At 64.6% G+C, this 110,302-nt stretch carries 111 protein-coding genes and 2 pseudogenes (2 of these 113 only partly in view); 53 read left to right on the forward strand and 60 right to left on the reverse strand.

Annotation, left to right across the window (positions count from 1 at the left end; genetic code table 11):
* On the forward strand, positions 1-611 hold the 3' portion of the coding sequence (locus AC5FRW_RS01790; RefSeq protein ID WP_493566705.1) for an ArsR/SmtB family transcription factor. The gene continues 46 nt to the left of window position 1, outside the view; the window shows 611 of its 657 coding nt (coding positions 47-657); its start codon lies off the left edge, out of view; it ends in the stop codon at positions 609-611.
* Between the two features lies 1 nt (position 612).
* Here AC5FRW_RS01790 and AC5FRW_RS01795 read toward each other — a convergent pair whose 3' ends face one another.
* Entirely contained in the window at positions 613-1,167 is a 555-nt protein-coding gene (locus tag AC5FRW_RS01795) for a DUF8526 domain-containing protein (protein ID WP_493566706.1), read from the reverse strand.
* Positions 1,168-1,270: 103 nt separating this feature from the next.
* On the opposite strand from AC5FRW_RS01795, the gene gatD reads away from it, so the two are divergent.
* Together gatD and AC5FRW_RS01805 are read left to right on the forward strand one after the other, a co-directional pair.
* Positions 1,271-2,530, forward strand: a complete 1,260-nt coding sequence (gatD, locus tag AC5FRW_RS01800; RefSeq protein WP_493566707.1) for a Glu-tRNA(Gln) amidotransferase subunit GatD — start codon at positions 1,271-1,273, stop codon at positions 2,528-2,530.
* Between the two features lie 50 nt (positions 2,531-2,580).
* Positions 2,581-3,465, forward strand: coding sequence for a GNAT family N-acetyltransferase (locus AC5FRW_RS01805; RefSeq protein ID WP_493566708.1), 885 nt, complete (start codon positions 2,581-2,583; stop codon positions 3,463-3,465).
* 45 nt (positions 3,466-3,510) lie between these two features.
* On the opposite strand, the gene AC5FRW_RS01810 is transcribed toward AC5FRW_RS01805, so the two are convergent.
* From AC5FRW_RS01810 to AC5FRW_RS01820, 3 genes are all read right to left on the reverse strand, one after another.
* The gene (locus AC5FRW_RS01810; RefSeq protein ID WP_493566709.1) at positions 3,511-3,783 is read right to left on the reverse strand and encodes a ubiquitin-like small modifier protein 1; all 273 of its coding nucleotides are present in this window, start codon (positions 3,781-3,783) and stop codon (positions 3,511-3,513) included.
* Positions 3,784-3,918: 135 nt separating this feature from the next.
* Positions 3,919-6,225 carry a DUF8167 domain-containing protein gene (locus tag AC5FRW_RS01815; protein ID WP_493566710.1) on the reverse strand — a complete coding sequence of 769 codons (2,307 nt, stop codon included), beginning with the start codon at positions 6,223-6,225 and terminating at the stop codon, positions 3,919-3,921.
* Positions 6,222-7,439, reverse strand: a complete 1,218-nt coding sequence (locus AC5FRW_RS01820) for a potassium channel family protein (RefSeq protein ID WP_493566711.1) — start codon at positions 7,437-7,439, stop codon at positions 6,222-6,224. Before AC5FRW_RS01820 ends, AC5FRW_RS01815 begins: the two co-directional genes overlap by 4 nt.
* 114 nt (positions 7,440-7,553) lie before the next feature.
* Here AC5FRW_RS01820 and AC5FRW_RS01825 point away from each other — a divergent pair, with 114 nt between their 5' ends.
* Positions 7,554-8,738, forward strand: coding sequence for an NAD-binding protein (locus tag AC5FRW_RS01825; protein ID WP_493566712.1), 1,185 nt, complete (start codon positions 7,554-7,556; stop codon positions 8,736-8,738).
* Between the two features lie 64 nt (positions 8,739-8,802).
* Here the strand turns inward: AC5FRW_RS01825 and AC5FRW_RS01830 are convergent, their stop codons facing one another.
* A complete protein-coding gene (locus AC5FRW_RS01830; protein ID WP_493566713.1) occupies positions 8,803-10,269 on the reverse strand; it encodes an HPP family protein in 1,467 nt (488 codons plus the stop codon).
* A gap of 67 nt (positions 10,270-10,336) precedes the next feature.
* A complete protein-coding gene (locus AC5FRW_RS01835) occupies positions 10,337-11,062 on the reverse strand; it encodes a guanosine phosphorylase (RefSeq protein ID WP_493566714.1) in 726 nt (241 codons plus the stop codon).
* 148 nt (positions 11,063-11,210) lie between these two features.
* Between AC5FRW_RS01835 and AC5FRW_RS01840 the strand changes: the two genes are divergently transcribed.
* The 3 genes from AC5FRW_RS01840 to AC5FRW_RS01850 all read left to right on the forward strand — a co-directional run bounded on the left by AC5FRW_RS01840 (position 11,211) and on the right by AC5FRW_RS01850 (position 12,888).
* Complete coding sequence (locus tag AC5FRW_RS01840; protein WP_493566715.1) at positions 11,211-12,140, forward strand: prohibitin family protein; 930 nt, start codon at positions 11,211-11,213, stop codon at positions 12,138-12,140.
* 24 nt (positions 12,141-12,164) lie between these two features.
* On the forward strand, positions 12,165-12,593 hold the full coding sequence (locus AC5FRW_RS01845) for a DUF8108 domain-containing protein (protein WP_493566716.1): 429 nt from the start codon (positions 12,165-12,167) through the stop codon (positions 12,591-12,593).
* Positions 12,594-12,711: 118 nt separating this feature from the next.
* Positions 12,712-12,888, forward strand: coding sequence for a hypothetical protein (locus AC5FRW_RS01850; RefSeq protein ID WP_493566717.1), 177 nt, complete (start codon positions 12,712-12,714; stop codon positions 12,886-12,888).
* 9 nt (positions 12,889-12,897) lie between these two features.
* Here the strand turns inward: AC5FRW_RS01850 and AC5FRW_RS01855 are convergent, their stop codons facing one another.
* Positions 12,898-13,731: a DUF63 family protein gene (locus tag AC5FRW_RS01855; RefSeq protein ID WP_493566718.1), complete on the reverse strand. Its 834-nt coding sequence runs from the start codon at positions 13,729-13,731 to the stop codon at positions 12,898-12,900.
* Positions 13,732-13,819: 88 nt separating this feature from the next.
* On the opposite strand from AC5FRW_RS01855, the gene deoC reads away from it, so the two are divergent.
* The 3 genes from deoC to AC5FRW_RS01870 all read left to right on the forward strand — a co-directional run bounded on the left by deoC (position 13,820) and on the right by AC5FRW_RS01870 (position 15,604).
* The gene (deoC, locus tag AC5FRW_RS01860) at positions 13,820-14,491 is read left to right on the forward strand and encodes a deoxyribose-phosphate aldolase (protein ID WP_493566719.1); all 672 of its coding nucleotides are present in this window, start codon (positions 13,820-13,822) and stop codon (positions 14,489-14,491) included.
* Complete coding sequence (locus tag AC5FRW_RS01865; protein ID WP_493566720.1) at positions 14,488-15,300, forward strand: SDR family NAD(P)-dependent oxidoreductase; 813 nt, start codon at positions 14,488-14,490, stop codon at positions 15,298-15,300. The genes deoC and AC5FRW_RS01865 overlap by 4 nt, the downstream gene beginning before the upstream one ends.
* Before the next feature lie 127 nt (positions 15,301-15,427).
* Positions 15,428-15,604, forward strand: a complete 177-nt coding sequence (locus AC5FRW_RS01870; RefSeq protein WP_493566721.1) for a hypothetical protein — start codon at positions 15,428-15,430, stop codon at positions 15,602-15,604.
* On the opposite strand, the gene AC5FRW_RS01875 is transcribed toward AC5FRW_RS01870, so the two are convergent.
* Complete coding sequence (locus AC5FRW_RS01875) at positions 15,601-16,551, reverse strand: M48 family metallopeptidase (RefSeq protein ID WP_493566722.1); 951 nt, start codon at positions 16,549-16,551, stop codon at positions 15,601-15,603. The genes AC5FRW_RS01870 and AC5FRW_RS01875 overlap by 4 nt on opposite strands.
* Positions 16,552-16,966: 415 nt before the next feature.
* Here AC5FRW_RS01875 and AC5FRW_RS01880 point away from each other — a divergent pair, with 415 nt between their 5' ends.
* From AC5FRW_RS01880 to AC5FRW_RS01895, 4 genes and pseudogenes are all read left to right on the forward strand, one after another.
* Positions 16,967-18,268 carry an RNA-guided endonuclease InsQ/TnpB family protein gene (locus AC5FRW_RS01880; RefSeq protein WP_493566723.1) on the forward strand — a complete coding sequence of 434 codons (1,302 nt, stop codon included), beginning with the start codon at positions 16,967-16,969 and terminating at the stop codon, positions 18,266-18,268.
* Positions 18,269-18,297: 29 nt separating this feature from the next.
* Positions 18,298-18,606 (forward strand): annotated as a pseudogene (locus AC5FRW_RS01885) (DUF8054 domain-containing protein); the annotation flags it as partial.
* Positions 18,607-18,615: 9 nt separating this feature from the next.
* Positions 18,616-18,756, forward strand: coding sequence for a DUF8054 domain-containing protein (locus tag AC5FRW_RS01890; protein WP_493566947.1), 141 nt, complete (start codon positions 18,616-18,618; stop codon positions 18,754-18,756).
* A 156-nt stretch (positions 18,757-18,912) separates the two neighbouring features.
* Entirely contained in the window at positions 18,913-20,175 is a 1,263-nt protein-coding gene (locus tag AC5FRW_RS01895; RefSeq protein WP_493566724.1) for a tRNA (N(6)-L-threonylcarbamoyladenosine(37)-C(2))-methylthiotransferase, read from the forward strand.
* A gap of 10 nt (positions 20,176-20,185) precedes the next feature.
* Here AC5FRW_RS01895 and AC5FRW_RS01900 read toward each other — a convergent pair whose 3' ends face one another.
* The 5 genes from AC5FRW_RS01900 to AC5FRW_RS01920 all read right to left on the reverse strand — a co-directional run bounded on the left by AC5FRW_RS01900 (position 20,186) and on the right by AC5FRW_RS01920 (position 25,368).
* Positions 20,186-20,857 carry a YIP1 family protein gene (locus AC5FRW_RS01900; protein ID WP_493566725.1) on the reverse strand — a complete coding sequence of 224 codons (672 nt, stop codon included), beginning with the start codon at positions 20,855-20,857 and terminating at the stop codon, positions 20,186-20,188.
* 94 nt (positions 20,858-20,951) lie between these two features.
* The gene (locus tag AC5FRW_RS01905) at positions 20,952-21,620 is read right to left on the reverse strand and encodes a YIP1 family protein (RefSeq protein ID WP_493566726.1); all 669 of its coding nucleotides are present in this window, start codon (positions 21,618-21,620) and stop codon (positions 20,952-20,954) included.
* 142 nt (positions 21,621-21,762) lie between these two features.
* Complete coding sequence (locus AC5FRW_RS01910) at positions 21,763-22,902, reverse strand: ABC transporter permease (RefSeq protein ID WP_493566727.1); 1,140 nt, start codon at positions 22,900-22,902, stop codon at positions 21,763-21,765.
* On the reverse strand, positions 22,892-23,563 hold the full coding sequence (locus AC5FRW_RS01915; protein ID WP_493566728.1) for an ABC transporter ATP-binding protein: 672 nt from the start codon (positions 23,561-23,563) through the stop codon (positions 22,892-22,894). The genes AC5FRW_RS01910 and AC5FRW_RS01915 overlap by 11 nt, the downstream gene beginning before the upstream one ends.
* Positions 23,560-25,368: a COG1361 family protein gene (locus tag AC5FRW_RS01920; RefSeq protein WP_493566729.1), complete on the reverse strand. Its 1,809-nt coding sequence runs from the start codon at positions 25,366-25,368 to the stop codon at positions 23,560-23,562. Before AC5FRW_RS01920 ends, AC5FRW_RS01915 begins: the two co-directional genes overlap by 4 nt.
* 239 nt (positions 25,369-25,607) lie before the next feature.
* On the opposite strand from AC5FRW_RS01920, the gene AC5FRW_RS01925 reads away from it, so the two are divergent.
* Genes AC5FRW_RS01925 through AC5FRW_RS01935 form a run of 3 tightly spaced genes read left to right on the forward strand, consistent with a single transcriptional unit; the run spans position 25,608 to position 26,627 of the window.
* On the forward strand, positions 25,608-25,955 hold the full coding sequence (locus AC5FRW_RS01925) for an ArsR/SmtB family transcription factor (protein ID WP_493566730.1): 348 nt from the start codon (positions 25,608-25,610) through the stop codon (positions 25,953-25,955).
* Positions 25,952-26,293, forward strand: coding sequence for a hypothetical protein (locus AC5FRW_RS01930; RefSeq protein ID WP_493566731.1), 342 nt, complete (start codon positions 25,952-25,954; stop codon positions 26,291-26,293). Before AC5FRW_RS01925 ends, AC5FRW_RS01930 begins: the two co-directional genes overlap by 4 nt.
* 43 nt (positions 26,294-26,336) lie before the next feature.
* Positions 26,337-26,627, forward strand: coding sequence for a DUF7521 family protein (locus tag AC5FRW_RS01935; protein WP_493566732.1), 291 nt, complete (start codon positions 26,337-26,339; stop codon positions 26,625-26,627).
* Positions 26,628-26,649: 22 nt separating this feature from the next.
* Here the strand turns inward: AC5FRW_RS01935 and AC5FRW_RS01940 are convergent, their stop codons facing one another.
* The 3 genes from AC5FRW_RS01940 to AC5FRW_RS01950 all read right to left on the reverse strand — a co-directional run bounded on the left by AC5FRW_RS01940 (position 26,650) and on the right by AC5FRW_RS01950 (position 30,047).
* Complete coding sequence (locus AC5FRW_RS01940; protein WP_493566733.1) at positions 26,650-27,558, reverse strand: cation diffusion facilitator family transporter; 909 nt, start codon at positions 27,556-27,558, stop codon at positions 26,650-26,652.
* A 45-nt stretch (positions 27,559-27,603) separates the two neighbouring features.
* On the reverse strand, positions 27,604-29,349 hold the full coding sequence (locus AC5FRW_RS01945; protein WP_493566734.1) for a sensor histidine kinase: 1,746 nt from the start codon (positions 29,347-29,349) through the stop codon (positions 27,604-27,606).
* 158 nt (positions 29,350-29,507) lie between these two features.
* A complete protein-coding gene (locus tag AC5FRW_RS01950; RefSeq protein WP_493566735.1) occupies positions 29,508-30,047 on the reverse strand; it encodes an HIT family protein in 540 nt (179 codons plus the stop codon).
* A 244-nt stretch (positions 30,048-30,291) separates the two neighbouring features.
* Between AC5FRW_RS01950 and AC5FRW_RS01955 the strand changes: the two genes are divergently transcribed.
* Positions 30,292-30,489, forward strand: coding sequence for a DUF7835 family putative zinc beta-ribbon protein (locus AC5FRW_RS01955; RefSeq protein WP_493566736.1), 198 nt, complete (start codon positions 30,292-30,294; stop codon positions 30,487-30,489).
* Between the two features lie 182 nt (positions 30,490-30,671).
* On the opposite strand, the gene map is transcribed toward AC5FRW_RS01955, so the two are convergent.
* The gene (map, locus tag AC5FRW_RS01960; RefSeq protein WP_493566737.1) at positions 30,672-31,565 is read right to left on the reverse strand and encodes a type II methionyl aminopeptidase; all 894 of its coding nucleotides are present in this window, start codon (positions 31,563-31,565) and stop codon (positions 30,672-30,674) included.
* A gap of 147 nt (positions 31,566-31,712) precedes the next feature.
* Between map and AC5FRW_RS01965 the strand changes: the two genes are divergently transcribed.
* The gene (locus tag AC5FRW_RS01965; protein ID WP_493566738.1) at positions 31,713-31,940 is read left to right on the forward strand and encodes a hypothetical protein; all 228 of its coding nucleotides are present in this window, start codon (positions 31,713-31,715) and stop codon (positions 31,938-31,940) included.
* Positions 31,941-32,185: 245 nt separating this feature from the next.
* Here the strand turns inward: AC5FRW_RS01965 and AC5FRW_RS01970 are convergent, their stop codons facing one another.
* Positions 32,186-33,034, reverse strand: a complete 849-nt coding sequence (locus AC5FRW_RS01970; protein WP_493566739.1) for an isoaspartyl peptidase/L-asparaginase — start codon at positions 33,032-33,034, stop codon at positions 32,186-32,188.
* Positions 33,035-33,115: 81 nt separating this feature from the next.
* Between AC5FRW_RS01970 and AC5FRW_RS01975 the strand changes: the two genes are divergently transcribed.
* The 3 genes from AC5FRW_RS01975 (at position 33,116) to AC5FRW_RS01985 (ending at position 38,065) form a co-directional block, all read left to right on the forward strand.
* Positions 33,116-33,805 carry a hypothetical protein gene (locus AC5FRW_RS01975; protein ID WP_493566740.1) on the forward strand — a complete coding sequence of 230 codons (690 nt, stop codon included), beginning with the start codon at positions 33,116-33,118 and terminating at the stop codon, positions 33,803-33,805.
* A 105-nt stretch (positions 33,806-33,910) separates the two neighbouring features.
* Positions 33,911-35,188, forward strand: coding sequence for an NADP-dependent isocitrate dehydrogenase (icd, locus tag AC5FRW_RS01980; protein ID WP_493566741.1), 1,278 nt, complete (start codon positions 33,911-33,913; stop codon positions 35,186-35,188).
* Between the two features lie 420 nt (positions 35,189-35,608).
* Complete coding sequence (locus AC5FRW_RS01985) at positions 35,609-38,065, forward strand: family 20 glycosylhydrolase (RefSeq protein ID WP_493566742.1); 2,457 nt, start codon at positions 35,609-35,611, stop codon at positions 38,063-38,065.
* 120 nt (positions 38,066-38,185) lie between these two features.
* On the opposite strand, the gene AC5FRW_RS01990 is transcribed toward AC5FRW_RS01985, so the two are convergent.
* The gene (locus AC5FRW_RS01990; protein ID WP_493566743.1) at positions 38,186-38,521 is read right to left on the reverse strand and encodes a cupin domain-containing protein; all 336 of its coding nucleotides are present in this window, start codon (positions 38,519-38,521) and stop codon (positions 38,186-38,188) included.
* A 134-nt stretch (positions 38,522-38,655) separates the two neighbouring features.
* Here AC5FRW_RS01990 and AC5FRW_RS01995 point away from each other — a divergent pair, with 134 nt between their 5' ends.
* Genes AC5FRW_RS01995 through AC5FRW_RS02005 form a run of 3 tightly spaced genes read left to right on the forward strand, consistent with a single transcriptional unit; the run spans position 38,656 to position 40,403 of the window.
* On the forward strand, positions 38,656-39,480 hold the full coding sequence (locus tag AC5FRW_RS01995) for a CPBP family intramembrane glutamic endopeptidase (protein WP_493566744.1): 825 nt from the start codon (positions 38,656-38,658) through the stop codon (positions 39,478-39,480).
* 39 nt (positions 39,481-39,519) lie between these two features.
* A complete protein-coding gene (locus AC5FRW_RS02000) occupies positions 39,520-40,044 on the forward strand; it encodes a DUF5817 domain-containing protein (RefSeq protein ID WP_493566745.1) in 525 nt (174 codons plus the stop codon).
* Complete coding sequence (locus AC5FRW_RS02005) at positions 40,041-40,403, forward strand: hypothetical protein (RefSeq protein WP_493566746.1); 363 nt, start codon at positions 40,041-40,043, stop codon at positions 40,401-40,403. Before AC5FRW_RS02000 ends, AC5FRW_RS02005 begins: the two co-directional genes overlap by 4 nt.
* Here AC5FRW_RS02005 and AC5FRW_RS02010 read toward each other — a convergent pair.
* The 4 genes from AC5FRW_RS02010 to AC5FRW_RS02025 form a co-directional block, all read right to left on the reverse strand.
* Positions 40,375-40,776, reverse strand: a complete 402-nt coding sequence (locus AC5FRW_RS02010) for a hypothetical protein (protein WP_493566747.1) — start codon at positions 40,774-40,776, stop codon at positions 40,375-40,377. The two genes, AC5FRW_RS02005 and AC5FRW_RS02010, sit on opposite strands and share 29 nt — an antisense overlap.
* Positions 40,777-40,817: 41 nt before the next feature.
* Entirely contained in the window at positions 40,818-42,029 is a 1,212-nt protein-coding gene (gene hmgA / locus AC5FRW_RS02015; protein ID WP_493566748.1) for a hydroxymethylglutaryl-CoA reductase (NADPH), read from the reverse strand.
* A 150-nt stretch (positions 42,030-42,179) separates the two neighbouring features.
* Positions 42,180-42,752 (reverse strand): response regulator, encoded by a 573-nt coding sequence (locus AC5FRW_RS02020; RefSeq protein ID WP_493566749.1) that lies wholly within the window; start codon positions 42,750-42,752, stop codon positions 42,180-42,182.
* Positions 42,753-42,829: 77 nt separating this feature from the next.
* A complete protein-coding gene (locus tag AC5FRW_RS02025; RefSeq protein WP_493566750.1) occupies positions 42,830-44,224 on the reverse strand; it encodes a hypothetical protein in 1,395 nt (464 codons plus the stop codon).
* Between the two features lie 251 nt (positions 44,225-44,475).
* On the opposite strand from AC5FRW_RS02025, the gene nadA reads away from it, so the two are divergent.
* Genes nadA through nadC form a run of 3 tightly spaced genes read left to right on the forward strand, consistent with a single transcriptional unit; the run spans position 44,476 to position 48,011 of the window.
* Positions 44,476-45,606 (forward strand): quinolinate synthase NadA, encoded by a 1,131-nt coding sequence (gene nadA / locus AC5FRW_RS02030; RefSeq protein WP_493566751.1) that lies wholly within the window; start codon positions 44,476-44,478, stop codon positions 45,604-45,606.
* Between the two features lie 3 nt (positions 45,607-45,609).
* A complete protein-coding gene (locus AC5FRW_RS02035) occupies positions 45,610-47,196 on the forward strand; it encodes an L-aspartate oxidase (RefSeq protein ID WP_493566752.1) in 1,587 nt (528 codons plus the stop codon).
* Positions 47,196-48,011: a carboxylating nicotinate-nucleotide diphosphorylase gene (gene nadC / locus AC5FRW_RS02040; RefSeq protein WP_493566753.1), complete on the forward strand. Its 816-nt coding sequence runs from the start codon at positions 47,196-47,198 to the stop codon at positions 48,009-48,011. Before AC5FRW_RS02035 ends, nadC begins: the two co-directional genes overlap by 1 nt.
* Positions 48,012-48,047: 36 nt before the next feature.
* Here the strand turns inward: nadC and AC5FRW_RS02045 are convergent, their stop codons facing one another.
* Together AC5FRW_RS02045 and AC5FRW_RS02050 are read right to left on the reverse strand one after the other, a co-directional pair.
* Complete coding sequence (locus AC5FRW_RS02045) at positions 48,048-49,244, reverse strand: hypothetical protein (protein ID WP_493566754.1); 1,197 nt, start codon at positions 49,242-49,244, stop codon at positions 48,048-48,050.
* Complete coding sequence (locus AC5FRW_RS02050; RefSeq protein ID WP_493566755.1) at positions 49,241-49,411, reverse strand: hypothetical protein; 171 nt, start codon at positions 49,409-49,411, stop codon at positions 49,241-49,243. The genes AC5FRW_RS02045 and AC5FRW_RS02050 overlap by 4 nt, the downstream gene beginning before the upstream one ends.
* Before the next feature lie 320 nt (positions 49,412-49,731).
* Here AC5FRW_RS02050 and AC5FRW_RS02055 point away from each other — a divergent pair.
* Positions 49,732-49,821, forward strand: a pseudogene (locus tag AC5FRW_RS02055) (carboxylating nicotinate-nucleotide diphosphorylase); the annotation flags it as partial.
* 12 nt (positions 49,822-49,833) lie between these two features.
* Here AC5FRW_RS02055 and AC5FRW_RS02060 read toward each other — a convergent pair.
* Positions 49,834-50,622 (reverse strand): DUF8127 domain-containing protein, encoded by a 789-nt coding sequence (locus tag AC5FRW_RS02060; protein WP_493566756.1) that lies wholly within the window; start codon positions 50,620-50,622, stop codon positions 49,834-49,836.
* A 137-nt stretch (positions 50,623-50,759) separates the two neighbouring features.
* Between AC5FRW_RS02060 and AC5FRW_RS02065 the strand changes: the two genes are divergently transcribed.
* Together AC5FRW_RS02065 and AC5FRW_RS02070 are read left to right on the forward strand one after the other, a co-directional pair.
* Positions 50,760-51,398, forward strand: coding sequence for an RNA 2'-phosphotransferase (locus AC5FRW_RS02065; RefSeq protein ID WP_493566757.1), 639 nt, complete (start codon positions 50,760-50,762; stop codon positions 51,396-51,398).
* 139 nt (positions 51,399-51,537) lie between these two features.
* Positions 51,538-52,398, forward strand: a complete 861-nt coding sequence (locus AC5FRW_RS02070; RefSeq protein ID WP_493566758.1) for a hypothetical protein — start codon at positions 51,538-51,540, stop codon at positions 52,396-52,398.
* A 58-nt stretch (positions 52,399-52,456) separates the two neighbouring features.
* Here the strand turns inward: AC5FRW_RS02070 and AC5FRW_RS02075 are convergent, their stop codons facing one another.
* Positions 52,457-53,920, reverse strand: a complete 1,464-nt coding sequence (locus AC5FRW_RS02075; protein WP_493566759.1) for a carbohydrate-binding protein — start codon at positions 53,918-53,920, stop codon at positions 52,457-52,459.
* A 254-nt stretch (positions 53,921-54,174) separates the two neighbouring features.
* Positions 54,175-55,695, reverse strand: coding sequence for a 2,3-bisphosphoglycerate-independent phosphoglycerate mutase (gene gpmI, locus AC5FRW_RS02080; protein WP_493566760.1), 1,521 nt, complete (start codon positions 55,693-55,695; stop codon positions 54,175-54,177).
* A 403-nt stretch (positions 55,696-56,098) separates the two neighbouring features.
* Here gpmI and AC5FRW_RS02085 point away from each other — a divergent pair, with 403 nt between their 5' ends.
* Complete coding sequence (locus AC5FRW_RS02085) at positions 56,099-56,491, forward strand: DUF7522 family protein (RefSeq protein WP_493566761.1); 393 nt, start codon at positions 56,099-56,101, stop codon at positions 56,489-56,491.
* A gap of 70 nt (positions 56,492-56,561) precedes the next feature.
* Positions 56,562-57,812, forward strand: a complete 1,251-nt coding sequence (locus tag AC5FRW_RS02090) for a DNA double-strand break repair nuclease NurA (protein WP_493566762.1) — start codon at positions 56,562-56,564, stop codon at positions 57,810-57,812.
* A gap of 7 nt (positions 57,813-57,819) precedes the next feature.
* Here AC5FRW_RS02090 and AC5FRW_RS02095 read toward each other — a convergent pair whose 3' ends face one another.
* Complete coding sequence (locus tag AC5FRW_RS02095; protein WP_493566763.1) at positions 57,820-59,910, reverse strand: S9 family peptidase; 2,091 nt, start codon at positions 59,908-59,910, stop codon at positions 57,820-57,822.
* Between the two features lie 234 nt (positions 59,911-60,144).
* On the reverse strand, positions 60,145-60,492 hold the full coding sequence (locus AC5FRW_RS02100; protein ID WP_493566764.1) for a DUF7113 family protein: 348 nt from the start codon (positions 60,490-60,492) through the stop codon (positions 60,145-60,147).
* Between the two features lie 128 nt (positions 60,493-60,620).
* Between AC5FRW_RS02100 and AC5FRW_RS02105 the strand changes: the two genes are divergently transcribed.
* Together AC5FRW_RS02105 and AC5FRW_RS02110 are read left to right on the forward strand one after the other, a co-directional pair.
* A complete protein-coding gene (locus AC5FRW_RS02105) occupies positions 60,621-62,444 on the forward strand; it encodes an ATP-binding protein (protein ID WP_493566765.1) in 1,824 nt (607 codons plus the stop codon).
* Between the two features lie 60 nt (positions 62,445-62,504).
* The gene (locus AC5FRW_RS02110; RefSeq protein ID WP_493566766.1) at positions 62,505-62,933 is read left to right on the forward strand and encodes a universal stress protein; all 429 of its coding nucleotides are present in this window, start codon (positions 62,505-62,507) and stop codon (positions 62,931-62,933) included.
* 90 nt (positions 62,934-63,023) lie between these two features.
* On the opposite strand, the gene AC5FRW_RS02115 is transcribed toward AC5FRW_RS02110, so the two are convergent.
* Both AC5FRW_RS02115 and AC5FRW_RS02120 read right to left on the reverse strand, forming a co-directional pair.
* Positions 63,024-63,473 carry a universal stress protein gene (locus AC5FRW_RS02115; protein ID WP_493566767.1) on the reverse strand — a complete coding sequence of 150 codons (450 nt, stop codon included), beginning with the start codon at positions 63,471-63,473 and terminating at the stop codon, positions 63,024-63,026.
* 447 nt (positions 63,474-63,920) lie between these two features.
* A complete protein-coding gene (locus AC5FRW_RS02120) occupies positions 63,921-65,144 on the reverse strand; it encodes a KaiC domain-containing protein (protein ID WP_493566768.1) in 1,224 nt (407 codons plus the stop codon).
* Between the two features lie 137 nt (positions 65,145-65,281).
* Between AC5FRW_RS02120 and AC5FRW_RS02125 the strand changes: the two genes are divergently transcribed.
* The gene (locus tag AC5FRW_RS02125) at positions 65,282-66,145 is read left to right on the forward strand and encodes an NAD(+)/NADH kinase (protein ID WP_493566769.1); all 864 of its coding nucleotides are present in this window, start codon (positions 65,282-65,284) and stop codon (positions 66,143-66,145) included.
* Here AC5FRW_RS02125 and AC5FRW_RS02130 read toward each other — a convergent pair.
* Positions 66,142-66,426, reverse strand: coding sequence for a DUF8006 family protein (locus tag AC5FRW_RS02130; protein WP_493566770.1), 285 nt, complete (start codon positions 66,424-66,426; stop codon positions 66,142-66,144). The genes AC5FRW_RS02125 and AC5FRW_RS02130 overlap by 4 nt on opposite strands.
* Before the next feature lie 179 nt (positions 66,427-66,605).
* Here AC5FRW_RS02130 and AC5FRW_RS02135 point away from each other — a divergent pair, with 179 nt between their 5' ends.
* On the forward strand, positions 66,606-67,187 hold the full coding sequence (locus AC5FRW_RS02135) for a response regulator (RefSeq protein WP_493566771.1): 582 nt from the start codon (positions 66,606-66,608) through the stop codon (positions 67,185-67,187).
* A 21-nt stretch (positions 67,188-67,208) separates the two neighbouring features.
* On the opposite strand, the gene AC5FRW_RS02140 is transcribed toward AC5FRW_RS02135, so the two are convergent.
* A complete protein-coding gene (locus AC5FRW_RS02140; RefSeq protein WP_493566772.1) occupies positions 67,209-67,904 on the reverse strand; it encodes a PAS domain-containing protein in 696 nt (231 codons plus the stop codon).
* Positions 67,905-67,954: 50 nt separating this feature from the next.
* Positions 67,955-68,584, reverse strand: a complete 630-nt coding sequence (locus tag AC5FRW_RS02145) for a TetR/AcrR family transcriptional regulator (RefSeq protein ID WP_493566773.1) — start codon at positions 68,582-68,584, stop codon at positions 67,955-67,957.
* A 245-nt stretch (positions 68,585-68,829) separates the two neighbouring features.
* On the opposite strand from AC5FRW_RS02145, the gene AC5FRW_RS02150 reads away from it, so the two are divergent.
* Genes AC5FRW_RS02150 through AC5FRW_RS02160 form a run of 3 tightly spaced genes read left to right on the forward strand, consistent with a single transcriptional unit; the run spans position 68,830 to position 75,133 of the window.
* Positions 68,830-71,097, forward strand: a complete 2,268-nt coding sequence (locus tag AC5FRW_RS02150) for a COG1361 S-layer family protein (protein WP_493566774.1) — start codon at positions 68,830-68,832, stop codon at positions 71,095-71,097.
* Position 71,098: 1 nt separating this feature from the next.
* On the forward strand, positions 71,099-73,651 hold the full coding sequence (locus AC5FRW_RS02155) for an efflux RND transporter permease subunit (RefSeq protein WP_493566775.1): 2,553 nt from the start codon (positions 71,099-71,101) through the stop codon (positions 73,649-73,651).
* Between the two features lie 54 nt (positions 73,652-73,705).
* Positions 73,706-75,133 carry a dihydrolipoyl dehydrogenase family protein gene (locus AC5FRW_RS02160; RefSeq protein WP_493566776.1) on the forward strand — a complete coding sequence of 476 codons (1,428 nt, stop codon included), beginning with the start codon at positions 73,706-73,708 and terminating at the stop codon, positions 75,131-75,133.
* 86 nt (positions 75,134-75,219) lie between these two features.
* On the opposite strand, the gene AC5FRW_RS02165 is transcribed toward AC5FRW_RS02160, so the two are convergent.
* A complete protein-coding gene (locus AC5FRW_RS02165) occupies positions 75,220-76,332 on the reverse strand; it encodes an NAD(P)/FAD-dependent oxidoreductase (protein ID WP_493566777.1) in 1,113 nt (370 codons plus the stop codon).
* Positions 76,333-76,394: 62 nt separating this feature from the next.
* On the reverse strand, positions 76,395-78,296 hold the full coding sequence (locus AC5FRW_RS02170; protein WP_493566778.1) for a receiver/sensor box histidine kinase: 1,902 nt from the start codon (positions 78,294-78,296) through the stop codon (positions 76,395-76,397).
* 159 nt (positions 78,297-78,455) lie between these two features.
* Between AC5FRW_RS02170 and AC5FRW_RS02175 the strand changes: the two genes are divergently transcribed.
* The 4 genes from AC5FRW_RS02175 (at position 78,456) to AC5FRW_RS02190 (ending at position 81,301) form a co-directional block, all read left to right on the forward strand.
* Entirely contained in the window at positions 78,456-78,869 is a 414-nt protein-coding gene (locus AC5FRW_RS02175) for a universal stress protein (RefSeq protein ID WP_493566779.1), read from the forward strand.
* Between the two features lie 238 nt (positions 78,870-79,107).
* Complete coding sequence (locus AC5FRW_RS02180) at positions 79,108-79,455, forward strand: hypothetical protein (RefSeq protein WP_493566780.1); 348 nt, start codon at positions 79,108-79,110, stop codon at positions 79,453-79,455.
* 748 nt (positions 79,456-80,203) lie between these two features.
* On the forward strand, positions 80,204-80,842 hold the full coding sequence (locus AC5FRW_RS02185) for a hypothetical protein (RefSeq protein WP_493566781.1): 639 nt from the start codon (positions 80,204-80,206) through the stop codon (positions 80,840-80,842).
* Positions 80,843-80,845: 3 nt separating this feature from the next.
* Positions 80,846-81,301 (forward strand): hypothetical protein, encoded by a 456-nt coding sequence (locus AC5FRW_RS02190; protein WP_493566782.1) that lies wholly within the window; start codon positions 80,846-80,848, stop codon positions 81,299-81,301.
* A 79-nt stretch (positions 81,302-81,380) separates the two neighbouring features.
* Here AC5FRW_RS02190 and AC5FRW_RS02195 read toward each other — a convergent pair whose 3' ends face one another.
* Together AC5FRW_RS02195 and AC5FRW_RS02200 are read right to left on the reverse strand one after the other, a co-directional pair.
* Positions 81,381-81,977, reverse strand: coding sequence for an IS6 family transposase (locus AC5FRW_RS02195; protein ID WP_493566948.1), 597 nt, complete (start codon positions 81,975-81,977; stop codon positions 81,381-81,383).
* Positions 81,978-82,161: 184 nt separating this feature from the next.
* Positions 82,162-82,866 carry a 5-formyltetrahydrofolate cyclo-ligase gene (locus tag AC5FRW_RS02200; RefSeq protein ID WP_493566783.1) on the reverse strand — a complete coding sequence of 235 codons (705 nt, stop codon included), beginning with the start codon at positions 82,864-82,866 and terminating at the stop codon, positions 82,162-82,164.
* An 84-nt stretch (positions 82,867-82,950) separates the two neighbouring features.
* Here AC5FRW_RS02200 and AC5FRW_RS02205 point away from each other — a divergent pair, with 84 nt between their 5' ends.
* From AC5FRW_RS02205 to AC5FRW_RS02215, 3 genes are all read left to right on the forward strand, one after another.
* Positions 82,951-85,344, forward strand: coding sequence for a DEAD/DEAH box helicase (locus tag AC5FRW_RS02205; protein ID WP_493566784.1), 2,394 nt, complete (start codon positions 82,951-82,953; stop codon positions 85,342-85,344).
* A 124-nt stretch (positions 85,345-85,468) separates the two neighbouring features.
* Positions 85,469-85,885, forward strand: coding sequence for an SRPBCC family protein (locus AC5FRW_RS02210; protein ID WP_493566785.1), 417 nt, complete (start codon positions 85,469-85,471; stop codon positions 85,883-85,885).
* Positions 85,886-85,974: 89 nt separating this feature from the next.
* Complete coding sequence (locus AC5FRW_RS02215; RefSeq protein ID WP_493566786.1) at positions 85,975-86,601, forward strand: helix-turn-helix domain-containing protein; 627 nt, start codon at positions 85,975-85,977, stop codon at positions 86,599-86,601.
* Between the two features lie 19 nt (positions 86,602-86,620).
* Here the strand turns inward: AC5FRW_RS02215 and AC5FRW_RS02220 are convergent, their stop codons facing one another.
* The 4 genes from AC5FRW_RS02220 to AC5FRW_RS02235 form a co-directional block, all read right to left on the reverse strand.
* Entirely contained in the window at positions 86,621-87,061 is a 441-nt protein-coding gene (locus AC5FRW_RS02220; RefSeq protein WP_493566787.1) for an SHOCT domain-containing protein, read from the reverse strand.
* A gap of 67 nt (positions 87,062-87,128) precedes the next feature.
* A complete protein-coding gene (locus AC5FRW_RS02225) occupies positions 87,129-87,626 on the reverse strand; it encodes an acyltransferase (RefSeq protein WP_493566788.1) in 498 nt (165 codons plus the stop codon).
* A 42-nt stretch (positions 87,627-87,668) separates the two neighbouring features.
* Positions 87,669-88,292 carry a class I SAM-dependent methyltransferase gene (locus tag AC5FRW_RS02230; RefSeq protein WP_493566789.1) on the reverse strand — a complete coding sequence of 208 codons (624 nt, stop codon included), beginning with the start codon at positions 88,290-88,292 and terminating at the stop codon, positions 87,669-87,671.
* 59 nt (positions 88,293-88,351) lie between these two features.
* Positions 88,352-89,389 (reverse strand): PHP domain-containing protein, encoded by a 1,038-nt coding sequence (locus tag AC5FRW_RS02235; protein ID WP_493566790.1) that lies wholly within the window; start codon positions 89,387-89,389, stop codon positions 88,352-88,354.
* A 200-nt stretch (positions 89,390-89,589) separates the two neighbouring features.
* Here AC5FRW_RS02235 and AC5FRW_RS02240 point away from each other — a divergent pair, with 200 nt between their 5' ends.
* The gene (locus tag AC5FRW_RS02240) at positions 89,590-89,787 is read left to right on the forward strand and encodes a hypothetical protein (RefSeq protein ID WP_493566791.1); all 198 of its coding nucleotides are present in this window, start codon (positions 89,590-89,592) and stop codon (positions 89,785-89,787) included.
* A gap of 4 nt (positions 89,788-89,791) precedes the next feature.
* Here the strand turns inward: AC5FRW_RS02240 and AC5FRW_RS02245 are convergent, their stop codons facing one another.
* From AC5FRW_RS02245 to AC5FRW_RS02275, 7 genes are all read right to left on the reverse strand, one after another.
* A complete protein-coding gene (locus tag AC5FRW_RS02245) occupies positions 89,792-90,631 on the reverse strand; it encodes an ion transporter (RefSeq protein WP_493566792.1) in 840 nt (279 codons plus the stop codon).
* Positions 90,632-90,768: 137 nt separating this feature from the next.
* The gene (locus tag AC5FRW_RS02250) at positions 90,769-92,415 is read right to left on the reverse strand and encodes a hypothetical protein (RefSeq protein ID WP_493566793.1); all 1,647 of its coding nucleotides are present in this window, start codon (positions 92,413-92,415) and stop codon (positions 90,769-90,771) included.
* Positions 92,416-92,792: 377 nt separating this feature from the next.
* Positions 92,793-93,689: a hypothetical protein gene (locus AC5FRW_RS02255; protein ID WP_493566794.1), complete on the reverse strand. Its 897-nt coding sequence runs from the start codon at positions 93,687-93,689 to the stop codon at positions 92,793-92,795.
* 80 nt (positions 93,690-93,769) lie between these two features.
* Entirely contained in the window at positions 93,770-94,066 is a 297-nt protein-coding gene (locus AC5FRW_RS02260) for a 30S ribosomal protein S24e (RefSeq protein ID WP_493566795.1), read from the reverse strand.
* 502 nt (positions 94,067-94,568) lie between these two features.
* Positions 94,569-95,243, reverse strand: coding sequence for a DUF7504 family protein (locus AC5FRW_RS02265; protein ID WP_493566796.1), 675 nt, complete (start codon positions 95,241-95,243; stop codon positions 94,569-94,571).
* Positions 95,240-96,148, reverse strand: coding sequence for a GAF domain-containing protein (locus tag AC5FRW_RS02270; protein WP_493566797.1), 909 nt, complete (start codon positions 96,146-96,148; stop codon positions 95,240-95,242). Before AC5FRW_RS02270 ends, AC5FRW_RS02265 begins: the two co-directional genes overlap by 4 nt.
* Positions 96,149-96,337: 189 nt before the next feature.
* A complete protein-coding gene (locus AC5FRW_RS02275) occupies positions 96,338-96,811 on the reverse strand; it encodes a dihydrofolate reductase (protein ID WP_493566798.1) in 474 nt (157 codons plus the stop codon).
* Between the two features lie 156 nt (positions 96,812-96,967).
* Between AC5FRW_RS02275 and AC5FRW_RS02280 the strand changes: the two genes are divergently transcribed.
* The gene (locus tag AC5FRW_RS02280; RefSeq protein ID WP_493566799.1) at positions 96,968-97,975 is read left to right on the forward strand and encodes an NAD-dependent epimerase/dehydratase family protein; all 1,008 of its coding nucleotides are present in this window, start codon (positions 96,968-96,970) and stop codon (positions 97,973-97,975) included.
* 6 nt (positions 97,976-97,981) lie between these two features.
* Here the strand turns inward: AC5FRW_RS02280 and AC5FRW_RS02285 are convergent, their stop codons facing one another.
* From AC5FRW_RS02285 to AC5FRW_RS02305, 5 genes are all read right to left on the reverse strand, one after another.
* Entirely contained in the window at positions 97,982-98,989 is a 1,008-nt protein-coding gene (locus AC5FRW_RS02285; protein WP_493566800.1) for an aldo/keto reductase, read from the reverse strand.
* A gap of 143 nt (positions 98,990-99,132) precedes the next feature.
* On the reverse strand, positions 99,133-99,567 hold the full coding sequence (locus AC5FRW_RS02290) for a DUF488 domain-containing protein (protein WP_493566801.1): 435 nt from the start codon (positions 99,565-99,567) through the stop codon (positions 99,133-99,135).
* Positions 99,568-99,596: 29 nt separating this feature from the next.
* Positions 99,597-100,022: a hypothetical protein gene (locus tag AC5FRW_RS02295; protein ID WP_493566802.1), complete on the reverse strand. Its 426-nt coding sequence runs from the start codon at positions 100,020-100,022 to the stop codon at positions 99,597-99,599.
* Positions 100,023-100,061: 39 nt separating this feature from the next.
* Positions 100,062-100,439, reverse strand: coding sequence for a DUF7522 family protein (locus tag AC5FRW_RS02300; RefSeq protein ID WP_493566803.1), 378 nt, complete (start codon positions 100,437-100,439; stop codon positions 100,062-100,064).
* A 46-nt stretch (positions 100,440-100,485) separates the two neighbouring features.
* Positions 100,486-100,641, reverse strand: coding sequence for a hypothetical protein (locus AC5FRW_RS02305; protein WP_493566804.1), 156 nt, complete (start codon positions 100,639-100,641; stop codon positions 100,486-100,488).
* Positions 100,642-100,836: 195 nt separating this feature from the next.
* On the opposite strand from AC5FRW_RS02305, the gene AC5FRW_RS02310 reads away from it, so the two are divergent.
* A complete protein-coding gene (locus tag AC5FRW_RS02310) occupies positions 100,837-102,129 on the forward strand; it encodes an MFS transporter (RefSeq protein WP_493566805.1) in 1,293 nt (430 codons plus the stop codon).
* Positions 102,130-102,245: 116 nt separating this feature from the next.
* Here AC5FRW_RS02310 and AC5FRW_RS02315 read toward each other — a convergent pair whose 3' ends face one another.
* Both AC5FRW_RS02315 and AC5FRW_RS02320 read right to left on the reverse strand, forming a co-directional pair.
* A complete protein-coding gene (locus AC5FRW_RS02315; protein ID WP_493566806.1) occupies positions 102,246-103,235 on the reverse strand; it encodes a ring-cleaving dioxygenase in 990 nt (329 codons plus the stop codon).
* A 104-nt stretch (positions 103,236-103,339) separates the two neighbouring features.
* The gene (locus AC5FRW_RS02320) at positions 103,340-104,242 is read right to left on the reverse strand and encodes an aldo/keto reductase (RefSeq protein ID WP_493566807.1); all 903 of its coding nucleotides are present in this window, start codon (positions 104,240-104,242) and stop codon (positions 103,340-103,342) included.
* A gap of 156 nt (positions 104,243-104,398) precedes the next feature.
* Here AC5FRW_RS02320 and AC5FRW_RS02325 point away from each other — a divergent pair, with 156 nt between their 5' ends.
* Positions 104,399-105,325, forward strand: a complete 927-nt coding sequence (locus tag AC5FRW_RS02325) for a DMT family transporter (RefSeq protein ID WP_493566808.1) — start codon at positions 104,399-104,401, stop codon at positions 105,323-105,325.
* Between the two features lie 94 nt (positions 105,326-105,419).
* On the opposite strand, the gene AC5FRW_RS02330 is transcribed toward AC5FRW_RS02325, so the two are convergent.
* A complete protein-coding gene (locus AC5FRW_RS02330) occupies positions 105,420-106,745 on the reverse strand; it encodes a tRNA pseudouridine(54/55) synthase Pus10 (protein WP_493566809.1) in 1,326 nt (441 codons plus the stop codon).
* 51 nt (positions 106,746-106,796) lie between these two features.
* A complete protein-coding gene (locus tag AC5FRW_RS02335) occupies positions 106,797-107,915 on the reverse strand; it encodes a mechanosensitive ion channel family protein (protein ID WP_493566810.1) in 1,119 nt (372 codons plus the stop codon).
* 79 nt (positions 107,916-107,994) lie between these two features.
* Here AC5FRW_RS02335 and AC5FRW_RS02340 point away from each other — a divergent pair, with 79 nt between their 5' ends.
* Complete coding sequence (locus tag AC5FRW_RS02340; protein WP_493566811.1) at positions 107,995-108,915, forward strand: molybdopterin-binding protein; 921 nt, start codon at positions 107,995-107,997, stop codon at positions 108,913-108,915.
* A gap of 18 nt (positions 108,916-108,933) precedes the next feature.
* On the opposite strand, the gene AC5FRW_RS02345 is transcribed toward AC5FRW_RS02340, so the two are convergent.
* Positions 108,934-109,566 carry an HAD family hydrolase gene (locus AC5FRW_RS02345; RefSeq protein ID WP_493566812.1) on the reverse strand — a complete coding sequence of 211 codons (633 nt, stop codon included), beginning with the start codon at positions 109,564-109,566 and terminating at the stop codon, positions 108,934-108,936.
* A gap of 634 nt (positions 109,567-110,200) precedes the next feature.
* Here AC5FRW_RS02345 and AC5FRW_RS02350 point away from each other — a divergent pair.
* A protein-coding gene (locus tag AC5FRW_RS02350) for a hypothetical protein (RefSeq protein WP_493566813.1) crosses the window boundary here: on the forward strand, positions 110,201-110,302 show its 5' portion. It continues 462 nt past the right edge of the window; 102 of the gene's 564 nt are visible here — the first part of the coding sequence; the start codon lies at positions 110,201-110,203; the stop codon falls past the right edge of the window.

Consider the following 110,302-nt stretch of genomic DNA (forward strand, 5'->3'; position numbering starts at 1 on the left):
GGCGTATTCTGCGATTGCTAGCCCACAAGCCCTGTTATGTCACCGAGATCAGCGAGTACATCGGCGTCAGTCCGAAGGCCGTCATCGATCATCTCGAAAAACTCGAACAGGCGGGTCTCATCGAGAGCCGAACCGACGACCAGCGGCGCAAGTACTTCTCGATCGCTCGCAATCTCCGGCTCGAAGTCCGGGTCTCGCCCTACGAGTTCGGTACCAAGAGCGCCTATCCGGCCCGCCGCGGGTTCGACATGAGTTCCTGTCGCCATCTCACTATCGACGTGGGCAGTGACGATAGCGACGAGCTACAGGATCTCGTCGGGAGTCTGGAACGGCTCGAACAGCTCGAAAACGAACTGTCGCTCGCCCAGCGGTGGGTGCAGGGACAGGTGACGGACGTTCGCGAGCGGATCAGCGAGGCCGTCGACGACGGCCGCGAGGACGGGCGGCTGTACGCCGAGATCGTCAGTGCCCTCGCCAACGGGCGACAGTCCGTGCGCCGGATCAGCGCCGAGGTCGAGGCACCGCCACGACTCGTCGAAGACTCGCTCGAATGGCTCGCAGAGGAAGGGATCGTCGAGCGCCACGCGGACGGGTGGCGACTGTCGGACTAAGTCACAGATCGCGTGTCAGGCCATCGCGCAGATCACGACCGAGATAGTGCCCCAGCAGTGCGGCTGCCCCGCCCACCAGCCCGCCGGCGACGGGGAGGAGTCCGCCGGAGACGACCGAGAGTGTGATCGTGGTGACCACGGTCGTCAACACGCCGACGAGCGCGCCCGCGACGGTGGCTTCGACGTAACGCGATCCCGTCGCGACGACGCCCAGACCGAAGAGGGCAACGAGAATACCGACGACGCCGCTGAGTGGTCCAAGCGGGATCGCACCGCCGATGACGAACACACCGACGAGCGCGCCGATCACTTGGAGGGCAAAGGAGGGCAGCGAGACGGCATCGTCGACGCGCCCGCGTAGCCCGCCGCTCGTCTCGGCCGTGGCGTCGGCCGTCCGCTCGGTGTCGGTTCCGAAGTCAGTGAAATCCGTCCCGAAGTCGTCGTCCAGCCCCCCATCGTCGATTCCGCCGTCCACGTCGAAACCGTCGTCGACACCGACCTCGCCGACGCTGTCCTCTTCGACCTCCCTCGTCAGGTCGTCGGTACGTTCGCTCATACCGACATGTGGGTCGGCCAACGGTATGGGCCTTTCTCTGTTCGCGGTCCGGTCGAACCCGGAAACGGGAGGGTTTACGTCCGGGCGTGTGGAACGACCGGGCATGAACGCAGGCGACCGCATCCACGTCGAGCGCGGAGACCAGGCCTACGAGGGCGTGTTGCTCCCGTCGAGTACGCCCGAACACCTCGTCGTCAAACTCGACGGCGGCTACAACGTCGGGATCGACCGCGACGACGCATCGGTCGACGTGCTGGAATCGGACGTGTACGACATCGAGAGCGCACAGGACGAGGAGGGGAGTTCGACCGTCGAGTTCGACGACGACCTGCCGACGGTGTCGCTCATCTCGACCGGCGGCACCATCGCCTCGACGGTCGACTACCGCACCGGCGCGGTGACCGCGCAGTTCGACGCCGAGGACGTGCTCCGGGCGGTTCCCGATCTGGCCGGGATGGCGAACTATCGCGGCCGCGTCGTCGCGAACATCCTCTCGGAGAACATGACGCCCGCAGTGTGGCAGGACCTCGCACAGGCAGTCCACGAGGAGATCGAAGCCGGCGCGGACGGCGTCGTCGTCATGCACGGCACGGACACGATGCAGTTCACCGCCAGTGCGATGGCTTTCATGCTCGATACGCCGGTCCCCATCGTCTTCACCGGCAGCCAGCGCTCCGCTGACCGTCCGTCCTCGGACAACGTGATGAACGCCGTCTGCGCCGTCGAGGCTGCCAAGAGCGACGCCGCGGAAGTCCTCGTCTGTATGCACGGAAGCGAGTCCGACGACCGCTGTGCACTCCACCGGGGCACGCGAGTGCGCAAGAATCACACCTCGCGCCGAGACGCCTTCGAGACAGTCGGCGCGGAGCCACTGGGTGTCGTCGACTACGACATCTTGACCGAGGGCGAGACGGGTGTCTCGTTCCGCCGTGAGTACGCGGAACGCGGGGTGACGGACCTCGACATCGCCGCGGAACTGGCGACCGACGTGGAACTGGTGAAGTTCACGCCCGGCACCGACCCCCGACGCCTCGAAGCCTGCGCCGACGCCGACGGCATCGTCGTGGAAGGGACCGGACTGGGCCACGTCAACACCGACTGGATCGACGTGGTCGACGACCTGACCGACGACGGTACCAGCGTGGTCATGACCAGCCAGTGTCTCGAAGGGCGCGTCTGTGACCGCGTGTACGACACTGGCCGTGACCTGCTCGATGCCGGTGTGATCGAGGGCGAGGATATGATGCCGGGGACGGCGAAGGTGAAACTGATGTGGGCACTCGCGAACACGGAGAACGTCGCCGACACGATGCAGACGCCTCTCGCAGGCGAGATTCAGGACCAGTCCCGCCCCTGGACCTGACCGTTCGACCGGAACGTAGGTTCAAGTCGCGCGCACCACTTTTCCGACACATGAACGCGACGATCAGACAGGCACGTCCAGAGGACCACGACGCCGTCGCCGCCTTCACCGCCGACACGTGGGACGACCGGGAAGAGCGCGACTACATCCCCGACGTGTTCCGCGACTGGGTCGACGGCGACGGGCCGGACCAGCGGACGGTCGTCGCCGAGGTCGAGGGAACGGCCGTGGGGCTGTGTCAGGCGATCATGCTCACCGACCACGAGGCGTGGCTACAGGGGATGCGCGTCGATCCAGCGTTCCGGCAGGGTGGCCTCGGTCTTCGGATGGTCGAGCACCTCTTCGAGTGGGCCAGCGAGCGCGGTGCGACCGTCGCCCGGAACATGGTGTTCTCGTGGAACGACGCCGGGCTTGGGCAGTCGATGGCGGCAGGGTTCGACCCCGCCACCAGTTTCCGCTGGGCCGAGCCAGCGCCCCGCGAGGGGACACCGGACTTGCCCGTCGAGGACGACCCGGCGGCGGCGTGGAGCTACTGGACCGCGAGCGACGCCCGCACGGCACTCGGTGGCCTGACGCTCGACGCCGGACGCTCGTGGGCGCTGTCGGAACTGACGCGCGAGGAACTCCACCGGCTGGCAGACGACCAGCGCGTGTTCGCGGTCAAACGTGACGGCACCCGTGGAATGGCCTGCCGGGTACGGACGGCGGCCGGGCCGGACGACCAGTCCATCGCCGAGTACGGCGTCGCCGCCTGGGACGACACCGACGCCGCCGACGCACTCGTTACCGCGATCCGAGACGACGCAGCCACCCTCGATGCCGACGCCGTCAGAGTCCTGTTTCCCGAAACCGCCCGTCACGTCGGCGAAGCCGCCTTCGTCCGCGCTGCGACGAGCGACTGGCCGACCTTCGTCACGAGCGCGGATCTGACCTGAGTCGGCGGGGCACGGTCCTGAGCAGTCCTGTACTGCACCGTCTTCTCAGCCGCCGCTGACCGGTGGAAACAGCGCCAGTTCGTCGTCGGCGTCGACTGGTGTCGCCAGCCCCTTCCCGCCAGCGAACGGGTCGTCGCCGTCGTGGAGCAAGCGCACGTGATCGACCAGTTCACCGTCCTCGTCGAGCACCGCCGCTTCGAGTGCGGGATGGGCCGTGAGCAACGCATCGAGTGCCTCCCCGATCGTCTCGGCGTCCTCGACCGTCACCCGGTCCTCGCCGGCCGCCTCGGCCAGCGTCGCGAAGAGCCGCCAGTGCATAGCTCGATAGCCGTTCTCGGGCACGAAAGGCTTTGTGTCCCTGCACGCGGTCGTGTTCGGATAAGCAGTCGTTTTCGAGCGGTGCTTCAGAGTCGCGATTGGTGCTCCCCTGTCTGACACGATCCCGCTTGCCACTCAGTCGGCGTCCGTGGTCTCGTCGTCTTTGCTCTCGTCTTCGGGGTCCTCGGCCAGTAGCTCGTCGAGTCCGTCGTCGTCCATCGCCGCACCCTCTTCGAGTAGATCGGCGAAGCTCCCGCCCGTACTCTCTTCGTCGTCCGACTCGGTGCCCTCGTCCGCACCGGCGGACGCAGCGGTGTCGTCCCCGTCGCCCCGCTCCGTGCTGTCGTCCCCGTCGTCCTGCTCCGTGCTGTCGTCCCCGTCGCCCTGCTCCGTGCTGTCGTCCCCGTCGCCCTGCTCCGTGCTGTCGTCCCCGTCGCTCTGCTCCGTGCTGTCGTCCCCGTCGCTCTGCTCCGTGCTGTCGTCCCCGTCGCTCTGCTCCGTGCTGTCGTCCCCGTCGCTCTGCTCCGTGCTGTCGTCCCCGTCGCTCTGCTCCGTGCTGTCGTCCCCGTCGCTCTGCTCCGTGCTGTCGTCCCCGTCGCTCTGCTCCGTGCTGTCGTCCCCGTCGCTCTGCTCCGTGCTGTCGTCCCCGTCGCCCCGCTCCGTGCTGTCGTCCCCGTCGCCCCGCTCCGTGCTGTCGTCCCCGTCGCCCCGCTCCGTGCTGTCGGTGCGTTCCTCGTCGCGACCGACTGTCGCTGACGGGTCGGTGTCGTCGTCCTCGCTGTCGTCGGGGGCCGTCGTCCCCGGAAGGTCGTCGGTGTCTGGGAACGCGGCGGTGTCCGGGATCGCGTCGTCGTCGGTGAGATCGGCCGCCTCGTCGCCCGCTGCCGTCACCCCTTCACCGATGCCGGGGAGGTCATCGGTGTCGGGGAAGGCCGCTCCGCTCGGTATCGTCGGCTCCTCACCGCCGTCGCCGTCCGTCTCGTTGTCACCGTCGTCTGCCGTGCCGCCAGCGTCGTCGTCGCTGTCCTTGATCCGTGCGGTCGCGCCGTCGTCTGCTGTCGGCGTCGAATCGGCGTCGACCTGCTCGGGGCCGTCGTCGGGTCGTTCGTCGTCCTCCTCCTCGTCGGTCGGTGACTCGTCTATCGGTGACTCGTCGGTCGTCGATTCGATGGCCGTTCGAGCACTCGACCGATCCGCGTTCGTGTCGGTGTCGTCTCCCGCTCCGGCCGATGGGATGGCGTCGGCAGGCGATTCGGCCGGCGATGTCGTCCGGTCTCCGATGTCGTCGACAACGCCATTCTCGGGCGCTTCGGTGGCTGCCGTCAGCTTTCGGAGTGCGTCGGGCGTCGCGATGGCGTAGAGGACATCGTCGCCCCGGAGCGTCCGATCCCGGTCAGGCAGCGCCGTCGGCTGCTCGTCCTCGCGGGTGATCGCCGCCACGGTCACCCCGAGCGAGTCGACCGCCATGCCGTCGGCACGACTGCCCGGCTGGACGGTGATCGTCGCCAGCGTCTCGTCGGCGGCTCGCAACAGGGAGGCGAACTCCCGGTCGGGCCGGTCCTCGACCGGGAGCGTGACGAGCTTGTACTCGGTCGTCGGGTCGAGTTTCGGCGTGTCGGCGGCATCGATGGCGACGGTGACGATCTCGCCGGCGACGCCACGGAGTTCCCCAGTGAGGACCCGGCGCATCGGGTCAGTCTCCCAGACCTGTACGAGGTCGCCCGCACTGGCGGCGTGGGCGGGGTCGGCGCGGATCGCCACCGCGTTGGTCGCGGGCGGCAGCGTCGGCCCGATCCCGGCGGCTCGTGAACCGAGCGCGAGATAATCGATCGCGCCGGTGTCGTCGAACTCCACGTCGACGTGACCGACGCCGTAGTCGGTCTTGAGCCGCGAGACGAACCGCTCGCGCAGTTGGGCCTGTGTCAGACGGCGCGGGAAGAAGAAGGTGTGGCCCGCCAGCTTCTCTTTCGTGGTCTCGGGGACGGGATCGTAGCCGACGATGTCGTCGATGTCGTCGGGAACGTCGACCGAGATGACCCGGCCGACCGTCTTGACCAGTTCGCTCACTTCACCGTCGATCTGATTGCCGCCGGTCGCGGCGAACAGGTCGACGCCGAGCGCGTCCCCGACCTGCATGCCGGTGTAGGCTCCGACGCCGCCAACGAGGAACGTAACGACGTTCGCGAGCGCAGCCAGCGCGTCCGGGTCCGGTCCGTCGGGCGCGAGTTCCTGGGCTAGCAGCGACGTGGTGCCGGCCACGAGTGCGACGCCGGCCAGCCCCACCAGCAGTGCCAGTCCGACAGGGACGCGCTCGCGGACGTACCAGCGGTACAGGAGCGAGACGGCGGCGGACAGAAAGCCGGCGAGGACGGCCGTGCCGACGATCCGGGCGGCGGTGTCGATGATCGCCCCGCTGGTCCCGGCGGTCAACTGGAGGATCACGCGACCGCCTCCTCGAAGCCGTCGAGGTCCCCGCGCGTGCCGACGACGAACAACTGTTCGCCGGCGACCAGTTCCGTCGCGTCGTCGGGTGCGATCTGCCAGCCACCCGACTTTCGGACCGCGAAGACCGCCACGCCGTAGGTGTCTCGGAGGGCTGCGTTCCCGAGTGCGATGCCGTCCAGCGGGCCGCCGCTATGGGGTGTCACGCGCCGGAACCGCATCCCCGCACGCCGGAGCAGGGAGACCAGTTCGTACTCGCGACGGGTCCCGCGGGGTTCGACGACGACCTTCGCACGCGAGGCCCGCAGCAGTGGCTGCGCGTCGGTCCGATGGACGGCGGCGGTGAGTCGTCCCTCGCCGCCGTCGGTCGTCGGAGCCAGCACTGGCTTGGGCGGTTTCTCCTCGCCATCGATATCTGGTTCGTCGGGTTCGACTGGCGTCGCCGCGGTGTCCGACCGGGCGCTGACGAGCGTCCCTCGGACCTGTGCGTCGGGGGCCAGCAAGGTCACCTCGTCACCCCGAGCCAGCCCCGTCGGGAGCAGGGCGTCGACGGAGACGGCGTGGCGGCCGTCGTCGATGCGTTTCGAGAGTCCCGAGAACGGCGGTGCGGCGACGACGCTCGCCCGACCCCGTTCGTCGATGGTGACGGCCACGTCGCCCAGATCGAACTCCGTCTTGAGTCGTTCTTCCATCCGCCCTTCGAGTTCGTCGAGCCGTAGATCCGCCGGGAAGGTCCACTCGCCGCCGCGAATCTCGGCCCGGAGCGGTTCGGGCAGCGGTGGGTACCCCTCCATGTCGGCCACTTCGCCGACGACGCGGATACGGACCTCCCGATTGCCCCCGACGAATTCGACGACATCCTTCGAGAGGGTCTTGCTCCGTAGCGATTTGAGTGTGAGTCGCTTCGGGAAGTTCGCGCCCATCGCGTCGCCCTTGCTGTGGGCGTACATCGACGCCATGCTGACCACGACGATGGCGACGATGATCCGCTCGGCGTCGGGGCTGGACGTGATCGACTTGTCGGCAAGCGCCAGCAGGCCGCCGTTGACGCCCGCGAGTGCAATAGCGAGGACGGCGACACCGAACGAGGGGACGGTGACGCCTGCAAAGTAGCGAAAAGTAAAGGCGAGTCCCCAGGAGACGAGTGCCGGGATGATCCCGACGAGCAGTCCCAGATAGATCCCGAGGAGCACTTCGACCGGAGCTGAAGCCATGTCACACTCCTGTCGCTCCTGTTCAATAGGCGTATCGGCGCGTCTGACGCTGATCGGACCAGCTCCACCTCGTCAGAAGACAAGCTTTACTCCCGTTCGGGCGAGCAAGCCGATATGGACAGGATTCGCGACTGGGTCGGCGTCCGTGCTGTCATCCTGTTACCGACGCTCGTCGCCGTTCTCTCCTTTCTCAGTGGCGTCACGAACATCAGTGCGGCGACGGTGTCGGGACCGCTCGCGCCGTATCTCCCGGCCGCCATCGAACGCACGGTCGGCTTTACCGGCGCGCTGACCGGCTTCTTGTTGCTCTTTGCCGTCTCGGGGCTTCGCCGTCGGTACCGCGCGGGCTGGTGGGCGACGGTGCTGTTGCTCCCGCTGACGGCGGTTCAGGGCTTGCTCCAGGGCGTCGTCTCGGTTCCCTATCTCGGCGAACTTCCTGTCTCGTTCCCACTGATCGTCCTCTCGGTCCTGTCGCTGCCGGCGGTGCTGGTCAATCGTCACGTGTTCGACCGTCCGCTGGACATTTCGACGACCCAGCAGGCCGCCATCGCCGCGCTCGTCGGCGGCCAGATCTACATCACCGCCGGGACCTACGCGCTGCGCGACCAGTTCGGCGGCGTCACGACGCTGACCGACGCGCTGTACTTCGCCATCGTCACCTCCAGTACGGTCGGATACGGTGACGTGTCGCCGGACCCCCAGTCACAGGCAGCCCGCCTCTTTGCGATCTCGGTGGTCGTGATCGGTACGTCTAGCTTCGCGCTGGCACTCGGGTCGGTGCTCGGCCCGGCGATCCAGAGTCGCATCACCAAAGCACTCGGTACCATGACGGAATCACAACTCGACCTGCTCGAGGATCACATTCTGGTCCTCGGCTACGGCGACCTGAGCGAACCGATCCTCGAAGAACTCGAAGCCGCTGTCGACTTCGTCGTCGTCACGGAGGACCCGGAGGACGCGGCCGATCTCCAGCAACGAGACATCCCCGTGTTGACGGCCGATCCCAGTGACGAAGAACCGTTGCACCGCGCCGGCATCGAGCGAGCGCGGGCGGTGATGGCCGCGACCAACGACGACGCACAGGACGCGCTGGCGATCCTGACGGCCAGACAATTGAATCCCGACATCCGCATCGTCGCTGCTGCCACCGACCGCGAGAACGTCACGAAACTCCGTCGGGCCGGCGCAGACGCAGTCATCAGCCCCGCCGCCATCGGTGGTCACCTGCTCGTCGAATCGGCACTCGGCGACGAGGATTCCGAGACGCTCGCCGATAGAATCCTCTCCGACGAACTCTAAGACGCACGATCTTTCGAGTTCGTCGTCGATACCGGCGTGACGGTTGGACGATCACCGTCGTCTGCTAGCCCCGGTCGACGATCGCAACGTCGGCGTTCAGCGCCCTGATCCCCTCGAACGTCGGTGGGGCGACGAGTCGTGAGGCAGCACTGCGATCCCGACTCGCGCCGATCAGCACCAGATCGTAGTAGGGGGCACTCTGGTGGAGGAAGGGGACGATCTGCTCACGCGAGACGCGAGTCTCGATCGGCGCGTCGAAGGGGTTCGCGAGGTTCGAGAGCATCGACTCGGCGCGTCGGCGGTCGCCGGTGTCACCGATACAGGTACAGACGCCAACGTGCCCGCTCGCGCCGGCCAGTCGGATCGCGAAGTCGATCATGCTGTGGGCCACGTCACTGGCCCGGCGCACCGGGACCAGCACGCGCTTCCACTCGGTTCGGTCGCTGTTCGAGCGATGGACCAGCACGTCCACGTCGCTGCGAAACAGGTCGCGGACGAACGGTGCCAGCCGGCCGTGACGCTGGGCGTAGGGGGTCGCGATCAGATCACAGTTGGTCTCGGCGGCCGTCGCGAGAATCGTGTCGCCGAGCGAGCCACCGTCGACGGCGACGACGACCTCGCAGGGGACCCCGACTTTCGTCTCGATCCGGCGGGCGCGCGTCTCCAGACTGTCGACGGTGTCGGTGACGGCCGAGCGGTCGACTGCGTCCCACACGTCTGTCTCGCTATCGGGCACCGAGGTCGCGATGTCGACGCGTTCGTGCCTGTCGAGCAGGTCCCGCTCGGCGCGTGCGATCTCCTCGTCGTCGACCACGTCGAGCAGGACGACCTTGCCGGCGTCGTGGGCACCGGCGATGCGTGCGCCGAGCATCACCGTCGAACCGGGGTGGTCGCCGTACATCGGGACGAGGACGTGGTCGTCACCCTTGACCGACTGGTAGAGGACGGTCGCACGCCGCTCGTAGAACTCCCGTCGCCAGACGAGGAAGACGGCGGCGACGATGGCCGTCGAAGCCAGGACGCTCACGAGGAAGGCAGGCTGCTGGGCCGGCGGGACGAGCAGGCCGAGCAACGCCGTCGAGTACGCCGACGGCTCTTCGAGGGTCAGCAGCCACGTGACCGTGCCGACCAGCAGGACCGAGAGCGCGGCGGAGACGGCCGTCACGCCCAGTGCCGTCGTCGGGCCGGCGACGAACTGATTCGAGACGACCAGTCCGGCCCAGCCACAGGCGGCCCCAGCGGTCAGGCCACCGACGAACTGCGTGGGATCGGCGTACTCGCTGTCGGGGTTGGCAAAGAGGGTGTACGCACCCGACGCAAGCGGCGGAAAGAGCAGGAAGGAGAGGGCATCGAGCGTGTTCGAGAGGTAGGTGACGAAGGCGATCAACAGCGGGACAAAGAGGAGCACCGAGAGGTGGACGATCGTGGAGGTGCGTTCGAGCCAGTCGCGAAGCTCTCGAAGTTCGCGCCGTTCGATCCGGCGCAGTCGCGAGACTGTCGTCGCGACCACCCGGCGCACCCGGTCGCGCATACCATCCCTGCAGTCGTCCGCCGACAAGAGGTTTCGGGACCGTGGGTGGCTACGGAACCGTGGGCGGCTACAGCGACGCGGCGGTCTCCAGTGCGAGCGTGATGGCGCGCTCGACGTTGTTCCTTGCCTTCTCGGGCAGTTCCTCGTCCTCGGTCTCGCCCTTCTGGGTGCCCTCGACGAGGTTGCCGTCGACCGTACAGATCGCGCCCGCGGCCATCCCCTTGCGACGAGCCAGCGAGAACAGCGCGGCCGCTTCCATCTCGACGGCGAGCAGGCCCGCGGCCTCCCACGCGTCGACGTACTCCTCGGTCTCGGCGTAGAACGCGTCGTCGGTCGCGATGGGACCGACGTGGACCGCTTCGTCGTTCGCTTCGGCGGCGTCGACGAGTGCCGACAGCACGTCGTAATCGGGCACTGCGGGGACGCTCTCGTCTTCGTAGCGTTTCGTCGTCCCCTCGTCCTTTGCGGCCCCGGTCGCGACGACCATGTCACCGATCTCGATGTCTGCCTGGAGCGCGCCGGTCGTCCCGACGCGGATGATCGTCTCGACGCCGACGGCGTGGAGTTCCTCGACGGCGATGGCCGCCGACGGGGAGCCGATGCCGGTCGAACAGATCGTCAGCGCGCGGCCCTCGTAGGTGGCGTTGACGAGTTTGTATTCGCGGTTCTGTGCGACGGTCTCGACGTTCTCACACTGGGCGGCGATCCGGTCGACGCGGCCGGGGTCACCCGGCACGAGCGCGATGTCGTTCAGGTCACCGTCTTCGACCAGCAGGTGGGGCTGTTTCGCCATACGAGTGGCGAGGACCGAGAGCGATAAAATGGTCTCCCTTCGAAGCCGCTCCGTTCGACTGTGACGGCTCGTCGTGTCGATCCATCCTGAAATGTAACTCGCAAGTAGTCAGGATTATGTGTAGATAATCCTAATCAGGAGCTGAAATATGAGCGATAGCCCTCCACTGGACACTGGCGGACTGCTCAGATCCGCGACAACGATCGGTCTCGCACTGATGCTCCTCGTCGGCCTGATCGGTGGCGTGATGGCCTTCCAAGGCGTCAACGAGGGGAACGTGAAGGTCGTCAAGAATCAGGGTGCGGTCACGGGCACCGTGCTCGAACCCGGCTGGCACTTCATCACTCCCATCGTTCAGGGGACGGTCAGCATTCCGACACGACCACAGACGTACACGATGAGTCATCAGTCCGGCGAGGGTGCCAACGCGAATCAGGACGACTCGGTACGCGTCCTCACGCAGGACGGTCTACACGTCGACGTCGACGTGACCGTCCGCTACCGCGTCACGCCCCGCGACGCACCGCAGTTCCACGAACAGTACCGAAACCTCCCGACCGCGGAGACACGCCTCATCCGTCCGACCGTCCGCTCGGTGCTGCGGACCGAGGGTGGAAACATCGACGTCACCGACATCTACACCGGTGAGGGCCAGACGCGCCTGAAATTGGCCGTCGAAGAGGTGCTCAAGGCAGAGACCAACGGGAGCGGGATCGTCATCGAGAGCGTGCAGATCCGAAACGTTCGCCTCCCCGACGAGTACGCGAAATCTATCGAGCAGAAGAAGGTCAAACAACAGAAGATCGAAGAGGCCGAGTACGAGATCGAGGTCGCCCAGAAGAACAAGGAGCGTCAGGTCATCGAAGCGGAGGCCGAGGCCGAACAGATCCGCATCAAGGGCAACGCACTCCGCCAGAACCCCGAGGTACTCGACCTGCGCTACATCGAGGCGCTGCGCGAGAACGAGAACACGATCTACGTCCCGGCGGAGGGCGGAGTCACCCTCACGCGTGACGTGACCGACGACGCCACGCCCACGAGCCAGCGCAACACGACAGACAACGAGAGTACGCGCTAACACCACCGACACGACGTGTTCCAGATGCGACGATACGCCACTGCCGCTACCGTCATCGCCCTCCTCTTCGTGCTACTGGTAGCGATGGCTCGGGCGTCGGGGTTCCTCCTCCTCCCGCTTTTGTGTGCAGTGGTCCTCGGGCTTGGATACGTGGCCGTCCAGATCGTGACCGGGTCGCCGTCACCCTATCCACGGATCGCGTCGGGCACGTTCGAACGGACCGAGTCCACCACGATTCAGCTCTCCGAGACGACACCCTGTGACTCCTGTACTGATCGGGAGGGGGCGGGCGAGTCCCGTACCACGCATCGGGAGTTCGTGTTCCTCGGTGTCCCACTCGTTCGCCTGTCGACGACAGAGACGACCCTCTGTGCGGTGTGTGCCGACCCGCTCGCGGCCACTGACGAGGCAGAACTGGACGCTATCGACCGTGAACTCGAACGCGGTCGGTGACGGTTCCTATCCTCTCATCGGGTCCATCGGGCCACACGGACCGACAGCGTGGGCTTCGCTGCACCTGACCGCTGGCGTGACCCGAACACATATTGTTTTCTGTGCTGAAAGTCAGGATATGCCACAGCTAGAAGTCAGGCTCAGCGTCGACGACGAGAGCGACCCGATCACCTACCTCGTCGATGGCGACCTCAAGCGACCCGGAGGTGCCATCCAGCGGGCCAAAGACCGCGCGGCCGCCGACGGGCACGAGGGCGTCGAACTCGACGGTGTCAGGCTGGCAGAGCCTGCCTGAAAATCTGTTTCAGACGCCAGCGCCGAGAAAGAGGAAGATGTTGTTGGTCGCCGGACCGAGACCGACGGCGGCGATCAGCGCGAAGACGAGCGATCCTTCGACCGGCTCTTCTTGCACGTAGCGGTTGAACGAGACGACGATGGCCGCGGCGACGACGAGTTTGACGAGCACGAACAGCCAGCCGACGCCGAGTAGCTCTGCGGTCGGTAGCCGTCCGGCGAGACCCATGATCTCCCGTGGCAGGGGCGAGCGCTCGGCCACGCCGAGCACGTCGGTGCCGATAGCGGTCGAGACACCATCGAGTGCGTGGGCGAAGATGACGACCGGGCCAGCGTAGCGCGTTCGGACGAACACCGGCGTCCGCCAGAGGCTGATCGCGAGGACGACGACGGCGGCGACCACGAGCGCGCCGATGACCGACAGGGCCGACCACACTGGCGAGAACGTCGGCTGGCTGAACACCTGCCAGACTCGCATGACCAGCAGGACGACGAGGATCGCCGTGCCGACTAGTCCGAGGTTTCTGCCGACGCTACCTTCGTTCCCGCGGACGATCCCGACACCCTGTAACACCAGCCAGACGCCGGCAGTCAGGATGTACGTCGTGAAGTACACGGCGGGTGTCCCGAACAGTGGTTTGTATAGCGACGGGTACAGCCCGACTTGCTCGAAGGCGTGGAGTGCGCCCCCGATCGCCATCCACGGCACGAGTGCGACGACTAGCTTCTGTTCGACCTCGGGCTGTGCCGCCGACAGGAGGACCGTCACCAGTCCCGTCCCACCCAGCAAGACGACGAGATACGGCAGGGCCGGCAGCGCGAACCCTGTCGGTAAGATCTGCATATCCCGGCCACCGTCGCGGAGCGTCGAAAGTGTTCCGACCTCGAACGGTCGCCGGGAGTCTTACGTGCCAGCGAGTCGATGCCCGGATATGGACTCCGTCCCCGAACGGATCGAACACACGGTGCTGGGACCGACGACGCGGTGGGCCGACGTGCAGGCGGTGCTGGACGCGGCGCTCGAACACGGGATGCGCGCCTGCATCCCGCCGTGCTACGTTGCCCGTGCCGACGACTACGCGAACGTCCCGCTCGTGACGGTGATCGACTTTCCCCACGGGCAGGGAGCGACGGACGCGGTCGCCGCCGCCAGTCGGGCGTGGGAGGATGGTGCCGACGAACTCGATCTGGTGTGTAACGTCGGCCAACTGAAAGCCGGCGAGGACGACGCCGTCAGGCGCACCGTCGCCGAGGTCGTCGCGACCGTCCCGGTCCCGGTGAAGGTGATCGTCGAAGCACCGCTCCTGACCGACGAAGAGAAGCACCGGATCGGCGAGATCGTCGCCGACGCCGGTGCGGACTTTCTGAAGACTGCCACCGGCTTCTCGGAGGGTGGCGCGACCGTCGCCGACGTGGAACTGCTCAGTCAGTACCGCCCGGTGAAGGCCAGCGGCGGTATCGGCTCGTGGGCTGAGGCCGAGGCGATGTTCGACGCCGGTGCCGAGCGGATCGGTGCATCGAGTGGCGTCCGGATCGTCGAGGAGTGGGCCGCTGCACAGTCGGAGGCTGTCGACCACGACGGCGAGGAGGCGGGGGACCGATGAGCGTCCTCGACCGCTTCGCGCTCGACGGCCAGACGGCCATCGTCACCGGCGGCAACCGCGGCATCGGCCGGGCCATCGCGCAAGCGCTGGCCGAGGCGGGCGCGGACGTGGCGATCGGCAATCGCGACGCCGACAGCGGCCAGCAGGCCGCCGAGGAAATCGAGGCGGCGACCGACGCGACGGTGCGAGCCTACGAAGCTGACGTGACCGACGAAGCGCAGGTCGAAGCACTCGTGGAGGCGACCGTCGACGAATTCGGCGGGCTGGACGTGCTGGTCAACAACGCCGGAATCACCGTCCACGCACCCGCCGAAGAGATGACCGTCGAGCAGTTCCAGCGGGTCGTCGACGTGAACCTCACGGGTACCTTCCGCTGTGCGAAACACGCCGGTCGTGCGATGCTCGACACCGCCGACGACCGAGACGGAGCGGTCGCCCGCGGCGGCGTCGGCTCGATCGTCAATCTCTCCTCGATGTCGGCCCGCGTCGCCAACTACCCCCAGCATCAGGTCGCCTACAACGCCACGAAGGGTGCGGTCGACTCCTTTACGAAGCAACTGGCCTCGGAGTGGGCTGCCGACGGGATCAGAGTCAACGCCATCGCGCCGGGGTACGTCCGCACCGACCCCGTCGACGAGGCTCTGCGCAAGGACCCCGAACTGGAGTCGCTGTGGAAATCGGAGATGTTGCTCGACGAGATGGCCCGGCCCGAAGACATCGCGCCACTCGTCGTCTACCTCGCCAGCGACGCGTCGTGGTACATGACCGGTTCGTCGGTCCTGATCGACGGCGGTTACACCGTCCGGTAGCTGTGATTCACCCCAATTTCGGGTGGAAACTGACCGACGACACTCGGTTCTAACAGTGTGTTTGAGTGGCTCTAGCGCCCGTTTTACCGACCGTGAGGGTTTTCCCTGCCAGCCGACTAGCCCGAACGTGACCACTGGCACTTCGACCCCCGAACACGACCCCCAGCACCTGACGAGCCAGGGCTATCACATCACCCTCGACGACGGCCGTGACTCCTTTTTCGCCCTCTCGATCGAAGCCGAGGACAGCGACGACGCCTGGCTCATGTCCGACACCGTCTGCGCGCTCGACGAGATGCGCTAGGAACGGCCGTCGATAGACTGGAGGCGGACACGTCGACGCTCGAGCGATGGATGGACAGCAGTGACGTGGCTGAAACGTCCGTCGCCTTCGACCGGAGACACGGCGAGTGAGCTCGTCGAGCGGGCGTGACGGCGGAGATCTTCCACAGGTGGTGTTTTCGTTTCTTCGAGAAGTCGCGCGAGCGCGGACGCCAGTGCCGCCGGGTTCCCCGTCAACTCTGCCGCGGCGCGATCCGCTGCAAGTTCACGTCCGCGAGAAAACAGCCCGACACCGGCCGCTGCCACAGATCCGACGATCGTCGCGCCAGCCTCGATGAGATTCGACGGACGACCCAGCTGTGGGCCCAAGAGTTCCGCGTACAGGAGCGGGACACGAATCCACGTCATCACGAGGTGGTCGCCGTTGGCGACGTGTGAGCACTCGTGAGCGAGTACTGCCGTGGCCTCCGCCTCAGATAGGCGGTCGAGGAGACCAGTGGAGAGGACGATCACCGGGCTCACACCGGACGTGCGGACGATCGAATCGTCCGGCCGGCAGGTGGTGTAGGCGATCGGAAACGCCGTCTCCCGAATCCGGATATCGGGCGTCGAAACCGCCAGTTGCATCGCGAACTGCTCGACAGTCCCCTCGATCGAGAATCCGCCTTCGGACTCGCCGAGTGGCCGCGTGTCTGCGAGGAGCCGCTCACGGTCCTGCCGGATCGTCCGTCGGATCAGATTTGTGGTGACACCGATAGCGACGAGTCCCGAGACTCCCCAGAACAACCGCCAGCCCGCATTTGGGACCGTGAGCGAACCCAGCGCGAGTGCGTCTGCAGCGAACGCAGAAACGACCATGGCCAACACGACGCCCAGTGAAGCCGCGATCCCGAGAGTCACGAGGAGCGCGAGGGCGGTGATGAGCAACGAGACACCGGCCCGGAGGGAGAGTGCCGAGAGCGTTGGCATCCCGATATACTTTCTCTTTTGGCCCCCTCAGATAAAGTTCGTTCGCTGTCGAAATAGTCGGTTGCGGATCGACGTCACAACCGCAGAATCGCCAATTTATAACAATAAAAATTAGCTAAATACAGGCGCTAAGCCCCCGTGCTTAAGGAGCAACGCAGGCCGGAGGCCGAGTAGCGCAGTAGGGCGGGGATACAGCGCCGTCATCATCTGCCCGTACCCTGAACTGTTGCAGGCTCACAGGCCCACGTCTACCGAAGCCACTATACGTGTAGCGTGCATACCGTGCATTACGGTGAAACGGAAGACAATCACCATTCGGGAGGACCAAGACGAGTGGATTGAGGACCAACACCTCAATCTATCGTCATTCGTCCGGGAGCAACTGGACGAACTTATCGAGGAACGCGAGTAGCCAATGTACTACGCCTACAAGTACCGTCTCAAGCCGTCCGACGCCCACCGCGAGGAGTTGGACCGCCACCGAGACATTTGTAGGCAACTGTACAACCACACGCTCTACCGCCTCAACGAGTACCAAGACGAACACGGTGAACTGCCGTCCATGACCACCCTGCGGTCGGAGCTACCCGCCCTCAAAAAGTGGTGGGACGACCTCTCCGACGTGTACTCGAAGGTCCTCCAAACTGTCGTCGAGCGGCTGTTCGACAACCTCAAAGGCCTCTCCACACTCAAGGAGAACGGCTACGGCGTCGGCCAACTCAAGTGGAAGCCGCCACGGGAGTTCCGCAGTTTCACGTACAGTCAGTCTGGCTTCAAGCTCGACAAGAAGGGCGGTCAGACTGTCCTATCACTCTCGAAACTCGCGGACATACCGATACGACTCCACCGGGCTATCCCCGACGTTCACAAGAGCGACAGCTCTTGTGCAGCCCATCAGAAATCTCCGATTTTTGAGGACGACGCCACCGTTAAGCAGGTCACGGTCAAGAAGGAACCGACGGGCGAGTGGTTCGCCACCTTCGGCGTCCAAATAGACCGTGAACCACCCGAACCGCCTGAGAAACCCGAGAAGTGCGTCGGAGTCGACGTGGGCATCCTGAAGTACGCCCACGACACCGACGGCACGGCGGTCGGGTCGCTCGACCTCTCAGACGAGCGCGACCGCTTGGAGCGCGAGCAACGGAAGCTCTCACGGAAAGCACACGGGTCGAACAACTGGGAGAAGCAACGGCAGCGCGTTGCGGAGTGTCACGCCGACCTCCGACGGAAGCGCTGCGACTTCCTCCACAAGCTCTCGAACTACTACGCTCGGGAGTACGACCTCGTAGCAGTCGAAGACCTGAACGTTAAGGGGATGATGGAGGTACCGTCGAACAGCCGCAATACCGCGTCTGCTGCGTGGCGAACGTTCCTCTCGTTGCTCGAATACAAGTGCGAGCGTGAAGGAACGCACTTCGTCGCGGTCAACCCGAGAGGGACAACCAAAGAGTGTGCCTCTTGTGGTGTGGAGACGGACAAACCGCTGTGGGTCCGTGAACACTCTTGCCCGTCTTGTGGATTTGAAGCGGACAGGGACGCGAACGCGGCGTGGAATATCCTCACTCGCGGTCTTGCAGAAGTAGGAGTGGGACACTCCGAATCAACGCCTGTGGAGACTGCGCTCCCTGTGGACACTGTGGTTGTGTCTGCAAAGCGCGTCGTGGAAGCAGGAAGCCCTACCCTCAAGGAGCGAACGGCGTCAGCCGTGAGCGAGTAGGGTAGGGTAGTTCACTAGCGACTGATGTACTTGAGCCGTGTTCTGATGAGGACGACCTATGCCTCAACGACGTATTCGCAGAACGGTGGGAAGCCGAGGTAGCGGAGACCGATAGCGTGGACGTCGAAGAAATCGTGTCTATCCTGGGCACAGAGGCAAACGGCGAATTGACGAGCCACGATGGTGATGGAGTCAGCCTGGTTCTGGAGGGGGGTCTCATGGTTCAGTGGCCGTCGGAGACGGCTCTCCGCGTGGACCTGGCGGCTGCTAAAGCACTCAAACAACAGCACCGCCAGTGGACAGATCTCGACGGGAACACGAGAGCGCACATCTTAGCTGGGCTTCGAATCTTCCTCAGAGAGTGTCCGGATGGCAGCGCAACCACCGTCCAGCAAGAAACTGTCGAGTCCTGTTGTTCAACCAGAGACGTCACTGCGGTCGTTTGCACCGGGAGTGATGCTCGAATTGTCGAGAAACCAATTTCGTAGTTCTATTGTTGCTTCCCATTCGATGCTCCGTCCGCCGTCGCAGGCCCGCTACCGACCCTCCGTGAGCAGGGTTACGAGGAGCAGCGTGTGCGCTACACTCGATCGGAATCCGTCGCGCTTTTGCCCGCGAGCGACAAGAGAGTAGTAACGCAGCGCATGGCCCAGTATCACATCGAGACGTACGGGTGTACGTCAAATCGCGGCGAGACCCAGGAGATCGAGCAGGCGCTCCGCGAGGGCGGGCACCACCCGGCAGCAGGACCCGAGGAGGCCGACGTGGCGATCCTCAACACCTGTACCGTCGTCGAGAAGACCGAGCGCAACATGCTCCGGCGGGCCGAGGAACTGGACGCCGAGACGCCCGCCGATCTGGTCATCACGGGCTGTATGGCACTCGCACAGGGCGAGGAGTTTCGGGACGCGGGCGTCGACGCCGAAATCCTCCACTGGGACGACGTACCCCAGCACGTCCTCAACGGCGAGTGTCCGACCGTCACGCCCGACACCGAGACCGTGCTGGACGGCGTGGTCGGCATCCTCCCGATCGCTCGGGGCTGTATGTCCGACTGTTCGTACTGCATCACCAAGCACGCGACCGGCCGGATCGAGTCGCCCTCCGTCGAGGAAAACGTCGAGAAGGCCCGCGCGCTGGTCCACGCCGGAGCCAAGGAGATCCGCATTACGGGTCAGGACACGGGGGTCTACGGCTGGGACCGCAATCAGGGCGAGAGTCTGCTGCCCGAACTGCTCGACCGGATCTGCACCGAGATCGACGGCGACTTTCGGGTCCGGGTCGGGATGGCCAATCCCAAGGGCGTCCACGGCGTCCGCGAGGAACTCGCCGCCGTCTTCGCCCAGCACGACGAACTGTACAACTTCCTGCACGCGCCCGTCCAGTCGGGCAGCGACGACGTGCTCGCGGACATGCGCCGCCAGCACGCCGTTTCCGAGTACGTCGAGGTCGTCGACACCTTCGACGACCATCTCGACTACTGGACGCTGTCGACTGACTTCATCGTTGGCTTCCCCAGCGAAACTGACGCCGATTTCGAGCAGTCGATGGCCCTCTTGCGGGAGACTCGCCCGGAGAAGATCAACGTCACGCGCTTCTCGAAGCGTCCGGGCACCGATGCCGCCGAGATGAAGGGACTGGGCGGTCAGACCAAGAAGGACCGATCGAAGGCCATGTCCGAACTGAAGATAGACGTGACCGGCGCGGCCTACGAGGCCATGATCGGCGACGAGAAACGGGTGCTGCTGACCGAGGACGGCACCGACGAGTCACTCGTGGGGTACGACGAGGCCTACCGGCAGGTCGTCGTGGCCGACGCGCAGGACCGCGGACTGGAAGTCGGCGAGTTCGTCGACTGCGAGATCACCAGCCACAACACGGTGTACGCGTTCGGCGAGCCGGTCTAGCGACACCCTCCTAAACAGGTGCGTGAGCGACGAGGAGCAGCATCGCCGCCACAGCCCCGGCGACCGCGACCGCGGCCCGGGCCGACAGGTCGTGGGCAACCCTCAGTGCGCCCGTCCACAGGTACCCCATCCACAGGATCGCGCCCGTCAACAACGGTGATCGCGTGTCCATGAGTCCGGCCCCGTTCCAGTTTACCGGTCCCTGACTCGCCGTCCCAGCACCGTACAGGACTCCCCGAAGCGTCGCGTCCGGCGTCGTCGCCAGTATGAACCCCGCGACGACCGCCACGAGCGGGTAGACCACGAGATACGGCGCGAACGACCAGCCGACGTACGGCGCGACCGCTCGGAACCGACCCGTGCCGCCGACGGCCCGTGCGAGCACGTGGAGTATCGCTGCCGCCACCAGCCACAGTAGCACGCTCTGGACCAGCGAGCGCACGATACTGGTCGGAAACACGGCCGGGAGCGCCACCCGTTGTCCGCCGACTGCGACGGTGATCGCCGCGCCGACGGCCGACGCCTGTTCCCAGTGGACCACGTACAGCGGGAACATCGTGGCGACACTGGCGGCACCGAGGACGACCACGAGCGCGAGTGCCTGCGCGAACGACGGGGGGTTCACCCCGTCGTCGAACGCCCGCTTCGGGCGGACGAGGAGTGTCGCGAGTGAAACGTCCATCCGGGAGGAACTGACGGTTACACAGGAATATAGCTGTCGAGGCGAGCGACGACAGCGACGCCGACGGACTCATACGGACGGTTGTCGTTCCGTGTCAAACGGCCTGTGTCACGACGAGTGTGAGGACGACGAGACTCCCAGAAATTGCGGCCGCTCGACGCCGCGAGAGATCGTAGACCACGTCGAGCGCGCCCAACCAGATGTACGCCATCCACAGCGTCACCGCGACCGAGGGGAGCGAACTCACGTCGATCAGCCCCTCGCCGTTGAACGTCACCAGCGTCCCTTCGACGCCGCTGGTGCCGTGGAGGACGCCGTTCAGTGTCGCACCGGGCACCGTCGTCAACTGCCAGAGCGCGACGACCGCGACGAGTGGGTAGACGACGACGTAGGGCGCGTGTGACCAGCCGACGAAGGCGAACAGCTGCCTGAATCGTCCGCTACCGCCGGCGAGGCGCGCGGCCCCGTAGAGCAACGCCGTCATCACGACCCACCCGACGAAGACGATCACAATACCGACCAGAATGCCGATCGCGAACCACAGCGGGAGCCGTGCGGTCTGGGTCCCGATGATAAGCTCGACGGTCGCGATGTCGGCCGGAAGCTCCCGCTGCAGGGCGACGTAGATCGGAAACGCGGTCGCCATACTCGCTGCACCGACGAGAAACACGAGGACGAGCGGCTGGACCAGCGACGCCGGCTCATCGGCCGCCTCGAACGCCTCTCGCGGGCGCACGAGCAGCGTCGTGAGGGGAACGTCCATCGACAGTATCTCTCGGTTCGTGTTGGAAATATGTACCGAGAACAGGCCAATGATTGCCAACGACCCACATCCTTTCCATCGCGACGCGTGGGGTCGCCGCTTCGTGGTGTTGGATCGACCAGCGGGCCGCGGGAAGTCGATCTCAGTCCCGCAGTGCCTCCACTGGTCGCGCGTTGGCGGCCTTCCACGCCGGGTAGAGACCGCTGAGGAAGCTCGCCCCGGTGCCAAAGACGAATCCGAGGATAGTGAACTGCAACGCCTGCGTGGTGAACGCGAGGGGGTCAGAGAGCAGTTGGGCGTTCATGACCATCCCCAGTCCGACGCTGAGGATGACACCGAACACCGACCCGACGACGCCCAGCAGCGCCGCCTCGTACAGCATCAGCCGGAGGATGTCGAGCCGGTGGTAGCCCACGGCCCGAAGGACGCCGATTTCGGCCTTGCGCTCGATGGTGCTCATCAACATCACGTTGAGGATGCTGACCGAGGCCACGAGCAGTGAGACGCCCCCGACCGCGAGCAGGAAGGTTCGGATGAGGCTCATCTGTTCGTTGAACCGTTCGAGGTTCGCCTCGGCGTCGAAGACGCTGTACCGCGAGCGCCGTTCGCTGTTGAGATTCTCGTCGAGGCGGTCGCTGATGGCGAACGCCCGCTGGGGCGTGTCCGCGCGGACGAGGACCTGCGACGCGCCATCGCCGAGTTCGCCCGGCGGGAGGACGATTGCGTCGCTCGTCCGGACGAACGAGGCGCGACTCGACTCGGCGAGTACGGCGACGACGCGGCGGTTCTCGTCGCCGACCTGCACGCTGTCACCGGGTTCGACCCCGAGCGTGTCGGCCAGTTCGCTCCCGACCGCGACACCCGAGCGCCAGTTCCGCGGGATCTGGCCCGACGCAGCGGTGACAAACACCGCTGGATCGGAGACCGACACCAGTGAGGCGCTCGTCGTCTGCTGTAATCCGGTCACTTGTGCCCGGCTACGGCTGAGCGTGTAGACGTCACCGCCCCCGGCGTAGCGTTCGATCTCGGCGACCTGTTCGCGACCGAGCGTGTCAAACTCCGAGTCTTCACCGGGACCGACGCCGACGGTTCGAATCGCGTCGTCGGCCGTGCTCAGGAACGATTGTTCGAGCGTCGCGCCGAACATCCCCAGCGAGGCGATGGCGACGACACCGATCGTGATGCCGGCCATCGCGAGGATGGTTCGAGCGCGCGCCCGTGAGAGGTTGTTTCGGGCGAACGCCAGAAACGGCGAGAGACGGGAGAGCGGGCTATCGATCACGAGTCACCTCCCCGTCGACCAGTCTGATCGTCCGGTCGGCGAAGTCGGTGACCTGCTCGTCGTGGGTGACCGTGAGGATCGCCACGCCCTCTCTCGTGATCTCGTCGAACACGTCGAGCACCTGCGCGCCGGTGTCCTGATCGAGGTTGCCCGTCGGCTCGTCGGCCAGCAGGATATCGGGGTCGTTGATCAGCGAGCGTGCGACTGCGACGCGCTGTTTCTGCCCGCCCGACAGTTCGTTGGGGTAGTGATCGAGGCGGTCGCCCAGTCCGACCCGCGTCAGCAGTTCGTCGGCCCGATCGATCAGCGTCGACCGGTCGTCGCCGACGAGTCCGGGGACGGCGACGTTCTCGCGGGCGGTCAGCGTGGGGACCAGATAGAAGCTCTGGAAGATGAACCCGACCGTCTCTCGCCGAAGGTCGGTCCGCTCTCGCTTCGACAGCGTCGACAGTGCAGTGCCGTCGACGGTGACACTGCCCTCGGATGGCTCGTCGAGCAGGCCAAGCAGATTCAACAGCGTGGACTTCCCGCTCCCGCTGGGGCCGACGACGGCGGCGAACTCGCCGGGATCGACGCTGACCGAGACCCCGTCGAGTGCCCGCAGCGTCTTGTCGCCTGACTCGTAGATCTTCACCGCGTCGGTGGCGCTGATGACGCTCATCGGTATCGACGGTATCCCAGCCCACCGAGGACCAGTACGACCACCACGCCGCCGATCAGTACGATCGGCATGCCGGCGGACCGCTGGGACTGGCCGGTGGCGACCTGTTGGCGGGGCGTGTAGGGGACCATGACCGTCTGAGTGACGCGCTGGCCGTCGACCCGGTAACGCACCTCGACGGGAATGTCGATCGTCTCGTTCGTGTCGGCCGTGAGCCGAGCGTCGACCTGGAAGGACTTGAAGTCGCTGCGCTGGACCGAGCCGACGAAGTAACTGGACTCGGACTGGGCCGGCGCGACGGCCTCACCGTCACCGACCGACACCACGACCGCCGAGGTGTTTGCCGTCCCGAGATTGCTCGTCGATCCTCTGACGGTCAGGCGGTCGCCGGCCTGCTCGATTCGCAGTCCGGTCAGGTCGATCTCGCCGCTCGCCTGCGGGCGGTGTTCGACCGAGACCGAGCGCGTGATCTGCTGGCCGTCGACGCGATACGTGACCGACAGCGGGATCGTCGCGGCCTCGCCGTCCTCGGGCAGTGCCGCCGCCAGTTCGAACGCTCCAGAGCTACCCGGTTCGAGGTTGCCGACGAACGTCCGAGACTGGGCGTCACCGAGGCTGTAGTCGTCGTCCGTGACCGAGAGACGGAACGAGGAGACGTTCGTGTCACCGACGTTGTTGGCTTCCCCGACGATGTACGACCCGCCTTTGCGGGTGACGATGTCGACGTCCGACAGCGACACGTCGCCGTTCGAGCCGGGTTCGTAGCTGATCGAGAGCGTTCGTTCGACTGGCTCGCCGTCGATGAGATAGCGAATCGTAACCGGGACCGTCGTCGCCCCGCCGTCCTCGGGGGTCGCGGTGACCAGACTGAACTCGCGAGACTCGCTGGCACCGATCGATCCGATGAACGTTCGGGACTGCACGTCACCGAGGCTGTAGTCGCCGGCCGCGGCGATGCGTGCCGACGACACTGCCGTCCCGCCGACGTTGTCGGCTTGTCCGGTGACCCGTAGCTTGCTGCCGACCTTGCGGATGTCGACGCCCGAGAGCGAGACGTTTCCGGGGTTCTTGACCCGCTTGATCGTCGCCGAAAGCGTCTGCTCCGTCGAGACGTACTGCCCGTCTGCGGTGGTGTACTCGATGTCGGCGGTCACGGCGTGCTCGCCGATGGAGGCGTTCGAGACCGGGTATCGGAGCGTGACGGTCGACCCGGAGTCCAGTTGTGAGACGATCCGGCGGTTCTCGTCGAAGGTGAGACGCTTGGACCCGAGATCGATCGCGAGACTTCTGACCGGGTCCGTCCGGGGGTTCGAGACGTTCAGCGTCAGCGTCGTATCACCGGAGAGACCGACCGGATCGGCCGACAGTGACAGGGTGGGGTCTGGCTGCCCGACGTTCACCGTCACCGTCCGTTCGAGGTTGCGAACCTGTCCGTTCGAGAGCAACTGGATGTGGGCGACGAACGTCTGGGTCCCGCTCTCCTCGACTTCGAACGAGAGGTCACGGGCCACTGTTTCGCCGGTGCCGACCGATTCGGCACGAGTGCTCTCGTTGTACAGTTTACTGTCGTCCGCCTCGGTGGCCCGAATCTCGACGGCACGCAGCGTATACGAGTCGTCGCTGCCGTTGGGGTTCGTGACGGTGGTGGTGATCGTCAGATCGTCACCCGGTGCGGGCCGGTCCGGCGACGTTTCGGTGCCGACGACGACGACACCGGGAGAGGCCGCGCTCACGGGGCCGACGGCCAGCGCTGCGGTACTACACAGGAGGAGTGCGACGAGCGCGATCGATCGGCCGCGACTCATTGCCGCCTCACCTGCCGACTGTCGGTGATCGGTCGCGCCGACCGGGGACGCTCGTCTACGGAACCGTTCGTCTGCGTTCGTGGTGGGACCATTACAATTCGATCCGATGGTCGCAGGATTAAAAACCCCCTTCCCACGATTTCAGGGTGAGAAACCGTGTGCTCCGCTTTTTTATACTCCGGCGTCGATCAGGAGTATGAACCGTGTCTGGCGACGACCAGTCACCAACGAGCTAACACATGAGCGAGGAGCCACCGCTGGAGACCGTCGTCGAACTCCTCGACGACGAGTACGCCCGCGAGATCCTCGCAGCGACGAGTGTGGAGTCACAGTCCGCAGAGGAACTGGCCGAATGGTGTGACGCCTCCCCGCCGACCGTGTACCGCCGCCTCGACCGACTGCGCGAGCACGACCTCGTCACTGCCCAGCAGCAACTGGACCCCGACGGCCACCACTACGACGTGTTTACCGCGCAGTTGGCTCGCGTCACCGTCGATCTCGAAGACGGCGAGTACCACATCGACATCGAGCGCCGCGAACCGGACGCGGCCGACCGCTTTACCGAACTGTTCGAGGGACTCAAATGAACGGGGCACTGCCACTGCTGGCCGGGACGGCGCTGCAGACGAACGGGACGCCGGCACAGATGGTCGTCCTCCTCTTTTTCCTCGGGTTCGTCGTCTCCCTCGTCCTCTCGGTGACGATCCTCGTCAAGGGCATCCAGAGCTACCGCACGACCCGTGATCCGGCGCTGCTCGGGATGGCGGCCGGTATCCTCCTGTTGAGTGGCGTCCCGCTGCTGGTCAATCTGATCCTCGGAAACACGACCAGTGTCGGGACCGAGACGATCCGCCTCGTCGCGGACCTGACCAGGCTCAGCGGCCTTGCCCTGATCCTGTTTATGATCTACAGCACACAGCGATGACAAGCACAGCAACACGCCGACCGACTCGCAGGGGGGACCAGCCGTGAGTCCGCTCCTCCAGATCCTGCCGACGGTGACGGCGGTGACGGCACTCGTGACGGCCGTCGTCGGCGGATTCGTCGCCTATCAGGCCTACCGTGGCTACCAGCGCAACGCCAGTCGAGCGATGCTGTATCTCGCCGTCGGCATCCTGCTGTTGACGACAGTGCCGTTCCTCGTGAAGCAGCCACTCGTCTACTTCTCGCTGGCGACGGCCGCCGAGGCGGAACTGACGGCCGTCGCTTGCCGGGTCACTGGACTGCTGGCGGTGCTGTACGCCTTCACCGGCGCGTAGGACGCCAGTCCTCGTCCAGTCACTACTCGACCAGTCGGTCGACGTTCTCGTCGGCCTTCCACTCGCCCAGTTCCTTGGGGTCGACGTGGACGAACACGTCGTCGACCTCCGGCAGGTCTTGGATCGATTGAATGACGGCCGTCTCGATGTCGTGGGCCTCGAAGAGGGTCTTGTCGCCCTCGACTTCGACGTGGAGACTCACGTCGATTTCCGGGCCCACATAGTGGGCGATCACGTCGTGGGCACCCTCCACGTCCGGGTGTTCGAGCGCCCGCGCGATGATCTCGGCGCGCAGTTCCTCCGGCGGAGCGGCACCGACCAGATAGTCGAGGTTGTCTCGGACCACCTCGATCCCGGTGTAGATGATGCCTACCGAGACGAGCATCGCGGCGAGCGGATCGAGGACCGGGAAACCGGCCGTCGCACCGATGACGCCGACGAGTGCAGCCGCTGCGGTGAGGATGTCGTTGCGATTGTCCAGTGCCGTCGCGACGAGCGCCGGTGAGTGCTCCTCGCGACCGGCCTGCAGGCAGTAACGATACAGGCCGTACTTGACGACCCCGGAGAGAGCCAGCACGGCGATTGCGGCGGGGCCACGCGTCACGCCCACGTCACCGCTCAGCAGCGACTGGCCGGCCTGCCAGAGGATCACCCCACCGGCGGCGAAGATACCGACGGCGACGAACAGCGAGACGAACGGTTCGATGCGTTCGTGGCCGTGTGGGTGCTCGAAGTCCGGCGGCTGGGTCGTCAGGTAGAGACCGCCGACGATGACGAGGCTGTAGGCGGTGTCGGCGAGGCTGTTGACCGCTTCGGAACCGACTGCGAGACTCCCGGTCTCGGTCCAGACGACGCCCTTCAGGACGGCAAGCAGAAGGTTCGCTCCGAGAATCACCAGCCCGACCCGGCGCAACACGTCCCGACGCGACATTACGTCGTCGTAGTAGCGGGGGTGACTAAGCCCCTTTGATAGCACTCACGCGCTGGTGATGTCGGCGATCTCGAACCGCGCGCCGCCCTCGGCACTTTCCGTGACCGTGATCGTCCAGCCGTGAGCGTCGACGATCTCGCTGACGATCGCCAGCCCGAAGCCCGTGCCGTCCTCGGTCGTCGAGTAGCCCGACTCGAACACCTCGGACCGCTCCGACTCGGGGATTCCACGGCCGTCGTCTTCGACGTAGAACCCGGTCCCGTCCGGCAGCGAACCGATCCTGACGGTCACGTTCTCTCTGCCGTATTCGAGGGTGTTTTCGGAACCGCTCGTGACAGCGGACTCGTCGACAGCCCCACGTTCGGCGTTCCGACGGGCCTGCGAGTCGGGACTCGAAGGACCGTGTTCCACCGCGTTCCGCACGAGGTTTTCGAGTAGCTGTCGGAGTCGGGCGGGATCGGCGACGAAGTCGACGTCACCGTCGACGACCAGTTCGGCGCCGTCGGTGTCGATCATCGTCCAGCACTCTTCGACGACTGGAGCGAGCGACACCGGTTCCGTCTCGTCGATCGGCTGTCCCTGGCGTGCGAGCGAGAGCACGTCGTCGATCAGTGCTTCCATCCGGTCGAGGGCCTGCTCGCCTCGTTCGAAGTGTTTCGGGTCGCCGGTCTCGCGGGCACCATCCAGTGTGCCCCGAAGCACTTGCAGCGGATTGCGGAGGTCGTGACTGACCACGCTGGCGAACGTGTCCAGCCGTTCGTTTTGTCGTTCGAGTTCGCGACGGTCACGTTCCCGATCCGTGATGTCGGTCATGAGGATCAGGCGTCCGACCGGGGTTTGCCCCGCAGCGAACGGACTCTCGGCCACTTGGTAGTAGTGCTGCTGGCCGGAGTCGGTCAGCGTCAGCGTCGATGGCTCTGTTTCGAGTGCCTCGGCGACCGGTGGGACGATACTCCAGAGTGGCTGTCCGATCGTCCCCGGTTCGGCCAGCGCCGGAAACAGATCGGCGGCCGCCGCGTTGTACTCCCGGAGGAGATCGCGCTTGTCGACGATGAGAACGGGTTTGTCCGTAGCGCCGGCGAGCCGAATCGCCTGAAATCGGTCGAGAAAGACGAAGCAAACGCCGATAGCGAAGACGGCGACGCCGATCGGTTCGTAGGTGGTGTCGACGAGCCACGGCGTCGCGTAGCCGACGAGGTCGAGCACCAGCGGCAGTCCCGTGATCGCCACCAGCAGTGCCAGCGGTCGGGTGTCGTAACTGACCTGCAACAGTCGTTCGAGGATCATGAAGTAGCCCACCGCCGCGAGCGCGTAGGACAGTCCCATCACGATCCAGTGAAACGGCTGGTGGACGATCGAGAGATGGGGAAACGGTGTGGTCGCCGGCTCGGTGGCGAAGTACAGACCGTGCCAGGGGTTCGTGATCTTGATCGCGACAATCACGAGAAAGACGGCGACGGCCAGCCCTCGCAGCGTGGTGTTGCGGTGTAGCGTCCGACCGGTGTAGGCCGAACTGAAGTAGAGCCACGGCCCGACCGTGCTGAAGCCGATGACGAGTCCGACGGTGTAGATCGCGGTCTTGAGCGTCTCACCCGGTGTGACGAAGAAGGCGACGTGCGTGAGTGCCCAGCCACCGCTGGTCAGTAACAGTGCGACGAGACCGAGGCGCGTGTCCCTATCGTCGATATCACGCGCACGGCCGACGCTGGCGAAGCAGGCCAGTGCCGCCACTCCGAACACGAGGAGATAGCCCGCGAAGACCGGGTCGAACGTACCTGTCGACTGTCCCATCACTTAAATCGTCGTTCCGAATGGGTTTCTCTGCCGAACGCTCATCAGCGTATCGCTGTCCGTACTCGTTCTGGTCACTCAGACGGATGGTTGTCGCGATGCACCGGTGAGCGCCTCCCCCGTCGACGCTCACAGGTACGCAACGACAACCGTCCGTCTCACTCGAACACGACTGCGCTGTCGTCGTCCGGGACGGTCGCACCGTCCAGCGTCCCAAAGGCGTCGTGAAGCCGGTCGTAGGTGTCTTCGAGCGCCTCGACGATGACCTGTGTGTCGCTGACGACTGGCATGAAGTTCGTATCGCCTTCCCACCGCGGAACGACGTGGGTATGGAGGTGATCCGCGATGGACCCGCCCGCTGGTCCGCCGCCCAGATTCAGTCCGGCGTTGAACGCGTCGGGGTTCAGTGCACGCTCCAATGCGTCGAACGTTCGCTGCTTGAGCCGTGCGTGGGCGAACAACACCTGCGGTGGGAGGTCCCGGTAGTCCCCGGTGTGATCGTAGGGGATGACCATCGCGTGCCCGGGACTGTACGGGGCGTTGTTCAGGAGGACGTAGGCGTGTTCGTTCCGTGCCACGACTCTGTGCTCGCGGTCGGCGTCGCGGGCCGGAAGGTCACAGAAGATACAGTCGACATCCGGATTCTTCTCGTCGCGCTCGACCCACTCGATCCGCCACGGTGCGAACACCTGTTCCATGGCACATCCTGTACCGGCCGACAGTAAATCGCTTTGCCACGCCCCGAGCGGAAATAGTATTTAAATCTTGTTGCCGTTCACGGAGTGGGACGACAATTAAAGGGCTGAGAGGTGTGTATAAACAGTCTCAGCACTTCTCAGATACTGCTGGGCGAAAAAGCGGTTCCGTCTGTCGATAAACGGTCTAAACGACCCCGAACCGTAGGGTGTTTTTATACTCGTTACGGCCGATTGCTTATCCGGGATGGCAGTCAAAGACGGCGACTCCACTATGTCAGAGGCATGCTCGACGTGCGGACGGACCACCCCGCACGACGTTTCCGTCCAGATCCTGACCGAAAGTACGAAGCAAGAGAACGCAGCCTTCTCTCGCGAACCGTACCGTGTCAGCGAGTGTCACATCTGTGGCACCACGACGGAAATTCGCATGAACAACGCCTGATGCGAACTGCTGTCGCCGTGTGCCGGACCACTCCGGCACGAGACGACACCGGTGCGTATGCGCCATCTCAGACACCCAACACACCCAACACCCTTTTGCGAGCGCCTCCCACCCGGCGCTGTCAGTAACCGGTTTCTCCGACAGTTTCGATGAAGTAGTCGTGCTTCGACAGCCCCGCTGCTCTACAACCGCGTCGTCACTTCACACCCGTCGTCTGTCACGATGACGGTGTGCTCTTTCTGGCTGACGAGTTCTCCCTCGGCCTCCTGCAACACGGGGTAGCCGTGGACGATGTCCTGCTGTTTGAGCCGTCGCAGCGCCATGTGGGGCCGCGAGACATCCAGCCAGCGAGCGGCAAACGGGAGGGTCTTGAACTCCTCGGCGATCTGGTTTAGCGCCTGTCGCGCCTGCCGATTTCGCACCGACCCCTCTCGTTCGAGCGAGAAGATCTCCTCGGTCGTGCCCTCGTTGACCTTGCCGCTCCCGGTCGTGGCGAACGGTTCGATGGCGACGACCTGTCCAGCCTCCAGGGTCGTTCCCTGCGAGATCGACCGGTTCGGGATGTTCGGTTCCGTGTGCTGTTCCCAGTGACCCAGTCCGTGGCCGGTGAGGTTGACGACGGGGTTGTAGCCGTAGCCGTCGATGACCTCCCCGATAGCGGCCCCGATCTCACCGGTATCGACGCCGGCGGCGACGGTATCGAGTGCGGCATCGAGTGCCTCGTCGGCGGCCGCTTTCAGGTCGTCGTTGCCCGAGAGATCGACCGTGACGGCGGTGTCGGCCAGCCAGCCGTCGACGTGGACGCCGATGTCGAGTTTCACCATCTGCTCGCCGACGGTCCGGTCGTCGTCCGGCCCGGCCGCGCCGTGGGCGGCCTCGTGGTCGACGCTGACGTTGACCGGGAACGCCGGCTTGCCCCCCAGTTCTCGGATGCGGTCCTCCGCCCACTCGGAAATCTCCAGATAGCCCGTCCCCACTTCCAGTCGGTCGGCAGCCTCGTTGCGCACCTGTGCCAGAATCTCCCCGGCTTCGCGGTGCTTCTCGTACTGCTCGGCGTCCAGATCAACCTCGGTCATGGGCTTGGGTTGGTCTGTCGATGGCAAATGGATTTCCATCGCCGCTCCGTGTCCGCCCGGCTTGCCCTGTCACTCGAACCCACGCGACACGAAATCGTACCGATACGTTGAGTAAAGGGTTTCACACTGTGGCTGAAAGTGGGAGTAATGGCTGCCAACCGTGACCAGCCACCGATCTATGCCAGCACGCTCCTCTGGGGTCTTATCCTTCTGGCGACGGCCGCAGTCATCGTGACGCGGGGACTCGTGGCTGGTGGCGTCGTGTTTGCGAGCGCGGTCGTCTGTGTGCTCGTCCTGACACTCGTCCTGACGCTGCGCGACCGGTTCGGCCGGGAGCCACAGTACGACAACAAACTCGATCCCTGGGACGACTAGCTGCTTCCACGACGGTCTCTTGGGCGCACGGGGTCGCTACGAGCGGTCGCCGTCTTCAGCGTCCCGGTCGCTATGACGGGGTTACAGTCTGCAGCGCCCCGGTCGCTATGACGGGGTTACAGTCTGCAGCGCCCCGGTCGCTATGACCGGGTCGCCGTTTGCATCGCCCCGGCCGCTATGACGGGGTTACAGTCTGCAGCGCCCCGGTCGCTATGACCGGGTCGCAGTTTGCATCGCCCCGGCCGCTATGACCGGGTCGCCGTCTGCATCGCCTCGGTGTTCGCCACCGACCCGGTGTGGCCGGCGTGGTCCATGACGATGAGGCCAGCCTGCCCGCCGGTCTCCGCTTCGAACGCCGCGAGTGCCTCTTCTGCCGCCTGTCGCGGGCCGAACCGGTCGAGTGCGCGAACCGCTTCCTTCGCCAGCCCGTAGCGTGCGATGGCTTCGCCCTCTCCCGTCGCGCTCGCACCGCCACGCTCGTCGGCGTAGACGCCGGCCCCGAGCTGTGGTACGTCGCCGACCCGTCCGGCCAGAGCGAACCACCGGCCGCCGGTCGACGTCGCCGCCGCGAGCCGGTCGCCGTCGGTCGCGACCGCGCCGACGGTGTCGTGCCCGCCGAAGTGCTCGCGGACCCACGCCAGCCGCTCGCTCGGATCGGCTGCCGCTGGCGGGTCGGCATCGTTCCAGCGGTCTCGTGAGCGGTCGGTCCAGAGATCACAGTCGGTCTCTACCCCGGCCGCGCTCGCGAAGTCGACGGCCGGGTCGCCGGCCAGCAGCACGTGTGGGGTCTCGGTGGCGACCGCGCGGGCGACCGAGACGGCGTGTTCGACGCCGGCCATCGCACACGCCGCGCCGGCCGTTCCATCGTCAGTCATGACGCTCGCGTCCGTTCGAACGACCCCGTCGCTCTGGACCGCACCGCCGACGCCGGCGTTGAATCGTGGATCGGCTTCGAGAGCGCGGACGGCCGCCTCGACCGCCGCCATCGGCGTCTTGGCGTCGACACCGTCGGCCGCCGCGTCGGCGAGGACCTGCTGTCGTCTGGCCGGTTCGTCGGGCGCGGAACCGGCACCACCGTGGACGATGAGATGCATATCCGTGCCGATGGCGGCCACCGGCAAAAGCGGCTGGGGCAATCGAAAGAACGAACTGTGTGAACTGACAGGTCAGCACCGATGTACGTTCGCGAGAACGCCGCCGACTACGCCCTGATCGACCGCTGGGACGATGGCATCGGCTGGTTCGCCCATCCCGAGGAGGGCGGCCAGCGAGCGAGTCACGCGATCCGATCGTCCGCCGACGGCGATGTCTGGCTCTTCGACCCGCTCGACGCCCCGGGGATCGACGAGCGTATCGCCGACCTCGGTGACGTGGCGGGGGTCGCGGTCCTGTCGGACTACCACGCCCGCGACGCCGCGGTGTTCGCCCGCCGGCACGACGTGCCCGTCACCGTCCCGACGTGGCTCGACCGGAGCGCCGACCGGATCGACGCGCCGGTCGAACGGGTCGATGGCTCGGTCGCGGGGTTCGAACTGCACGAACTTCGACCGCTACGCGCGTGGCGCGAGACAATCGCGTACCGTGCGTCTGACGGGACGCTGTACGTCCCCGACTTTCTGGCGGGCGAAAAGTTCGCCGTCGGCGACGAGCGGATCGGGATGCCGTTCCTCAGTCGGCTCGCGCCCCCGCGATCGAAGTTCGCGGCGTTCGATCCCGACCGCGTCCTGTTCGGTCACGGCGTGGGCATCTTCGACGACGCCGCCACCGCAGTGTCTGACACGATGACCAACGCACGCGCTCGCTTCTTCCGTGGACTGGTGAACGCACCGACGGAGATCCGTGCCATGCTCGGCGCGTTTCGCTGATGGAAACGACACGGCCGAAAACGACGGGATCATTTCCGTGTCTCCTGTTACCATGCCCTCGTCCAAAGCGGCAGTCCTTTAGGCCCGAATTTCGTGGGGTCGAATATGAGCTACGACTACGATAAAGTCGAGGTGCCCACAGAGGGCGAGAAGATCGAGGTTATCGACGAGGACAACGACGAACTCGATATCCCCGAGAACCCGATCATCCCCATCATCCACGGGGACGGCATCGGCAAGGACGTGGGCCCGGCCGCCCAGCGCGTGCTGGAAGCCGCCGCCAACGCGACTGGACGAGACATCTCGTGGATGCGCGTCTTCGCTGGCGAGTCCGCCCGCGAGAAGTACGACGAGAACCTCCCCGACGACACCGTCAACGCCATCGACGAGCACCGCGTCGCGATCAAGGGCCCGCTGACGACGCCCGTCGGCGCTGGCTTCCGCTCGCTCAACGTCGCGCTGCGCCAGACGCTGGACTTCTACTCGAACGTCCGACCGACCTACTACCTCGACGGCGTCCCGTCGCCGATGAAGGCGCCCGAGGAGATGGACATGGTCACGTTCCGTGAGAACACCGAGGACGTGTACGCCGGCATCGAGTGGGAAGCCGGGACCGAGGAAGTCGAGCAGGTCCGTGAGTTCGTCGAAGAGGACATGGGCTTCGACGAAACGATGCACGACGGTCCGATCGGCATCGGCATCAAGCCGATCACCGAGTTCGGTTCCAAGCGTCTGGTTCGCAAGGCCATCGACTACGCCCTCGAACACGACCGCGACAAGGTCACGCTGGTCGCCAAGGGCAACATCATGAAGTTCACCGAAGGGCAGTTCACCGAGTGGGGTATGGAAGTCGCCGACGAGGAGTACCCCGACGAGGAAGTCTTCGCCGCGCCCGACTCCCTGTGGGAGACCCAGGACGAGATCGACATCCCCGAGGACGCCGTCATGGTCGAGTCCCGCCTCGCCGACGCGATGCTCCAGTGGATGCAGCTCCGAACCGACGAGTTCAGCGTCCTCGCCATGCCGAACCTCAACGGCGACTACCTCAGCGACGCCGCCGGCGCACAGATCGGTGGCCTCGGGATCGCGCCGGGTGCGAACTTCGGTGACGCTCGCGTACTCGCCGAACCGGTCCACGGATCGGCTCCGAAGCGCGCCGGCCAGAACATGGCGAACCCGACCGCACTCATCCTCTCCGGTCGCCTGATGTTCGATTACATGGGCTGGAAAGACGCCGCCGACCTCGTTCGCGACGCCGTCGAGGAGACCATCTCCTCGGGCAAGGTCACCTACGACCTCGAACGCCAGCTCGACGACGCCGAGAAGCTGGGCACCGAGGAGTACGCCGACGCTATCGTCGAGAATATCGAGCGACTGGCGTAACGCCAGTCGCTCGTCCTCTGACGGCGTAGCCGTCAGAACATCGAAAAGCTGTCGTAGACCGTTTTTCTGCCGTTCGCAGTGTCGCCACGAAAACAGCGACGCGATCGTCGACAGAACAAACTCACTCTCTTCTGTTCGCCTTCTCACTCGACTGGCACGATTTCGCCAGACGCCGCCGGCACTCCATACACACCTTCAGTACTTTATGTTAGACAATAATGCAAATACACTAATACAGTAGGGTTCGTGCCCAGAAGTGACTGGCGTGCGATCCGTCAGTTCGAGTATCGCAAGACGATCAATTACGGACGCTTCGGATCGCAACCGGCCCGGTTGGGGGATGTGGGAACCCAGACCGCGCGGATCTGCGGTCGGCCCGACCCGGCCAGCGAGCGACTGCCGAAGGCAGCATTCGAACATATGAGAGAGACACGACGCAACATACTACGGAAGGCATCGGCACTATCTGCGCTGGCGATCGGCGTCAGCGGGACCGCATCAGCGGCAGACTGCAGCGACATCCAGCAGTGGCAATCCGACACTGCCTACAGTGGCGGCGATCGGGTCGTTCACAACGACGTTCTCTGGGAAGCCGAGTGGTGGACGCAGGCCAACGAACCAGAAGCGAGCGACTCGGTCTGGACGAAGATCGGCGACTGTGGTGACGGTACCGAGAACGAAGCTCCGACCGCGTCGTTCACAGTGAGCATCAGTACACCCGCGCCGGGCGAGTCCGTCACGTTCGACGCGTCTGACTCGTCCGATCCGGACGGGTCCATCAGCTCGTACGCCTGGGAGCTGGGCGACGGTGACACAGCCGACGGACAGACCGTGAGCCACACGTATGGCTCCGCAGGCGATTACACGGTCACGCTCACCGTCACCGACGACGACGGCGCGACTGGAACGGCATCGACGACGGTGTCCGTCTCGGAAAGCGACAACGAGGCACCAAACGCGTCGTTCACCGTCTCGCCGTCCTCGCCGACGACGGGCGAGTCGGTGACCTTCGACGCCGCCGATTCCTCGGACGCCGATGGCTCTATCAGCTCGTACGCCTGGGACTTCGGCGATGACGTGACTGCCAGCGGCCAGACCGCAAGCCACACGTACAGCTCATCGGGCGAGTACACGGTCTCGCTCACTGTCACCGACGACGACGGTGCAACCGACACCAACGCGACGACCGTCAGTGTCGGCGGTGACGGCGGCGAGTGTAGCGGCGTCTCGAAGTGGGACGCCGAAACGACGTACACTGGCGGCGACCAGGCCGTCTACGACGGTATGCTCTGGGAAGCCAAGTGGTGGAGCCGGGGCGACGAGCCAAGCACCAGTGATGGGGGTCCCTGGAAGCAGATCACCTCCTGTGGGCCGCCCGAGCCAGTCACGAAGACGCTCGCCGATCTCGTGCCAAAGCCCGACAGCGTCACGACCGCCGACGACGGCTTCGAGATCACGTCCTCGACGACGATCGTCGCCGAGGGCAGCGACGGGACCGAGGTCGGACAGTACCTCGCCGACCTGCTGGGGCCGGCGACCGGCTTCGATCTGTCCGTCGAGAGTGGCTCGTCCGCGTCCGCCGACAGCATCGCGCTGTTGCTCAACGGCGCTCCCTCGTCGGTCGGTGACGAAGGCTACGAGATGAGCGTCGACGCTGACGGCGTCACGATCCGTGCCAACGCGTCCGCGGGACTGTTCTACGGTGTCCAGTCGATCCGGCAGGTACTGCCGGCGGCGGTCGAGGCCGACACCGAACAGTCCGTCGACTGGATCGTCCCCGGCGGTTCGGTCACCGACGCACCGCGCTTCGAGTACCGTGGCGCGATGCTGGACGTGGCACGACACTTCTTCGACAAATCGGTCGTGAAGGCGTTCATCGACCAGTTGGCGGTCTACAAGATCAACCGCCTGCACCTGCATCTGACCGACGACCAGGGCTGGCGTATCGAGATCGACGGCTGGCCGAACCTCACCGACGAAGGGGCAGACTCGGAGGTCGACGGCGGGCCTGGTGGCTACTTCACGAAGGCGGACTACCAGGAGATCATCCAGTACGCCCAGGATCGCCACATGATGGTCATCCCGGAGATCGACATGCCCGGCCACACTGGGGCGGCCCTGGAGTCGTACGCGGAACTCAACTGTGACGACACGAAGCGCGAGGAAGACACTGGCATCAACGTCGGCGACACAACGCTGTGCATGGACGACGAGCACAAGGAGACGAGTCTCCAGTTCGCGTCCGATGTCATCAGTGCGGTCGCCGAGATGACCGACTCCCCGTACTTCCACATCGGTGGCGACGAAGCCGATGTCCTGTCGGATGCCAAGTACGAGGAGTTCATGAACGCGGTCCTCCCGATGGTCGAGGACGCCGGCAAGACTCCCATCGGATGGCACCAGATCGCCGACACGGAGCCTGTCTCTTCCGCGCTCCTCCAGTACTGGGGGACCAACGCGCAGGCCCCGGAGGTCGCGGCCCGGGCCAGCGAGGGCCACGGCGTCATCGCCTCGCCTGCCCACCTCGCGTACCTCGATCAAGACTACAACCAACAGGACGGTCTGGGTCAGGACTGGGCGGGACCGACCTCGGTCGAGGAGGCCTACTCCTGGAATCCGGGCAGTTACATCGACGACGTCGACGAGTCCTCCATCACCGGTGTCGAGGCACCGCTGTGGACGGAGTACGTCGAGACACAGGACGACATCGAGTACATGGTGTTCCCGCGACTGGCGGCCATCGCGGAACTCGGTTGGTCGTCGTCGTCCGACATCGGCGACTTCGACGAATTCAGCCAGCGACTGGCCCTGCAAGGCCCGCGCTGGGAGCAGTCGGACGTGAACTACTACCAGTCTGATCTGGTCGACTGGCAGTAAGACGGCCGACGGGCGTGGGCACTCCGTCTACCGCTGTGCTTGGACGGAGCATTGTCGATCCGTACCGGGTCGATCACACGACGGTGTGTGACCGACCGTGAACGGCCCCAATACGCCGTCTCACTCCCAGTTTGGCTCCTCGCGTGGCGGACTGAACACGTCGATCCCACTCACCGGTTCGTCGGTTCGGTTGGCCGCTTCGTGTGGCTCGTCGGCCGGAATGACGTAGCTCTCGCCCGAGCCGATGACGAACTCCTCGTCGCCGACGTGGAAGGTGAAGGCTCCGCGAGCGACGAACCCGACCTGCTCGTGAGGGTGGCTGTGTTCGGGTACTACGGCCCCGGGTTCGATGTGAAAGTGCTGGACGTTCATGCGCTCGCCGCTGACCAGCGGCGCGATGTGGACTCCCTCGACGACTTCGGTGAACTCGCTGTCGGCCGTGCCACAGACGTGCATGGTCGATGTGACTGGACCTCGGGTGGTAAACGTACCGGGGCGCTCGGAGTTCGGTAGCCCGTGGGGCCGTCACGATTCACATCACGAAGGAACTGTTTTCATCCCGTCGACTCCAAGAGGACGGTATCACGACGATGAACGAGCGATCACTGCTCCGAACTGCCGTCGCACTGGTCTCCGCGCTCGGGTTGGGTGCGGGTGGGCTGTTATTCGGTGTCCTCCTGCTGTCGATCACTGGCGCGGTCCTGATCCTCGGCCTTGGCGTCCAGCTCGGGGCCGTCGAGTCGCTGATACTGTCGCTGTTTTTCATCCAGGGTGTCGGCTGTATCGGCGTCTCCCTGACCTACATCAAGCTCCGGCCGGTGATCGGACCGAGCGTGCGTGAGTTGCTGGGCTTCGAGCCGGGATCGACGCCGTTCGACGTTGGCTACGATTTCCCGGACCTGCGTGACATCGGGGTCGTGATCGCAGGCTATCTGCTCGCGTTCGGTGGCGTCCTCGTCGGCGGACTCATCATCTCGCAGTTTCAGGTCGAGACCGGCCGGAATCAGGTCGCAGAGACGGCGATCCAGAATCCGGGGATCATCCTCTATCTGGTCCCGGTGATGCTGTTCGTCGTCGGTCCCAGCGAGGAGTTGCTCTTTCGGGGCGTCGTCCAGGGGCGACTCCGGGAGGTCTTCGGACCGGTTCCGGCGATCCTCATCGCCAGCGCCGCCTTCGCCGGGATGCACGGCATCGCCCTCGTCGGCGGCTCGACGGTCGGGAACCTCCTCGTGTTGACGCTGTTGCTCTCGCCGGCGCTCGTGCTGGGTGCGAGCTACGAGTACACGAACAACATCGTCGTGCCGACGGTCATCCACGGGATCTACAACTCGACGCTCGTCCTCCTCCTGTACGTCAGCGTCGTCTACAGCGATCAGCTCTCGGAGGCCGCGGCCAACTCGACCGCCGTCCTGTAGCACCGCCAGATTCAATCACGGACCGTCCTAACGAGGAGTATGTACGCCGTCGTGGGGTGTAGCGACTGTTCGGCGCTGTGGCTCATCGAGGGCCGTTCCGAGACCACACAGTGCCCGCGGTGTGGGACGACGCGCCAGTACGAGAAGCGTCGCAAGTTCGTCGAGACCGACGACGAGGACCACGCCCGAGAGGTCCGGGCGTCGATGCTGGCGAACCGGCAGGACCACGGCGAGGCGTTCGCCGAACTCGATTCGTTTGCCGAGATGGAGTCACAGATCGACGACGCCGGCCCGAGCGAGGACGCCATGCTGGAGGCGGCGGGCGTCGACACCGACGAGGTCACGGCGGCCAGTGAACGGGCCACCAGTGGCAGCGGCGGCGGCCAGAGCCGCAAGGACACCGTGCTGGCGGCGCTACGTGACTGTGAGGACCCGACCGAAGCGGACGTGGTCGCCTACGCCACCGAACGGGGCGTTCCCGCCGACTACGCCGAAAAAGCGCTCGAAAAGCTCCGGCGGGCTGGCACCGTCTCCGAGAGCGGCGGCACCTATCGCCTGCTATGAACGTCTTTGGCTACCCCGTCGAACCGGGCCGGACCGTCGTCGGGTCGCTGGTCGCGCTCGCAGGACTACTCTTTCTCCTCCAGCCAGTGACCGGTCCGGTCGACGTTGGCGGCGTTCCAGTTCAGCCGGCGGCCGCCTCGCCGGTCGTGCTGGCCGCCGGGTTCGCCCTCGGCGCGGTGATCTTCCTTCGGCAAGGAAGACACCTCTTTGCCGCGGCCCACGCCGTGTTTGCCGTTGCACTGGCCGGCTTCGTCGGCGGCGTGGCGACGGGGAGCGACTGGCTGCTCGTCGTCGGCGTCGGTGCGCTCGTCGGCGGTTCGGGCTGGCTCGTCACGCGAGCACGAGCAGCCAGACGATGAGCGCGTACACGGGGACCGAGACGAGATAGACGAGTGCAGCCGTGACAAAGGCGTGTGGCCCGGTGCTCTCGGCCGTGGGTTCTTCGAGGGTCTCGTAGGCGAACGCGTCGTGGTGGCGCTCGGGTATCTGGTCGCGAAACGTCTCTGGACCGCTTCGGTAGGGCAGTCGGTCCTGGAAGGGGACGACCAGATCGCCGTTCAGTGCCGACGCGTATATCATTCCGATGGCCAACAGCGGTCCGGCGACCAGCAACACGAGCGTCAACGCCGCCGGGAAGTCGACCTGAAACGAGCCAGCGATGGCGGCCAGTACGGTCGCGATTGGCAACACGATCCCCGAGACGACGATCGTCGCGTACCAGCGCAGGTCCATGCGTCACGTGAGCGCTCCACGGACGAAAACGATTCGCCGGCCTAGCGACCCAGATCCGCGTGCGCACTCGAAAGGTGCCGGGAGGCCAGTGCCGCCAGCAAGGAGAGTTCACCGGCGAGTGCGCCGGCCGCGATGGCTTCCGCGAGCGCGTCGGCGTTGCTGCCGGCGGGATCGCCACCGCCTGCGTAGCCAAGCACGTCCAGCCCCTCGGCCTGCGTGGGCAGTTTGGTCCCGCCGCCGACGGTCCCGACTTCGAGCGACGCCAGTGTGACGGAGGCGTAGAGTCCCTCCTCGCGGGCGTCGACGGTCGTGATCGTGTTGGCACCTTCGACGACCTGTGCGGCGTCCTGCCCGGTCGCGAGAAAGGCCGCGGCGATGACGTTGGCGGCGTGAGCGTTGAAGCCCAGCGCGCCCGCTTTCGCCGAGCCGACGAGGTTCTTGCGGGTGTTGGCCTCGGCGATGGCCTCGGTGGTCGTGCCCAGCCGCTCTTCGACCTGTTCGTGGGGGACGAGCACGTCCGCCGCGACGGTGCGCCCGCGGCCCTCGATGGCGTTGATCGCGGCGGGCTTCTTGTCCGAACAGAGATTGCCAGAGAGCGCGACCAGTTCCGCGGGCGTCTCGGCCTCGACGACCTCGCAGGCCGCTTCGGTGGCGATGGTCGCCATGTTCATCCCCATCGCGTCTTTCGTGTCGTAGGAAAACCGGAGGAAGACGTTGTCACCGACGACGTAGGGCGTCACGTCCTGCAGTTCGCCGTGGCTGGTCGTCGTCTCGGCGGTCTCGGCGAGGTCGTCGACGTGCTCGCGAACCCACGCCGACACCTCGCCGGCCGCGGCCACGTCTTCGACTTTGAACACCGGCGCGCGCGTCATCCCGGATTTGAGGACGCGGACCGTCGCACCGCCGGCCTCGCGGATCGTGCTGACGCCCCGATTCACACTCGCCAGCAGCGCGCCCTCCGTCGTCGCCAGCGGGAGGTAGTGCTCGCCCGCGGCAGCGCTGCCGTCGATGGGCAAGGGGCCGACGACGCCCATCGGCACCTGTGCGGCCCCGATCATGTTCTCGATGTTGGCCTCGGCGTCGGCGGCGTCGAAGGTGTAGTCCCCGACGGCGGACAGGTCGACGCCGGTCTCCTCGGCCAGCAGGTGCCGGCGGGCCGCTGCGGCGGTCTCGGCGTCGGCGTGGTCTTCGAGTTCGTAGAGTCGCAACTCCTCGTCGCGAACGCGCGCTGCGAGTTCCTCGGCGTCGGTCATGTCCGAAGGCTTGCGGTCGAGGGGCCTAACAGTTCCCCTCTGTCACGACCAGTGGGACTCGACGGAGTTCGCTGGGAGAACGACCACGCACGTCGCTGGCTGCGGGTAGATCTATCGGTACCGCTCCCTTGCAGTCGCCTTCGACCACTCCTAGCCCGAACTGTGGGCTTCACGCAGCACGTCGGCGACGGCGTCGTCGGTGAATTGCTCGATCACGTCGTCGATCTCACGCCGCAGTTCGTCGCGGCGCTGTTCGAGCGCGCGCAGGTGATCGTCTCCAGCGACGCTGTCCGCGTTCGCCTGCAGGAGGGCGTTCTTGCGGACGACAGAGTGGTACTCAGAGAGCAGGTCCTCGTAGCGGTCGAACAACAGCAGTTGCTCGACGGTGTCGAGCAGTTCGTCCTTCGAGACCGGTTTGTTGAGGTAGTCGTCAAATCCCATGTCGATGATGCCATCACCCGGATCGACGGCCGTCACCATCGCGACCCGGCAGTGTGATTCCCACTCTTCGATGTGCTCCAGAACCTCGTCACCGGACATGCCGGGCATCCGGCGGTCGAGCAGGACCACGTCGATCTCCGGTCCCAGTTCGATCAACGCTTCGCCCCCCGTCGCGGCCGTGACGACCTCGAACGATGCCGATTCGAGATACATCGTGTAGGCCTCTCGGATCGGTTCCTCGTCGTCGACGACGAGGACCGTCGGGTTGGTACGCTCTCCCATATGCCGTGATAACGTAGTTCAGATATAATCTTTGCCTGCAATTCTCACAAAATATAATCAGGGGTCGCCGCGTGACACTACAGTCTCTCTGTGATCCGGTCGACGGCGACGGTCGTCCCGTCGACTTCGAGTCGATAGCTCGCCGTGCCGCCGGTTCGCTCGAACGAGGTCAGATCGCCGTCGACGACGTAGGTATCGCCGTAGCCGGCGTTGCCGGTGAAGCCAGCGACGGTAACGGTCCCGTCGCCGCTGTCTCGAATCTCGTCGTTGCCCTCCGCTCGCAGTCGTTCTTCGACGCCGCTCGCCCGTTCGACGGCCCCCTCGACGGTGAATTCGTAGGACACCTCACCTTCCTCGGTCGCGATCACGGCCAGTTCGTGGCTGGTGTCGCTGTTCCCGTCGTCGGTCCCGTCACCGACCGAACGACTCACGTCGAGCACTCGCCGTTCCAGTTCGCGCAGGACGTAATCGCCGTCGCCACCAGTTTTCGTGAAGTCGGTGACCGCGCCAGTGACGACGTAGGCGTCACCATAGCCGGTGTTGCCGGTGAAGCCAGTGACGGTCCAGGTGCCGTCGTCGTTCTGGGTGATCGAATCGTTGGTGCCCGCGCCGATCCGGTCGGTGACCTGTAGCGGGCGGATCGGTCCGGTCGCGGTCAGTTCGTACTCGACGGCACCGTCACTCGCGCCGACGATTTCGATTGGGCGTTCCTGTGGACTGTCGGTCCCGAGCAGTGCAGCGTCGGCCACGTCGCTCACGAGGTGGAAGCGCCGATAGTCCACGTCGGTATCGACGCTGATTGCTTCGATCACCTTGCCCGCGTTCGCGCCCGTGCCCCGGTAGTGGTTCGACACTGCCGTCGCACCCTCGACGGCGAACACGTCGAACTCCGGGAACGACTCCATCGGTCCGTCGCCGTCGGTGCTGTAGCCCTGTGCGATCTCCGTCGTCCCGTCGGCGAAGTGGAGGGTGACGGCCGAGGTCAGCGAGTCGGGGACCCAGCCGTTGATGACGAACTCGCCGGCGGGCAGGTGGACCGAACTGGCCGTGAACGTCGTCTGGCGTCGGCGCTGGGGCTGGCAGGTGTCGAACCCGTCGAACGTCTCGTCGCCGTTGACAGTCACCCCGGTGACGGTCCGACCGGGCGATCCCAGTCGCATCGGCCCGTCGTCGAGTGTGACGCCGTTCACTGACGAGACGAAACTCCCATCGCGGAAGTCGACACGGACGCTGTCGATGCCACTCGCGTCCGTCACCGCGACGTAGTCACACGCGACCGAGAACTGGTCGCTCGTGACCTGTCCAACGGCCGTTCCGGCGGCCCCGATAGCGACCGCGCCCGCGAGTGCTCCCCCGAGTGCACCCCCGAGAAACGTTCGTCGAGTGTTCTCGGTCCGATCGTCGTTCGACCCTCGCCTGTTCGCGTGTCGGTCCTCGGTCGGTCCCAGTGGACTGTCCGGTTCGTCACCCATACCGGCCACCTCTCTCCGCCCTTCGTTTTGTTATGCGGAGCCAACCGGTCTCTCGTCGGTGATAAGCCGATCGTACTGGGGCAATCTACGCCTGTGTCGCGGCGTTCAGGCGAGACAGTTGTGTGTCAACATTTACCAAACTATGTTCAATCGAGCCTATCGACCGTCGATTAGCCACCGGTATCGACTATTGAAGGCAAAATCTTTTCAATACGGCGTTCCGTAGGTCGATACAACAGAGGTAGCCAGTCATGCCAGCAATGGAAACCGCGGAGTTCGAGACTGACCTCAGTCTCTTCAAATACGACAACCTCGAACAGCTTCCGGCCGAGTACCGGGACCTAGAGGAGGACGAACGCACCGAGCGGATCGAGGCGGCGCTCGAAACACTCGGCGACGATGTGGTGATCCTCGGGCACAACTACCAGCGTCGCGAGATCGTCGAGCACGCCGACTTCATCGGCGACTCCTACCAACTCAGCAAGGAGGCCGCCGAGTCCGACGCCGAGTACGTCATCTTCGGCGGCGTCACCTTCATGGCCGAGTCCGCCGACATCATCACGGACGACGACCAGAGCGTGATCCTCCCGAGCATGGAGGCGTCCTGCCCGATGGCCGGGATGGCCGAAGCGCTGCAGGTCGACGCCGCGTGGGCCGAACTCACCGCAGAGACCGACGAGAACGTCATCCCGATCACCTACATGAACAGCTACGCCGACCTGAAGGCCTTCTGTGCCGAGCAAGGTGGGCTGGTCTGTACGTCCTCGAACGCCCACAGGGCCTTCGAGTACGCCTTCGAGAAGGGTGATAAGGTCCTGTTCTTGCCGGACAAGCACCTCGGTGAGAACACCGCCCACCGTCTCGGCATGGCCGAGGAGATCGTCGAGTGGGACCCGTGGGACCCCGAGTCCAAGGACGCCAGCAAGGCCGTCGACAACGACATCATCCTCTGGGACGGCTACTGTCAGGTCCACGAGCGCTTCCGCGAGAGCCACATCGAGCAGATCCGCGCCGAACACGACGACGCCAACGTCATCGTCCACCCCGAGTGTCGCCGCGAGGTCGTCGAAGCCGCTGACGAGGCCGGTTCGACCGCCCGCATCTGCGAAGTCGTCGAAGAAGCCGACGCCGGCGATACGTGGGCCATCGGTACCGAGATCCACCTCACGCATCACCTCCAGCGCTGGCACCCCGAGGTCAACGTCGTCCCGCTGTGTGGCGACGCCTGCATGGACTGCAACGCGATGCGCCAGATCGACCCGAACTACCTGACGTGGGTGCTCGAAGAACTGGTCGAGGGCCGCGAGCGAAACGTCATCGAGGTCGCACCCGAAGAGAAAGAACTCGCACAGGTCGCACTCGACCGGATGCTGGAGATCTGAGCTATGGCTACCGACAACACTCCGGAAACCGCGGACGTACTCGTGATCGGCTCCGGTATCGCCGGTCTCGCGGCGGCACTCGCCGCGGCACGCGAGGGGCAGGAGGTCGTCGTCGCGACGAAGGCCACCCGCCCAGAGGGGGCGTCCTCGTGGTGGGCACAGGGCGGCATCGCCGTCGCCCGCGACCACCCCGAACAGTTCAAACAGGACATCCTCGCGGCCTCCGACGACACGGCCGACCCCGACGCCGTCGACGTGCTCGTCGAGAACGCCAACGACGCGGTACGGGACGTGCTCGTCGAGACGCTGGATGTGAAATTTGACGCTCCCAGTGATGGCGACGAGGACTTCGACTTCACCCGCGAGGCCGCCCACAGTGAGGACCGTATCCTCCACGTCGACGCCTCGACGGGCAAGCACATCCACGTTCCCTTCCTGAACTACCTCGACGACCACGACGCCGTCGAGATCAGGGACGACACCGCCGCGCTGGACCTGATCCGCCACGAGGGCCGAGTCCACGGCGCGATGCTCGAATCCGACGGCGAATACGCGCCGGTCTACGCCGGTGCGACCGTGCTGGCGACCGGCGGTATCGGCGACCTGTTCCCCCACTCGACGAACCCGGAAGGATCGACCGGCGACGGCATTGGGATGGCCGCGCTGGCCGGTGCGGATATCGAGGACATGGAGTTCGTGCAGTTCCACCCGACGGCGTTCGACAGCGAGGACGACGACTCCTTCCTCGTCAGCGAAGCGGTGCGAGGCGAGGGCGCACACCTCCTGAACGCAGACGGTGAGCGCTTCATGCCCGACTACCACGCCGACGCCGAACTCGCGCCCCGCGACGTGGTCGCGCGTGCCGTCGCAACGGAACGCCGGGAGACTGGCGAGGTCGTGCTGGACGTGAGTCCGCTCGACTTCGCCGGTGAGTTCCCGGGTCTCGTCGCAAAGTGCGAGGATCGGGGTCATCAGACCACGTCTGATGGGCAGTCAGAACGCGCGCGTTCTGACGACGGCGTCGACTGGGAGCAGGGCATCCCCGTCGCGCCCGCCGAACACTTCCTCTGTGGCGGGGTCGACGTGGACGACCGCGGCCGGACGAGCCTCGACCGCCTCTATGCCGTCGGCGAGTGCGCACGAACGGGCGTCCACGGTGCGAACCGCCTCGCATCGACGAGTCTGCTCGAAGGGCTGGTCTGGGGGCTACGCGCCGGCGAGGACGCCGCCGGCAACGACCCCGAGGTCATCGAAGCGCCGGACCTGCTGGAACGGGACCCCGACCTCCCGGACGACTTCGCTCGCCAGAAGTTCCTGCGCCTGCGTCGCGTGATGGACGAGTACGTCGGTCTCGAACGCGACCCGGCCGATCTCAACCGCGCGCTCGCGGTGCTCCGGCGGCTCAAGGGCGAGGTCGACGCCTACGTCCGCACCCGTACGGCGCGGTCGCTGTACGAACTGCGCAACGCCACCGTGACGGCGCTGCTGGTGACGCGTCACGCACTGGAGAACGGCGAGAGCGTCGGGACCCACTACGTCGAGTCGAGCGGCGACGCGACCGACGCACAGACCCAGCAGGCCGACGACTGATGCTACTCGACAGCGACATCGAACGCTGGCTCCGCGAGGACGTGGGCCACCACGACGTGACCAACGACGTGCCCGGCGAGACGACCGGTCGACTCGTCTCTAAGGAGACCGGCGTCGTGGCCGGTCTCGACGCTGCCGCGGCCGTCTTCGACTATCTCGACGTGGCCGTCACCGAGCGCGTCGCCGACGGAACGGCAGTCGACTCCGGCGACGTGGTGCTTCGGGTCGAGGGACCGGCGCAGGCGGTCCTCCGGGGCGAGCGCGTGGCGGTCAACATTACCGGCCACGCATCCGGCATCGCCACGAAGACCCGCGCCGCCGTCGACGCCGCTCGCACGGTCAACGACGACGTGCGGATCGCCGCGACCCGCAAGACCACGCCCGGCCTGCGTGGGATCGAGAAGCGCGCCGTCGCGGCCGCCGGCGGTGATACCCACCGGCTGGATCTCTCCCAGATGGTGATGGTCAAGGACAATCACGTCGCCGAGATGGGACTCGAAGGGGCGATCACCCATTTCCGCGAACGGGCCTCCTTTGCCACCAAACTCGACGTGGAGGTCGAGGACCCCAGCGATGCCCCGCGGGCCGCGGAAGCAGGGGCCGATATCGTCCTGCTCGACAACATGACGCCCGCCGAGACGCGCGAGGCGGTCGATCTGGTGGCCGCAAGCGACGCCGACGCCCTGACGGAGGCCTCCGGCGGGATCACCGTCGAGACCGTGCCCGACTACGCCGCGACGGGCGTCGACATCATCTCGATGGGCAGTCTGACCCACTCCGCGCCGACGCTGGACCTGTCCTTTCGGACGGGGTAGGCCAGTGCGGTTGTGGGCCGATCGTAGGCGAGACTGCTATTGGTCAGGGACAACTTCGTCGACGAGAGTTCGGTACTCGTCGATCTGTCGTCGTCGTTCCCCGGAGACGGCGGCACGACATGCTTCGAGGGGCTCCGTTGCAGGCCCGAGGACCTGCGCATAGTTCGATTCGTCGGCGATTACCATGGAAACGTGCGTCTCCTTGACGACTGTTCCAAGTCCGTGGAGCCTGTCGATGGCATCGGAGACCACCGACTGATCGTCAGTGTGCAGATCATCGACGGCATCCTCGACGTACATTCGCATCCGGTCGGGCTCGTGCAGGATCCAGTAGTGGGTCGTCTCGGCGAGTACCGGACTGAAATCGCTCGCTTCGATCAGGAAGTCGACGAACGCGACGGTCTCGTCTTCTGGGATCCAGTCGAAGACATCCTCTTTCGAATGAGCGAGGTGAATACTGGCGATCTCCTCGATGGCGTCGGTTCGAGCGCCGTCACAGAGTGTGGCGATCGCTCGCTGGACCATCTCTCTCGGCGGATCCTCACGACGGTGGACAGTCTGTAGCGAGAGCACAGCCAGTGACGCCTCCGCCCGAACGACGGGATCGTCGTCGGAGAGTGCAGCGGCGATACGATCGGCTTCTTCGAAGAGGACGTAGGGAACGTGTGGGTCGTCCTCCGTCAGTCGCTTCCGTAGGGTACGGAGGACCGCGCGCCGGACAGTGGTCTCTGGCGAATCGATCAGGTTGATCAGTGCTCGACAGACACGCTCGTCGGCTGCGGACTGCGCCTCGACGAATTCCCGTCCGCCACCCTGCTGGCTACAAAAGGCGTAGTAGCCTGCAGCACCGCGCTTTTGGCTCACCGATCCGTGCTCGAACGCCTCAGCCAGTCGCGAGTGATCAGTTTCCGTCGCGTTCACGATCGCGCCGATGAGCATCCGTGACTGCCGATCCCGGTCGACCGTCTGATCGAAGAGCCGGAGCGGAACGTTGCCGACACAGAGGTCGATGGTCGATACCACTGCCAGTATTTGTTCGAGGGCCGAATTGGTAGCCGCTTGCTCCGTTTCGGTTCGTTCGGCTTCGGAGACGAGCTGTCTTACCGCCTCGTTGACGACGACCTGCTCGACATCTTCGCGAAGGGTTTCGACCGCCTCGTCGCGACTATTGGGGACGTGCCTCGTGTGGCCTCGGACGAAAGTAACCAATGAGTCGGTACTCGCTGTCGTCATGTGTCACTCACTGATTGGCAATCGATGTCCCATTCCGTTCGAATGTAGGCGACGACCTCGTCGACCCCGACACTGCCGAACCGCTCTTCGACGAGACACCAGCGCTCGTCAGCCCAGACGAAGACACAGCCTTTCCCCATGAAATCTCCTTCCTGTTCGTGGATCATAGCGGCCGCTCGGCCTTGTACAGTGATATCGGGTACCCGCTCAAATAGCGGGGCGTACACATGACCCGGCCAGTTTGTCGTCCACTGGACGTACCCATTTGAAACGCTGGCTTCGGGATTACCGCTTTTATACGCCTCAGGCATGAGTGTCGGCAGTTGGTCACACAACTCCGATTTGATTGCTTCCGAATCGCGGTCGGCGGTGTCAATCGTGAGTGTAAAGCCGCTTTCCATGTTTTCCGATCTGACAACAGTAGGAAAGATTTTGCGATAGGATTTAGTTAACCACTGAGTGAATATACACGTCGTTTTTGTCGTGTGACTACGCGGAGACCGGCGTCGACATCATCTCGATGGGTACGCTCACCCACTCCGCGCCGACGCTGGACCTGTCTTTTCGGACGGGGTAGCCGATACGGTGCTCATCTCCCGTCGGTGATCGTCGCCGGGCGATTGGCGAGATAGCGGTGGCCGCCGACCGCGACCAGTGCCAGTCCGACGGTCCACTGGAGACCACCGGCGAGGAAGCGGTAGGGCGGAGGGGCGCCACCGCCGTAGGTGAGCCTCGTCACGGCGTAGCCGTCGCCCGTCTCGACGACGGTGCCGGCCTCGTCCCACTCCGTGGCCGTCACGTCGGCGATTCTGGTGTCCATGCCCGCCCCCGTCACGTAGTGATCGGTCGTGCGGCCGTCACGGCGGACGGTTCGCCTGAGGCCCGGCGAAGCGTCTTCGATGGGGACCGCGATGGCGTCGAGCAGTGTCGCCGGCTCGACCGGCGTGAGCGTGAGCAGCCGCTCGTCCTCGCTCACCGACGCCGTGGACCGGTGGGTGAGTTCCGTGCGCTCGTAGAACCCCTGTGGCAGGTGTACGAAGCGCTGGGCGTCGGTCCACGACGGATCCGTCCGCTCGACCGTCGCGGTCCTGATCGGACCGGAGTCGTTCAGCAACCACTTGTCGAGTCGGCAGAGCCGGTCGGGACTCCTGTCTGTCAGGCCGTCACAGCCGACGCCGGCCAGTGTCTCTGGTGGGGCGGCAGACTCGCCATCCACGGTAAAGCGCAACTCGCCGGCCTCGACGGAGACGTTCACGCGCTGGTAGTCGTAGCTCGGGCTGCCGGGTGAGACGACGTGGAGGTGACCGACGTTGGCGAGCAGGCACGTCCCCACGACGAGCAGGAGGAGACCGGTACGGGCGTCGGAATTCAGGGACACGGCTGGGGCTTTCGAGCCTGGCGCTTACCGATTGGGTCCAGACACTATGGACTCCGGGTCGACATCTCGTCGGCGAGCGGTCGCAGCGCGCCGCCGAACCCCGACACGGAAGTCACTCGGCTGCGAACGGTCCGGCGATGCCTGCGGCGATCTATCATTGCGAGGCCCACGGCTACCACGAGGGCGCGTGTCCGGTCTGCGACGACGAGGGTACCCACGTCCTAAACGGCGCGCGCCGGAAGCGACTCTCGAAGTTCTGTAGCGGCGCGCTCAGACACTTTCCCGACGATGCGGGGATCGCACTCGACGAGGCCGGCTGGACCGACTGGGACGCGCTGGTCGCCGCGGTCGAGCGGAAGTACGACTGGGCGACGGCCGAACACGTCGCTGCGGTCGTCGCCACCGATCCCAAGGGACGCTTCGAGCGCGACGAGACCGGTGGCCGCGTCAGAGCTGCCTACGGCCACTCAGTCGACGTGGTCCTCGATGCCGCCGAGACGCCGGTACCGGACACGCTGTACCACGGCACCGCACCGCGGAACGTCGACGCGATCCGCGAGGAGGGACTCCGACCGATGGATCGCCAGCAGGTCCATCTCTCGGACAGCGTCGACGCGGCCCGTGCGGTCGGTGCACGCCATGCCAGCGACCCGGTCGTGTTTGCCGTCGATGCCGCCAGTATGCTTGCCGACGACCACCGGATCGTCCGGCGGGGCACCGAGACGTACACGACCGACCGGATCGACCCGGGCTATCTTCGTCTGTTCGATCGGTAGTGTGACCATCGGTATCGACCGATACGTCCGGGGATCAGCGGACCTGACCGCTGCACAGACTGCAGTAACCGGTACGCTTATCAGAATTCTGGCGCTTGTCTCACACGTACTGCTGAACGTCACCGACTGACAGGGACACATGGTGTCGGGCAACAACGGAACAACGCCGGTCGCAGAGACACTGTTACAGCGGCCGCTCCGTTCGGTTCTGTCGAGCGACGAAGCCGTCACACAGGTCCTGACGAACACCCGCGTCGGCGTCACTCGGGTCGATGACGAAGGCGAGACGACGGTCGAACCCGGCTCGGACACCGGTGCCGTCGCGGTGATCACCGACTGCCGACTCGTCTTTGTCGTCGCCGATCCGGTGACTCGGGACGATGACTTCGTGGCCGCCGTCCCGTTCGACGACCTCGACGGGATCGAAAAGCGCTCGGAGCTGTTGACGCAGGCGCTCGTCGTCGAGACGACTGCGGGCGTCCGCTGGGACTTTACCGCCCGCACCGCCGCGGCGGTCGACGAGGCCGTCGAGACGCTACAGGACCAACTGGCCGAGCACCTCCTCGGCGTGGCCGCGGACCACCACGACGTCGCCGACGCGACCGACGACCCGGCGGCGCGTGCCGACGAACTTGAGGCGGCACTCGACGCCTACCGCCGGGCCGCCGAGTTGCTCGGTGACGACCGGAGTCGCGTCAGTGAGGCCGAGCGTGCGGCCCGCGACGATGCTGAGGCCGTCATCACGAGCCTCGTCGCCGCTCATCGCGACCACGGCGAGCAGGCGACGGCTGCCGCCGAGTGGGAACTGGCGGCCGACAACGACGAATCAGCCTACGAACTCCTCGTGAAAGCACGCGAGGCCTACGACCGCGCGCTCGAACTCGCACGCGCGTATCCACCGGGCGACCCGGGTACGGTCGAACGCGAGCGTGCGCACGTCGACGACGTGCTCGAACCGCTGAAAGTCGAGTTCGCCGTCGCCGAAGCCGGCGACGGCTGAGACGGATCGACCGTGAACACGGCGACAGCCCGTGTGTGCTGTCGGTCGATTAGCCGTCTCAGGCGGTAAAGTCGTCGAAGATCCCGGAGAACTCGTATGGCTCCTGATCGATCTGACTGCTCTCGTAGAGGGCGCTACCCGCGCCGTTGTCGCGGACGAGTTCCCAGAAGGACAGCCAGCGGAGGTTCTTTTGGCTGGCGAAATCGAGCACCGTCTGTGCGTCCTCGGGGTAGAAGACGTTCGAGTCGATGTCGTTCTGGCCGATCATCGGCGTCAGTCCGATCATGTTCCAGCGCTGGGCCGCCGAGCGGTTCGGGTACACCTCGCCCAGTTGGGTGTGGACGTTCTCGGCCGCCTCGACGACGGTCTCGCCGCTCATCTCGAACGACGAGCCGTAGTTCATCGTCATGAGGTTCACGGCACTGAGGTCGACACCGCGGTCGGCGGCGTCTTCGAGGACGAACAACACGTCGTTGCTCGACTGCTCTGGTAGCCCGTAGGGCATCACCGGCAACGTATAGGAGATTTCGAGATCGGGATACTCCTCCTGCAGCATCGCCAGTGCCTCGTTACGCCGTTCGATGACCGACGGGTTCGAGCGGATGTGCTGTTCTTCGTCGAAGTCGATGAACTGGGCGTCGTACTCCTCGACGACGCTGGCGTACTTCTGTTTGAGCGTGTTCGCGTCCGTGATCGCTTCCGCGAGGTAGGTGCCACTGAGGCCACCGAAGGAGATGATGACTTCGCCGCCGTGGTCGGCCCGGAGGTCGGCGATCTGGCTGCCCATGTCGAGTCGCGGGCTGTCCTCGCCGACGATCAGGTTCGAGTCGCCAGCCCACGCCGGCTTGCCATCGGCGGCATTGACGAACGCGAGCGTGAAGTACTTCGTTCCGGCATCGGCGACGGAGTCGGTCAGCGACTGCTGATCGTCCAACGTCACGTCGACGAACGGTGCGAAGACGTTCTCTGGGATCGTTCCCACGTTCGGGTCGTCCGACGATCCGTCGTCGCTCCCGTCGTCCGACCCGCCGTCGGCCGGCCCGATCTCTTTCCAGGGACCCCACTCCTGCGAGCCCGGTTCGTCGCCCTGTGTCCACCAGTTCGCTTCGTAGATGGTCCCCTCGTGGACGACTCGGTCGCCGCTCGCGTACGCGGTTTCGGCGTCCCAGACGGGATAGTCGCCACTTGGTGTATCGGTCGGCGTGTCCGTCGGCGTCTCTGTTGGGGTGTCGGTCGGTGTGTCGGTCGGCGTGTCCGTCGGCGTCGCGGTCGGCGTGTCGGTGTCGCTCCCGCCGCCTGCCGGGCCGATCTTTTCCCAAGGACCCCACTGGTTCGCGCCGGGTTCGTCGCCCTGCGTCCACCATCCGGCCTCCCAGATCGCCCCGTCGTACACGACCCGGTCACCCGACGTGTACGTCGCCTCCGCGTCCCAGGTCGGGTACTGTTGCTGTGGCGCTACCGTGCCCACACCCGCCAGACCGACGAGCGTCGACAGTGACTTGATGTACGTGCGTCGTCGCATGTTCTGAATCTCCCGTGTTGTCGGTCAGGATCGACGCGCTGGTGGCCTTCTACTGTCGTCCCACATCCACCGCTCGACTGTTGCGGTCCCGACCACGGACCAATACTAACATCCAAACGTCTAAAATATAACCATCTATCGTGTGTAACGATGGCGAACGCGTCGTGCTGTCGCTCGTCGCACAGTCGAGCGTGCGCCGTGTGTGAACGACCGACGCCGACGACTGCGTCGCTGTCACTGCGTGGGGCGACGGCTCACTCCAGCAGCGACCCGCCCGTCATGGCCGCTGGCTGTTCGATCCCCATCAGGGAGAGCATCGTCGGTGCGATGTCGGCCAGCGTGCCGCCGTCGCGGGCCGTCCGACCGCCGTCCGTCCCGTCGGTAGCGAGGTAAACGAACGGCACCGGGTTCAGCGTGTGTGCGGTGTGGGGGTCCTCGACGGTGCCCATGTCGTCGGCGTTGCCGTGGTCGGCACAGATGCAGACCGCACCGCCAGCGCCGGTGATCCCGTCGACGAGGCGACCGAGTTGCTCGTCGACGGCCTCGACGGCTTCGATGGCGGCCTCGAAGTCGCCAGTGTGACCCACCATGTCCGGGTTCGCGTAGTTACAGACCAGCGCGTCGGGGTTCGATTCCTCGATCACCTCGATTGCCGTGTCGGTCACCTCGGGGGCGCTCATCTCGGGCTGGCGGTCGTAAGTCGGTACGTCGGGACTCTCGACGATCCGGCGGATCTCGCCGTCGAACTCGACTTCTCGCCCGCCGTTGAGGAAGTAGGTGACGTGGGCGTACTTCTCTGTCTCGGCCAGCCTGAGCTGTGTGTGGCCCGTTTCGGCGAGTATCTCGCCCAGCACGTCCTCGGGCTGATTGGGCGAGAACGCCACGGGCAGATCGAAGGTGGCGTCGTACTGCGTCATGGTCACCAGTTCGATCTCGGGTGGCTCGGTGTCGGCCCCCCAGTCCTCGGGCCGGATGTCGCCGAGCATCCGCGTCAACTGTCTGGCGCGGTCCGAACGGAAATTGAAGAAGACGACGGCGTCGCCGTCGTCGAGTGCAGGCTGGTCAGCGATCAGCGTCGGCTCGACGAACTCGTCGGTGTCGTCCCGGTCGTAGGAGTCGGTGACGGCCTCGACGGCGGTGTCGGCGGTGTACTCGGCGTCGCGATTCACGATGGCGTCGTACGCCCGACGCGTGCGCTCCCAGTTCTGGTCGCGGTCCATCGCGTAGTACCGACCCGAGACGGTCGCGACGTGACCCGTGCCCCGTTCGTCGGCGTGGGCCTGCAGTTCGGCGAGATAGTCCTCACCCCCGGTCGGCGAGGTGTCCCGGCCGTCGGTGAAGGCGTGGGTGACCGCCGCGACGCCCTCGTCGGCGGCGAAGTCGATCAGCGCGTGGAGGTGCTTCTGGTAGGAGTGGACCCCGCCGTCCGAGACCAGCCCCATGAAGTGAACGCGTCCGTCGTGGTCCGCGGCGTAGTCGAACGCGGACTGGAGCCGTTCGTTCTCGAAGAAGGTGCCGTCCTCGATACTGTCGGTGACTCGCGCGGAGTCCTGCGTGACGACCCGCCCGGCACCGATGTTGAGGTGGCCGACCTCGGAGTTCCCCATCTGGCCCTCGGGCAGGCCCACCCGACGGCCGTGGGTTTCGAGCGTACTGAACGCACCTGCCTCGCGATACCGGTCGAAATTGGGCGTGTCGGCGGCGGCGACCGCGTCCCGCACGTCCGTCTCGGGATTCAGGCCCCAGCCGTCCAGAATGACGAGTCCGACTTGCATACTCGACCGGTGGCGGGGGTGACTCAATAGCGTGTCGGCTACTAGTCGTCGTTGCGATTTGCTTCCTCGCACCGATCACTGTGACGACCGTCGTGAATAACTATGGAAAGCCCTCGCCCCGCTTGCTCGCAAACGCAGAGTGACCCTGTAACGCTCTGAAAGCCCTCGCTACCGCGGTCTGCGCGGGCGCTATCCGACTGGAAGGAGGATATCCCGCACAGACCGCGGTAGCGAGCCGAGGGCTTTCGAGATCTTGGTTGCAGCGGTCGGTTCAGTGGCTGCTGGGAGGGCTTTCGAGGACCTGTCTGCTGTCCTCGCGGATCTGACGGCCACTCGTCGCAGGAAGGGACCGGGGGTCGCCGCGAACCCGGGAGTTATACGTCTCGCTGGCGACTGGTGGGGTATGAGTCAGACGATCATCGACGAGGAGTTCGCCGACAACATCGTGACGACCGCGCGCACGGCCACTGGCGACAGCCTGCGATCGGTGACGTACTTCACGCGAGCGAACTTCGAGCAACTGTACCTTCGTGGCGACCTCGAACAGGACGCGGACCTGAACGACTTCGTCGGCCACGAGTGGCAGGGGTACAAGCAGACAGAGAACGCCTATCAGGAGTCCGAACTGGGCGAGTACCAGTTCACAGTTCGGGCGTTCGAGAACGGCTACCTGCTGCGAGTCACCGCCGACCGTGCCGGTGTGTTGATCACCACCGACGGGCTGTCGATGACCTCCTACGAGGAGATCGCGGAGGCCATCGGCCGGATGCTCGACGAGCAGGCCGGCGAGGAGTAAGCGGGCCGCTCCGGGGGCTGGAACCGGACGCCGTGACAATTCTTATACGCCACCGGCGAAAGCCACGCATATGACACTCGACCCGGTGCACGTCGACGGCATCGCGCGGCTGGCGGGCCAGATCGAGCAGGGGGTCGACGAGCAGGACCACCGGGAGTTCGCCGAGACCGTCTGGCAGGAGTTCCTCGATCCGCTGTTGGTCGATGGAACGCCGGTCCTCGAACCGGTCGGCGAGCAACGCCGCCGGAAGGTCTCCATCGAGGACGCCGCCCTGCAGGCGACGGCCTTCGACACCCAGCACGGACTCGATTCGGGGACGATCAATCCGACGACGTTCAAGAACGGCCTCGTCCTCGATGTCGCACAGGCGGCGATGAGCGCTGTCCCGTCGGATCTGGACCTCCACCGGGGGCGGACGATCGTCATGACCGCCCACACCAACGACCAGACGGTCGGACTGGACGAGGAATGGCGAATGGACGACGAGGGGTACGCACGCCGGCGCGTGCTCCAGACGCCGCGGGTCGACCGCTACGAGCAGGACGTGGTCCACGCGCTCGCACTCTACCTCGCCGAGAGCGAGCACGCCCTCGATCAGGCCGATGTCGTCCAGGATCTGCTCGTCCTCGATGGGCCGATCTATCCGACCGGCCTGCTCCAGTGGGCCGACCACGACCCCGAACTCGCCGAACTGCTCGTCAAAGAGGACGTGCTTGCCGTCGTCGAGAACTACGTCCGACTGGTCGAGCGCTTTCTCGACCGGGACGTGCCGCTGATCGGCTTCGTCAAATCGACCGGCTCGAAAGCGATCACGCGGGCGGTCCGACGGCAGCGTGGGCAGGCACCGTGGGCCAACGACGCCGCTTTCTTCACCAAACTGCTGGAACGGCGCGACGACGACGGCGAGCGCCTGACCGACGCGCTGACGTGTACGAACTGGTTCTGCTCGCGCGTGGGCACCGACCACCCCCTCTCCTCGCAGGGCGACGCGCTGGGCATCGAACGCAAACTCGATCCGGCAGCCTACGAAGTGACCTTCTTCGTCGTCTACGACCCCCGCGAGGACCTGCTGTACCGGATCGAAGCACCCCACGGCGTCACCCGGGACGAGCAGCGCCGCCGCCAGATCACCCGACAAGTACTGGCCGACATCGCTGCAGAGCGTGGCCCGCCCCTGTCGGTCGCCAAAGCCGACGAACTCGCCCGGATCGGCCAGGACGAGAAGGCGGCGCTGCGCGAGAAGATCGAAGCGCAGTTCGACAGCGACCGCCAGCGCGAGTACAACGACGTGCGCTGGGGCGCGGAGTTCGAGGAGTTCTAAGCGAGCGTCACTCCTCGTCTGCAGTCTCCTCCGGGGCCTCGGACGTGGACAGACCGGCGTCTGGCGCTCGTTCGAGTGCGGGCGGGACTTCCCGGTCGGCCGCGTACCCGTCGAACCAGCGGACGATCCGTTCGATTCGGTCGACGACGTGGCCGGGCTGACCGCTCCGGGAGAGTTCGTGGCCCTCGTCAGGATAGCGGACGAGGCGGGTGTCGACGCCGTGCTTGCGGAGGATGCGATGGAAGAGTTCGGCGGTACAGATCGGCGTCCGGTAGTCGTCCTCGCCGTGGAGCACGAGCGTCGGGGTCTCGACCTCGTGGGCGTGTCCCGTGGGGGACTTGTCTTGCAGGACTCCCGGATCCGCCCACGGCGTCGTGCCGAAATCGTCTTCGACCAGTTTGTACGCCCAGTCCGTCGACCCGTAGAAGCCGATCAGGTCGTAGACGCCCCGCTGGGAGACGGCGGCGGTAAAGCGGTCCGTGTGGCTCACCAGCCACGCCGTCATGTACCCGCCGAAGCTCCCGCCGGTGAGGAACTGCTGGTCCGCGTCGACGTACGACCGCTCTGTCACCGCCTCGACCCCGGCGAGCACGTCGCTGGCGGTGATCGGTCCCCAGTCGCCCTCGATGGCCTGCATGTAGGTCTCACCGTAGCCCGTCGACCCGCGCGGGTTCGACCAGAAGACGACGTAGCCACTGGCCGCCAGCGTCTGGAACTCGTGCCACATCGTCCCGCTCGTCGTCCACATCGCGTGTGGGCCGCCGTGGACCTCGACGACGAGCGGGTACGTCTCCTCGGGATCGAAATCGGGTGGTGTCAGCACCCAGCCCTGACAGGTCTCGCCGCCCGCCTCGTCGCCCAGATCGCCGACTGGATAGCTGATCTCCTCAGGCTTCTGGACGGCGTGGTTCGCGAGGTAGTCGGCGTTGCACGCCGTGAGCCGCGCCGCTTCGCCGGTGTCGAGATCGGCACTGAACAGGTCCCCGGGGTGGTCCCACGAACTCTGGACGTACACGATCCGGTCGCCCAGCACGTCGAACCCGGCGACCGACGACCACTCGTCGCGACGCACGCGCTCGGGAACGCGGTCGGTCGCCCGTGGCTCCGAGTCGTCAGCGTCCGACGCGTCAGGCGCGTCGATCTGCCAGAGAGCCGTCGCACCCTCGTCGGGTGTTCCGAAGTACAGGGTCTCCCCGTCCCACGTCGGGCGCAGGTCGACGGCGAGCGACCGGTCGAGTCGTGCAGTGAGGTCGTGGACGCCACCCTCCTCGTCCAGCAGGTGTAGCTCCGTCTGTGCCAGCGTCCCGTCCTCGGGATCGGTGTAGGGGATGGCGACGCGCTCGCCGCTGGCCGCAAGCCGGGGCTGGAAGGTCGTCGTCTCGTGGACCACGTCGACGCTGTCGGTCGCGAGGTCGTAGCGTCTGATCTCCGTCTCCAGCGAGTCGTCCGGGTCGGGCACGTCGGCGTCGCAGGCAAGATAGAGCGTCTCGGGACCGCCCCAGACCGGGCTGACGTGTTCGCGGTCGGCAGTCGTCAGGCGCTCGACGTCGTCGCCGTCGAGGGTGACGAGATACACCTGCTGTCGCTTGCCGTCGGTGTACTCCTCTGCGGTCCGGTACACCGTCCGGTCGACGACTCGTGGGTCCGGTGATTCTGGTTCGTACTCTTCGGAGACTTCGAGGTCACGGTCGGCCTCGCGGTCGTCCGGGCTTACCCGCTGGACGAACGCGATACGGTCGCCGTCGGGCGACCACGCGAGTTGTTCGACGCCGCCGACCACCTCGGTCACCTGCCGGGCCTCGCCACCGTCGGTCGGGAGGACCCAGAGTTGCTGGCGGTCGTCCGCCGCGCCGCGGGTCGAGGCGAACGCGAGCCGGTCGCCGCTCGGACTCCAGCGCGGTTCCGAGTCGACCCCCTCCGCGAGCGTGAACCGTCGAGACTCGCCGCCCTCGCTGTCGACGACGTGGATGGTTGCCTCGTACGCCTCGTCGTCTTTCGCCGTCCGGTGGACGTACGCTACCTGATCCCCGTCAGGCGAGAGCCGCGGTGTCGCGATCTGATCGAGGTCGTAGAAGTCCGCCGCCACTATCGGATCCATACCTCCGTGTGTGACTGGCAGTCAAAGACTGTAGTGGATCGCCATCGACCCCAGATCGAGTACAGCGACGTGCTATGGGGCGCGGCGTTCGAGGAGCTCTAATCGCTTCTCTCCTGGTTCTGACTGGCGTGCAGACACCGAACGCAATGAGTATGATCTCGAAAGTCGAGCGAAGCGAGTCTTTCAGTGCTTTCCAGACCGTTTCAGAACAGTAGTGGCGTCAGAGCCAGTGTTTCACGCCTCGGGACCGGCTTCCTGGACCTGCACGACTTCGATCTCCACGACTTCCTCCGGGACGCCGACGCGGGCGAACTGGGTCCGGAGGTGTTCTTTCGCGGCCGCGATGGCTCCCTCCCGGTCGGTAAAACCCCGCGGCATCGGCGACTCGAAGGCCACCCTGACCTCCTCGCCGTCGATCTGCTGTGTCTGGCCCCCGCTCTCGACTTCGTAGAAGGCATCACACACCCAGACGTAGGGCGCGTCCTCGTCGGGCGCACCCTTGAACGAGGGGGCGTGTTCGCCCTGTTCGTACAGGGTCCCCGTCAGCTCCGTCCCACCAGCCTGACCACGGATCAGTAACATACTGTGACATACGGTACCAATGGGTAAAAACCTCGCCCCGCCAGCGGTCTCGTCGGTGGGTAGCTTCACCTTACCCCACACGTCCTCGGGGGGAAAGCGGTTAGTCACGGGAGCACAAGTGGTCGCGTATGTCTGATCTCGGGGATTTCACGGACTTCGACGGCGGCGATAGCGCCGAGGACGCGAGCGAGGACGAGTCAGTCGCCGACAGCAACGCGACAGCGACCGACGACGAGACCGACGCGGACCCGTTCGAGGACATGGACATCGAGCCGACTGGCAGCGACCGCGGCATCGGCGTCCTCTCGGCCTCGGAGGGGCTGACCATCTGCGAGGACGAGCGCGAGACCTGTCTGCGGGCGTACGTCACCGTCGGCAACCGCTCTGACGTACGCATCGGGAAGTACCTGCTCGTCCCCTATCCCGACGGCGAGCGCCTGTTCTGTCGTATCTCGGGACTGGAGTACGCACAGGAGTTCCGGGCCGACGACGCCACCGAGATCCACGCCCGGCGGGCGATGCGTTCCGGTGGGATCGACGAACAGGACTTCAAGTTCATGGCGACGCTGGAGCCGGTCGCCGTCCTCTATGGCGAGGGCGACGAGATGAAGCGGCGGATGACGGACCGCGTCCCCAAACCCGAGACCGTGGTCCGGCAGGCCACCGACAAGCGTGAGATCAAGACCGGACTGAAAATCCCCGAGGATGGCGTCTTTCTGGGCCATCTGGCCGTCGGTGGCGAGAAGGTCAGGACTGCGGCCGAACCGCCGACCATCGACTACCGGCTGAAAGACGACTACGATTCGGGCGACCCGCTCGTCTTCCGGCACACGCTCGTGGCCGGCGGGACGGGGTCGGGCAAGACCCACGGCTCGAAGAACATCCTCCGGCAGTATCTGGCTGCCGACCGGGACTATCCCATCGAGGGCGACGGTCGCGACGTATCGCCGTGTCTCGTCATGTTCGACCCACAAGACGAGTACGCCCAGATGCACGACGACGGTGAGTTGCCCGACGATTTCAAGCGCCGGTGTGAGCGCGAAGGCATCGCCTATGGCGGCCACGACAACACCACCGCCTTCGTCCCGAAAGTGTCTGGATCGAGCTACGCCGCGAGCCACCACCGCGCCGAGCAAGTCGAGTTCACGATTCCCTTCTCGATGGTGTACGACAATCCGTGGCTGATCGCGGGCAGTCAGTTAAACGACAATCAGTACTCGGCGCTGCACTACCTGCTGGATCGCTTCCAGAAGGAGTACGGTGCGTCGGGCACGTACGACCAGTTCACCACCTTCCTCGACGACCCCGCACTCAAGGAGGAACTGGACGAATCGGGGCGGGTCCACGAGGCCACCTTCGACGCGGTCAAACGCCGCGCCTACGGCTTCGGCGGCGTCTTCGATCAGGACGCCCGCCCGATCACCGAGATGGTCAAACAGTTCGTCCGCTCCGGGGGCATCAGCGTCGTCCCGACCTACCACATCAACGACTCCCGGTCGAAGACCACCATCGTGCTCGCGCTGGCGTCGATGCTCGTCGACGAGAAACTGTCGAACAGCCCGACCTACGAACGGATCAAGGAGACGCCCCTCGTGCTGGGGATGGACGAGGCTCACAATTTCCTGACCGACGCCGACAGCGTGCAGGCCCGGAAAGTGATCGGGAAGTTCACCGAGGCCGCCAAGCAGGGCCGGAAAGAACGGCTCGGCCTGTTCCTGATCACGCAGGATCCACAGGACATCGCCGACTCCGTGTTCAAGCAGATCAACACCACCGTCGTCCTGAATCTGGGCGACGAGGACGCCATCTCGGCCGTCAATATCCCGGCGAACCTCGAATCGAAAGTGCCCTACATGGAGAAAGGCCAGATGGTCGTCTACTCGCCGGACAACTCCGAACCCGTCGAGATTCAGGGACTCGCGACCTGCGTCACGAAGCACGGCCGGGACTGACTGTCCGGTCCGCGAGCGGGTGGCCGAAGGCTATAACTCGACCCCCTGTCATTTCTTGACATGGGCAAGCGCATCCTCGTGCCGGTGGACAGCTCAGCACAGGCCCACGAGGCCTGTGCGTTCGTCGTCCGGGAGTTCCCAGAGTCGACGATGGTCCTCCTGCACGTGATCGATCCGGCAGAGGCGGGGTACAGCGCACAGGCCTCGATTCCGTCCTTCTCTGAGGAGTGGTACGAGCGAGAGAAAGCCACTGCGGACGAACTGTTCGACGAACTCGTCACCGAAGCCGAGGCCCGCGACATCGACGTGGAGCGAGTCGTCGAGGTCGGCCGACCGACGAACGTGATCGTCGACTACGCCGCGGACAACGACATCGACCAGATCGTCATGGGCAGTCACGGCCGCTCGGGTGTCTCGCGGATTCTGCTGGGCAGCGTCGCAGAAACTGTCGTCCGGCAGGCGTCGGTGCCGGTGACGGTCGCGCGGTAGCAGCGCGCTCATACGGATTGTTGTAGCGATGTACCGATGATCGTCTCCCCCGTGGCGACGATCACCGGTACGCAACGGCAATAAACCGTCTCAGGCCGTCGCGTGCCGGACGATGTGGACGTCGTACTCGGGATCTTCCGACAGCGGTGCGCCAACGCTACAGACCGGCGTCGACACGCGCCCGGCGTTCTCGCTGCCGATGAACACGATCGAGGCCGCGACTTCGTGGGACACCTGCCGGATCGTCCGTACCACGTCGGTGGTCACGTCGGCCATCGAACTTACCTCCTCGGGCGTCTCGACGCGAAAGTCGGCGTCGGGTGCGACCTCGGCGACGCGCTGCGCGAAGCGCTCGGCGACCGCCTCGGGATCGTACGCCTCACTCTCGCCGATCCAGCCCCGTTCGACGGCGTACTCGCTGTCGTCGGGGATCACCGAGAGGACGAGCACGTCCTCGTCGGTGTACTCAGAAAAATCGACGGCACGTTCCAGGGCAGTCGCTGCCAGATCCGATCCGTCGAAGGGGACGAGCAAGACCATACCGGCCCGTCGTCCGGGGGTCGCTTAATTCTTGGCTCGGGAGTTCTGGTGATTTTTCTCGGGACAGTTTCGGTGCCGACGCCACCAACTGAAGGGTCACGACGCTCGCTAGCAAATACAGTGACGGCCGTTCTACCGCGAACTGAAAGCCCTCGCCCTTTCGATCCACCAAGGACCGTACAGCACCGAGCCACTGCCTCCCCAACCGACTCGCTCGCTTCGCTCGCTCATCCCTCGCGTGATTTCGTCGCGGCACAGCGGCCGCGACAGCGCGCGCCAACAACGTTACCACAAGCATCCGGGCGACCGAGCGGTCCGTCAGGACCCGGCAGGTCGCCCGGTTCACTGAACCGAGCAAAGCGAGGTTCAGCCTTTTTCGCCCACGTTTTTGCGCAAGCGGTTCGAGCGCGCGAAGCGCGACTCGAACCCGCAGCGCAAAAAGGTGGTCTAGAAAATATTGGCCTGTTCGTAGACGCTGATGCCGTCCATCATGATCTCGTAGGGTTTGGTCTCCCGTGAGTGGTTGGCGTTGCGGATCTTCTGGATCTCGACGGCCAGTCGGGTCTCTCTGGTCTCGGTGCGGACGTACTGGAGGACGAACACGGCGTCGGTCAGGTATTCGATGATGCCGTGGCGCGAAGCGTAAGGGTTGGTCTCGCTGGCTTCGGAGGTGAGCATCGTCGTAACACCGGCCCGCTTCAGCGAGCGGGTGAAATCGAACACTTCGGTGCGGCGCTTTGCCTGTTGGTCGTACATCATCTCCAACAGCGACACCGAGTCCAGCACGAGGCGGTCGGCGTCGAAGTCCTCGATCAGCTGTGGGAGTTCGTCGCGGATGTTATCGAGGCTGTTCGCCATCTCCACCGGGTCCAGATCGACGACCGCGAGCTGGTCGTCGGCCTCGTAGGCCTCGAACTCCCAGCCGCGTTCTTCGGCGGTGGCGACGATCGATTCGTGGCTCTGTTCCAGCGTGATGAAAATCGCCTTATCGCCCTGTTGGAGTCCGTGGTGGAGGAACTGCAGCCCGAAGGTGGTCTTCCCGGTCCCGGCCGAGCCGATGGTGACCATCAGGTGACGTTCCGGGATTCCGCCCTGAATCATGCTGTCGAGACCGGTGATACCCAGATCGATCCGTGGGAGCTGTGACTCGAAATCCTCGTCTTCGAAGCCGTCGGCGTCGCCGCCGGAACTGCCCGCGGCGGCGAACGCCGATTCGAAGTCCTCGTCGAACAGCGAGTCGTTTTCGTCGTCGAACGGGCTAGCACTGGCGTCGCCGTCGAAGGGACTGTCGGCACTGGCGTCGCTGCTGTCGTCGAACGGACTGCTGGCACCGCTGTCGTTCCCGAAGGGACTGTCGGTCTCGTCGCCGGTGTCGGCACTGGCGTCGCTCTCGAAGGGACTGTCGCCCTCGTCGCTGCTGTCGTCGAAGGGACTGTCGGCACTGGCGTCGCTCTCGAAGGGACTGTTGCCCTCGTCGCCGGTGTCGTCGAAGGGATTTTCCGCGGTGGCGTCGTCCTCGAAGGGACTATCCGCTGCTTCTGGGGACTGTTCGTTCGGTTCGTCGTCGCTGCGCTCCGGGGTAGCGTCCGCTTCCTCTCCGCCATCGGAGTCCGAACCGTCCTCGCCGACGGCGCGCTCGAACCAGTCGTCGTCCGACGTGTCCTCGGTCATAGCGTGATCGGGTCCCCGCTAACTGCCATGCGCCCGGGTTTCGGTGCGAGGGGAGTAAATGTATCGCCGACGTTATCACTCGCGAACATCGGCGGCTGTGGACGGGTTTATGTACGCGCCGCCGAAAACCCGGGACGATGAAGGTCGGGATCGTCGCACAGCGATCGAACCACCGAGCGATCTCGCTGGCGACACGACTGTTCGAGCGCTTGCAGGCCGTCCCCGCGTCGGTCGTCTTCGACGAGACGACGGCGGCCACGCTGGCTGCCGACGAGGACCGCTGGCCGGACGGTGAGCGCCCGGCACCTCCGGGCGTGCCAGTCGACGAGATGTGCACCTGTGAACTGGTGGTGAGCATCGGCGGCGACGGCACCTTCCTCTTTGCCGCCCGGGGTGCCGGGTCGACGCCGATCCTCGGAGTCAATCTCGGTGAAGTCGGATTTCTGAACGCTGTGGCACCTGACGACGCCGTCGAGACCGTCGTCACGGAGGTCGAACGGATTCGCGAGCACGGGACAGCACAGACGCGGACGGTCCCGCGTCTGCAGGCCAGTGGCGACGACTGGACGCTCCCCCCGGCGCTCAACGAGGTCGTCGTTCAGGGCACCCATCGCGGACACGGCGGCGGTGCCGGCTTCGAGGTCCGCGTCGATGGCTCGCTGTACACCAGCGGTCACGCCGACGGTGTGCTGGTGGCGACACCGACGGGGTCGACGGCGTACAATCTCAGCGAGGACGGCCCGCTGGTCCACCCGCGGGTCGATGGCGTCGTCGTCACCGAGATGGCAGGCGAGGAAGCGATGCCGCCGCTGGTCGTCGACGACGACAGCGAGGTCACGATCAGGATCGAAGGCGGCGAGACGGGAGTCGTCGTCGGGGACGGTCGGATCAGAGAACGGGTGACACCACCGACACAGATCAGGGTGACGCGTGCTGGTGAGCCGGTGAAAATCGCCGGTCCACAGCGGGACTTCTTCGCGGCGCTCGGGAAACTGATCTAGCGCCGACTGACAGTGAAGATGACGGGAGCGACCACGAGGATCGCCAGGCCGACGAACTTGTACATCTCGATACTGCTCAGCAGGCTACTGGCTGCCGGCTCGAACATCTTTCCGGGCAGGACGAGAAACGCAAGCCCGAGCGAAAGCAGGTGCAGGCTCAGCAGTTTGTTCGACCGTTGCAGAAAGATACCCACGGCACCCAGTACTGTCACCAGCAGCAACGCGTCCCCAACGTTGTAGTTCAGCAAGACGCTGTCGATGACTTGCAGTGGCGGAAACATCCTTGTTCGGAGTTTCGCCCTGAGGCAATCTTTAAACTTCCGTTCCGCGGAGAGTATCCCCGCAGTCGTGAGTCCCGAGATCCTCGTCGGAACACCGCTCATCGTCAGTTCCGGAATCGAACACGTGCGAACCACCGGCAACAAACAAATATAAGCGCGGGGATAACAACGTTCCAACAGTGCCAGGGACAACCGACGATGCCACCGTCCTCGTCGTCGACGACGAGGAAGAAGTCGCCGACGTCTACGCGCTTCGGTTGCGAAACGAGTTTCAGACCGAAACCGCGTACGGTGGCGAGGCAGCGCTCGAAACCATTGGGGATGGTGACGAGATCGATGTGGTGTTACTCGACCGGCGGATGCCAGGCGTCTCTGGTGACGAAGTCCTCGAAGCGATTCGCAAGCGTAACGCCGACTGCCGAGTCATCATGATCACGGCCGTCGACCCGGACTTCGACATCATCGACATGGATTTCGACGACTACCTCTGTAAGCCCGTCGAGAAAGACGATCTGGTCGCAGCGATCCGCCAGCAGTTGACCGCACGGCGGTACGACGACCAGTTGACGCGCTATCTCGAAGCCACGTCGAAACTCGCACTCCTCGAAGCCGAGAAAGCGACCCAGACGCTCGACGCCAACGAGGACGTGGCGGCGCTCAAAGATCGCATCGAGCAACTGAAAGCCGAGATGGACGACACGCTCGACGAGTTCGACGACATCGAACGAGCGTTCAAAGAGATCAGTCGCCATCCGGGCTGACCCCGGTCACGGTCAGTTCGGCTATCGGTCGACCGGCGTATACAGTAGATAGCCGTCGGCACCGGCACCCACCGTTCGCAGGCGGAGTGGTCGCTCGCCGTCGCTGGTCTCACAGGCGACGACTGTATCGAGTGGCTCGCCCGTCTCGACTGCCGTGACGACGGTGTCGGTCTCGCTTCCGGCCAGCACCGCTTCTTCCAGTGGCGCACCGATGACAGCGTCGACCGGCACGTCGAACAGCGCCCCGTAGGCTTCGTTTGCGGCACGGACGACCGGTCCGTGGCCGTCGTCGGCGACGTAGAGCACCGGGTCGGGGTGGTCGTCGAACAGATCGGCGGGCGTCGGCTCGAACTGCTGGGACTCGCGTTCGACCGTCATCGTCTCGTCGATCTCGTCTTCGTCGCCCGTCGCGAGGTAGTTCGTCACGACGCCGATGCCACCCCCGAGAGCGACGCCCAGTCCGACCGTCCCAAGCACCGAGAGTGGCATGGTCACCGTGGAGACGGCGGCGTACCCGATCGCGCCGCCGAGTGCGGCCCCCACCACGAGTCCGGCCAGTAAGCCACCGACACCACGGAGCCGCTGCGTTCCAGCGGTCGCAAGCAGCGTCGCCGCGAGTGGGCCGTGCGTCGGTTCGGCGGCCGCTAGCGTGGCGAGACAGCCCAGCCAGAGAACCCATCGACACCCGGAACCGAAACGGACAGCAGCCCCCTTCATCGTGTGACCACTGGATGGCGGATGGTAAAACAGTGTCTCATCGCCGTGCTCTACGCGTCGTCGCTGAGGAGGGTGTCCTGAACGTAGGCGTCGAACTCGGCCCGGACTGCCTCGGTCGGATCGTCCTCTCGCGTCGCCCGGCGGAACGTGTGGCCGGCGATCAGTGTCAGGACGAATGTCGCCGTTCCTTCGGGGTCTACGTCTCGGAAATCGCCGCGTTCGATCCCATCGCGGATGATCGCCGCGAGTTGCTCCTCGAAGCCCCGATCGACTTCGGTGAACTTCTGGCGGAAGGTCTCGTCCTGTACGGCCTGTGCCCGCAGTTCGACGTAGGTCCCAAGCACGGTCGCCGTCGGGGACATCTCCGCGACGTCGCCAACCGATTCGGGATCGAGGATCAGGTCGACGTACGTTCGTAGATTCTCGACCGGATCGTCCCCGGCCGAAAGCGAGAAGATGCGCGTAAACTCCGCGAGGATGAAGTCGACGAACGCGGTCAACAGATCGTGTTTGTTGTCGTAGTGGTGATAGAACGTCGACTTGCTCAGGTCGGCTTCGTCCGCGATCCGCTGGATCGAGAGACCAGCGTAGCCGTACTGCTTGAGTGCGCAGTACGTCGCACGCATGATCGCCTCACGGGAGTCTGATGGTTCGCCGGAAAAGGGCGACTCTGCGTCCATACCGAACGAATATTCGGTCGGCATCCTAAACGTTTCGATGCGGGCGGCCCCACGAGCGAGTAGGCGGGAAGCGAACAACGGTAGATTGATATGCTACCGAACGTTCGTTCGAGGTAGATGCCCGAACGTTCGTTCGAGACGCAAGCGACCGAGATCCGGCCAGGAGTCCATCTTTCCTCTCTGGATTCGTGCGCTGTCTCACCATCGACCGGTCGTCGCCGAACGACGTTGCGGGCCGACTACACATGAGATCGCGTACTATCCTCACGTTGACAGTCGTCGTATTGCTCGTCGCGCCGGGACTCGCCACCGCGGCAGTCAGTGGTAGCCCGGACCTCAGCGCTTCGGTGACCGACAACACACTGACGCCCGGAGCCGAGGCACAGCTCGGTGTCGTGCTGCTAAACAGCGGCGATCTCGAAACCGGGTCGACACGTAATCCGGCACTGAACAGTGAAGTGACGACCGCACGCGGGACGACTATCTCACTCAGTAGTGGCGGTGCGCCCCTCTCGGTGACGACCGGCGAACAAGCGCTCGGGACTGTCCCCACCGGGGCGACACAGCCGATTTCGTTCGGCGTCTCGGTGCCGGACGACGCCGAGCCGGGGACCTACCAGCTTCCGGTCACCGTCGAGTACGAGTACTACAGCTACGTCTCGGAGACTGAAGGTACGCGCGACCGCGAGTCCACGACCGAGACGATCGACGTAGCGGTGAAGATTCAAGAATCCGCGCGCCTCGAAGTCGTCGATGTCGACACGAAGACGCGGGTCGGCGGCACGGGCACGGTCGCACTGACCGTCGAGAACAACGGTTCTGCGACGGCGACCGACACGACGATGTCGTTCGCGTCGTCGAGCAGCGATCTCACCTTCGGACAGTCCGGGTCGGCGAGCCGGTACGTCGAGCGCTGGGAGTCCGGCACGCAGAAGACCTTCGAGTACCGCCTCACGGCGAGTCAGGCGGCCGACACCGAGTCGTATCCGTTCACGCTGACGGCGGACTACGAACTGCCAAACGGTGAGTCGCGCTCGACGCCTGCCGTGTCGGTGCCCGTCCAGCCGCGACCGGAGCAGGACTTCACGGTCGTCTCGACCGAACACAACGTTCCCATCGCGGGCAGCGGGACGTACGACGTGACGCTGCGCAACGACGGCCCCGACGTGGCAAACGACGCCAGCGTCACCCTCACCTCACAGAACGCCGACATCACGTTCGGCCAGACCAGCACCGCGAGCAGATCGGTCGGTGACTGGGCCACCGGTGAGACGCGAACGGTCACGTTCGATACGAGCGCCAGTCCGAGCGCACAGCGCCAGAACTACTCCCTGTCGGCTGCCATCTCGTTCGAAGACAGCGACGGGAACGCGGGGCAGGTGCAGGGACTGACGACGACGCTCGTCCCGAACGCACAGCGCTTTACCGTCGTCTCGACGGACAGCGCCGTTCCGGTCGGCGACACCGGTGAGTACACCGTGACGCTGCGCAACGACGGAACGACCACACTCAACGACACCTCGGTCACGCTCACCTCACAGAACGCAGATATCACCTTCGGCCAGTCAAACAGTGCGACCCAGTTCGTCGGACCGTGGGCGGCAGGTGAGGAACGGACCGTCACCTTCGACGCGAGAGCCGGCGACAGCGCCGAACAGCGCGACTACGCGCTCGATGCGACCGTAAGCTACGAGCGTGCGAGTGGCACCGCCGGACGACAGGGCAGCATCTCACTCGGTCTCCAGCCGACGGCCGAACAGTCCTTCGCCGTCGAGAACGTCGAGACCTCGCTACAGGTCGGCGACGACGGCCAGTTAGAGGGCGAACTCACCAACACCGGTCCCCGGCCAGTCGACGACGTGGTGCTCGTCTGGGCCAGCGAACAGCGCAACGTCAGCCCGATCGAGACCGAGTACTCCGTCGGGGGACTCGACGCCGGTGCGTCCGCCGAGTTCAGTTTCGACGTGGACGTCAGTGACAGTGCCCGCAGCGGGCCGCGCCAGTTCTCGCTGCAGGCACAGTACGACAACGACGACGATCAGCGCCGTACCAGCGACTCACTGAACGTCCGTGCCGATGTTGCCGGCGAAAGCGACGAGTTCGACGTGGGCATCCAGAGTGCCAACGTCACCGCCGGCAGCGACACGAACATCGAAATCGAGATCACGAACACGAAAGACGAACCGCTCCGGGACATCAACGCAAAGATCTTCGCCGACTCGCCGATCTCCGCCAACGACGACGAGGCGTTCGTCAGCGAACTCGGGCCGGGAGAGTCGACGACACTGACCTTCTCGATCAGTGCCGGCGGGAGTGCGCTGGACAAGACCTATCCCGTCTCGATGGACTTCCAGTACGACGAAACCGACGGTGACACCGTCACCTCGGACACCTACAACATCCCGGTCGACGTGAATCAGCAAAGCGGCGGTGGCGGCCTGCCCCTCTCGGTCATCGGGGGCGGTCTCGTCGTCGTCCTGATCGGCGTCGGTGCGTTCCTGCGCTTCCGCTAGTATGGACTATCAACGCTACATCGACTGGATCGACGACCGGATCATCCACGACTCCAGACGCGTCATTCTGACGTTTCTGGTCGTGACACTCGTGTTCGGCGCCGGTCTCGGCAACATCTCGACTTCGGCGGGGACCTCCCAGTTCGCGACCGGCCTCCCAGAGGAGGAGGCCCTCGAGGACATCAACAGAGAGTTCTCGCCGACGTTTACGACCGACACGGGCAGCACGCAACTGATCCAGAAAGAGAACAACGTTCTCTCGAAGCCGGCGATGTTGCGGATGCTGCGAGCACAGGACCGCGTGCAGGACCACCCCGAGATGCGGGTCACCGCTACCAGCAGTGCGGCGGGCATCGTCGCCCGGACGCTCGACCCGTCCGCACAGACGGTCGAGGACCAGATCGACGCCATCGAGCGCGCGCCCGAGAGCGAGATCGACCGCGCGATTCGACAGGCCGCGGAGACGAGTCCGCAGTTCCGGTCGACGGTCAGTCAGGACTTCAACCGCAAGTCGGCGACTGCGTCCGCGGCGATCGGCGTCATCTCTCACGAGGTGCCCGCCGGTCTCTCGTCGGGGTCGGGGCAGGGTGGCTCCAGCCCGCTGACGGCGATCCAGCAGCAGGCGGAGTTTCAGGTCGACTCCGCTGCTGGCGGGGCCCTCACGGTCTTTGGGAGCGGGATCGTCGCTGCGGAGTTCAGCAACGTGATCTTCGACTCCCTGCTGATCGTCACGCCCGCGGCGATCCTCTTTATCTTCCTCTTTCTCGCGATCGCCTACCGCGATCCGATCGACCTCGGACTGGGGCTGTTCGCGCTCCTGTTGGCGATCGTCTGGACGTTCGGCTTTACCGGATTGGCGGGGATTCCCTTCAGCCAGATGTTGATCGCCGTCCCGCCGCTCTTGCTCGCGGTCGGGATCGACTTCGGGATTCACGCGGTCAACCGCTATCGTGAGGAACTCGTGAACGACAAGGGGATCGACGAATCGATGCGGATCACGACCGATCAGCTGATCGTGGCGTTCTTCATCGTCACCGGCACGACCGTCATCGGCTTCCTGTCGAACTTCACGAGTTCGCTCGCGCCGATTCGAGAGTTCGGTCTCGTCGCCGGTGTCGGGATCGTCTTCACGTTCCTGATCTTCGGCATCTTCCTGCCGGCGGCGAAAGTCGAGATCGATCGCTTGCGCGAGCGATACCCGATTCCGACGATCAGTGAGACACCGCTCGGCTCCGAGGAGTCGGCGCTGGGATCGGTCCTGCGTGTCGGCGTGACGCTCGGTGACGCCGCGCCGGCGATCGTCCTCACCGTCTTGCTCGTCGGCAGTGCCGGGGCTGGCGTCTACGCGCAGGAAATCGACACGACGTTCTCTCAGGAAGACTTCCTCCCCCCAGAGGAGACGCCAGCGTTCTTAGACGAGTTGCCCGAACCGTTCGCACCGAACGAGTACACCGTCGCCGCACAGCTGAATTTCCTCGAAGAGAAGTTTGCGACGACTCAGTCCAGTCAGACGACGGTGTACGTCGAAGGACAGCTACAACGGGGGTCGGCTCTCGAAGAGATCTATCGCGCCGGCGACGACCCGCCCAGTTCCTTCGTCGAGAGCGGGGGGCGGGCCGAGTCGACCTCCATCGTCACGGTGATCCAGAGCTACGCCCAGCAAGACCCCGAGTTCCGGCGACTCGTCGAGCGCAACGACCAGAACGACAACGGCGTCCCGGATCAGAATCTCCGGCAGATCTACGACGAGCTGTTCGACTCGCCCGTGGGTGACCGGGCGGCGAACTACATGACGGAGGACCGGCGCAGTGCGCGTATCACGTACACGGTCGAGGCCGACGCCTCACAGGCCGCGATCACCGACGATACGCGACAGGTCGCCGACCGGTTCCGGATGGATGCGACTGCGACCGGCAACACCGTCGTGTTCAAAGCCGTCTCCGATCTCATCCTCGAATCCGCGATCACGAGTCTCGCGGTCGCCCTGATCGGTGCGACGGTCTTCCTGATGTTCATCTACCGGATCTTCGAGGGGTACGCGACGCTGGGGATCGCTAACATCATCCCCGTCGCGGTGACGGTGACGCTCGTGGCCGCCTCGATGCGCTATCTGTCGATCCCGTTCAACGCGATCACGGCGACGATCCTCGCGATCACGATCGGGCTGGGCGTCGACTACTCCGTCCACGTCACCCATCGTTTTGCCGACGAACGCGCCGAGAACGGCCTGCAGACCGCGCTCGACCGCACGGTCAGGGGTACCGGCGGGGCACTGCTTGGCAGCATGCTCACGACGGTCTCGGGTATCGGCGTGCTCGCGCTGGCACTGTTCCCCGCGCTGGGACAGTTCGGCGTCCTGACCGGTCTGTCGATCACCTTCGCCTTCCTCGCGTCGCTGATCGTGCTCCCGCCGACGCTGGTGATCTGGGACGCCCTGATCCTCGGGGAGCGGCGCTTGCTCTCGCTGTTCGGGATCGGGCCGCGCCACAGCCATTCGACGACGACTGCGGCCGTCGACGGCGGTGACGACGACACTGGGTTCGAGCGTCAGTGAGCGAGCGGGGCACGCCCGGTGAACCTTTTTCCCGTCCGCCACGAGAGTCCACGTATGACCCACGTCGTCATCGTCGGGGCCTACGGGAGTGCTGGGGCCGCCGTCGCGTACGAACTCGCCGACGAACCGGGGATCGAACTGACACTGATCGACGACGGCGAACCGGGCGGCGGTCTGTGCATCCTGCGGGGCTGCATGCCGTCCAAAGAGGTCCTCTCGGCGGGCGCCCACCGGTTTCAGGCACGTCACGACGACCGCCTCGTCGGGGACGTGCCCGATGTCGATCTGGACCGCGTCGTCGACCAGAAGGACGACCACACGCTGAACTGGGCGGGCCACCGCCGCGCCGGCATCGAGGAACTGGCCGAGCGCGACGACGTGACCTTCGTCCACGACACCGCCCGCTTCGTCGACCCCCACACCGTCGAAGCCGGCGGCACGCAGTACGATGCCGACTACGTCGTGATCGCGACGGGGTCGAGCGTCAACGTCCCCGACCTCCCCGGAATCGACGAGGTCGACTTCATGACCAGTGCGGACGTACTCGACGCCCGCGAATTCCCCGATTCGGGCATCGTCATGGGCTTTGGCTACATCGGCATGGAACTGGTGCCGTATCTCGCCGAGGCCGGCGGGATGGACCTCACCGTCATCGAACACGACGATCGCCCCATCGACGAGGCCGACCCCGAGTTCGGCGACGCAGCACTGGACATCTACCGCGAGAACTGGGATCTGACGATCCCGACGAACTGCTACGAGTGCAACGTCGAACCGACCGACGACGGTGGGGTTCGGCTCGTCGCCGAGTTCGACGACGGCCACGAGGAAACGTACGAGGCAGACCAGCTGTTTTGCTTTACCGGCCGCCGACCCACCGTCGACGGACTTGGACTGGAACGTACGGACATCACCGTCGAAGGTGATTGGGTGCGAGAGACGATGCAGACCGAGGCACACGATCACGTCTACGCCGTCGGCGATGTCAACGGCAAGGAGCCGATCCTCCACGTCGCCAAGGAGCAGGGGTTCACGGCTGCGGAAAACATCGTCCGACAGGAGGCAGACACCGCCACCCAGCCCTACCAGAACGTCCACCACCACGTCATCTTCTCCGGGCTTGGCGTCTATCCCTTCGGCCGCGTCGGCCACAGTGAACGGACCGCTCGCGAGGCCGGTCTCGATGTCGCGGTCGCGACCCGGCAGGCCAGCGACGACGGCGTGTTCAAGTCCAAAGACGTCCCCGAAGGACTGGCGAAACTGGTCGTCGACCGCACCGACGGAACGGTGCTTGGCTGGCAGGGACTGCACTACCACGCCGATAGCTTCGCCAAGACCATGCAGATCGTCGTCGAGATGGGCTTAGACGTGCGCGAGATTCCAGATCGGGCCTACCACCCGACGCTCCCCGAGAACCTCGACGGTCTCTTCCGGGACGCCGCTGCACTCGTCGCGGAATCCGCTGACGCCGCTCCCGAGTGAGTGTAATCGCACACTGACGGGACGGAGAGTGCCGGACGGGCGAAACGGCCCAGTTATCGCTCACTTTCGAATCCGCCACGTCGCTTCTAGTCGTCGCTTGCCGCCGATTGCTCGGTGTCGGCCGCGATGTCGGCGTCCTCGCGTGGGCCAGCGGCGTGGCCCTCGTGGGTCACGGCCGTCGCCATCAGATCGGCGGAGATCGCCGGCACCTCCTCGGAACCGACCGGACCGGACGCGTCGATCTCCTCGCGCGAACGCGGGAACTCACGGAGGTCGTAGTGGAGTCCGATGCCGGCTTTCGCGCCCTCGCCCAGCGCGACCGGAATCTGGTTGTGACCGGGGGTGATGTCGCCGACAGCGGAGACGCCGTCGACGCTGGTGCGCCCGTGATCGTCGACGGCGATGGTGCCGTCGTCGTTGCGCTCGACGCCCAGCTGGTCGGCCAGATCGGCGTTGTAGTTCGAGCCGTACATCGGGAAGCCGCCGCGATACTCGCGGCGCTTTCCACCGGACTCCGTCCGGTTCCCTGTGGAACGCGGTTCCACGCTGTCGGCGAACTCGAACGCCTTCAGCCAGCCGTTCTCGTCTTTCTCCATCGATTCGATGTCTGCCTCGATCACGTCGACCGGATGGGCGCGCAGTTGTTCGTCGGTCTCGTCGCTCCACTCGATTGCCTCGCCGCGGGTGAGCACGTCCACCTCGTCGGTGAAGTTCAGCATGATCATCGCGACGTGGGCCGCGGCCTCACCGGTGCCCATCACGTAGACCGGTTCGTCGACGAACATGTAGGCGTCACAGTGCAGGCAGTAGTGCAGGCCCTGTCCGGTGCGGGGCAGTGGCGGGTCCGGGCGCTCGTCGCTGAACCCCGTCGCCAGCACGACTTTGCGGGCGGTGACGGTGTCCTCGCCTGCGGTCAGTTCGAAGCCCGTATCGGTCTGCTCGATCTGGGACACGAAGTCCCGGACGAAGTCGGCCCCGTAGGACTGGACCTGCTCGCGGCCAGTCTGCAGGAACTCGTTGCCCGAGACGTGTTCGGTCACGCCGATGACGTTGTGGGTGTCTCGCATCATCGCCGCGCGGCCACCGCCACGGTCGACGACGACCGTATCGTGGCCCAGCCGCGTCGTGTACAGCGCACTGGTCAGGCCGGCGGGACCGCCGCCGACGACCGCGACGTCGTACTCGGGAGTGTCGGTCATCGAGCTTTGGTTAGGAGTGTGGCCGTTTAAACCCATAGACCGCCACCCGGCCACACGACCCCTCACTCGCGGTCGAGACCACGAACGTCGAACCGTGCGCCCCCCGCGACACTCTCACTCACGGTGACGTTCGCACCGTGGGCCTGTGCGAGTTCGGTGACGATCTTCAGGCCGAAGCCGGTGCCGTCGTCACTCGTGGTGAAGCCGGTTTCGAACACCTGCTCGCGCTCTTCGGGTGGGATGCCCGGCCCGTCGTCGGCGACGTAGAAGCCACGACCGTCGTCGCAATCGTCGACCGTGACCGTCACGTCAGCACCGGCGTGCTCGACGGCGTTGCGAAACAGATTTTCGAGCAGGCGCTGCAGTCGCTCGGCATCCGCGAGGTAGCGTCCGGTCACGTCGTTGCGGACGGTCGCGTCGTCGGCGTCGAGGACGGCCCAAGCGTCGTCGACGATGGCGGCGAGATCGATCGGCTGTGGGTCCTCCACGGCCTCGCCGTCGCGTGCCAGCGTCAGCACGTCCTCGATCAGGGCGTCCATCCGCTCTAGCGACCGTTCGATGGCGTCGAAGTGCTCTGGGTCGCCCGTCTCACGGGCCGCGTCGATCCGTCCGAGCGCGACGCCGAGGGGATTGCGCAGGTCGTGGCTGACGACGCTGGCGAACTCGGACATCCGGTTCCGTTCACGCTCGATCTCGCTGCGGTGGTGGCGGCGTTCGCGCTCGTAACTGATCCAGTTGCCAAGCAACTCCACGAGGCTGATCTCCCAGTCCGAGAACGGTTCGGCGCGTGGCTGGCGGTCGTAGAAACAGAACGTCCCGTACACGTCACCGTCGACGACGATGGGCGTCCCGAGGTAACAGGCGACCCCGCTCTCGGCGACCGGCACGCACTCCGGGTACTCGGGTGCTGTTCTGGCGATGTCTTCGAGTACGAGCGTCTCTTCGGTGACGATTGCGCGTTCGCAGTTGGTCTGTTCGAGCGGGACCCGGTCGCCCGGCTCCCGTTCGGTGTCGGGACCCTGGACCACTTCGAAGACGTATTCCTCGCCCTCCAGCCGTGAGAGGACCCCGGCGCCCGCCTGCAGCACTTCGCGACCGATCGACAGCAGCCGATTGACTTGCTCCTCGAAGGTCATGTCCTTGGCCGAGACGACCCGGTACATCTCTTCGAGGACCCGCTCGCGTTCGTGCAACTCCTGCATCCGCTCCTTGCGGTCGCTGATGTCCTGGAAGTACACCGAGAGACCGCCGGCGGCGGGGTAGGCTCGCACCTCGAACCACGTGCCGAGCGGGCCGTACTGCGCCTCGAAGGTGACCGGTTCCTGATTCGTCATGGCCTCGTGATACCGGTCGTAGAACGTCGAATCGACCGCCTCGGGCAGCAGCTCCCAGATGTTAGCTCCGACCAGTGTCTCCACCGAGCGGTCGACGGCCGCTGCCTCACAGACGACCTCTCGACCCCGTTCGTTGAGGTAGGTAAACTCCCACGAATCGTCCAGTGCCATGAACGCGTCGGTCATCCGGTCGAGGATCGACAGCCGGTCGCGGGACCGCCTCGTGGCCGTGGTGATCGTCTCGGCCAGCGCGGGTAGCTGTTCGCTGATGGGCGTCCGTTCGACGTACCCCGACACGTTGGCCCGGATCGCGCGACGAGCGATGTCATCCCCGTCTACATCCGTCGCCAGTACGAACGGCAGTGCGGGCCACTCCTCGCGGACCGACTGGAGGAGCGACAGCCCGCTCTCGCCGGGGAGATCGTATTCGCTGACGACACAGTCCGGTGGGGCTACCGACAGCCGCTCTCGCGCTCCCTCGGCGTCCGTGACGTGGACGACGGCAAACGGACCTTGCTCGGCCAGTCGCGACCGGACCGTCGACGCGTCGTCGGCAGCGTCGACGTACAGCACGTCGATCTCTTCTCTGCCATCGCGGTGGTCGGACGCTGGTGCGCGCTGGCCGTCCATGGGGGTAATTCGGCGGCCGGACTCATATGCGTGGTGTCCAATCGAATCCAATTGGTGTGTCGACATTTCCACACCGTCGATAGCGTGTGTCCTGTCTCTCACCACCCCGCGAGCAGGTCGCAACAAGCAGTTTGATCCCCGCCAGCGTATCGCTCGGCCATGTACGACCGCATCCTCGTGCCAACGGACGGCAGCGACCACGCCGACCTCGCATTCGACAGCGCGCTCGACATGGCCCGGCAGTTCGACGGTGACCTCTCGCTCCTCCACGTCGTCGATACGGCCCGCATCGGCGAGCCAGCACTCTCGTCGGCCGAACTCGTCGTCGACCAGCGCGAAGACGACGGGACCGCGCTGCTACAGCGGCTGAGCCAGCGCGCCCACGACCACGGCGTCGGCACCGAGGTCCACAACTGCCACGGCACTCCGAGCCGCGAGATTCGCCGCTACGCCGATGCCGTCGACGCCGACCTGATCGTGATGGGCTATCAGGGTCACGACCACGACCGAACGCTCGGGACCGTCACCGCGCAGGTCGTCAAGGCCTGTGATCGGCCCGTGATGCTGGTCTAGGTCGTTATATCCTCGCGTGGCGACGATACTGTAGTGAATGCTGAGGGAATCAGCCACTTTTGTACTTCCACAGGAAGCCAATCTAAAATCTAATCTACACTATCCCTAATGACGCAACAGACAGATTGCGGATACTCACCGGTGTTCCATCGCGTAGTCCAATCTTTCGACTCATAATCCGTCCAGTAATGCCAACGCTATCGTGTATTATATTGACTTTCAGTGACAGGGACGCCACATGGGCGAGGAAATCGTCAGGGTCGAGCAAACGACAACGGTCGAAGAGACAGTTCTCGTCTGTGATGGGTGTGGTGAAGAGTTCGATGGGGACCGCGTTTTCCTCCCGATAATAAAGAGACACTACGACGAACGATCCAGTGATCAGCCAGAACGAATTACGCTTGATCCACCCTACGTTGGTGAACCTGCTTATCTCTGCACGAAGTGTCGTCGTGATGGCAGTGGCCCAGCACTTCGTGATGCCCGCCCTGGCGCCCTGCGTATTCACAAGACAACAGACACAGCAACGATGGTCTTGATGATCATCGCGTTCATATCGGGCGCCATCGTTCACGCACTGATCTAATTTTCGACCCACCTGAACCCGGTTTATTATAGCCTATCGGACTGCCATGTTGCGCTTCAACCACATAATGGATCAATGTAAAATCCTTGAGCGGCAGCATGTGGCCGTGGATTCCGACGCCCTTTGAAAATCAACAATGTGCTTCACAATAGCGATGATAAAATAACATCCGACATCTTATTTTATAAGAGAGTCATGGTATCTCTAACCATATTACTCAGGATGAGTTGTTTTATGAATGTTTAGAAGCGCTGACTAGTGTTACCGTTGAGTGCTCAGCTAGGCGCATGTTGTTAGTAATATAAATTAATAATCCAAAGTTCTGCCTAACTTGGCGGCTCCCAGTCCACTTATACCACAACGAATTTATGTGTTGGTTGAGTGTCTTTTGTATGGGTGAGAATAGCCCTGCCGAAGAAGACATAGATCCTAATGGAGAGACAATGACTAGAATGAACAAACACAATCTCAGATTTTCATCTCTAAAATTCTTATCCCATCTCTTAGGTGTTTTGGTAGGATTTTCTTTTATTATTTTCGGTATCAATAATATCTCTATTTTTTATTCAATAATTGCCGTCTTAATCGGCATCGCCTTTTTAATACCTACCGTTAGAGCCGTGTATCTGAAAATCCAAAACAGAGTGTTTCATTAGGCAAAATTATGGTGTGGAATCATTATATTATGTATTTTGGATTTCCAAAGATATTTATGGGTTTCAATCATCAGGAAGGCCTGTGGTGAAAAATGACAGAGAAGTCCAGGCGTAAGATACTGAAATCAACAGGCCTTGTTGCTTCCTCGGTCAGCGGCTTGATTGGCGTAGGTTCGGTAAGTGCCCAGCGGAGAAGGAGATCAAGCAAATACGACTTTGATCCAGACGAGAAGGAGGAAGTAGAGAAGTTTATCATTAATCATAGACCATTAGAAAATCCAGAAATCGCTGAGGAATTAACCAAGGAACAACAGGAAGCAGTCCTTGACCGGTTGACAAAAGTAGACTGGGAAGCTAGAGAGGCAAACCAAGGAATCTCTATTCAGTCCAATGGTGGCTACGCACATATTGAAGTTAAGGGGTCCACTGGTCTGACTACAGAGTATACGTTCAACACCAACTTCTCGTGGGAACCACACGGAAATGGCAAGGGCTATTCAGACGTTAGCAGCAATAGTAACGGCCACTCAAACGCCGCAGCGGGAAGATACCTAAAAGGATCCGGAACAAGCGGTAAAACGACAAAATGGGATACTCACTTCCATGCCTGGGAAGCGGGACAATTCCAACTCCACTTTGGGGTCGCATATAGAACAGTTACTGCGAAAGTTAAGATTCGAGGTAACGAAGAGGGCAAATACAATATTCTAGAAGAACGGAATCCAATATAAATTATGGGAAATAAATCACACATATCAAGACGAAAGTTAATCAAAGGAATTGGAAGCTCCGCAATTGCTACCAGTGCGATCTACTCAGCAAGTGCTGGAGTAACCGCAGATGGGGACCACAGTGTGACCTGTAAATCCGTGCGCAAAGGTCTTTTTAATGGTACATATTATAAACTACAGGTATCTGTGGATTGGTCATCTAATGGACATGATATCACTAACTTGGACCAAAGCTATATGGGTCGTGCTGGCGCACCGGACTGGCACTTCGATGAAATAACAACCGTTGAAACTTCGGGTGGAGAAGGTGAATCGACTTGGAATCTATATGTTGAGGGCGACTATTCTAGATCTCCTGGTACTCAAGAAGAGTCAACTTGGGTAGATCTTACCATTTTTGCGGATGGCGATTATCAGGTGAACTGTGGAAACAAAAAAGTGATAGTGAATGATGGATAATAACAATCCACAATCCGATAAAAAAAACTCCCCCTTCGGCCCTGACTGATATATTTACGCTCTTTCGAAGGGGTAGTGTTTATTTTGGAGCATTGTGCCAGCAGGCGAAGGCTTGAAGCCATGATTCGGCTGTTTCGGGTTCGGCGTCGATGAAGCAGTTCGAGAACGACGAAGTTCGGCGTTTCACTTCTCGAAAGATATGTTCGACGGCATTCCGATTTCCAGCGCGACACATCTGAAATCGGAGACCAGCTCGTTGAAGCGCAGTTTGGAGGGGGTGAGCGCCATCGACGAGAAATTCGGCAGTTTCAACATCGTGTTTCTGCCGAAGTTCGCGCAAGAATATTTCGGTGAGAGCGGTCGTCGTTGTCGAAAAGAGGCGGACGTGCAGCAGGTCGTTGGTCTCGGGATCTGCGGCGGCGTACAGCCAGAACTGCTGATCGTTGATCCGAATCACTATTTCGTCGAGCGCGATCTGATTCGGTGATCGACCCGATTCTGTCTGTAGATCGGCTTTCTGTACCCAATCGTGGACCGCTTTCCGACTACGCTTGACACCCAGGTCTTCGAGTAAATCGACGGTATGCGACAGCGAGAGGCCCGCAATGTGCGAATGAATACCCCGTGCCATTATCCACTCGGGTGTCCGCTTGCGCTCCACAAAATCCAAATCAATCTACTCTCTAACTCCAATGAGGCGGGTGATTTCTGGCATAGGCACCAAGAAATCCGTCCACCTCACATTTCACTCTTAACTAAACATGATCGCCTACACAGGGATCGAATTCATCATCTCCGTGGATCTCCGATAGGCCCAAACCCAAGGAGGGTCGATGTAAGTCCGGGCTGTACCCCGCTCTTCACTGACGCAATCGCGACAGCACCGGCATCTCCGCGATGCGCTCGTCGCTCAGCGCGTCCCAGTCGATCCCGTCCGGGCGATCGTAGGGCGTCTCGGTGGTGATGGTCCGCTCGGGCGTGACGACGAGGTCCATCGGTACGTCGTGGGCGTCGACGTGTTCGTGGTCGCGGACCTGTCGTTCGTGGACGGTCGTCACGACCGGCGTTTCGTCGTCGACCAGCCCCAGTTCTCGCAGGACGGCGTATTCGAGGTCGCTGTACCCCTCGCCCTTGCCGATGCGTGCGCCGCGTTCGCTGACGGCGACGCTGCCCGAGACGATCAGATCGATGGCGGGCATCTCGTCAGGGCCGACCGCCACGCCGTGCTTTGCCGACCCACCGACGGTCGTGGCGTCGTCGATGTCCGGGACTTCGTCGGGGTCGAGTCGCAGAAAACACTGCTCGTCGGTCAGGCGGGGGACGGCCATGTAGACGGTTTTGCCGGCACGCATCGCCGCCCGGCGGACGGGGAGCTGTGGCGCGTCCGGGTTGGCCTTGACGGCGTCGGCGGCCCGCCACGCGTCGGTCTCGGCGAGTCGCTCGGCGGCGTCGTCGGCCCCGGCGAAGTTGGGAATGCGGCCGTGGGGCGGGAAAGGAAAGCGAGCCGCGCCGCTTTCTTCGAGGTCGTCCCAGACTGCTTCTCGGCGGGACTGCTTGTCGGGCATGCGTAGAGCGTGGGCCAGGAGACGCAAAAACGTCGCCGTTACAGCGACCGAGCGACATTAGGCACCGGCAGCCAAAGGGACCGTGTGGACGAGACCATCGAGTGGCTTCGGGGCCGGCCGTACTACGAGGGCCAGGTCCGCGACGCACGGACGGTCCCCGGCCGCGACGCTAGCTTCGCCGATCTGGACCTGAACGACAGGCTAGCGAGCGCGCTCGAAGCCGACGGGATCAAGCAGCCCTACGCCCATCAGGCCGCGGCCATCGAGGCCACCCGAAACGGCGAGAACGTCGTGCTGGCGACGGAGACGGCGAGTGGCAAGAGTCTCGCGTACACGGTCCCGGCCTTCGAGCGGGCCATGGACGACCGGCGGACGACACTCTACATCGCCCCGCAGGTCGCGCTGATCAACGACCAGACCGAGACCCTCTCGGAACTGGCGAACCGGCTGGGCTTTGCCTCCGGCGTCTCGGTCGCACAGTACACCGGCCGTCAGTCGACGACCGAGAAAGAGCAGATCCGCGAGCGCCAGCCCACCGTCCTGTTGACGACGCCGGACATGCTCCACTACGGCATCCTCCCACACGCCCACCGACTGTGGAAGTGGTTCTTCCAGCGCCTCGACACCGTCGTGATCGACGAGGTCCACAGCTACCGGGGCGTGTTCGGCAGCCACGTCGCGCTCGTCATGCGACGGCTCCAGCGCGTCGCCGAGCGCTTCGATGCAGACCCCGACTGGATCTGTTGCTCGGCGACCATCGGCAACCCCGTCGCACACGCTGCGACGGTGACGGGCACGCCCGAGTCGTCCTATCGCCTGATCGACGCGGACACGAGCGCCAGCGGCCCGCGCCAGTGGCTCGTCTGGAACCCCCCCGAGTACAGCGGTGACGGGTGGGGCACCGGCCGCCGGAAGTCCAGTCACGTCGAGACCAAACAGCTGTTCGTGGATCTGGTCCAGCGGGGCCTCCAGACGGTCGTGTTCACCCGCTCGCGACAGACCGCCGAGCGCTACGCCACCGAGAGCGCCGAGGACCTTCGGGACCGCGGAGAGTACGACCTCGCCAACGCTGTCGGGGCGTATCAGGCCGCGCTGACCGACGAGCGCCGCCGGGAACTAGAACGGGACCTCAAGTCCGGCGACCTCCGCGGGGTCTGGAGCACGAACGCGCTCGAACTCGGCGTCGACGTTGGCGGGCTGGACGCCGTCGTCCTCGACGGCTACCCCGGCACGCGGATGCAGACCTTCCAGCAGGCCGGTCGTGCCGGACGGGGGACCGATCCCGCGCTCGTCGTCCTCGTCGGCGGCGAGGACCAGCTCGATCAGTACGTGGTCGCCAACCCCGACGCGCTGTTCGACCATCCACCAGAGCAGGCAGTCACCAACCCCGAGAACGACCAGCTCATGCCCGATCACGTCTGTTCGGCGGCCCGCGAGACGTGGCTACGGCCCGACGACGACCGCTACTTCGGCGAGTCGTTCCCCTCGCTCGTGGCCGATCTGGAGAGCGCCGGGCGACTGGCCCGCCGGACGACGGGCGACGGGACTCGCTGGGTCTACGGCGGCGAGGGCAGCCCCCAGCACGACACCAACCTCAGGACCGTCGACGACGGGGAGGTCCAACTGCGCCACAACCGCGACACCATCGCGACGCTGTCGCTCGACGACGCCTTGCGCGACGCCCACCCCGGCGCGATCTACCACCATCAGGGGACGACCTACGAAGTGACCGATCTCGACCTCGATCACGGCATCGCCACGCTCGACCGAACGTGGGCCGATTACTTCACCCGCGTCCTCCACGACAAGGAGATCACCGTCGAAGCGGACCTGCGGGCCGACACCATCGACGCCCGCCCGGACGTGCCCGTCCGCTTTGCCGACGTGACCATGCGCAAGCAGATCACGGGCTACGAGCGCCGCGACGGGTCCAGTGGCGAGGTGATCGGCCAGCGCGCCCTCGACCTGCCCGAGACAAAATTGCGCACGAAGGCACTGTACTTCACCGTCCCGACCGATCTGGAGCGGGCGATGCTGGGCGAGCAGGTCGCCACCGACGGCAGCAACGACGGCGGAAACGGCCCCAGCGACAGCCTCGACCGCCCACCAGTGCCCGACGATCCCGGCGATTTCCCCGGCGGCATCCACGCCGCCGAACACGCGATGATCTCGATGATTCCCTTCGAGTACCTGTGTGATCGCCGTGACGTTGGGGGGCTGTCGACCCCGATGCACCCCCACACCGATTCACCCACGATCTTCATCTACGACGGCCATCCCGGCGGGGTCGGCATCACCCGCAGCGCCTTCGCCGACGTTGACGGCCTGATGGCGACGACGCTCGACATGCTGCGTTCGTGTGACTGTGCCGATGGCTGCCCGGCCTGTGTCCAGTCACCCCACTGTGGCAACGCCAACGACCCGCTGGACAAGGAACTGGCGACGTACCTCCTCGACGGGCTGACCGACGGCGGGTGATCCGGTCCCAACGGGACATGTTCGGGACACCGAGACACTGAGCGAACGGGAGCACGACACGTGAGTGGCGTCGAGCGAGAGCGAGCGCAGAAGGCTTATGCGGGCGGCAGACGCCCGGGAGAGTATGCACGAGGTGACGGTCGCGCGGGACCTCCCGGCGACGGCCGACGAGGTCGCTCGACTGATCGCGGACACACAGTCGTTCATGAACGCCGCGGGGTTCGATGCCGTCAGGGTCGACGGCGACACCGTTCGAATCCAGACCCGCGTCGGCCTGTTCGACGCGGAACTCGTCGTCGAACTCGTCGAGCGTGCCGACGCCGTGCTGGCCTACGAGCAGCGCGATGGCATCTTCGAGGAGATGACCACCGTCTATCGCCTCACCGACGCCGAGTCGGGGGCACGTCTCATGGCGACGACGACGTTCGAGGCGGTCGATCTCCCCATCGTCGGGAAGGTCCTCGATACGACCGTCGTCAAGCGCCAGCGCAGTTCCGAACTCGAAACGCAGTTCGACTGGCTCGAAGCGCAGGTCTCGTAACCGGTCCCCCGAGACGCCACGCCGTGGGGCGTTCCCACAGAGTGAGAACGCCCGACCCCCGTTTTACTGTGGGGAACGAACCGTCTGGTATGACCGAGGGACTGCGCATGGAACTGACGATCGATTCGCCGGCGGCCTGCCCCGTGGCCCACGCCTCGACCGGGGCAGACGGCGCGGTGACCAACGTCACGCGTTCGACCGGTGGGGAGACTGTCGTCGAGGAGTTCAACGCACCGCCGGACAGCGACGCGGGCGAGCACGCCGAACAGATCTTCGAGAACGGGACGGAGGCCCGCTATCAGTTCCGCCGTGATCCGGAAGAAGACTGCTTCTGTGACACCATCGAGACGCTCGGCTGTGTCGTGAGCGACATTCAGGCAGCGGACGGCGAACTCCTCGTTACGGTCTACATCGACGACGCCGGCCACGTTCGGCGCGTCGTCGAGGCCTTGCGCGAGAGTTTCGACGACGTGGCGCTGCGCTCGCTCCAGCAGGACGGCGACGAGACCATCGACGACGGGGTCCTCGTCGACCGCGGGCAGTTGACCGCCCGCCAGCGGGAGGTGCTGGAGACGGCCCACGAGATGGGCTATTTCGAGTACCCGAAAGGTGCCAACGCCGGGGAAGTCGCCGAGGCACTCGGCATCTCGGTGTCGACCTTCGCGGAACACCTCGGAGCGGCCCAGACCAAGGTACTGGGCGACCTGTTGGCCTGAGACGGCGTGTCGTCGCCGCTTACTCGCGCTCCAGTTCGCGCTCGGAGTCCGTCGCTTCTCGCTCGCTCTCGGCCCGCTGGCGGTACTCTTCGACGTCTTCGAGGGTCTCGGTTTCGAGCAAACGCTCCAGTTTCCGCTCGAACTGTTCGTCGGTGAGTTCCCCCTCGGCGTAGCGCCGGCGCAGTGATTCGAGCGCCGTCTCGTCGCTCGTCTCGTCCGTCGCGTCGGTCTGGACGGTCGACTCGTCGCTGGACCAGTCGTCCATCCACTCGGCTCTGTCCTCCTCGTCGCCGAACAGGAGCGCCGTCAGCGGGAGGACGACGACGTAGCCCAGCAACAGCGCAGCGAGCCACCACTCCTGACCGGTAAAGAGTGCGGCCATCCAGATGCCGGTCACCAGCATCGAGACGATGCCCGTGACGTTCTGCCGGGCGCGGTCCATCGGCGTCTCCTCGGTCATCGATCGATCGTTCTCGGGAGACGACCATAACACTGGCGAGAGACCCCGCGCCGCCCGCCGGCGCCCGTCACAGCGGTTCGATCGGGACGCCGCCGACGCGCTCGCCGGGTTCGACATCCCGGTTCACGAACGAGTGGGCCGCGACGGTCGCGCCGTCCCCGATGGTCACGCCCGGCCGAGTCGAGCAGCTATGTCCCAGCGTCACGTCGTCGCCGATTTCGATGGGACCGACGTGCCATTGATCGGAATATCCTTCGTGGGTCAGCAGCTTCGTCCCCCAGCCGATCATCGAGCGCTCGCCGATGGTGATCAGTTCGGGGAAGAACGGATCGACGACCACCGCCGGGGCCAGCACCGATCCCTCGCCGATGTCGACGCCCAGCGCTCGATAGATCGGGTTCGTCACCAGCGGCGGCAGGTGTTTACATAGTTCTAAAACGTAATACGTCGGCCCGAAGCGAAGCGGATGCCGGATTCGATACCACGCTGCGGCCGGCACGTCCCGCACTTCGACGCTGTCGTTGACCGGCGTCGGTCCCCGTCGCCTCTCGCCCGACTCGTCCATGCACTCCCTTGCGCCCCACCGGGCAAGTAGGCTGTGCCCGCGCTATCGCTCGACGACGACGGTCCCGGCCACGGCGTCGCCGGCACCGACGAGGTCACCGTACTCGGTGACCGTCGCGTCGAGCAGGTCCTCGATATCTGTCGCCGTCCGCAGGTTCGTCCCCGCCTCGACGAGTTCGAAGAAGGCGCGCTTCTGATCGTCCTGCTCGCGGACCCACGACTGGAGGGCTGTCGTCGGGTAGCTGACGACGAGGTGACCGCCGTCGGCGACCCGGTCGTACAGCACTCGCAGTGCTGCGTCGACGTCGGCGACGAAGTACAGCGTCGCCACACAGTAGACCAGATCGAAGCGCCCATCGAGGGGCAGGTCGGGCAGCGCGGCGACCGCGAACGTGAGGTTCTCGACACCCCGTTCCCGCGTGAGGTCGCGGTTGTCCGTGATCACGCGCTCGGCCACGTCGACGCAGACGAAATCGGTCTCGGGGTACCGTTCGGCGAGTGCGAACTCCGTGACGGCCGGGCCACAGCCCACCGACAGCACCGTCTCCGGGACGCCGACGCGCTCGACGAACGCCGTCGCATGGTCGATCATCGCCTCGCCGTCGAGGTACGCACAGCGGTCGTAGTCACGCGCCTCGTAGAACTGCTGCCAGCGGTCCCGAACCATGCCGGCGAGACGGACGCGGCGACAGAATACGTTTCGGCCCCACCGGCCGACACGAGCGATCACTCGGACGACGGGACACCGTGCTCGAACAGGAACGGCTGGGTTCCCGTCTCACTGCCCATCTCCGAAAGCAGTCGCGCCCGGGCATAGCTGCCGAGACCGTCGGTCTCGCGGTAGCGCAATCGGGGACCGCGGGCGACGACGGCCCCCTCGGAAGCCCACTGAATCTCTGCCGCGTCGGGTGACTCGACGACGAGTTCGCCCCGCTCGGCGTCGTGTCTGATCGCGTCGACGGTCGGTGGCTCGTCGTCGGCGGTCTGTGGGCCTGCGTCGGCCGGCTTCGGACCGTCGCCGAAGTGCTCGTCGCTCGTCCCCGCCGTGGCGACGTGCTGGTAGACGAACCGGCCCTCGACGAGTGCCTCCCGGACCGCCGTTTCGCTCAGTTCCGAGAGCAGGAGGACGTTGCGCGAGCGGTCGAAGGAGTAGCCCGCGTCCCGGCCGTGGTAGTCGTCGTTCGCGAACCCCCAGACGGGACGGTCGCCGCCGAGTTCTCCGAGCAGGTGATCCCACACGTCGCGGTTGGTCGGGTAGCGGTCGGCAGCGTTGACGACCTCCACCCCGAGCAGGTGCGGATGCGCCTCGAAGTACTCGACGTACCAGTCGCCGTCCTCGTTGTACCGCGCCGGGTGCGGGAAGAAGGCGAGGCCGCCCCGCTCCCCGATCCGGTCGAGGACCTCGTGGACGGTCATCCCCGACGTGTTCGCGAGATCACCGAAGAGGCTGATGAGGTCGTGCTCGATGCCCTCGGCGCTGCCGCCCAGTTCTGCCGCCTCGATGGCGAGCATCCCCAGTTCGTCCGGGTCGCGGTCCCAGTCGGTCCAGGGCCAGGTCGTCTTCTCGATGGTGTACTCGTGGTCCGTGAGCGCCAGCACCGAGTAGCCGGCGTCGCGGTAGTCATCGATGACTACCCCGGGCGAGTCCGTCCCGCTGTGACCCTCGGTCGGCGGATGGGCCGTGTGTGCATGGAGCTGCGCCGTGTATTGCTCGACTTCGTCCCAGTCGACGCCAGCGTATGGGTTCAGCGTGAGGTCGGTCATCGGTCGACTGGAGGGGCGCTGACCGCTAAAGCTACGCGGCCAGTCAGAGCGCTCGTCGTCGCCCGCACTGGCACCGACGAGGAGGTCCGCGCCGTCACCACCGGCGACAGCAGCGGAGCGACGAACGTTTGTGGTACGTATCTCGTCGTTATCTGGACCGTAGACATATTGCAGCGTGCGCCAAACGGCGACCGAACGAGATGCGAGGGACACTGTCAGCACAGTACCTGCGTCGACTCGGCGTGACTCCGCTCGTCAGACCGACCCGGAACCAGATCGAGGTCCGCTTCCTGCCGCCCTACGGCGATCCAGAGGTCCATCTGGCGGGCGAAGTCGGCACGTACGTCCTGCTCGTGGTCGCGGTCGCACGGCTGTTCGACCACCTCGCGTCGACGTGATCGTTCAGTCACGGTCGTCGTGTTTCTGATAGATGACGTGGCCGCAGGCCTTGCAGTGGGAGGCGTCGGCGTCGTGGTACGTCAGCCCGCAGTTCGAGCAGGTAATGTCGACCTTCTCTTTGCTCGCCCACTCGCGAACGATCTTTCTCGCCTGCCATGGGATGAGGATGACGGCCGTGAGGATCGCCACGATAGTGACCCAGCGCCCCGCTGTCGTCACCGGGAGGATGTCGCCAAAGCCAACGGTCGACAGCGTCACGACGACGTAGTAGAACGCGTCGCCGAAGGTGTTGATGTTCGCGTTCGCGGCCTGCTCGGCGCTGTAGAACGCACCGGCGGAGACGAAAAGGACCATCAGCACTGTCAGCAGTAGCTTCATCGTCCGCAGGGTGTTGTCGGAGACCGTCCCGAAGAAAAACTCCGCGTCGCGAGTGAACCGGTAGAAACGAAGCACACGGACGACCCGGATCGCCCGCAGGAAGCCGATGCTGGCGACGGTCGAGGGCGTCGGCGAGAGGAAGACGATCAGCGTCGGCACGATAGCGAGCAGGTCCACCAACGTGTAGGCGTTGAAAAACTCCGCCAGTCGATTCTCGGCCCCGTACAGCCGCAAGCCGTACTCCACGAGGAAGACGGTGGCGATGGCGACCTCGGCCGTCCAGAGCGACGCACGGATTTCGGGCGAGAGCGTGTAGGTCTCGGCGACGAACACGCCGACGAACACGAGATTCAGCACGAGGAGGGCGATGTCGATGGCCTTGCCGAGGACGGTCCTGTGATCCAGCAGGTAGAACCGGACGGTCTCGCGGAACGTCCGCCGGTCCGTCGTGCTCGCGCTCGTCATTCAGATAGACACTGCAGGAGCGAGCTACGTCAGTACTCGGGTTGGGTTTGCGAACGTCGACACGGATCGTCGTCGGTCTGTCCCGAATCGGCCACACCTATCGTGGGTCGACCGGGCACACCGTGACTACGCCCGACTCACTCGCCGATGACGGCGTCGAGTTCCGCATCGCCGATGTGACGCCCCTCACGCCCGGCGATGTAGGTCTTGGCGATGGCGATGGTCCGGCCGGTCTCGGAGTCGCCGAGGTTCGAGGACAGTTCCGACTCCAGCAGATCGGTCGTCCACGAACAGCTTTCGTAGTCGATGTCGCCACGGACGAGGCTGCGACACAGCGAGACGACGATGACGTTCATCGCGTCGGTGATGAAGCTCGTTCCCGCACCACTGATCGCCGCCAGATCGTCGAGGTCGACCTGCGTGGCGTCGACCGTCGCTGCGAACACGACCGCGCCAGCGCCCAGTTCCGCCGCGGTGTAGTCTCCCTCGCCCTCGGCAGCCCCGTAGTGTTCCAGTGCTCGCAGCGCCTCCGCTCGGACGGTCTCGTCGAGACCCAGTTCCGTGACCAGTTCCTCGACGATGTCGTCCGGGCCGCGCCGTGGAATCTCCACGTCGACCGCCGCGTCGAGGGCGTCGAGCGACTGCGTGATATCGCGCGGTTCGAACGCTCGCAGGCCGGCCACGTCGACCACGTCGACAGCGCCGTCCTGCATCCGCAGGCCGGCGACGACCGTGGCTCCGGCGAGTTCGGTGGCAGTGTCCACCTCGACCTCGCTGACGGCATCGCTCACCATCCCGCGCGCCATCAGACGGGTCGACGCGTCGATGTCGAGTTCCTCGACCAGCGCATCGATCTCTGCCTCCACCTCGCTGGCGTCGATCTCGACGGTGGACTCCTCGTCGGCGGTGGATTCCTCGTCGGAGTCGTCCTCGGTGGTGGGTTCCCCCTCGTCGCGTCCGGTCTCACTGGCTCGCCCGGTCTCGGCAGCGACGCCGTCGCCCTCGCGCTCCGTCGCGGCGGTCCCGCCCGTGTTCTCGCTCGCACGCTCAGTGGCCGTCTCGACCGGCGTCTCGGACTCGGCGTTACCAGCCCCGTCGGCCGCTGTCGCCTGTTCGCTTGGTTCTCGGACTGCGCTTTCGGTCTCCGTCGCCATCTGGTACCGGTCGCTCGCGAGTCGATCCTGGCCCAGCAACCGCTGGAGGTCCTCACAGCGGCTCTGCAGGGCCACCCGACTCGTCTTCGATGCGCCCGCGAGCACGTCCTGTACGTCGTCGGCGTCGTGGCCGTTGACCAGCGCCGACAGCGCCAGCGCGCCCCCCACCGTCGCCGCCGGCGACCGTCCGTTCGCGACGACCGTCGAGTCGGTCTCGAACGCGTCGTTCAGCAGCCGTCTCGCGACGACGATCAGCGCCTCGGGCATCTCGATCGATTCGCCCAGCCGTTCTATGAGTGCGATCGGATGGGCAGGCACCTCGTCGATGTCGAGTGCCTGTCGCGTGCGCTCCAGTTGCTCGTCCGAGATCGTGACCGTCCGGTCGGGTCCGAGCGTCTCGGACCACGCGTCCGCGATCACGTCTTCGCTGATCGGCAGCCCATCCTCCCGTGCCGACAGCGCCAATGCCGCCGCGAGGTAGTCGTCGATGGTCTCCTCGTCGACTTCGGGTTTGTTGCGCAACTGCCCGAGCCGGACCTGCGTTATCTGTCGCGTCGTCGTCGGGATCTGGAGCCGATCACTGACCGCCTGTAATCGGTCCTCGACGGAGTCGCCTGATACACTCGACATACTGGCACCGTTCGCACCTCACTGTCTTAACTTTTGGATGCCGTTCGCTCGGCCGACAGTCACCGAACTTCTCGTAGTTTGTCATCGATCTCTCCACTGGACGCTGGCACCAGACCGACAGTGCTGCCCTGTTGCATCCACAGACAGCGCAGGGCAATGGCTGATGACTGTGTCGTCATACTCTGTCGGTCACGAATTCGGACACCCGGACCTCGATGGATGGGCTGCTTTTTGGGAGGAAGCTGTTTCCGACTGATCTGTCTCCGACTCCTGTTCAAACGCTGGACGGTAGCCCACCGACCCGGCCCCAGTCAGCGGATTCGACAGAGCAGCAGACCACCCTCTATGAACGCCGGTATCTGGCCAGTATTCGCTTCTCAGTCTACAGCCTTCTCGAGAACACTTTTGTCTTGGATGGCTCTGTTTTCATCATATATATCATCAAAGTGTTCACAAAACGCATCAACGATAGATTCATGGCTGGTACCTAACACCAGCTTTGTGTCCCGCCCCTCGTATCCGATCCGCTCTCCTTTTAGATCAATCACGACATACTCGTCATCTATTATCACGAATGACATATGCGGCGGATGGTCAGCAAAATGTAAGAGGGAGTATTTCGAGCCGGGAGCTTCAGCAGCTTCTAAAAGCTCGTAATGAGCACTAACCCAGTCGTCATCGTCCTCCTTTGAGGAGCAAACATGAAAAATCTCGATTTCAGTATCCTCCTCCAACCGATGTTTCTTTACTTCGTGTAATCTTTGCATTTCTTCATCCACCGTGGATACAGACCCGGTACCAACACGAAACTCTCCAATAATTTTGATCGTACTCTTGGCCCCTTGTACTCGTTGTCGGACGATCGCGGTTCCCTCGTCACGTTGGAAAATGGAGAACAGCGCCGCATCTTCGCTCGAAAGGACATCCGATACGGCAGATTTCATTTCCAGTTCAGATATTTCAGTCCTGCCTGTAGTATCGGACACCGCATTCTGAACGATATTCTCTAGCTCACGGGTCCTCGCCTCTTTTGCATACCATTCGTACGTGATACCAACGACTGCCGCAATGATGAACGAATCGGCGACCTTCCCGTAAAAACCAGACGGGATGCCAAATATCTGCCCGGACCCGTTTGCGCTCACGAAGAAGTGAATAGCGAAGCCAAACACTATAAACAGGGTCAAGAGAAATCGAACCTTGTACTTTTGTACAAGTCGAACGAGAGAGGAACCTTCATTGTTCGTTGTCTTAGCGGTTCCTGCGTCTGCCATGCTTATACTAGACTAAGCCCCCTCACATTGAAAGTTGTTAGCACTGTATCACTCTACTGTCCGAATAAATCGAGATTCGACTACACATCTTGGCAATCTTCCAAAATATCGTTGCGCTCTAAAATGTGCTCTTGCTCGAGATCACAAGCGAACTCTAACGAATCGTATAACTTTGCACGGCCACTAGTCAACCGAGTTCCAAATTTTGTTTCGAGATTTCTGATAACCACTACACTAGAATCCGCATTTATGACTGCAGAAAGTCGACTTCGAACCGAACTTCTGGAGGGGGTCCCAGCTTCATGCTCAATCTCAAATCGAATATCTATTCGGTGAAGCATGGGGTTTTCCTCCTCGCTCTGTACCTCTATTTCCATTCGTGTAATCCATTCTTCAATCCCACGGTTAAACGTTTAACTATATATAGAAGAACCCTCGACTCCCACTCAAACCGATAGACGGCGAAGGGTGACGGTCACCAGATCGTTCCGTTTTCGTTGGGCGTTGGAACGCTCCTCTACTCGCTGCTGTACCCGATATGGGGGACAAGGGAGTACGGTGCTGAGACACTCTATAGCTTTGAATAATATATTTCTCGACGACATTGCTGCAACTGTGGCCGTTATTGGAGCGTCGCGACTGGTTCTTCCCGTGTTTGTGCTGGGGCGGAGAGCGACTTGGTGAGAAAAAGACGAAGACGGGCCGCTGTCTATGCTCTCCCTCCAACGAGAGAAGTGAATCGTCTGTCATAGTTCGGCCTCGGCACTCATAGGGTTCGTCACGGCCAGGTAGTCATCCTCGCTCGGAACCGCGATCCATCGTCATCGGCCACTCGGGTGTAGTGGCCGCCCCGCAAAGACCGTTCTCCATCGGCGACGCCTACGGGAGTGTGAACGGTTCCCAGTCGGTGGGTTGCCCGGAGAGACCGCGCACCCGCAGTTGGCCGTCGGCGTCGCCCTCGTGCTCTCGGACCTCGATCCGGGCGTCGACCACCTGACCGAGGGTGTTGACAGTCTTGGTGTCGTGGGTCGTGGGGTCGATGGCGAACACGCCGAGTCCACCGGCGCTGTCGATGCGTCCCGAGAGGGTCTGAGCGAACTGGAACAGAGCACGTAGATCGACGTACATCGACAGCGAGGAGAGACTGACGAGACCTGTTCGAACCCGGCCGCCACTGGCATTGGCGTACAGTTGCTCGTACAGCGCCGAGAAACGCATCCCGATCCCGGTGAGATCGCTCTGGGTCGAGATCGACCGCACCGCGGCGTCGAACTGGTGGTGGCCGATATCCTGACCGCTACAGTCGATCACGCCGGCCCGCGTGGCGTCGAAATCGGGGTACGAGCGCCGGCAGGAGTCGAGCAGTTTTCCACAGGTCTGATTCGTCGAGACGAACAGCATTCCCTCGCCGAACTCCGACCCCTCTGCGACGAGCGACAGCGCGAGGTCTTCAGCACGGCTGAATGCCGGGCCGGCGACCATGACCGTCGATCCCGCGTCGATCGGCTCCAGCGGGATGTCGTCGCTGAACCGGTAGCTCGTGGTCTCGCTCATTGTGCACCTCCGTCATCTTCGAGTCGCGCGTGTAACTCGATGAGATCGATGGCGACCGACGCCAGATTTCGGAGGTACTCCCGATCGGCCGGCGAGAACGATCGCGGTTCGTCGTCGTAGACACACAGCGGCCCGATCACAAGCCCCGAGGAGGTGACGAGGTTCGCGCCCATGTACGACCGGATACCCATGTCGATGAGTGTCTCGCTGCGGGACTGGAATCGGGGGTCTTCGGTCACGTCTTCGACGGTCATCACGTCGTCGTCTTCGAGGATGGTGAACGTACAGATCGAGTCCTGTCGGTCCATCGTCTCCCACTCCTGGGCACCACCGTAACAGGCGATGAAATCCTGACTGTGTTCGTTGATGATGTTGATCGACGACCGATCGACGTCGAAGTGGTCCGCCGCCAGATCGGTGATCCGATCCAGCGACGACAGGAGTTCGGGATGGTCGAGGTCGTAGGACTGGAGTGCTGCGATGCGTTCGTCCTCGTTCTGTGGCAGCGGGTACGTCGTCTGGACGCCATCTTCGGCGGTCGTCCTGACCAGACGAGCCAGTCGTTCGGTGCCGAACACCGACTCTTTGCCGACGTACTCGGTGATGGTCCCTCTGAGCGGATCGGTGGTGATCGTCGCAGGATCGGTGTCGGTATAGAGGAGACAGCCTGCGTCCGGGCAGGTCTCTCTGGCGTCTCTGATGAGGTCGAAGCCGGTTCCGTCCGGCAGGTCGTACTCCGTGATGAGAACTGACATCTCTCGGTCGAGGGCCTCGATCGCGTCTTCGAGTCGCCCGGCAGTTTCGAAGACGGGATCGAGATCGGTCAGTTCGGCCCGGAGTTGCGCGACCGTCTCCTCGCGGTCGGTCTCGTCGGGATCGACGACGAGAATTCGATGAGCCGTCATGCTCTCTGTGACAGAGGGTGTCTGTGCGTGTATGTACGTACCGACCCAGCTATCAGCTACGAAAACGAGCGGTGGGGAGACGGGACACAGACGACGCGACAACGAGCCTCATACTGTTGGCTGTAACTATTTCAAGATATTCGCCACTCCGTAGTGGCGAAGTTCTTCACAGAATTACAGCCGACAGTATCAGGCCGCCGGTTCCCACGTTTCGAGCGTGTAGCCGTCGAAGCGCTCTCGCTCGACTATCGTCCACGCCGAGCGGTCGAACTCGGGGAAGTGTGCGTCGCCCTCGTACTCGCCGTCCACTCGACTCAACAGCATCCGGTCGTAGTGGGACAGGAGGGCCTCGTAAATGGCGCTGCCCCCCAGCACGTACAGCACTGGATCGCCGCGTTCGCGGGCCAGATCGATCGCCGCCTCGACGTTCCCGGCGTGGACGGCGGTCGGCGCGTCGTAGTGACGCTCGCTCCGACTGAGGACGATCTGGCGTGCCCCCGGCAGGTCGTCGAACATCTCGAACGTTCGCCGGCCCAGTACGACCGTGTCGTCGGCCACGCGCTCACGATATCGCCGTGACTCGCTGGGGAGGTGCCAGGGCAGGTCGTCGCCGTCGCCGATGACGCCGTTCTCGCTGACCGCCGCGACTGCGATAATCTCCATACCCGGTCTTTGGCCCCTGAGTACTACTCTCCACCGCTCCCGAGAGCATGTTTCGACTGTTTGCTCCAGTGCGATCCCGGCGTCGGCCGTTCGACTGTCCGAACCCCGAATCGCAGCAGACCGGAGTTTTAACAGCTCCCCTCCCGTCTCGCGGTCATGGACGTACTCGTTATCGGCGGGACGGGGTTGATCAGTACCGGGATTACGCGACAGCTCGTCGAGGCCGGGCACAACGTGACCTGCTTCACTCGGGGTGAGAGCGAGGCCGACCTGCCGGAGTCGGTGGACTTCGTCCACGGCGACCGGGACGACGACGGGGACCTCCGGGCCGCCCGCGAGCGAGCAGCGCCGGACTGCGTCATCGACATGGTCTGTTTCACGCCCGAGCAAGCCGAGCGCGCGGTCGAGATCTTCGACGGTGTCGAGCAGTACGTCTTCTGCTCGACGGTCGACGTGTACCACCGGCCACTCCCGACGAATCCCGTCACGGAAGACGCCCCACGGGAACCGGCAGTCAGCGAGTACGGCGCGAACAAGGCCGAGTGTGAGGACATCTTCATGGCCGCCGACGACGACGGCGCGTTCGCCGCAACGGTGATTCGGCCGTGGAGTACCTACGGCGAGGGTGGGCCGGTCCTGCATACCCTCGGGGTCGGCACCTACTACGTCGACCGGATCCGACGGGGCAAGCCCATCGTCGTCCACGGCGACGGCCAGTCACTCTGGGGACCGTGTCACCGCGACGACGTGGCCGGCGCGTTCGTCGGTGCGGTCGGCAATGGAGACGCGTACGGCGAGTGCTACCACGTCACCAGCGAGGAAGTGATCACGTGGAACCAGTACCACCGGACCGTCGCCGACGCACTCGACGCCCCCGATCCCGAACTCGTCCACATCCCGACGGAGGTGCTGGCCGACGCGGTGCCCGACCGGACCGGGATGTTGCTCGATCACTTCCAGTTCTCGACGGTGTTCGACAACAGCAAGGCCAGACGCGATCTGGGCTTCGAGTACACCGTCTCCTTCGCAGAGGGAGTCCGACGGACGGTCGAGCGACTCGACGCCGAGGACCGGATCGACGACTGGGACAGTGAGAACGACGACGAACTGATCGCCGCGTGGCGCGAGGCCGAAGCCGAGTTCCTCGATGCCGTCGGCGAGTAACCCTCTTCAGACGTTCGTCTTGTACAGTTTCCCGTCCTCGTCGTAGCGGGCGTCGAGGATGCGCTCGAACTGGTCGTCGCTGATCGACACGTCGATCGCCCCGAGGTTCTCGTCGAGCTGGTCGACCGTCCGTGCGCCGATGATCGGCACGCAGTCGAAATCGGGCTGGTCCATCAGCCAGCGCAGCGCGACCTGTGCGGGCGAGGCGTCGACCTCCTCGGCGACGGCCTGCACTTCGTCCAGCACGTGCCAGCCACGCTCTGAGACGTAGAAATCGAGGAAGCGGTCGTCGAACTGGGCGCGGGTGTCTTCAGGTGCGTCGAGGTCGTACGTGCCATCACCGGCGCGTTCGTACTTACCCGTGAGGAAGCCACCGGCCAGTGGCGAGTACGGACAGACGGCGAGGTTCTGGTCGGCACACACGTCCAGATACTCGGCCACGTCCTCGTAGTAGGCGGCGTGAAAGAGCGGCTGGGTGACCGTGAAGGCCTCGTAGTTCTCGACGTCAGCTTTCCAGAGACCTTTCGTGAGCTTCCAGGCGTCGGCCGTCGAGAGACCGACGTAGTGGACCTTCCCCTCGCTGACGAGGTCGTCGACGGCTCGAAGCGTCTGTTCGATCGGCGTCTCGTCGTCGAAGCGATGCAGGTAGAGGATGTCGAGGTACTCCGTTCCGAGTCGGTCCAGTGACCCTTCGACCTCCGCGCGGACGTTCTTCTTCGAGAGGTTCTCCTGGAAGCGCGAGACGGTCGACCAGAAGCACTTCGAGGCGATGACGTAGTCCTCGCGGTCCTCGTCGTCGAGCCACTCGCCGATCCAGCGCTCGGAGTCCCCGCCGCCGTAGCCGTTGGCGGTGTCGATGAAGTTGCCGCCGCGTTCGGCGAAGGCGTCTAGCAGTTCGTGGGCCTCCTCGCGGGACGTCTCGACGACGCCGTCCGATTCCTTGCCAAAGCGCCAGGTGCCCAGACAGAGCGGTGAGACCTGCAGTCCTGTCGTGCCGAGTCGTCGGTAGTGCATACGGTCAGAAGTGCGAGCGCGAAGGGGTTAACGATTGTTTAGCCTCGGAAACATCTCGGTGCTCATACTACCGGCTGTACATCTGTACACGATTTCGCCACCTCGGGGTGGCGAAGATCGTCACGAAGTGACAGCCGGCAGTATCACGTCCCGCTGTGTCGTCCGGTCAGTTCCTCGCGCAGAATCGTCCGGTGACATCGTTTCTGGTCCGTGTTCTCGAAGCAGACGAGCGCCACGTCGGTGCCGTCGGCAAGCATGTCGAGCAGGTCTGTGATCGCTCCCTGTGGCTCGTCCGTATCGAGATAGTCCCGGTACCGTCGTTCGAACGCGAGTTCCTCCCACGCGGCGTTGTGCGCGCCCTCGTCGCACATGCCGTCGAGCGTGAACGACGCTTGCAAGTCCTGAAACTCGTCGAGCAGCGCGCGCGGCGGTCCCAGTTCGGGACGATTCTCGTCGACGACGCCGTGGAACCACGGCGTCGGCGAGCGGACGACACCGACGCGGCGCGTCTCGTCGGGTAGCTCGACGAGGTCGTGCTGGAGTGCGGCGACGTAGGTATCGATCAGATCGCCGGACATGTGTGACCCTTCGACCGCGAGTGACAAAACTACTCGTCGGCCACGCCGCGCAGGAACTCACCGAACACCGAGACACAGTGAGGACAGAGCGCGTAATGGGACAACTGGGCAAGCCCACCGTCGTGGTCGGTGCCGGCCCGGTAGTACTCCATCCCGACGGGCGCATCGTCGAGTGGCCGCTCGCAGAAGCTACAGTGCTCGGCGACGCGGTCGTAGCCCGCCGCCAGTGAGGCGGCGTCGACCGGCGGTTCCGGCACCGTCGTCCACGTGTCGACCAGTTCCCCCACCTCGCTACGACAGGCTCGACAGATGCTGAGGACCGATCCGTCGACGGGTAGTGTGGTGCCGTCGCTGTACCACTGGCAGATCTGCTGGTCGCCGTTTCCGAGCGATCCGTCACAGAGGTCACAGACCGTCGACGGCACTCCGTATCGAACCGTCGCGTCACCGCTCATGGATGACGCCTCGTCGGGGGTGCCTATACGCTTCCCGGATCACTGCCGTTCGTCGAGGTTGTCGTCGACGACCGCCCTGATGTCCGCAGACCGGGCTTCGCTGCCGGTGTCGGTGCTGATGAACAGCCCTTCGAACTGGTCGGTGACGAAGTGATAGGAGCGCAGCGTCTCGAACTCGTGGAGCGTACAGCACAGTTCGCCGGCCTCGAACAGGTCTTCGAGATACTCTTTGCCGATCCCTTCGAGGACGAGGTTCTGGTAGATGTCGTCCGAGATCGCCGTTGCACGGTCCGTGAGTTCGTCGCGGAGATAGAGGAATTCGTAGCCGTCCTCGTCGTAGACCGCGACGGACCGAAGCTCATCGCCCGTCAGTGACCGGAGGCCAGCGACGAGCTCCTCCCTGTCGAAGCGTACCATGGGCTGATATAACACGCCACACGGTTTCAAAGATAGGGTCGGCCGCTCACCGTTGCCACTCGTAGAACCACCACGATGCACCCAGCAGCATCAGTCCCAGCCCGAGCGTCGATGTCGCCGGTTCGGGGATGATAAACAGGACGAACCCGATCAGTAGCATCGTCACCGGTTCGATCTCGTCGTAGTACTTCACGAGGTCCATACGGACCGTTCACTCGCCGGCACTAAATCTCTTCAGCCCGCGACATCTCGCTTCGATCGATCGGAAAGCTAGTCCCGCGGCGTCCACAGTCGCGAGCGTGGATAATACAACCACTCCTTCGCTGTATCATCGCTTCCGGCACCGAGCGATTTTTCGGCACGGACCGTCCTGCGTTGAGTCACGGTGATGCTCTGAGTGGCTCGTATCGGTGGTTCGATCGGCCTGTTGCGCGACCGTGAGTTCGCCGCCCTCGCCGGGACGGCCTTCGCCCGGAGTCAGGCCTACTCGACGATCCTCATCGCGCTCGCGCTGTACGCCGAGCAGTTCGGGACGACCGGGACCATAGAGGGACTGTTCGGGACCGGTTTTGCCCTCGTCCAGCTAGTCGTGGTCCTGCCCCTCGGGCGGCGTATCGACGTTGGCGACGCCAAGACGTACCTGCTGGCCGGGTTCGTCATCAACCTCGCCGTGTTCGCCGGTTTCGTCTTCGTCGACAACGCCGTCCACATCGTCCTCGTCAGAATGGTGCAGGGACTGGGTGCGTCGTTACTGTGGATCACCGGTTCGACGGTCATCGGCGAGATCAGTCCCGAAGACGACCGCGGTCAGTGGCTCGGGGCGTACAATCAGTTTGGCTCTATCTCCTCGCTCGCGGGGGACCTGCTCGGTGGCTACCTGCTCTATGCACACGGTTTCACGCTGACCTATGCAGTCCTCAGTGGCGTGACGCTGCTCACGTTCGTCCTCGTCTACCTGTTCCTCCGGGACAACCCCGGCGGCCGGAAGGACCCGGACGAAGCCAGCGGGATCGAGACGTTCAGAGAGTTACTCGGCCGGCCGATGCTACGGGCACTCGTGGGCTTTCGGGCCTCTTTCAGCGTCGGCAAGATGGCCGTCATCATCTTCCTGCCGATCTACGCCCGGACGACGTTCGACGTCTCCGCGTTCGCTATCGGGTGGATCATGGCCGGCGGCAAACTGACGAAGGCGATCACGCAGGGGTACGTCGGTGACCTGACCGACCGGCTCGGCCACCACCACTACTTCGTCGCCGTTGGCGCGGGCCTGTACGGCGTCGGAACGGCGCTGATCCCGCTTGCGGCCTATTTTGAAGGGACCGTGTCGCCGGTGACGATCACCGCGTTCGGCAGCCAGCAGGTCCTCGGTGGGGCGTTTTTCGCGATGTTCGGAGCCTTCGCGATCCTGGGCGTGGCCGACAGTATCCGCCTGCCGGCGAGTATGGCGCTTTTCGTCGGCGAGGCCGAAGCCTTCGACGCCGTCGCCTCCAGTTTCTCGCTGCGGTCGATCTCGTGGAAACTCGGACAGGTCGTCGGGCCGGTACTGATCGGAGCGATCAAAGACTTCGTCTCCGCAGAAGCGGCGTTCCTCGCCGCGGCGGGCTTTATCGCGGTCGCGACGCTCGGCTTCGCGGTCACGAGCGTGCGTGCGAGTCGACAGGGGGCGGTCGCGCCGACACCGGGTGACTGATACTGCCGGCTGTCACTTCGTGACGATCTTCGCCACCCCCGGGGGTGGCGAAATCGTGTACAGATGTACAGCCGGTAGTATGATCGACGGTCGCGGCTCGTCGCGACCCGGTAAATTCAATCGTCGGTCTCGACCGGGTTTGCCCGTGGCACCGTCACGTCCGTCAGTGCGGCTTCGATCTCGTCGCGCCGATCCTCGAACTTCCCGGGGAGGACGAGCCGTTCGCCCAGTTCGTCGAGCGGTTCGTCGCTGGTGTAGCCCGGGCCGCTCGTCGCCAGTTCGAAGAGGACGCCACCGAACTCGCGGACGTACACAGAGCGGAACCAGTGGCGGTCGATCTGAGCCGTCGGACGCAGTCCCTGTGACTGGATCGCGTCGCGCATCGACTCCTGGTCGGCGTCGGTCGGCGTCTGGAAGGCGACGTGGTGGACCGTCCCGGTGCCCTGCCGGCCCCCGCTGATCGTCGGGAGTACGTCGACGTACTTCCCTACCGGTCCGTCAGCGGCGAAGCGCGTGCGCTCGTCGCCCGGCGTGTCGCCCTGTGCCTGCTCAGTGCCCACGCGCTCGAAACCCATCGTTTCCAGTAGGTCCATCGACGGTTCGGGGTCGGCGAGCCACAGCGTCACGGAGTGGAACCCCCGGATCGCCACGTCCTCGGGGACCCACTCGGTCCACGGCACCGTGGGGTCGTCGTCGGGAATCTCGACGGCGACCAGTTCCACGGGAAGGCCGTCGGGGTCCTCGAACGGTAACACCGTTTCGCCGAATCGCTCGATTCGCTCGTCGTACTCCACGCCGTACTCGTCGAAACGCTCCTCCCAGAAGTCCAGACTTCCCGCTGGCACGCGGAAGGCCGTCCGGGAGACCTGCCCGGAGCCGACTTTCCCGGAGCGCATGTGCTCCCACGGGAAGAACGTCATGCTCGTCCCCGGCGTCCCTTCGGCGTCGGCGAAGAAGAAGTGGTACGTCTCGGGGTCGTCCTGATTGATCGAACGCTTCACCAGCCGCAGACCCAGCGTCTCGACCCAGAAGTCGAGGTTGCGCTGGGGGTCGCCAGCGATACAGGTGACGTGGTGGATGCCCGGCGTCGGGGTCGGATCAGCCATACGCGAAGGGAGGCGCTCGAACTACTTGACTTCGTGGCGGCGCGAGTGTTACCGGGTCTCTGCGGTGTCGATAGCGCTGGTACCGCGGCCAGCCGCCCGCGCTGTCAGGGTTCGGGCACCGGCGACTCGGCGTCCGTCGCGCGCTCGCGGAGCGCTTCCTGTTGGTCCTCGCTCATCGGTTCGAAGTCCTCGGCGGCGTCGATGATCGTCCCGACGAGGTCGGCGTCGCCGGCGTTCGGGATGGAGGTCATCCCCTGTGAGAGGGCAAAGCGCAGACACTCGCGGATTTCCTCATCGGTGTCGTACGGTTCGTACCACGTATCGTAGGGCCGTTCGTCCTCCGGCAGGTCCTCGTCCCACGGTCCCTTGGCGAAGCCCTTGATACAGAGTGTCCCGAGACCCTCCTCCTCGGCCAGTTCCAGCACCGATCCGTAGTCGTACTCCGGTCCCTTCTTGGCTTCGAGCGTGTAGTTGTAGGGAAACATCACCGTCTCCAGTTCGGGGATGCGCTTGATCGCCGACCGGATGAGGCTGGGGTCGCCGTGGCTCGTCAGGCCGATGTGATCGATCAGGCCCGCCTCCTTCGCGTCGAGCAGGGCCTGTAACGCGCCGGGGTCGTGGTCGCCCTGTGCCATCTCCGGGCTGTACTCACCGAGGATGGCGTCGAGTTCGTCGTAGCGGGTGACCGCGTGGAACTGATACAGGTCGATCTTCTCGACACCGAGCCGTTCGAGCGACCGGTGTAGCTCTCCCCACGCGCCGTAGTAGGTCCGTTCCTGCGTCTTACAGCCCAGGAAGATGTCGTCGCGATGCTCCTGCAGTTTCGGGGCCAGTTTCACCTCCGCATCGCCGTAGGTCGGGGCCACGTCGAAGTGGTTGACGCCCGCATCGAGGGCCTCTTCGACCATCTCGTTGGCTCGCTCCTGATCGACGAAGTTCAGTGCGATCGACCCGTAGGTGAGGACGCTCGATTCGTGACCGGTCTCGCCGAGTGGGCGTGTCTCCATAGCCGAATCGAGGGGCGAAACCATGATAAAAGACGGTGGCAGATGTCGGCTGATACGGATTATTGGTGCCGGTGGGCGGACGGGAACGGCCGCAGTTCGTCACCGGGGCCGACGGTGAACCGAGCAGAATAATTGCCCCGCGCCCACAGTCACCGTGTGAACGACCGTCTCCGCCCAGTCGCTCTGTTCGCCCTGCTCGCGACGCTGTGGGGACTCTCCTTTCCAGCCATCTCGGTCGGCCTCGAATCACTCGACCCGGTCCTGTTTGCGGCCTTTCGCTACGACGTCGCCGCCGTCTGTCTGCTCGCATACGCGGCGCTTCGCGAACCGAACTGGCGACCGACGGGGGCCGCGAACGTCGGTGCGGTCGTGGCCGGTGGCGTCTTTCTCGTCGCCGGGAACGCCTTCCTCTTCGTCGGCCAGCAGACTGTCCCCAGCGGCGTCGCGGCCATCATGCAGAGCCTCGTCCCCATCGTGACCTCGCTGTGGGCGCTGGGTCTGCTGCCCGAGGAACGGGTGTCGGCGGTCGGTGCCGTCGGAATCCTGCTGGGTTTCGTCGGCGTCGGCCTCATCGTCCGCCCGGACCCGAACAATCTGTTCGGGAGCGACGTGATCGGGCGAGTCCTCGTCTTCGCGCAGGTCGCCAGCGTCGCCCTCGGCGGCGTGCTCGTCCAGCGGGCACGGCCGACCATCGACAAGGCGGCGCTCTCGGGGTGGTCGATGCTGCTGGGCGCGATCATTCTGCACGTGACCAGCGCCAGCATCGGCGAACCGTTCGCGGTCCCACAGACAGCGGTGTCGGCCGGGGCCGTCGCCTACCTCGGTGTCTTCGCCACTGCCATCGCCTTCTTCATCTACTTCACGCTGCTGGAGGTCAGGGGGGCGCTGGAGACGTCGCTGGTCGCGTATCTCGTCCCTATCGTCGCGACAGTCGCGGGTGTCTTCCTGCTGGAGGAGTCGATTACGGCGCTGACGGTCGTCGGGTTCCTCGTCGTCGTCCTCGGATTCGTCCTCCTCAAACGGCGGGCCATCGCGGACCTCGTCGACGAGATCAACGGTGCGACGGCCGCCCACGATGACTGAGCGCCTCGGTGCCGGGGTCGACGCTGTCGGCCACTACTATTCTCGTTGACGGTTCTCGGAGCGCCCCTACCACGACACCGTCCGCGAAGATGGACTACGCGTCGGCGTCGTCTGTGAAGAATTCGGGCTGTTCGAACGCTTCGTCTTCGCCCTCCACGTCGAGCACGTCGAGCGCTGTCACCACGGCACCGGTTCCGACCTCGTCGGCGAGGTTGGGCTGGGTACGTCCTTCGTCGCCGGAGACGAGTTCCTTGACGTACAGGCCGCCCGCTCCGTGGACGCGGATGTCGGCGTGGCGCTCGTCGACCAGTTCGCCCGAGATGTCGTACACCTCGCGGGTGCGGACGATGTCGGCCCGGCGGTGGTCGACACGCTGGGGCGTGCGCTGTTCGATGGTCGCGCCGTCGAGCGTCTCGAAGGCCGCCGTCAGGTCGTCCGCGTCGACGGAGTCGTCGAACTCGACGTCCATTCGGTAGGTCTTCGAGGCCTCGTGTTCCTTGACGCGGGCGACCATGTCGTGGGTCGCGAGTCGCAGCCCCTCGACCTCGACCTTGCCGTCGGCGAAGTCGTTGATCTCGGCTTCGAGTTCGGCCGGGTCCACGTCGCGGGTGCGTGGCTCCTTGATCTCGATGACGAACGGCCGACCGCCGCCAAGCATCAGCGCGTCCACGTCCTCGCGGCCGGCCCCGTGGAAGACCGCTTCCTCGCCGTCCATCGCCTCCAGGACGACCGGCGCGGACAGTTGCTCCACGCTCTCGGGGTAGCGGTAGCCGATGCCGTCACAGCCCGGACAGTCCGCGCCCCGTTTGAGGCCGCTCCCGCCACACTCGTTGCAGGGCCACTTGGTCTGGGGGATGTCCCGTTCGAGCTTGCGGTAGCGCCCGTAGACGAACGCGGAGTTGACCTGCACGTCGATCTCGTCGGTCGCCAGATCGAGCGTCAGTTGCACGTCCGGGCGCTCGAAGTCGACCTCGGCCCCGGTGAGCGTGCCGACCCGGCGGCCCACTTCACGATTGAACTCGGTCTTGAGCTGTTCGCCCGCAAAGGCCGCCCGGTCGTCGTGGTCGGCGTCCGGTTCGTCGCCGTCGAGACCCACGTCCTCGCGCAGGAGCCGGTCGTTCTCTTCGAGCAGCGGCGGGACGCGCGTCCCGAGCTGGTAGGTCGCGAACTCGTAGCCCTGAACGGCCGTCGCGGCCCGTTCTGCCAGTTCGTCGAAACGCGCGGTCTCGCCCTCACAGACCCAGCAGTCGTCTGGGGTCTCGTAGGGTTCGTCGTCGTCGAGCGCGATGGTCGTCCGTAGCGCCCGCCCCCGTTCGGTGTTGGTCAGGCCGAAACTCCGGTCGGCGAAGAGTCTGCCGAGACAGGAGTCACAGAGCGGCCCGGTCGCGATGGCCGCCCGGGCGTCGGAAAGCAGTGTCATTGTCACAGTAGTGACGAGCGGCGCGTAATTGCGTTTCGAAGCGGCGACGGACTACCGGTCGGTGTCGCCAGCCCCCTGCCGCGGCGACGACGCTCCTTCGCCGTTCTCGGCCGGGCTGTCGGCCGCCGGTGCGGTCATCGTGACCTCGCGCTGGGGGAACGGGATCTCGATGTCGGCCGCCCGAAAGCGGTCGTAGATCGCCCGGTTGCAGTTGTGGGTCGCCCTGGCGGTCAGCGCCGGGTTCGGGACCCAGCACAGCAGTTCGTGGTCTAGCGCCGAGTCGCCAAAGGCCCGAAAGCGCACCCGTGGCCGTGGCCGGTCGAGGACGTGGTCCGCTTTGGCGGCCACGTCGAGCAGAATCTCCTCGACGGTGTCGAGGTCCGAGCCGTAGGCGACGCCGACGGGCACCTTGATCCGGCGCTTCTGCCGGGGCGTCGACTCGTTGATCACCGACGCGCTGTTGAGCACCGAGTTCGGGACCGTCACGAGGATGTCGTCGCGAGTGCGAATCACCGTCGAGCGCACGGAGATGTCTTCGACACGGCCCCGTTCGCCGGTTTCGAGGACGACGTAGTCGCCGACGGCGTAGGTGCCGTCGAGGTACAGCGCGATCGAGCCGAAGAGATTGGCGATGGTGTCTCTCGCCGCCAGCCCAATGACGATGCCGGCGATCCCGGCGGAGGCCAACAGTGGCGTCACGTCGATGTGCCAGACCGCAAGCAGGAGAAAGGAGCCGACGCCGACGACGGCAGCCGTCCAGACGTTCTGGAAGATGGGGACGACCTGCCGGTCGATGTAGCGGTTGTCCGTCACCGCGTTCGAGGCCTTGCGGCCGATGCGGACGAGCGTCACCATCCAGAGCAACGTCACCAGCGACAGCGTCGTCGCTTCGATCGACGGATGCTGGGCTAGCGGATGCTCGAACAGGGAGAGTCCGAGATACGTGCCACCGATGGCGACGGTCAGGTACAGCGCCCGGTGGACGCCGCCGAGCACGATGTCGTCCACGTCGCCCGGGATTCGCACGGTCGCTCGCCTGAGGACTCGGTCGCCACCGACCCGAAGGACGGCGGCGCACACCATCGCCGTGGCGATCACGACGAGAAAGCCCTGCCACCCAGGTAGTGACGCGATCCAGGCCCAGAGCGCGCCGATGCCGTTCGTTTGCATACCGCTGGCAGGCGACCGACCACCATAGCTGTTGCTCGTTCGACAGCGGACTTTTGTCGTCCCAGTCGATAGCAGAGCTATGGACGAGCATCGCGGTCGGAGTGACGTGGACGACGCACGCGAGACGCTCTGTGGGCTGGTCGACCAGATCGACCGCACCGACACGGTCCCGCTGTCGGTGGCGACCGGTCGCGTCCTCGCCGATCCGGTCACGGCGAGTGAAGGCGGACCGGCCGACGGTATCGAGGTCGGCGAGACGCTCTTTCCGGCCGGGCATCGCCTCCGCCCGACTGACGTGGGACTGTTGAAAGTCGCGGGCATCGACAGTGTCCTCGGCGTCCAGCGCCCGACGGTCGGGATCGTTCCCACTGGCGACGAACTGGTCCAGCGCGAGGCGGAGGCAGGCGAACGCGTCGAGACGACGGCGTTCACGCTCGCCCAGCATGCCGACCGCTGGGGCGGAAAGGTGACTTATCGGAACACAGTAGTGGAGGACCGCCACGCCGTCCGGGCCGCGATCCAGCGCGACCTGACCCGGGACGCGCTCGTTATCACCGGTGTGGGCCGCGAGGATCTGGTCCGCGAGGTCGTCGCCGACCTCGGGACCGTCCACGTCGACGCTATCGCGGCCGAACCGGGCGGGACCGTCGCCGTCGCCAGCGTCGAGGACCGCCCACTTCTGCTCTTGCCAGAATCGCCGGTCGGGTGTCTGGTGGGGGCGGTCCAGTTGCTTCGACCGCTCGTCGCCGACCTCGCCGGCGCACCGCTCGGGGCCCACCCACACCACCACGCCGAGATGGGGACCGCCGTCGAGAGCGACGCCGATACCCGGACGTTCGTTCCCGTCGCGCTGGAGGACCACGTCGCGACGCCACTGGGCGAGGGGGCGCCGACGCTGCGGGACGTGACGCGGGCCGACGGCTGGGTGTCGGTCGACGAGGATTCGGCCGGACTCGATGCCGGCGACTCCGTCGGAGTGATCGACTGGGAACAGGCGTGAGCGGTTTCGACGGCGGGGTTACACGAGGTCGTCGAAGCCGCGAACGCGGTGGTCGCCCATCACGCACTGACCCCGTTCGTCGGGATCGTGGCGCTCGACGTGGATCGCGTCCAGCCCGGCGTTCCAGGCCGCGCCGATGTCGTCGGGGTCGTCGCCCACGAGGACGCCCTCGTGGCCGTTGTGACCCACGCCGAGATCGCTCATCGCCATCTGGACCGGTGTGGGATCGGGCTTCCAGCCGATCTCTTCGGAACAGCAGACGACCGTATCGAACCAGTCACGGATGTCTAGCCGGTCCAGCACCGGCCCGGTGAGGTAGGGCTGGCAGTGAGTCACGAGACCGATCGGGCCGTCGAGTTCGCCGACGAACGACTCGGCGTCGTCGTACAGATACGTCGCGTCGGCCCGGTCAGCCGGATTCTCAACGTCGTGGAACGTCTCCCAGAACCGATCCGGGTCGATGTCGTGTCGCTGCAGTACCGTCTCGCGAACGCCGCCGAGACCGTACCAGAGGATCTCGGCTTCGGTGTTGCTAAAGCCCACGCCCAGCCGATCACCGACTTCCGTGACGACCGTCGACGGATATGCGGGGTCGATATCGACGATCGTGCCGTCGAGATCGAACATCCAGAAGTCGTAGTTGCGGGCCATCGGGACTGCGAATATAGGCGACAGGCGAGTATATACCTTCTGGGCCGTTCGCCGGTTAGTAAAAACCTTCTGGGCCGTTCGACGATCAGGTGGCGGCTACGCTCACGTTAGACGGACCCACGTGCAGTTGAAGCTGTGATCGGTGGTCGCCGTGCCTACACCAGATACAGTTTCAGACGGACCCCCTCGGGGGAGACCAGATCGAGTGCTATCGGGAAGTCGAGTGCGGGCTGATTGTGATCGAACGGGCGCCGACGAGCGATGCGACTCTTCGGGGATAGATCTGGCTATCGTCATGGGTTCGATGCGACGCCGCCGCTGGCCGATTGCTTGCGAAGTTCGACGCCCACGTCGGCGGCTCGATCTGTGCTTTGGACAGTGTATGCATACACTGCCCGACTGCACCGTGAAACCGATCGACAGCCCCGCCGTATGGAGACGCACCCCAAACTCCCGGACGATGTCGGGGTGCGCTCGCTCTACTAAACGTCCTGACCGTCAGTTTTCAAGGCTTCTCTGAGCTGATCTACGAGTTCCACGAACAGTTCTCGCTATGATCTGTTTGTCCCTCAATCCCTCAACTAGACAGTTCTGAGTCATAAATATTTTGACAACGTGTGATTGAATATATGGTATGAAACGAAGAGATCTGCTTTTGAGCCTCTGCACTGGAATCGGGTTCATGAGTGGCTGTTCAGGGACAGAGAATAACACACAGCAAGGCACACCAACAAAG

The organism is Halomicrobium sp. HArcht3-1 (genome assembly GCF_058933345.1).

Coding starts and splice junctions, on each gene's coding strand:
- AC5FRW_RS01795 (WP_493566706.1), bottom strand. CDS start 1,167: ATGAGCGAACGTACCGACGACCTGACGAGGGAGGTCGAAGAGGACAGC.
- gatD (WP_493566707.1), top strand. CDS start 1,271: ATGAACGCAGGCGACCGCATCCACGTCGAGCGCGGAGACCAGGCCTAC.
- AC5FRW_RS01805 (WP_493566708.1), top strand. CDS start 2,581: ATGAACGCGACGATCAGACAGGCACGTCCAGAGGACCACGACGCCGTC.
- AC5FRW_RS01810 (WP_493566709.1), bottom strand. CDS start 3,783: ATGCACTGGCGGCTCTTCGCGACGCTGGCCGAGGCGGCCGGCGAGGAC.
- AC5FRW_RS01820 (WP_493566711.1), bottom strand. CDS start 7,439: ATGGCTTCAGCTCCGGTCGAAGTGCTCCTCGGGATCTATCTGGGACTG.
- AC5FRW_RS01825 (WP_493566712.1), top strand. CDS start 7,554: ATGGACAGGATTCGCGACTGGGTCGGCGTCCGTGCTGTCATCCTGTTA.
- AC5FRW_RS01830 (WP_493566713.1), bottom strand. CDS start 10,269: ATGCGCGACCGGGTGCGCCGGGTGGTCGCGACGACAGTCTCGCGACTG.
- AC5FRW_RS01835 (WP_493566714.1), bottom strand. CDS start 11,062: ATGGCGAAACAGCCCCACCTGCTGGTCGAAGACGGTGACCTGAACGAC.
- AC5FRW_RS01840 (WP_493566715.1), top strand. CDS start 11,211: ATGAGCGATAGCCCTCCACTGGACACTGGCGGACTGCTCAGATCCGCG.
- AC5FRW_RS01845 (WP_493566716.1), top strand. CDS start 12,165: ATGCGACGATACGCCACTGCCGCTACCGTCATCGCCCTCCTCTTCGTG.
- AC5FRW_RS01850 (WP_493566717.1), top strand. CDS start 12,712: ATGCCACAGCTAGAAGTCAGGCTCAGCGTCGACGACGAGAGCGACCCG.
- AC5FRW_RS01855 (WP_493566718.1), bottom strand. CDS start 13,731: ATGCAGATCTTACCGACAGGGTTCGCGCTGCCGGCCCTGCCGTATCTC.
- deoC (WP_493566719.1), top strand. CDS start 13,820: ATGGACTCCGTCCCCGAACGGATCGAACACACGGTGCTGGGACCGACG.
- AC5FRW_RS01865 (WP_493566720.1), top strand. CDS start 14,488: ATGAGCGTCCTCGACCGCTTCGCGCTCGACGGCCAGACGGCCATCGTC.
- AC5FRW_RS01875 (WP_493566722.1), bottom strand. CDS start 16,551: ATGCCAACGCTCTCGGCACTCTCCCTCCGGGCCGGTGTCTCGTTGCTC.
- AC5FRW_RS01880 (WP_493566723.1), top strand. CDS start 16,967: ATGTACTACGCCTACAAGTACCGTCTCAAGCCGTCCGACGCCCACCGC.
- AC5FRW_RS01895 (WP_493566724.1), top strand. CDS start 18,913: ATGGCCCAGTATCACATCGAGACGTACGGGTGTACGTCAAATCGCGGC.
- AC5FRW_RS01900 (WP_493566725.1), bottom strand. CDS start 20,857: ATGGACGTTTCACTCGCGACACTCCTCGTCCGCCCGAAGCGGGCGTTC.
- AC5FRW_RS01905 (WP_493566726.1), bottom strand. CDS start 21,620: ATGGACGTTCCCCTCACGACGCTGCTCGTGCGCCCGCGAGAGGCGTTC.
- AC5FRW_RS01915 (WP_493566728.1), bottom strand. CDS start 23,563: ATGAGCGTCATCAGCGCCACCGACGCGGTGAAGATCTACGAGTCAGGC.
- AC5FRW_RS01920 (WP_493566729.1), bottom strand. CDS start 25,368: ATGAGTCGCGGCCGATCGATCGCGCTCGTCGCACTCCTCCTGTGTAGT.
- AC5FRW_RS01925 (WP_493566730.1), top strand. CDS start 25,608: ATGAGCGAGGAGCCACCGCTGGAGACCGTCGTCGAACTCCTCGACGAC.
- AC5FRW_RS01930 (WP_493566731.1), top strand. CDS start 25,952: ATGAACGGGGCACTGCCACTGCTGGCCGGGACGGCGCTGCAGACGAAC.
- AC5FRW_RS01940 (WP_493566733.1), bottom strand. CDS start 27,558: ATGTCGCGTCGGGACGTGTTGCGCCGGGTCGGGCTGGTGATTCTCGGA.
- AC5FRW_RS01945 (WP_493566734.1), bottom strand. CDS start 29,349: ATGGGACAGTCGACAGGTACGTTCGACCCGGTCTTCGCGGGCTATCTC.
- AC5FRW_RS01950 (WP_493566735.1), bottom strand. CDS start 30,047: ATGGAACAGGTGTTCGCACCGTGGCGGATCGAGTGGGTCGAGCGCGAC.
- AC5FRW_RS01955 (WP_493566736.1), top strand. CDS start 30,292: ATGGCAGTCAAAGACGGCGACTCCACTATGTCAGAGGCATGCTCGACG.
- map (WP_493566737.1), bottom strand. CDS start 31,565: ATGACCGAGGTTGATCTGGACGCCGAGCAGTACGAGAAGCACCGCGAA.
- AC5FRW_RS01965 (WP_493566738.1), top strand. CDS start 31,713: ATGGCTGCCAACCGTGACCAGCCACCGATCTATGCCAGCACGCTCCTC.
- AC5FRW_RS01970 (WP_493566739.1), bottom strand. CDS start 33,034: ATGCATCTCATCGTCCACGGTGGTGCCGGTTCCGCGCCCGACGAACCG.
- AC5FRW_RS01975 (WP_493566740.1), top strand. CDS start 33,116: ATGTACGTTCGCGAGAACGCCGCCGACTACGCCCTGATCGACCGCTGG.
- icd (WP_493566741.1), top strand. CDS start 33,911: ATGAGCTACGACTACGATAAAGTCGAGGTGCCCACAGAGGGCGAGAAG.
- AC5FRW_RS01985 (WP_493566742.1), top strand. CDS start 35,609: ATGAGAGAGACACGACGCAACATACTACGGAAGGCATCGGCACTATCT.
- AC5FRW_RS01990 (WP_493566743.1), bottom strand. CDS start 38,521: ATGCACGTCTGTGGCACGGCCGACAGCGAGTTCACCGAAGTCGTCGAG.
- AC5FRW_RS01995 (WP_493566744.1), top strand. CDS start 38,656: ATGAACGAGCGATCACTGCTCCGAACTGCCGTCGCACTGGTCTCCGCG.
- AC5FRW_RS02000 (WP_493566745.1), top strand. CDS start 39,520: ATGTACGCCGTCGTGGGGTGTAGCGACTGTTCGGCGCTGTGGCTCATC.
- AC5FRW_RS02005 (WP_493566746.1), top strand. CDS start 40,041: ATGAACGTCTTTGGCTACCCCGTCGAACCGGGCCGGACCGTCGTCGGG.
- AC5FRW_RS02010 (WP_493566747.1), bottom strand. CDS start 40,776: ATGGACCTGCGCTGGTACGCGACGATCGTCGTCTCGGGGATCGTGTTG.
- hmgA (WP_493566748.1), bottom strand. CDS start 42,029: ATGACCGACGCCGAGGAACTCGCAGCGCGCGTTCGCGACGAGGAGTTG.
- AC5FRW_RS02020 (WP_493566749.1), bottom strand. CDS start 42,752: ATGGGAGAGCGTACCAACCCGACGGTCCTCGTCGTCGACGACGAGGAA.
- AC5FRW_RS02025 (WP_493566750.1), bottom strand. CDS start 44,224: ATGGGTGACGAACCGGACAGTCCACTGGGACCGACCGAGGACCGACAC.
- nadA (WP_493566751.1), top strand. CDS start 44,476: ATGCCAGCAATGGAAACCGCGGAGTTCGAGACTGACCTCAGTCTCTTC.
- AC5FRW_RS02035 (WP_493566752.1), top strand. CDS start 45,610: ATGGCTACCGACAACACTCCGGAAACCGCGGACGTACTCGTGATCGGC.
- nadC (WP_493566753.1), top strand. CDS start 47,196: ATGCTACTCGACAGCGACATCGAACGCTGGCTCCGCGAGGACGTGGGC.
- AC5FRW_RS02045 (WP_493566754.1), bottom strand. CDS start 49,244: ATGACGACAGCGAGTACCGACTCATTGGTTACTTTCGTCCGAGGCCAC.
- AC5FRW_RS02050 (WP_493566755.1), bottom strand. CDS start 49,411: ATGATCCACGAACAGGAAGGAGATTTCATGGGGAAAGGCTGTGTCTTC.
- AC5FRW_RS02065 (WP_493566757.1), top strand. CDS start 50,760: ATGCCTGCGGCGATCTATCATTGCGAGGCCCACGGCTACCACGAGGGC.
- AC5FRW_RS02070 (WP_493566758.1), top strand. CDS start 51,538: ATGGTGTCGGGCAACAACGGAACAACGCCGGTCGCAGAGACACTGTTA.
- AC5FRW_RS02075 (WP_493566759.1), bottom strand. CDS start 53,920: ATGCGACGACGCACGTACATCAAGTCACTGTCGACGCTCGTCGGTCTG.
- gpmI (WP_493566760.1), bottom strand. CDS start 55,695: ATGCAAGTCGGACTCGTCATTCTGGACGGCTGGGGCCTGAATCCCGAG.
- AC5FRW_RS02085 (WP_493566761.1), top strand. CDS start 56,099: ATGAGTCAGACGATCATCGACGAGGAGTTCGCCGACAACATCGTGACG.
- AC5FRW_RS02090 (WP_493566762.1), top strand. CDS start 56,562: ATGACACTCGACCCGGTGCACGTCGACGGCATCGCGCGGCTGGCGGGC.
- AC5FRW_RS02095 (WP_493566763.1), bottom strand. CDS start 59,910: ATGGATCCGATAGTGGCGGCGGACTTCTACGACCTCGATCAGATCGCG.
- AC5FRW_RS02100 (WP_493566764.1), bottom strand. CDS start 60,492: ATGTTACTGATCCGTGGTCAGGCTGGTGGGACGGAGCTGACGGGGACC.
- AC5FRW_RS02105 (WP_493566765.1), top strand. CDS start 60,621: ATGTCTGATCTCGGGGATTTCACGGACTTCGACGGCGGCGATAGCGCC.
- AC5FRW_RS02110 (WP_493566766.1), top strand. CDS start 62,505: ATGGGCAAGCGCATCCTCGTGCCGGTGGACAGCTCAGCACAGGCCCAC.
- AC5FRW_RS02115 (WP_493566767.1), bottom strand. CDS start 63,473: ATGGTCTTGCTCGTCCCCTTCGACGGATCGGATCTGGCAGCGACTGCC.
- AC5FRW_RS02120 (WP_493566768.1), bottom strand. CDS start 65,144: ATGACCGAGGACACGTCGGACGACGACTGGTTCGAGCGCGCCGTCGGC.
- AC5FRW_RS02125 (WP_493566769.1), top strand. CDS start 65,282: ATGAAGGTCGGGATCGTCGCACAGCGATCGAACCACCGAGCGATCTCG.
- AC5FRW_RS02130 (WP_493566770.1), bottom strand. CDS start 66,426: ATGTTTCCGCCACTGCAAGTCATCGACAGCGTCTTGCTGAACTACAAC.
- AC5FRW_RS02140 (WP_493566772.1), bottom strand. CDS start 67,904: ATGAAGGGGGCTGCTGTCCGTTTCGGTTCCGGGTGTCGATGGGTTCTC.
- AC5FRW_RS02145 (WP_493566773.1), bottom strand. CDS start 68,584: ATGGACGCAGAGTCGCCCTTTTCCGGCGAACCATCAGACTCCCGTGAG.
- AC5FRW_RS02150 (WP_493566774.1), top strand. CDS start 68,830: ATGAGATCGCGTACTATCCTCACGTTGACAGTCGTCGTATTGCTCGTC.
- AC5FRW_RS02155 (WP_493566775.1), top strand. CDS start 71,099: ATGGACTATCAACGCTACATCGACTGGATCGACGACCGGATCATCCAC.
- AC5FRW_RS02160 (WP_493566776.1), top strand. CDS start 73,706: ATGACCCACGTCGTCATCGTCGGGGCCTACGGGAGTGCTGGGGCCGCC.
- AC5FRW_RS02165 (WP_493566777.1), bottom strand. CDS start 76,332: ATGACCGACACTCCCGAGTACGACGTCGCGGTCGTCGGCGGCGGTCCC.
- AC5FRW_RS02170 (WP_493566778.1), bottom strand. CDS start 78,296: ATGGACGGCCAGCGCGCACCAGCGTCCGACCACCGCGATGGCAGAGAA.
- AC5FRW_RS02175 (WP_493566779.1), top strand. CDS start 78,456: ATGTACGACCGCATCCTCGTGCCAACGGACGGCAGCGACCACGCCGAC.
- AC5FRW_RS02180 (WP_493566780.1), top strand. CDS start 79,108: ATGGGCGAGGAAATCGTCAGGGTCGAGCAAACGACAACGGTCGAAGAG.
- AC5FRW_RS02185 (WP_493566781.1), top strand. CDS start 80,204: ATGACAGAGAAGTCCAGGCGTAAGATACTGAAATCAACAGGCCTTGTT.
- AC5FRW_RS02190 (WP_493566782.1), top strand. CDS start 80,846: ATGGGAAATAAATCACACATATCAAGACGAAAGTTAATCAAAGGAATT.
- AC5FRW_RS02200 (WP_493566783.1), bottom strand. CDS start 82,866: ATGCCCGACAAGCAGTCCCGCCGAGAAGCAGTCTGGGACGACCTCGAA.
- AC5FRW_RS02210 (WP_493566785.1), top strand. CDS start 85,469: ATGCACGAGGTGACGGTCGCGCGGGACCTCCCGGCGACGGCCGACGAG.
- AC5FRW_RS02215 (WP_493566786.1), top strand. CDS start 85,975: ATGACCGAGGGACTGCGCATGGAACTGACGATCGATTCGCCGGCGGCC.
- AC5FRW_RS02220 (WP_493566787.1), bottom strand. CDS start 87,061: ATGACCGAGGAGACGCCGATGGACCGCGCCCGGCAGAACGTCACGGGC.
- AC5FRW_RS02225 (WP_493566788.1), bottom strand. CDS start 87,626: ATGGACGAGTCGGGCGAGAGGCGACGGGGACCGACGCCGGTCAACGAC.
- AC5FRW_RS02230 (WP_493566789.1), bottom strand. CDS start 88,292: ATGGTTCGGGACCGCTGGCAGCAGTTCTACGAGGCGCGTGACTACGAC.
- AC5FRW_RS02235 (WP_493566790.1), bottom strand. CDS start 89,389: ATGACCGACCTCACGCTGAACCCATACGCTGGCGTCGACTGGGACGAA.
- AC5FRW_RS02240 (WP_493566791.1), top strand. CDS start 89,590: ATGCGAGGGACACTGTCAGCACAGTACCTGCGTCGACTCGGCGTGACT.
- AC5FRW_RS02245 (WP_493566792.1), bottom strand. CDS start 90,631: ATGACGAGCGCGAGCACGACGGACCGGCGGACGTTCCGCGAGACCGTC.
- AC5FRW_RS02250 (WP_493566793.1), bottom strand. CDS start 92,415: ATGTCGAGTGTATCAGGCGACTCCGTCGAGGACCGATTACAGGCGGTC.
- AC5FRW_RS02255 (WP_493566794.1), bottom strand. CDS start 93,689: ATGGCAGACGCAGGAACCGCTAAGACAACGAACAATGAAGGTTCCTCT.
- AC5FRW_RS02260 (WP_493566795.1), bottom strand. CDS start 94,066: ATGGAAATAGAGGTACAGAGCGAGGAGGAAAACCCCATGCTTCACCGA.
- AC5FRW_RS02265 (WP_493566796.1), bottom strand. CDS start 95,243: ATGAGCGAGACCACGAGCTACCGGTTCAGCGACGACATCCCGCTGGAG.
- AC5FRW_RS02270 (WP_493566797.1), bottom strand. CDS start 96,148: ATGACGGCTCATCGAATTCTCGTCGTCGATCCCGACGAGACCGACCGC.
- AC5FRW_RS02275 (WP_493566798.1), bottom strand. CDS start 96,811: ATGGAGATTATCGCAGTCGCGGCGGTCAGCGAGAACGGCGTCATCGGC.
- AC5FRW_RS02280 (WP_493566799.1), top strand. CDS start 96,968: ATGGACGTACTCGTTATCGGCGGGACGGGGTTGATCAGTACCGGGATT.
- AC5FRW_RS02285 (WP_493566800.1), bottom strand. CDS start 98,989: ATGCACTACCGACGACTCGGCACGACAGGACTGCAGGTCTCACCGCTC.
- AC5FRW_RS02290 (WP_493566801.1), bottom strand. CDS start 99,567: ATGTCCGGCGATCTGATCGATACCTACGTCGCCGCACTCCAGCACGAC.
- AC5FRW_RS02295 (WP_493566802.1), bottom strand. CDS start 100,022: ATGAGCGGTGACGCGACGGTTCGATACGGAGTGCCGTCGACGGTCTGT.
- AC5FRW_RS02300 (WP_493566803.1), bottom strand. CDS start 100,439: ATGGTACGCTTCGACAGGGAGGAGCTCGTCGCTGGCCTCCGGTCACTG.
- AC5FRW_RS02305 (WP_493566804.1), bottom strand. CDS start 100,641: ATGGACCTCGTGAAGTACTACGACGAGATCGAACCGGTGACGATGCTA.
- AC5FRW_RS02315 (WP_493566806.1), bottom strand. CDS start 103,235: ATGGCTGATCCGACCCCGACGCCGGGCATCCACCACGTCACCTGTATC.
- AC5FRW_RS02320 (WP_493566807.1), bottom strand. CDS start 104,242: ATGGAGACACGCCCACTCGGCGAGACCGGTCACGAATCGAGCGTCCTC.
- AC5FRW_RS02330 (WP_493566809.1), bottom strand. CDS start 106,745: ATGACACTGCTTTCCGACGCCCGGGCGGCCATCGCGACCGGGCCGCTC.
- AC5FRW_RS02335 (WP_493566810.1), bottom strand. CDS start 107,915: ATGCAAACGAACGGCATCGGCGCGCTCTGGGCCTGGATCGCGTCACTA.
- AC5FRW_RS02340 (WP_493566811.1), top strand. CDS start 107,995: ATGGACGAGCATCGCGGTCGGAGTGACGTGGACGACGCACGCGAGACG.
- AC5FRW_RS02345 (WP_493566812.1), bottom strand. CDS start 109,566: ATGGCCCGCAACTACGACTTCTGGATGTTCGATCTCGACGGCACGATC.